Annotated in this window: 95 protein-coding genes, 3 tRNA genes and 2 other RNA genes (2 of these 100 cut by a window edge); 45 read left to right on the forward strand and 55 right to left on the reverse strand. The window is 60.4% G+C overall.

The window, feature by feature from the left end; genetic code table 11:
* A protein-coding gene (locus tag G505_RS0108555) for an OmcA/MtrC family decaheme c-type cytochrome (protein ID WP_084643927.1) crosses the window boundary here: on the reverse strand, positions 1 to 2137 show its 5' portion. The gene continues 158 nt to the left of window position 1, outside the view; 2137 of the gene's 2295 nt are visible here — the first part of the coding sequence; the start codon lies at positions 2135 to 2137; its stop codon lies beyond the left edge, outside the window.
* A 525-nt stretch (positions 2138 to 2662) separates the two neighbouring features.
* Here G505_RS0108555 and G505_RS0108560 point away from each other — a divergent pair.
* Together G505_RS0108560 and G505_RS0108565 are read left to right on the forward strand one after the other, a co-directional pair.
* Positions 2663 to 3493 (forward strand): pirin family protein, encoded by an 831-nt coding sequence (locus tag G505_RS0108560; protein WP_028109183.1) that lies wholly within the window; start codon positions 2663 to 2665, stop codon positions 3491 to 3493.
* Between the two features lies 1 nt (position 3494).
* On the forward strand, positions 3495 to 4466 hold the full coding sequence (locus tag G505_RS0108565) for a glutathione S-transferase family protein (RefSeq protein WP_028109184.1): 972 nt from the start codon (positions 3495 to 3497) through the stop codon (positions 4464 to 4466).
* Positions 4467 to 4481: 15 nt separating this feature from the next.
* Here the strand turns inward: G505_RS0108565 and G505_RS0108570 are convergent, their stop codons facing one another.
* The 11 genes from G505_RS0108570 to G505_RS0108620 all read right to left on the reverse strand — a co-directional run bounded on the left by G505_RS0108570 (position 4482) and on the right by G505_RS0108620 (position 17690).
* Positions 4482 to 4712: a hypothetical protein gene (locus G505_RS0108570; RefSeq protein WP_028109185.1), complete on the reverse strand. Its 231-nt coding sequence runs from the start codon at positions 4710 to 4712 to the stop codon at positions 4482 to 4484.
* A gap of 55 nt (positions 4713 to 4767) precedes the next feature.
* Positions 4768 to 5547 carry a nucleoside phosphorylase gene (locus G505_RS0108575; RefSeq protein WP_028109186.1) on the reverse strand — a complete coding sequence of 260 codons (780 nt, stop codon included), beginning with the start codon at positions 5545 to 5547 and terminating at the stop codon, positions 4768 to 4770.
* Positions 5548 to 5730: 183 nt separating this feature from the next.
* Positions 5731 to 6645, reverse strand: a complete 915-nt coding sequence (locus tag G505_RS0108580) for a LysR family transcriptional regulator (RefSeq protein WP_028109187.1) — start codon at positions 6643 to 6645, stop codon at positions 5731 to 5733.
* A 366-nt stretch (positions 6646 to 7011) separates the two neighbouring features.
* Positions 7012 to 8631 carry a Na/Pi cotransporter family protein gene (locus G505_RS22420; RefSeq protein ID WP_051216010.1) on the reverse strand — a complete coding sequence of 540 codons (1620 nt, stop codon included), beginning with the start codon at positions 8629 to 8631 and terminating at the stop codon, positions 7012 to 7014.
* A 194-nt stretch (positions 8632 to 8825) separates the two neighbouring features.
* Complete coding sequence (gene gcvP, locus G505_RS0108590) at positions 8826 to 11705, reverse strand: aminomethyl-transferring glycine dehydrogenase (RefSeq protein WP_028109188.1); 2880 nt, start codon at positions 11703 to 11705, stop codon at positions 8826 to 8828.
* 95 nt (positions 11706 to 11800) lie between these two features.
* Positions 11801 to 12190 carry a glycine cleavage system protein GcvH gene (gene gcvH, locus G505_RS0108595; RefSeq protein WP_028109189.1) on the reverse strand — a complete coding sequence of 130 codons (390 nt, stop codon included), beginning with the start codon at positions 12188 to 12190 and terminating at the stop codon, positions 11801 to 11803.
* A gap of 21 nt (positions 12191 to 12211) precedes the next feature.
* Positions 12212 to 13306, reverse strand: coding sequence for a glycine cleavage system aminomethyltransferase GcvT (gcvT, locus tag G505_RS0108600; protein WP_028109190.1), 1095 nt, complete (start codon positions 13304 to 13306; stop codon positions 12212 to 12214).
* A 95-nt stretch (positions 13307 to 13401) separates the two neighbouring features.
* A complete protein-coding gene (locus G505_RS0108605) occupies positions 13402 to 14598 on the reverse strand; it encodes an FAD-dependent oxidoreductase (RefSeq protein ID WP_028109191.1) in 1197 nt (398 codons plus the stop codon).
* On the reverse strand, positions 14592 to 15797 hold the full coding sequence (gene ubiH / locus G505_RS0108610; protein ID WP_028109192.1) for a 2-octaprenyl-6-methoxyphenyl hydroxylase: 1206 nt from the start codon (positions 15795 to 15797) through the stop codon (positions 14592 to 14594). The genes G505_RS0108605 and ubiH overlap by 7 nt, the downstream gene beginning before the upstream one ends.
* A gap of 4 nt (positions 15798 to 15801) precedes the next feature.
* Positions 15802 to 17103, reverse strand: a complete 1302-nt coding sequence (gene pepP, locus G505_RS0108615; RefSeq protein WP_028109193.1) for a Xaa-Pro aminopeptidase — start codon at positions 17101 to 17103, stop codon at positions 15802 to 15804.
* A 26-nt stretch (positions 17104 to 17129) separates the two neighbouring features.
* Positions 17130 to 17690: a UPF0149 family protein gene (locus tag G505_RS0108620; RefSeq protein WP_028109194.1), complete on the reverse strand. Its 561-nt coding sequence runs from the start codon at positions 17688 to 17690 to the stop codon at positions 17130 to 17132.
* A gap of 232 nt (positions 17691 to 17922) precedes the next feature.
* On the opposite strand from G505_RS0108620, the gene G505_RS23185 reads away from it, so the two are divergent.
* From G505_RS23185 to G505_RS0108630, 4 genes are all read left to right on the forward strand, one after another.
* Positions 17923 to 18261: a cell division protein ZapA gene (locus G505_RS23185; protein ID WP_028109195.1), complete on the forward strand. Its 339-nt coding sequence runs from the start codon at positions 17923 to 17925 to the stop codon at positions 18259 to 18261.
* Positions 18262 to 18312: 51 nt separating this feature from the next.
* Positions 18313 to 18492, forward strand: a non-coding RNA gene (gene ssrS / locus G505_RS22720) — 6S RNA.
* Positions 18493 to 18629: 137 nt separating this feature from the next.
* A non-coding RNA gene (ssrS, locus tag G505_RS22725) (6S RNA) lies at positions 18630 to 18810 on the forward strand.
* 62 nt (positions 18811 to 18872) lie between these two features.
* Positions 18873 to 19460 (forward strand): 5-formyltetrahydrofolate cyclo-ligase, encoded by a 588-nt coding sequence (locus tag G505_RS0108630; RefSeq protein WP_028109196.1) that lies wholly within the window; start codon positions 18873 to 18875, stop codon positions 19458 to 19460.
* Here the strand turns inward: G505_RS0108630 and G505_RS0108635 are convergent.
* Positions 19444 to 20466, reverse strand: coding sequence for a hypothetical protein (locus G505_RS0108635; protein ID WP_028109197.1), 1023 nt, complete (start codon positions 20464 to 20466; stop codon positions 19444 to 19446). The genes G505_RS0108630 and G505_RS0108635 overlap by 17 nt on opposite strands.
* Entirely contained in the window at positions 20463 to 20918 is a 456-nt protein-coding gene (locus G505_RS21055) for a hypothetical protein (RefSeq protein WP_157509133.1), read from the reverse strand. The genes G505_RS0108635 and G505_RS21055 overlap by 4 nt, the downstream gene beginning before the upstream one ends.
* Positions 20919 to 21198: 280 nt before the next feature.
* Between G505_RS21055 and G505_RS0108645 the strand changes: the two genes are divergently transcribed.
* The 6 genes from G505_RS0108645 to G505_RS0108670 all read left to right on the forward strand — a co-directional run bounded on the left by G505_RS0108645 (position 21199) and on the right by G505_RS0108670 (position 28034).
* The gene (locus G505_RS0108645) at positions 21199 to 23877 is read left to right on the forward strand and encodes a hybrid sensor histidine kinase/response regulator (RefSeq protein WP_035385226.1); all 2679 of its coding nucleotides are present in this window, start codon (positions 21199 to 21201) and stop codon (positions 23875 to 23877) included.
* A 130-nt stretch (positions 23878 to 24007) separates the two neighbouring features.
* The gene (locus G505_RS0108650; RefSeq protein WP_028109199.1) at positions 24008 to 24448 is read left to right on the forward strand and encodes an Hsp20 family protein; all 441 of its coding nucleotides are present in this window, start codon (positions 24008 to 24010) and stop codon (positions 24446 to 24448) included.
* 167 nt (positions 24449 to 24615) lie between these two features.
* Positions 24616 to 25272, forward strand: a complete 657-nt coding sequence (rpiA, locus tag G505_RS0108655; RefSeq protein ID WP_028109200.1) for a ribose-5-phosphate isomerase RpiA — start codon at positions 24616 to 24618, stop codon at positions 25270 to 25272.
* 93 nt (positions 25273 to 25365) lie between these two features.
* On the forward strand, positions 25366 to 25902 hold the full coding sequence (locus tag G505_RS21060) for a glutathione peroxidase (RefSeq protein WP_035385227.1): 537 nt from the start codon (positions 25366 to 25368) through the stop codon (positions 25900 to 25902).
* Between the two features lie 104 nt (positions 25903 to 26006).
* The gene (locus G505_RS0108665) at positions 26007 to 27443 is read left to right on the forward strand and encodes a coniferyl aldehyde dehydrogenase (RefSeq protein WP_028109201.1); all 1437 of its coding nucleotides are present in this window, start codon (positions 26007 to 26009) and stop codon (positions 27441 to 27443) included.
* Positions 27444 to 27452: 9 nt separating this feature from the next.
* Positions 27453 to 28034, forward strand: coding sequence for a TetR/AcrR family transcriptional regulator (locus G505_RS0108670; RefSeq protein ID WP_028109202.1), 582 nt, complete (start codon positions 27453 to 27455; stop codon positions 28032 to 28034).
* Here G505_RS0108670 and G505_RS0108675 read toward each other — a convergent pair.
* Positions 28025 to 28642: a DUF2238 domain-containing protein gene (locus tag G505_RS0108675; protein WP_028109203.1), complete on the reverse strand. Its 618-nt coding sequence runs from the start codon at positions 28640 to 28642 to the stop codon at positions 28025 to 28027. The two genes, G505_RS0108670 and G505_RS0108675, sit on opposite strands and share 10 nt — an antisense overlap.
* Before the next feature lie 123 nt (positions 28643 to 28765).
* On the opposite strand from G505_RS0108675, the gene serA reads away from it, so the two are divergent.
* Together serA and ygfZ are read left to right on the forward strand one after the other, a co-directional pair.
* Positions 28766 to 29995 (forward strand): phosphoglycerate dehydrogenase, encoded by a 1230-nt coding sequence (serA, locus tag G505_RS0108680; RefSeq protein WP_028109204.1) that lies wholly within the window; start codon positions 28766 to 28768, stop codon positions 29993 to 29995.
* A 159-nt stretch (positions 29996 to 30154) separates the two neighbouring features.
* Entirely contained in the window at positions 30155 to 31036 is an 882-nt protein-coding gene (ygfZ, locus tag G505_RS0108685) for a CAF17-like 4Fe-4S cluster assembly/insertion protein YgfZ (protein ID WP_035385228.1), read from the forward strand.
* A gap of 50 nt (positions 31037 to 31086) precedes the next feature.
* Here ygfZ and G505_RS0108690 read toward each other — a convergent pair whose 3' ends face one another.
* On the reverse strand, positions 31087 to 32040 hold the full coding sequence (locus G505_RS0108690) for a DUF3187 family protein (RefSeq protein ID WP_035385229.1): 954 nt from the start codon (positions 32038 to 32040) through the stop codon (positions 31087 to 31089).
* A 172-nt stretch (positions 32041 to 32212) separates the two neighbouring features.
* On the opposite strand from G505_RS0108690, the gene G505_RS0108695 reads away from it, so the two are divergent.
* A complete protein-coding gene (locus tag G505_RS0108695; RefSeq protein WP_028109207.1) occupies positions 32213 to 32407 on the forward strand; it encodes a DUF4250 domain-containing protein in 195 nt (64 codons plus the stop codon).
* Positions 32408 to 32428: 21 nt separating this feature from the next.
* Here the strand turns inward: G505_RS0108695 and G505_RS0108700 are convergent, their stop codons facing one another.
* The 4 genes from G505_RS0108700 to prfB all read right to left on the reverse strand — a co-directional run bounded on the left by G505_RS0108700 (position 32429) and on the right by prfB (position 37599).
* Positions 32429 to 33172: a ferredoxin--NADP reductase gene (locus G505_RS0108700; protein ID WP_211219953.1), complete on the reverse strand. Its 744-nt coding sequence runs from the start codon at positions 33170 to 33172 to the stop codon at positions 32429 to 32431.
* Between the two features lie 101 nt (positions 33173 to 33273).
* On the reverse strand, positions 33274 to 34536 hold the full coding sequence (locus tag G505_RS0108705; RefSeq protein WP_028109209.1) for a dicarboxylate/amino acid:cation symporter: 1263 nt from the start codon (positions 34534 to 34536) through the stop codon (positions 33274 to 33276).
* A 464-nt stretch (positions 34537 to 35000) separates the two neighbouring features.
* Positions 35001 to 36485 carry a lysine--tRNA ligase gene (lysS, locus tag G505_RS0108710; RefSeq protein ID WP_028109210.1) on the reverse strand — a complete coding sequence of 495 codons (1485 nt, stop codon included), beginning with the start codon at positions 36483 to 36485 and terminating at the stop codon, positions 35001 to 35003.
* Between the two features lie 15 nt (positions 36486 to 36500).
* Positions 36501 to 37599 (reverse strand): peptide chain release factor 2 gene (gene prfB, locus G505_RS0108715; protein ID WP_157509135.1). Its coding sequence is split into 2 segments (ribosomal slippage): positions 36501 to 37523 and positions 37525 to 37599, totalling 1098 coding nucleotides; the frame shifts between segments, so codons are not numbered across the junction.
* Positions 37600 to 37792: 193 nt separating this feature from the next.
* Between prfB and G505_RS0108720 the strand changes: the two genes are divergently transcribed.
* Complete coding sequence (locus G505_RS0108720; RefSeq protein WP_028109212.1) at positions 37793 to 39259, forward strand: Na+/H+ antiporter NhaC family protein; 1467 nt, start codon at positions 37793 to 37795, stop codon at positions 39257 to 39259.
* A 54-nt stretch (positions 39260 to 39313) separates the two neighbouring features.
* Here the strand turns inward: G505_RS0108720 and recJ are convergent, their stop codons facing one another.
* The 3 genes from recJ to xerD all read right to left on the reverse strand — a co-directional run bounded on the left by recJ (position 39314) and on the right by xerD (position 42950).
* Complete coding sequence (gene recJ / locus G505_RS0108725; RefSeq protein ID WP_028109213.1) at positions 39314 to 41038, reverse strand: single-stranded-DNA-specific exonuclease RecJ; 1725 nt, start codon at positions 41036 to 41038, stop codon at positions 39314 to 39316.
* A gap of 63 nt (positions 41039 to 41101) precedes the next feature.
* The gene (gene dsbC / locus G505_RS0108730; protein ID WP_051216013.1) at positions 41102 to 41812 is read right to left on the reverse strand and encodes a bifunctional protein-disulfide isomerase/oxidoreductase DsbC; all 711 of its coding nucleotides are present in this window, start codon (positions 41810 to 41812) and stop codon (positions 41102 to 41104) included.
* Positions 41813 to 42032: 220 nt separating this feature from the next.
* A complete protein-coding gene (gene xerD / locus G505_RS0108735) occupies positions 42033 to 42950 on the reverse strand; it encodes a site-specific tyrosine recombinase XerD (protein WP_051216014.1) in 918 nt (305 codons plus the stop codon).
* 111 nt (positions 42951 to 43061) lie between these two features.
* On the opposite strand from xerD, the gene G505_RS21065 reads away from it, so the two are divergent.
* The 3 genes from G505_RS21065 (at position 43062) to G505_RS21075 (ending at position 49347) form a co-directional block, all read left to right on the forward strand.
* Positions 43062 to 44252, forward strand: coding sequence for an efflux RND transporter periplasmic adaptor subunit (locus G505_RS21065; RefSeq protein ID WP_035385231.1), 1191 nt, complete (start codon positions 43062 to 43064; stop codon positions 44250 to 44252).
* 1 nt (position 44253) lies between these two features.
* Positions 44254 to 47370 (forward strand): efflux RND transporter permease subunit, encoded by a 3117-nt coding sequence (locus G505_RS21070; RefSeq protein WP_035385232.1) that lies wholly within the window; start codon positions 44254 to 44256, stop codon positions 47368 to 47370.
* Between the two features lie 375 nt (positions 47371 to 47745).
* Complete coding sequence (locus G505_RS21075; protein ID WP_051216015.1) at positions 47746 to 49347, forward strand: glycoside hydrolase family 9 protein; 1602 nt, start codon at positions 47746 to 47748, stop codon at positions 49345 to 49347.
* A gap of 137 nt (positions 49348 to 49484) precedes the next feature.
* On the opposite strand, the gene G505_RS0108755 is transcribed toward G505_RS21075, so the two are convergent.
* From G505_RS0108755 to G505_RS0108770, 4 genes are read right to left on the reverse strand one after another with little or no spacing between them, the layout of a single operon-like run.
* Positions 49485 to 49925, reverse strand: coding sequence for an ATP-binding protein (locus G505_RS0108755; RefSeq protein WP_084643923.1), 441 nt, complete (start codon positions 49923 to 49925; stop codon positions 49485 to 49487).
* Between the two features lie 9 nt (positions 49926 to 49934).
* Complete coding sequence (locus tag G505_RS0108760; RefSeq protein WP_245568352.1) at positions 49935 to 51086, reverse strand: nucleotidyltransferase family protein; 1152 nt, start codon at positions 51084 to 51086, stop codon at positions 49935 to 49937.
* A 19-nt stretch (positions 51087 to 51105) separates the two neighbouring features.
* Complete coding sequence (locus G505_RS0108765; RefSeq protein WP_028109218.1) at positions 51106 to 51432, reverse strand: STAS domain-containing protein; 327 nt, start codon at positions 51430 to 51432, stop codon at positions 51106 to 51108.
* A gap of 3 nt (positions 51433 to 51435) precedes the next feature.
* Entirely contained in the window at positions 51436 to 52632 is a 1197-nt protein-coding gene (locus tag G505_RS0108770) for a PP2C family protein-serine/threonine phosphatase (RefSeq protein ID WP_035385233.1), read from the reverse strand.
* A gap of 378 nt (positions 52633 to 53010) precedes the next feature.
* Between G505_RS0108770 and G505_RS22425 the strand changes: the two genes are divergently transcribed.
* Positions 53011 to 54261, forward strand: coding sequence for a glycosyltransferase family protein (locus G505_RS22425; protein ID WP_051216016.1), 1251 nt, complete (start codon positions 53011 to 53013; stop codon positions 54259 to 54261).
* A 40-nt stretch (positions 54262 to 54301) separates the two neighbouring features.
* On the opposite strand, the gene brnQ is transcribed toward G505_RS22425, so the two are convergent.
* The gene (brnQ, locus tag G505_RS0108780) at positions 54302 to 55606 is read right to left on the reverse strand and encodes a branched-chain amino acid transport system II carrier protein (protein WP_028109220.1); all 1305 of its coding nucleotides are present in this window, start codon (positions 55604 to 55606) and stop codon (positions 54302 to 54304) included.
* Positions 55607 to 55951: 345 nt separating this feature from the next.
* Between brnQ and G505_RS0108785 the strand changes: the two genes are divergently transcribed.
* The 4 genes from G505_RS0108785 (at position 55952) to G505_RS0108800 (ending at position 60755) form a co-directional block, all read left to right on the forward strand.
* Complete coding sequence (locus G505_RS0108785; protein WP_028109221.1) at positions 55952 to 56647, forward strand: tRNA1(Val) (adenine(37)-N6)-methyltransferase; 696 nt, start codon at positions 55952 to 55954, stop codon at positions 56645 to 56647.
* A gap of 7 nt (positions 56648 to 56654) precedes the next feature.
* Positions 56655 to 57872 (forward strand): ATP-dependent RNA helicase SrmB, encoded by a 1218-nt coding sequence (gene srmB / locus G505_RS0108790; protein WP_028109222.1) that lies wholly within the window; start codon positions 56655 to 56657, stop codon positions 57870 to 57872.
* 8 nt (positions 57873 to 57880) lie between these two features.
* The gene (locus tag G505_RS0108795; RefSeq protein ID WP_028109223.1) at positions 57881 to 58477 is read left to right on the forward strand and encodes a TatD family nuclease-associated radical SAM protein; all 597 of its coding nucleotides are present in this window, start codon (positions 57881 to 57883) and stop codon (positions 58475 to 58477) included.
* Positions 58478 to 58721: 244 nt separating this feature from the next.
* Positions 58722 to 60755, forward strand: a complete 2034-nt coding sequence (locus G505_RS0108800) for a nitrogen regulation protein NR(II) (RefSeq protein WP_157509140.1) — start codon at positions 58722 to 58724, stop codon at positions 60753 to 60755.
* Here the strand turns inward: G505_RS0108800 and G505_RS0108805 are convergent.
* The 5 genes from G505_RS0108805 to G505_RS0108825 form a co-directional block, all read right to left on the reverse strand.
* A complete protein-coding gene (locus G505_RS0108805) occupies positions 60730 to 61455 on the reverse strand; it encodes a DUF481 domain-containing protein (RefSeq protein ID WP_028109225.1) in 726 nt (241 codons plus the stop codon). The genes G505_RS0108800 and G505_RS0108805 overlap by 26 nt on opposite strands.
* Before the next feature lie 135 nt (positions 61456 to 61590).
* Complete coding sequence (gene fba, locus G505_RS0108810) at positions 61591 to 62658, reverse strand: class II fructose-bisphosphate aldolase (protein ID WP_028109226.1); 1068 nt, start codon at positions 62656 to 62658, stop codon at positions 61591 to 61593.
* 85 nt (positions 62659 to 62743) lie between these two features.
* On the reverse strand, positions 62744 to 63922 hold the full coding sequence (locus tag G505_RS0108815; protein ID WP_028109227.1) for a phosphoglycerate kinase: 1179 nt from the start codon (positions 63920 to 63922) through the stop codon (positions 62744 to 62746).
* Positions 63923 to 63947: 25 nt separating this feature from the next.
* Positions 63948 to 64967, reverse strand: coding sequence for an erythrose-4-phosphate dehydrogenase (epd, locus tag G505_RS0108820; RefSeq protein WP_028109228.1), 1020 nt, complete (start codon positions 64965 to 64967; stop codon positions 63948 to 63950).
* A gap of 287 nt (positions 64968 to 65254) precedes the next feature.
* Positions 65255 to 67621, reverse strand: coding sequence for a phosphoketolase family protein (locus G505_RS0108825; protein ID WP_028109229.1), 2367 nt, complete (start codon positions 67619 to 67621; stop codon positions 65255 to 65257).
* 193 nt (positions 67622 to 67814) lie between these two features.
* Between G505_RS0108825 and G505_RS0108830 the strand changes: the two genes are divergently transcribed.
* A complete protein-coding gene (locus tag G505_RS0108830) occupies positions 67815 to 68291 on the forward strand; it encodes a DUF2947 family protein (RefSeq protein ID WP_028109230.1) in 477 nt (158 codons plus the stop codon).
* A gap of 75 nt (positions 68292 to 68366) precedes the next feature.
* On the opposite strand, the gene G505_RS23250 is transcribed toward G505_RS0108830, so the two are convergent.
* From G505_RS23250 to speE, 4 genes are all read right to left on the reverse strand, one after another.
* Entirely contained in the window at positions 68367 to 71507 is a 3141-nt protein-coding gene (locus G505_RS23250; protein WP_211219957.1) for a hypothetical protein, read from the reverse strand.
* Between the two features lie 385 nt (positions 71508 to 71892).
* On the reverse strand, positions 71893 to 73884 hold the full coding sequence (tkt, locus tag G505_RS0108840; RefSeq protein ID WP_028109232.1) for a transketolase: 1992 nt from the start codon (positions 73882 to 73884) through the stop codon (positions 71893 to 71895).
* Between the two features lie 399 nt (positions 73885 to 74283).
* Positions 74284 to 76182, reverse strand: a complete 1899-nt coding sequence (gene speA / locus G505_RS0108845; RefSeq protein WP_028109233.1) for a biosynthetic arginine decarboxylase — start codon at positions 76180 to 76182, stop codon at positions 74284 to 74286.
* Positions 76183 to 76196: 14 nt separating this feature from the next.
* Positions 76197 to 77057 (reverse strand): polyamine aminopropyltransferase, encoded by an 861-nt coding sequence (speE, locus tag G505_RS0108850; protein WP_028109234.1) that lies wholly within the window; start codon positions 77055 to 77057, stop codon positions 76197 to 76199.
* 554 nt (positions 77058 to 77611) lie between these two features.
* Here speE and metK point away from each other — a divergent pair.
* The 7 genes from metK (at position 77612) to gshB (ending at position 83766) form a co-directional block, all read left to right on the forward strand.
* Positions 77612 to 78763, forward strand: coding sequence for a methionine adenosyltransferase (gene metK / locus G505_RS0108855; RefSeq protein ID WP_028109235.1), 1152 nt, complete (start codon positions 77612 to 77614; stop codon positions 78761 to 78763).
* 113 nt (positions 78764 to 78876) lie between these two features.
* Positions 78877 to 80016 (forward strand): pyroglutamyl-peptidase I family protein, encoded by a 1140-nt coding sequence (locus G505_RS0108860; RefSeq protein WP_028109236.1) that lies wholly within the window; start codon positions 78877 to 78879, stop codon positions 80014 to 80016.
* Positions 80017 to 80031: 15 nt separating this feature from the next.
* Complete coding sequence (locus G505_RS0108865) at positions 80032 to 80850, forward strand: ion transporter (RefSeq protein WP_028109237.1); 819 nt, start codon at positions 80032 to 80034, stop codon at positions 80848 to 80850.
* Positions 80847 to 81326: a SprT family zinc-dependent metalloprotease gene (locus G505_RS0108870; protein WP_035385234.1), complete on the forward strand. Its 480-nt coding sequence runs from the start codon at positions 80847 to 80849 to the stop codon at positions 81324 to 81326. Before G505_RS0108865 ends, G505_RS0108870 begins: the two co-directional genes overlap by 4 nt.
* Positions 81327 to 81391: 65 nt before the next feature.
* A complete protein-coding gene (locus G505_RS0108875; protein WP_425402174.1) occupies positions 81392 to 82084 on the forward strand; it encodes an endonuclease in 693 nt (230 codons plus the stop codon).
* The gene (gene rsmE / locus G505_RS0108880) at positions 82071 to 82802 is read left to right on the forward strand and encodes a 16S rRNA (uracil(1498)-N(3))-methyltransferase (RefSeq protein ID WP_028109240.1); all 732 of its coding nucleotides are present in this window, start codon (positions 82071 to 82073) and stop codon (positions 82800 to 82802) included. The genes G505_RS0108875 and rsmE overlap by 14 nt, the downstream gene beginning before the upstream one ends.
* 13 nt (positions 82803 to 82815) lie before the next feature.
* A complete protein-coding gene (gene gshB, locus G505_RS0108885) occupies positions 82816 to 83766 on the forward strand; it encodes a glutathione synthase (protein WP_028109241.1) in 951 nt (316 codons plus the stop codon).
* A gap of 68 nt (positions 83767 to 83834) precedes the next feature.
* On the opposite strand, the gene G505_RS21085 is transcribed toward gshB, so the two are convergent.
* Complete coding sequence (locus G505_RS21085) at positions 83835 to 86291, reverse strand: putative bifunctional diguanylate cyclase/phosphodiesterase (protein ID WP_051216017.1); 2457 nt, start codon at positions 86289 to 86291, stop codon at positions 83835 to 83837.
* A 220-nt stretch (positions 86292 to 86511) separates the two neighbouring features.
* On the opposite strand from G505_RS21085, the gene G505_RS0108895 reads away from it, so the two are divergent.
* The 5 genes from G505_RS0108895 to G505_RS0108915 all read left to right on the forward strand — a co-directional run bounded on the left by G505_RS0108895 (position 86512) and on the right by G505_RS0108915 (position 90331).
* A complete protein-coding gene (locus G505_RS0108895; protein WP_051216018.1) occupies positions 86512 to 87531 on the forward strand; it encodes a methyltransferase in 1020 nt (339 codons plus the stop codon).
* Between the two features lie 93 nt (positions 87532 to 87624).
* Positions 87625 to 87711, forward strand: a tRNA-Leu gene (locus tag G505_RS0108900).
* Between the two features lie 60 nt (positions 87712 to 87771).
* A tRNA-Leu gene (locus tag G505_RS0108905) sits at positions 87772 to 87858 on the forward strand.
* Between the two features lie 103 nt (positions 87859 to 87961).
* A complete protein-coding gene (locus G505_RS21090; protein ID WP_051216019.1) occupies positions 87962 to 89632 on the forward strand; it encodes a flagellar assembly protein A in 1671 nt (556 codons plus the stop codon).
* Between the two features lie 93 nt (positions 89633 to 89725).
* Positions 89726 to 90331, forward strand: a complete 606-nt coding sequence (locus G505_RS0108915; protein WP_028109243.1) for a superinfection exclusion B family protein — start codon at positions 89726 to 89728, stop codon at positions 90329 to 90331.
* Here the strand turns inward: G505_RS0108915 and G505_RS22430 are convergent.
* Positions 90328 to 91092 carry a TetR/AcrR family transcriptional regulator gene (locus tag G505_RS22430; protein ID WP_028109244.1) on the reverse strand — a complete coding sequence of 255 codons (765 nt, stop codon included), beginning with the start codon at positions 91090 to 91092 and terminating at the stop codon, positions 90328 to 90330. The genes G505_RS0108915 and G505_RS22430 overlap by 4 nt on opposite strands.
* A 622-nt stretch (positions 91093 to 91714) precedes the next feature.
* Between G505_RS22430 and G505_RS0108925 the strand changes: the two genes are divergently transcribed.
* From G505_RS0108925 to G505_RS0108940, 4 genes are read left to right on the forward strand one after another with little or no spacing between them, the layout of a single operon-like run.
* Positions 91715 to 92416 carry a spondin domain-containing protein gene (locus G505_RS0108925; protein WP_028109245.1) on the forward strand — a complete coding sequence of 234 codons (702 nt, stop codon included), beginning with the start codon at positions 91715 to 91717 and terminating at the stop codon, positions 92414 to 92416.
* A 10-nt stretch (positions 92417 to 92426) separates the two neighbouring features.
* Entirely contained in the window at positions 92427 to 93128 is a 702-nt protein-coding gene (locus tag G505_RS0108930; RefSeq protein ID WP_028109246.1) for a spondin domain-containing protein, read from the forward strand.
* A gap of 51 nt (positions 93129 to 93179) precedes the next feature.
* Positions 93180 to 93887, forward strand: a complete 708-nt coding sequence (locus G505_RS0108935; protein ID WP_028109247.1) for a response regulator transcription factor — start codon at positions 93180 to 93182, stop codon at positions 93885 to 93887.
* Positions 93868 to 95343, forward strand: a complete 1476-nt coding sequence (locus tag G505_RS0108940; protein ID WP_051216020.1) for a sensor histidine kinase — start codon at positions 93868 to 93870, stop codon at positions 95341 to 95343. The genes G505_RS0108935 and G505_RS0108940 overlap by 20 nt, the downstream gene beginning before the upstream one ends.
* 35 nt (positions 95344 to 95378) lie before the next feature.
* Here G505_RS0108940 and G505_RS0108945 read toward each other — a convergent pair whose 3' ends face one another.
* Positions 95379 to 95864, reverse strand: coding sequence for a hypothetical protein (locus tag G505_RS0108945; RefSeq protein WP_028109249.1), 486 nt, complete (start codon positions 95862 to 95864; stop codon positions 95379 to 95381).
* 133 nt (positions 95865 to 95997) lie between these two features.
* On the opposite strand from G505_RS0108945, the gene G505_RS0108950 reads away from it, so the two are divergent.
* Genes G505_RS0108950 through G505_RS0108960 form a run of 3 tightly spaced genes read left to right on the forward strand, consistent with a single transcriptional unit; the run spans position 95998 to position 98489 of the window.
* A complete protein-coding gene (locus G505_RS0108950) occupies positions 95998 to 97047 on the forward strand; it encodes an HlyD family secretion protein (RefSeq protein ID WP_028109250.1) in 1050 nt (349 codons plus the stop codon).
* 7 nt (positions 97048 to 97054) lie between these two features.
* Positions 97055 to 98071: a DUF2955 domain-containing protein gene (locus tag G505_RS0108955; RefSeq protein ID WP_028109251.1), complete on the forward strand. Its 1017-nt coding sequence runs from the start codon at positions 97055 to 97057 to the stop codon at positions 98069 to 98071.
* On the forward strand, positions 98034 to 98489 hold the full coding sequence (locus G505_RS0108960) for a MarR family winged helix-turn-helix transcriptional regulator (protein WP_028109252.1): 456 nt from the start codon (positions 98034 to 98036) through the stop codon (positions 98487 to 98489). Before G505_RS0108955 ends, G505_RS0108960 begins: the two co-directional genes overlap by 38 nt.
* A 31-nt stretch (positions 98490 to 98520) precedes the next feature.
* On the opposite strand, the gene G505_RS0108965 is transcribed toward G505_RS0108960, so the two are convergent.
* From G505_RS0108965 to G505_RS0109030, 14 genes are all read right to left on the reverse strand, one after another.
* The gene (locus tag G505_RS0108965) at positions 98521 to 98970 is read right to left on the reverse strand and encodes a NifB/NifX family molybdenum-iron cluster-binding protein (RefSeq protein ID WP_028109253.1); all 450 of its coding nucleotides are present in this window, start codon (positions 98968 to 98970) and stop codon (positions 98521 to 98523) included.
* Positions 98971 to 98972: 2 nt separating this feature from the next.
* Positions 98973 to 99281 (reverse strand): DUF134 domain-containing protein, encoded by a 309-nt coding sequence (locus G505_RS0108970; protein ID WP_028109254.1) that lies wholly within the window; start codon positions 99279 to 99281, stop codon positions 98973 to 98975.
* Between the two features lie 159 nt (positions 99282 to 99440).
* Positions 99441 to 100217, reverse strand: a complete 777-nt coding sequence (locus G505_RS0108975; protein WP_028109255.1) for an energy-coupling factor ABC transporter ATP-binding protein — start codon at positions 100215 to 100217, stop codon at positions 99441 to 99443.
* Positions 100214 to 100972: a cobalt ECF transporter T component CbiQ gene (cbiQ, locus tag G505_RS21100; protein ID WP_051216021.1), complete on the reverse strand. Its 759-nt coding sequence runs from the start codon at positions 100970 to 100972 to the stop codon at positions 100214 to 100216. Before cbiQ ends, G505_RS0108975 begins: the two co-directional genes overlap by 4 nt.
* Positions 100969 to 101499: a hypothetical protein gene (locus G505_RS0108985; RefSeq protein ID WP_028109256.1), complete on the reverse strand. Its 531-nt coding sequence runs from the start codon at positions 101497 to 101499 to the stop codon at positions 100969 to 100971. The genes cbiQ and G505_RS0108985 overlap by 4 nt, the downstream gene beginning before the upstream one ends.
* Entirely contained in the window at positions 101496 to 102110 is a 615-nt protein-coding gene (gene cbiM / locus G505_RS0108990; RefSeq protein ID WP_028109257.1) for a cobalt transporter CbiM, read from the reverse strand. Before cbiM ends, G505_RS0108985 begins: the two co-directional genes overlap by 4 nt.
* A 9-nt stretch (positions 102111 to 102119) precedes the next feature.
* Positions 102120 to 102887: a DUF4198 domain-containing protein gene (locus G505_RS0108995; RefSeq protein WP_028109258.1), complete on the reverse strand. Its 768-nt coding sequence runs from the start codon at positions 102885 to 102887 to the stop codon at positions 102120 to 102122.
* 114 nt (positions 102888 to 103001) lie between these two features.
* Positions 103002 to 103997: a diguanylate cyclase gene (locus tag G505_RS21105; protein WP_245568350.1), complete on the reverse strand. Its 996-nt coding sequence runs from the start codon at positions 103995 to 103997 to the stop codon at positions 103002 to 103004.
* A gap of 26 nt (positions 103998 to 104023) precedes the next feature.
* Positions 104024 to 104602, reverse strand: a complete 579-nt coding sequence (locus tag G505_RS0109005; RefSeq protein ID WP_028109259.1) for a chemotaxis protein CheB — start codon at positions 104600 to 104602, stop codon at positions 104024 to 104026.
* A gap of 8 nt (positions 104603 to 104610) precedes the next feature.
* Positions 104611 to 105450: a CheR family methyltransferase gene (locus tag G505_RS0109010; protein ID WP_028109260.1), complete on the reverse strand. Its 840-nt coding sequence runs from the start codon at positions 105448 to 105450 to the stop codon at positions 104611 to 104613.
* Positions 105450 to 109514: a response regulator gene (locus G505_RS23460; RefSeq protein WP_028109261.1), complete on the reverse strand. Its 4065-nt coding sequence runs from the start codon at positions 109512 to 109514 to the stop codon at positions 105450 to 105452. Before G505_RS23460 ends, G505_RS0109010 begins: the two co-directional genes overlap by 1 nt.
* Before the next feature lie 421 nt (positions 109515 to 109935).
* A complete protein-coding gene (locus G505_RS0109020) occupies positions 109936 to 111084 on the reverse strand; it encodes a hypothetical protein (protein ID WP_028109262.1) in 1149 nt (382 codons plus the stop codon).
* 69 nt (positions 111085 to 111153) lie between these two features.
* Entirely contained in the window at positions 111154 to 113124 is a 1971-nt protein-coding gene (locus tag G505_RS22435; RefSeq protein WP_157509142.1) for a WG repeat-containing protein, read from the reverse strand.
* Between the two features lie 315 nt (positions 113125 to 113439).
* A tRNA-Leu gene (locus tag G505_RS0109030) sits at positions 113440 to 113526 on the reverse strand.
* A 238-nt stretch (positions 113527 to 113764) separates the two neighbouring features.
* Here G505_RS0109030 and gltS point away from each other — a divergent pair.
* The gene (gltS, locus tag G505_RS0109035) at positions 113765 to 114991 is read left to right on the forward strand and encodes a sodium/glutamate symporter (protein WP_028109263.1); all 1227 of its coding nucleotides are present in this window, start codon (positions 113765 to 113767) and stop codon (positions 114989 to 114991) included.
* A 62-nt stretch (positions 114992 to 115053) separates the two neighbouring features.
* Here the strand turns inward: gltS and G505_RS0109040 are convergent, their stop codons facing one another.
* Positions 115054 to 115343, reverse strand: partial view of a methyl-accepting chemotaxis protein gene (locus G505_RS0109040; RefSeq protein ID WP_028109264.1) — the final stretch only. It continues 1387 nt past the right edge of the window; only the last 290 of its 1677 coding nucleotides appear in the window; its start codon lies off the right edge, out of view; it ends in the stop codon at positions 115054 to 115056.

Here is a 115343-nt window from a genome sequence, read left to right on the forward strand (position 1 = left end):
TATTGTGAACGTGGCAGCTACGGCAACTCTCGGAGACCGGCGAGATGTAACCAAAGGTGGCGCCGAAGTTCTTGGTGATGGCGATGGAATCCTTGCCCGAGGCCAGGGTGCCATTGGCGGTGAACAGGCTCACATCTGCCTTGTGACAGGCGTGACAGTCACTCTGCACATCGGGGTAACCGTTGAGATCGCCGACGATGCCCTTGTCGTCCACCCGGCGGAACACCCCGTGAGGACCGGTTACGTGCCATTCGCCGCTGTGGTAGCGGTGGGCCACGGTCATCAGGTCACGGTTGTAGAACTGGGCGGGTTTCACGTCCACTGCCACATCGTTGCCGTCGTCGTCTTTGCCGATGGCGCTGACCTGGCTGTGGAAGGAGCCGGTGAAGCCGGCCTTGGGACTGTGACAGCTGACGCAGGTGGTGAACTGGTTGGCGCCATGGTCATGGGGCAGTTTCACCCAGGTCAGATTGTCGTGACAGTTGTTGCAGGTGCCCTCGTCGATGGAGACGTTGTCCCTCTCGATGCGAGGCGCAACATAATCACTGCCGTCGGCATTGGCGAAGTTCCAGTAGGTGGGTGCCATGGTGGCGGACACCTTGAGCTCCACGTCGGCGCAGGCCATCAGATCGGCACCGTCGGTGCAGATGGCAAAATCAGGCACGAAGTAGGCGCTGTTGCCCACCAGTTCGGTGCGGCCAGGTACAGTCACGGTGTAACTGCCGTTGGACTCCACACCGTCCAGCAGGTTGATGGTGCCGGACTGGTTGAAGATGCCGTCCGCTTCGATCTCACCAAACATGATGTCATCCCGCAGGATGGCATCGGTCAGGGTCACCCCGTCACCCAGACGGGCGGTGGTGTCGAACACCAGGGTCAGATCGCCGCTGGCATCATCGATGGCGATGCTGGAGAGGACAATCTCGAAGGCAGACTCGGACGCGATGCGGCCGCCCACGTTGTGGGCTTCCATGGGGCTCAGGGCGCCGGCACCGTGACAACCGGCGCAGACACTGTCGTCCTGAGGAACGATGCCGGCGTGGTTTTCACCGGTCTCGAAGTTCACATCGATGTGACAGGCCTGACAGGCATCGGCGTAGATGTTCACCGCCCAGCCGGCGCCATTGTCGTGGCAGACTGAACATTCACTCATGTCCGCCGGGAAGCCGATCTCACCAAACATCTCCTTGGCTTCACCCAGCAGGGCGTCCTCGATGTGGTGGCCAGCGTGCAGACGGTGGACCATGGGGGCGAAGTTGGGGTTGAAACCCTTGATGTCGCCATTGTCGTCGGCCAGGCTGTTTTCACTGTCGGGCAGGTTGATCTGCACGTTGTGGCAGGAGACGCAGTTCTCCACCTGCTGGTAGTTGTGGTGGGCGTGGATGTTCTCTATCCATCCCTCCTTTTCACCGTGGCAACGGATACAGGCGTTGCTGCTGACGATGTCTTTTTCCGACTCAGCCAACTCACCGGTCGCCGGCACATAGTCCATAGGCGGGGTCAGTACCTTGTCCGACAGGCCCACGCCCTGGTCATCGACAATGTTGTAGGAGCGGATCATCAGCCGGTGCAGGTTGTTGATGTCGGCATCAGCCCAGATCAGCGGGGCCTCGCCGTCGTGCTCCCAGGTCAGGGCGTAGCTGCCCGGATTGGCCTCATCTTCGGTCAGAGTACAGGCCTGAACCTCATTGCCTCGGCGATCCGTGGTCGCCCCGGTGGGCGAGCAATAGAGGGAGGAGCCAAATTCGGTGGCCACACCATGGTTGATCCACTGGTAGGGAGCACCGGTATCGGACTCATTGGCCACCTGCTCGGTCAGGTAGAGCGCAATCTTATCCAGGCCGACGAAGGGCACGTCGTCACCCTTGGTGTTCTTGCCGGTCACGGTGAACTTCACCGCAAAGGGTTTTCCAGGTTCAATCACCACATCGGTCGGGACTATGGTGTAAACCAGATCCGCAGGGCTATTGGCGGTATCGACAAAGGAACCCGCGGGCAAACCGGGCTCACCGGGAGTTCCCGGGGCACCGGGTTCGCCCGGCGCACCATCCTTGCCGTCGTCACCGTCACTGCAGCCGCTCATCATCAGCGCAGAGGCCAGCATCACTGCCAGCGGAGTTTTAGTTGTTAGTTTCATCATCATTTCTCCAACAAAGGGATAACCATCCAAATGGTCAACGACATGTTAAGAGAAACAATGACTTAAATTTGGTGACCCATATCAACTTACCCAGAGCACAGCGGGTTTCACGATTACTCTGACCAAGGGCAACAACACCTCCAGAATCCTCTGACTGACCACTCGGCGATAGAACATATGAAACAGTGAATCTGACACAACGGAGAGTTATGGCAGATTGCGCCGGCAGCAAATGTTAAATTCATTTTCAGCATTTATGGTTTATTTCTGCCACTTACGACTGCACCCCGGCTTTCCTGTCAGCATGGAGGGGGCCTCTCCCTGTTCAGCTTTCGGTTAGGAGTTCGTAAAATTCGAATGAATAGCCCGACAGAGCCGGACTAACTGGCCCAAACTGATACAAATTCGCCAACACAATGGACATCCATTCTGTTTTTTAGAATCTTGTGACCAGATCTTTGCGATAGTTGCGCCATCGGGCTCCTGCTAGGGTTGGATTATCCAAATTCCTAAGGAGCGATCATGAAGATTCTCAATCTCGCCAGAAGCGTTGCCACCCAGGATGGGGACGGCGTCAACATCTCCCGGGTCGCTGACTTCAGCGGTCAGATGCTGGACCCTTTCCTGATGATCGATGAGCTCAAGTCCGATGACGAAGCGGACTATATCGGGGGGTTCCCTCCCCACCCGCACCGGGGCATAGAGACCTTTACCTACATCATCGACGGCGGCTTTGAGCACAGGGACCAGATGGGCAACCGCAAAGTGATTGGCCCAGGCCAGGTACAGTGGATGAGTACCGGGTTTGGTGTGGTGCACTCGGAAATGCCCGTGGCCGGAGCCGGTGGCATGCACGGCTTCCAGATCTGGGTGAACATGCCCGCCAAAGATAAACTGCGCCCCGCCCGTTACCAGGATTCGGTCGCCCAGGGAATTCCAGAGATTGAGGGCAACAGCGGCGCCCTGCTGCGCGCCCTGGCAGGCGAGTGGCAGATGGACGGACAGAGGGCCAGCTCTCCCATTGAGGAGCTGGCAGGACAGGCTGCGGTGGCGGATCTGCGACTCTCCCCAGGAGGCAACACCACGCTGGACCGGAGCCACCATGAGCAGCTGTTTATCTATATTCATAGTGGTCGCATCAATGGCTACGGAGCGGGTCACCTGCTGCTGGCCGATCCCGGCGCCCCACTGGAACTCGGAAGCGAACAGGGAGGCGCAGCCCTGATCTTCTCTGGCAACCGCATCAACGAGGAGGTAGTCCACATGGGCCCCTTCGTGATGAATACCGAAGCCGAGATCCGCCAGGCAGTACAGGACTATCAATCAGGCAAATTTGGCACCTTGGGAGGCTAACATGGGACGACTAGTGGATGGCGTATGGCAGGATGTGTGGTACGAAACCGAGGACACCAAGGGCAAGTTCCAACGGGAGGAAGCCCAGCTGAGAAACTGGATCACCGCCGACGGCTCACCGGGCCCCAGTGGTGAGGGAGGGTTTAAGGCCGAGTCCGGCCGCTACCACCTCTATGTCTCCCTGGCCTGTCCCTGGGCTCACCGCACCCTTGTCTACCGCAAGCTCAAAGGACTGGAGGAGCACATCAGTGTCTCCGTGGTCAGCCCAGACATGCTGGAGCAGGGCTGGACCTTCGACACCAACACAGGCAGCAGTGGCGATCACCTGTTTGGCTTCGACCATATGCATCAGGTTTACACCAGGCACAACCCCAGCTATTCGGGCCGGGTAACTGTGCCGGTGCTGTGGGACAAGCAGCAAAACCGTATCGTCAGCAACGAATCGTCAGAGATCATCCGCATGTTGAATTCGGAGTTTGACGCCATTAGCGGCAACACCCTGGATCTCTACCCGCAAGCGCTGCGGCCGGTCATCGATGAGCTGAACGACTTCATCTATCCCAACATCAACAACGGGGTCTACCGGGCAGGCTTTGCCACCAGCCAGGAAGCCTACCGCGAGGCCTACGCCTCACTGTTTGACGCCCTGGACCAGTTGGACAGCCGATTGGCTGACCACCGTTACCTGGCCGGCGATGCCCTCACAGAAGCGGACTGGCGATTGTTTACCACCCTGGTGCGCTTTGATGCGGTCTATGTAGGGCACTTCAAGTGCAACAAGCAACGGATCGCCGACTACCCCAATCTGTCCTGCTACCTCAGGGAGCTCTATCAACAACCGGGGATTGCCGACACCGTGGACCTGTACCACATCAAACGTCATTACTACTTCAGCCACACCATGATCAACCCCACCCAGGTGGTGCCAGAGGGGCCGCAACTGGATCTCGGCCGCCCCCACGGCCGGGGCTGACCCCACAACTCTGGCTCAAGCCGCCTGGCGGCGAGACGTCCGTCGGGCCTTGGCCATCTGAGCCAGGTTGATGAGTACACAGATGACGTTCATCAAGGTGACCGGATAGGCTTCGATGGCCACCCCATACCCGGCCATGATCAGGCAGCCCAGGGAGTTGAAGGTTCTCAAAAAATAGACATTTGCCGACAGCAGAGAGACGGTGATCAGTGCCGACCCCAAATAGCCAAACAGCTCTGCATTCATGGTCACATCCTCCATCAGAGAGCGGAAAAGCGGGAGCTTGACCTCCCGCCCGTCGTTACAGGGTTAGGCCAGACTGGTGCAGGCGATAGATGGTTTCCAGGGCCACCTGGGTTTCCAGCTCAATCCCCTCTTCCAGTGGGATGTTCCTTTTGCCCCAGAAATTCTCCGCCCGCTTGTGGTTGGCGGCCACAGCGCAGATGGTCGCACCGCGCAAGCCACGGCGATGGCACACGGTAAACAGGGCCGAGGCTTCCATCTCGATGTTCTTCAGACCCAGGTCGATGAGCTTCTGAATCCACTCGGGGCTCTCGCCATAGAAGGAATCATCGGTCGAAGTGATCCCCCAGTGAACCTCGGGCTTGATGTCGGCACAGTACTCCTTGGCCACCTCAATCAGTCCGGCAGTCACCTCCAGATCGGCAATGGCGGGGAAGTTATCGGGCACGTAGAACTTGGAGGTGCCCTCATTTTTCATCGCCCCGGTGGTCACCACCAGATCGCCGATGTTGATCTCGTCCTGCAGGGCGGCGCAACTGCCCAGGCGGATAAACACCTTGGCACCAATGTTGGCCAGCTCCTCGGCGGCGATGGCGGTAGAGGGACAACCCATACCGGTGGAGGTCACCGACACCCGCACCCCTTTGTAGAAGCCGGTGTAGGTCTTGTGCTCACGCTTGTGAGCCACCAGCTTGGCGTCCTCGAGATAGTTGGCGATGATGTCCGTGCGGAAGGGGTCTCCCGGCAGCAGCACATACTCCGCCACCTCCCCCTCCACCATACCGATGTGGTATTGGCGGATCCCCTGAGTACTCTGGTCCTTATTTACAACAGTCATGCCTCACCTCACGCTCACTTAACGCATTATAAATATTGAATAAACCCTTTGAATTTCGGCCGATGCCGACTCTGGGTCCGAAGTCAGACTCATGGTATCCGTGGGAGGGAAGCTCAAACAGATCCAGCGGGAAAAGCTGCTTTTCTGAACCGCTCCGCATTGACTGTTGCAGGCGACGGGGGATCAGTCCGGGGAGGCGTTAAGGTGGGCCCTGACCACCTCTATCACCGCTTTCAGGCGATTGGGCAGGGCGGCACGAGATGGGTAGACGGCGTACACGGGCATCCTCAGGTCGGTTTGCCAGGGCTCAAGCAGATTGACCAACTTGTCTGCCCCCGGCTGGTTCGGCACCAGGTAGTCGGCGATATAGCCAATGCCCATCCCCGCCACCACGGCATCCAATATCGCCTCGGCACTGTCGATGACGAAGTTGCCGCTGACCTCCACCTCCTGGTGTTCACCCTGCCGGCTGAAAGACCAGCGATGATAATCCCGGGTCTTACTCTGGTAGATGATGCAGTTATGCTGCTGAAGATCCCTCGGATGCTGCGGTGCGTCGCGGCTGGCCAGGTAGGTTTCAGACGCCAGCAACAGGAAGCGGATATCACACAGTCTCTGGGCGATGTACCCCGGCGTGATCTCATTGCTGGTGGTAAACCACAGGTCGACGTCATCTTCCAGCATGTCTACCCGGCAATCCCCCAGGGTGACCTCCAGGGCCAGCCCCGGATAGTCCCGCTGCAGACGCTCGGCGATGGACTGGATGTAGCGGGATCCCAACGAGTGAGACATGGCCACGCGCACCTGGCCGCTGACCTGGTCGCGACAATCCATCACCTGATCCGAGGCCTGCTTCATCATGTTCACCACCTGCCGGCAGGACTCGGCGTACATCATCCCCTCCCGGGTCAGGGTCAGATTGCGGGAGTTCACCTTAATCAGCTTAACCCCCAGCCTCTGCTCCAGATCCTTGACCTGTTTGCTGACATGGGAGATGGAGACCTCCAGCCGCTCGGCGGCGCGGGTGAAGCTCCCGACCGATGCCACCGCATCGAAGATGATCATCTGATAGGCGTCGTATTTGATCTGTTTATTCATAGTGAAGCCATCCCCGGAGAAAGCAGGCGAAGTCCATTCTTCTGACGGCATCATACTGGAGATTGGGGCAAAGATGCGGCTTTGTCGCGGATAGAGTTGGGGGGCTCAGACGGCGTTCACAGGCAAAAAAATGACCGGACCCACCGGACGCTGTCGGGATTGGCGGGAACGGCCTTTAAAAACTGATTGGAAAATTCAGCAACCGGCTCCCATCAGGCGCCAAAATTGATGAATTTGCAGAGACGTGGGTTGTCGTGAGTTCACGCCCCTCCCATCCGCCTCTGTGGCAAAGCCCAATTGCGGATAAGGCCAGACATTATGCAGCATTCGGAAATCCCGCAATGTAATCAAATGTAATGACATCAGTTACCTCTGCTCGGGCGGGGGACGCAGTAGCTGCAGGCAACCCACCCACTGCTTCTGCATATCCTGCAGATGCTTGCTCAGATTGGTGAGAACGATGAAGGTCTCCCCCTGGATCGCCTCCTCACGGATCCAGCCATAGATGCGGTCGATAAACTCCAGGTGGTCCTTGCGGGCCTGGCGCTGAAGTTGATGCAAAGCCTCGGTATCAACAACCCGATGGGGCTCTGCCAGCCAGCCAGTTATCTGCTCCAGCCTGGGCTGTTCCAGCTGGGTGCGCTCTCGCTTGAGGCGCATCAGCTCGCGGTCTGCCACCGATGCATGGCGAAGATCTTCTCGTATGTCCTTGACCGCCTTGGTGGCATAGCCCAGGTGACGCAGCAGTTTCAACGCCCTTAGCAAGGCTGGTTTTTCTCGCTCCTGAGCATGAGCCAGAACCTCCAGAATAAAGGCACTCAATTGCCCCTCTCTATCCCTCAGTGCCCGGTACTCCTCCGGGTAACTGGCCCTCGCCGGGGTGTCCTCTGCTCCACCAATCACCGACGGCATGGGCAGTTTCAATACCCGATTGTTCACCAGGAGTGCCAGCTGACAGCATTCGCGCAGGGCCCGGTCGATGGCCAGAGTGGCGATGGGCACCTGATCCGGTGGAATGTCCATCATCAACCTGTCCATGGCGGGTGACGGCGTATGGAACATGCGTTTAAGTAGTCTGGCCAGGCCGCCCATCATGGGGAACACCAGCACCACCCCAATCAGGTTGAACAGACTGTGGAACACCACCAGCCCATACAGGGGATCGGTAAAATTCAACCAGGGATAGAGATGGCCAAATACAGGGGTGATCAGGGGGTAGGCCAGGATAGAGGTCCCCAGATTAAACAATACGTGGGCACCCGCCACCCTTCGCTTGTTGTCACTGCCCTTCAGACCGCCAACCACTATGGTGATGGTGGTGCCCAGATCGGCGCCGATGATGATCGCCGCCGCCGCCGGCAGATCCACCAGGCCGGCGCTGAGCGCGTTGAGGGTAATCAGCATGGAAGCAGAGCTGGACTGGATGATGGCCGTAAACACCAGACCCACCAAAAGATAGGAGAAGTTGCCCAGGTGAGCATAGGCCTCCGGCCTGAACCCCTCCTTCAGGCCAGCAACGCTCTCTTTCATGGTATCCAGGCCAAAGATCAGCAGCCCTATGGCAAAGAGGGTCAGGCCAACGGCCCGGCGACGGCTGTGCTCCTCACCCCAGATGTAGACTAGGCCACCCACCCCCATAAATGGCAACACTATGGGGGACAGCGACAGCTTGAACCCCAGTAGGGTCACCAGCCAACCGGTGACTGTGGTCCCCAGGTTGGCACCAATGATCATGCCGATGGCGTTGGACAGGGGCAGCATGCCGCTGCCCACCAGGGCCAGCACCATCAACCCCACCATGGAGCTGCTCTGCAGGACAGCGGTGGCCATAGTGCCGCTGGCCACAGAGCCGGCATTGGAACCTGTGGCACGAAGAAGTACCCGGCGAAAGGTATCCTCCCCCAGGGTGCCCAGTGCGCCTTCCAGCCGCTGCATGGCATAAAGGAAGATCCCCAGCCCGGCGACAAACTCCAGCCAGTTTCCCATGGCGTCCGGCTCACCCCATTAAGCCCAATTCCCTTTAAGAATAGGCGAGTTAGCTGATTAAGGTCGTCCCTACGCCAGGATTTTCATTGCCAAGTTTCGGCCCGGCAGGATTGGGGAACCGGGCTGACTGTTCAGCCTGGCAAACAAAAAAGCGAGCCCGGAGGCTCGCTGTTCATTTCAGCTATTCGCAGCCCTTACTCCTGATAGGCGTCGATGGGCACACAGGCGCAGAACAGGTTGCGGTCGCCGAACACGTCGTCGATGCGGTTCACCGTGGGCCAGAACTTGCCCTCACGGGTGGCCTGGGTGGGGAAAGCCGCCAGTTCACGGCTGTAGGGGCGCTCGCCGAAGGCCTCGTCCATGATGTCCGCCTGGGTGTGCGGGGCGTTGCGCAGCGGGTTGTTGTCCGCTGGCCACTCACCGGACTGCACCTTGTCGATCTCCTTGCGGATCTTGACCATGGCTTCGACGAAGCGATCCAGCTCCACCTGGGATTCGGACTCGGTGGGCTCCACCATCAGGGTGCCCGCTACCGGGAAGCTCATGGTGGGGGCGTGGAAGCCGTAGTCCATCAGGCGCTTGGCCACATCCATCTCGGTGACGCCACTGGCCTCCTTCAGGGGACGCAGATCGATGATGCACTCGTGGGCCACCCGGTCGTTACGGCCGGTGTAGAGCACCGGATAATGCTCGCCCAGCTTCTTGGCCAGGTAGTTGGCGGAGAGCATGGCCACCTGGGTGGACTCGGCCAGGCCGCGGTCGCCGAGCATGGCGATGTACATCCAGCTGATGGGCAGGATGCTGGCAGAGCCGTACTGGGCGCTGGAGACCGCCCCATTGTGCTGGGACTCGGCACCGGTCTTCACCACGGAGTGACCGGCGACGAAGGGCGCCAGGTGCGCCTTGACGCCGATGGGGCCCATGCCGGGACCACCGCCGCCGTGAGGGATGGCGAAGGTCTTGTGCAGGTTCAGGTGGGACACGTCGGAGCCGATGGAGCCCGGGGTGGTCACCCCAACCTGGGCGTTCATGTTGGCGCCGTCCATGTACACCTGACCGCCGGCCTGGTGGATGATGTCGCAGATCTCACGCACCGTCTCCTCGTACACCCCATGGGTGGAGGGGTAGGTGATCATGCCGCAGCACAGACGATCGGCGTGCTCCTTAGCTTTGGCGCGCAGATCATCCAGATCCACGTTGCCGTTGGCGTCACAGGCGGTCACCACCACCTTGAGGCTGGCCAGCATGGCGGACGCCGGGTTGGTGCCGTGGGCGGAGCTTGGGATCAGGCAGATGTCACGATGGCCTTCACCGATGGACTCCTGGTACTCCTTGATCGCCAGCAGGCCGGCGTACTCGCCGGAGGCGCCGGAGTTGGGCTGCATGCTCATGGCGTCATAGCCGGTCACCTTCACCAGCCAGTCGGCCAGGGTGTCCACCATCTGCCGATAGCCCTGAGCCTGCTCCTGGGGGCAGAAGGGGTGCATATTGGCGAACTCGGGCCAGCTCACCGGCATCATCTCGGCGGTGGCGTTGAGCTTCATGGTGCAGGAACCCAGAGAGATCATCGAGTGGTTCAGGGCCAGATCCTTGCCTTCCAGGCGGCGGATGTAGCGCAGCATCTCGGTTTCGCTGTGGTAGGCGTTGAACACCTCATGCTTGAGGATGGCATCGCTGCGCACCAGGGCGTCGGTCAGAGGACTGGCGCTGGCCGCATCCAGGGCGTCCAGATCCAGCTCGCCCTTGTCGACGATCACCGCAAACAGGGTCTTGAGCGCCTCGGCGGTGGTGGTCTCATCCAGGCTGACCCCCAGACGGTTGCCGCCATCCCGCCGCAGGTTCAGGCGGGCGACCTTGGCCCGGGCCAGTACCGCATCGACATCGCTCACTTCGAAGGTGAGGGTGTCAAACCAGCTGTCGTTGACCAGGGAGATGTCAGCGTCCTTGAGCGCCGCCGCCAGGATGGTGGTCAGGCGGTGGGTGCGCTCGGCGATGCGCTTGAGCCCTTCTGGGCCATGGTAGACGGCGTAGAAGGAGGCCATGTTGGCCAGCAGCACCTGGGCGGTACAGATGTTGGAGTTGGCCTTCTCACGGCGGATGTGCTGCTCACGGGTCTGCATCGCCATCCGCAGGGCGGGTTTGCCACGGGTGTCCTTGGACACACCGATGATGCGACCCGGCATCGAGCGCTTGTAGGCGTCGCGGGTGGCGAAGAAGGCGGCGTGGGGACCACCGTAACCCATGGGCACACCGAAGCGCTGGGCACTGCCCAATACTACATCGGCACCCAGCTCGGCGGGGGCGGTCAGTTTCACCAGGGCCAGCAGGTCGGAGGCGACACAGACAATGCCCTTCTTAGCCTTCACCGCCTCGGCGATGGGAGAGAAATCGGTCACCTGACCGCTGCGATCAGGGTATTGCAGCAACACACCGAAGATGTCGTGATCCGCCGCTTCCTCGGCAGGGCCCACCTGCACCTCGATGTTCAGGTGCTTGGCCCGGGTCACCACCACATCGATGGTCTGAGGGAACAGGTTGTCGGCGATGTAGAACAGGTTGGATTTCTTGTTCTTGGACACCCGCTTGGCCAGGGCCATCGCCTCGGCGGCGGCGGTGCCCTCATCCAGCAGCGAGGCGGACGCCAGATCCAGACCGGTCAGGTCCATGGTCAGTTGCTGGAAGTTGAGGATCGCTTCCAGGCGGCCCTGGGCGATCTCCGGTTGATAGGGGGTGTAGGCGGTGTACCAGCCCGGATTTTCCAGCACGTTGCGCTGAATCACGTGGGGCACATGGGTGTTGTAGTAACCCATGCCGATATAGGAGGTAAACACCTGGTTTTGCTCGGCAAAGCCGCGCAGTGTTCCCAAGGCATCCACTTCGCGCTGTGGATCGCCGATGCCCAGAGGGCCCTGAAGGCGAATCCCCTCCGGCACAATCTGGCCGGTGAGATCCTCCAGAGAGGTCGCGCCGACAAACTCCAGCATCTGCTGACGCTGAGCCAGGGTGGGGCCAATATGACGGGGAAGGAACTCGTCCCGGTTAAACAGTTGGGACAGAGACTGCTGCTCGCTCATTATCCAATAATCCTTGTGATGCCGCGTCCAGGGTACAGGGCGGCTCAGATAAGAAGACAAAAGCCCCTCTGCGGGGGCTTTAATCAGTCGGTATGTTACTCGTCGTCGATGACGGCCTGGTAGCCTTCGCCATCCAGCAGGTTGGCCAGCTCGGCCTCGTCACTGATGCGAATGCGGAACAGCCAACCGTCGCCGAAGGGGTCGCTGTTGACCAGTTCGGGGCTGTCTTCCAGCTCCTCATTGATGGCCACCACCTCACCGGTCAGAGGGGAGTAAACGTCGGACGCCGCCTTGACGGACTCGGCCACGGCGGTGTCGTCGCCGGCGTTCACCTCATCGCCCACATCAGGCAGATCCACGAACACCATGTCACCCAGCAGCTCCTGGGCGTGCTCGGTGATGCCGATGGTGTACTCGTTGTCACCCTCGGGACGGATCCACTCGTGGGAGCTGGTGTACTTCAGTTCGGATGGAATGTTGCTCATTGTTGTTTCCCCATCAATCTCTTAAAAGGCTTGTTTGCCATTACGCACGAAACTGGGCTTGATTACCTTGACGGTGACCCGCTTCTTGCGCATCTCCACTTCTACCTCCCCACCCACACTGCGAGGCACTCTCGCCATGGCGATGGAGTAGCCCAGAGTCGGTGAGAAGCTGCCGGAGGTGATCACCCCCTGCTGTTCCTTGCCGTCGGCATCGGTGAAAAAGACGTTCAATCCGCCACGGAGCACGCCCTTGTCGGTCATCACCAGGCCCACCAGCTTGTCGGTGCCGTCGGCCTTGATCCGGGCCAGAGCCTCACGACCGATGAAGTCGCGTTCCGCCGGTTCCCAGGCCACGGTCCAACCCATGTTGGCCGCCAGAGGGTTGACGCTCTCGTCCATATCCTGGCCATAGAGGTTCATCCCCGCTTCCAGGCGCAGGGTATCACGGGCGCCAAGACCGGCAGGTTTTACCCCGGCTGCCAGCAGCTTATCCCAAAGGTCCGCCGCCTGGCTCTGGGGCACCATAATCTCATAGCCGGCTTCGCCGGTGTAGCCCGTGGTCGCGATAAACAGCTCGCCCGCCTGCACACCGAAGAAGGGCTTCATCCCGGCAACCGCCGCCTGTTGGGCGTCATCCAGTACGGTGGCGGTGCGCGCCACCGCCTGGGGGCCCTGGACGGCGATCATCGCCAGTTCCGGCAGCTCGGTCACAGTTACCTCGAAGCCCTGGGCCTGGGCGCCGATCCACTCCAGATCCTTCTCCCGGGTGGCGGAGTTCACCACCATGCGGTAGTGGTTGTCGCTCAGGTAGTAGGTAATGAGGTCGTCGATGACGCCGCCCTGCTCATTGAGCATGCCGCCATAGAGGGCTTTGCCGGGCTGGGTGAGTTTGGCCACGTCGTTGGCCAGAAGCTTGCGCAGGAAGGGTTGTGCCTGGGCACCGGTGATGTCCACCACGGTCATGTGAGACACATCGAACATGCCCGCATCGGTGCGGACCTGATGATGTTCCTCAACCTGGGAGCCATAGTGGATCGGCATATCCCAGCCATGAAAATCCACCATCTTCGCGTTGGACTCCAGGTGCTTCGCGTAGAGTACGGTTTGATTCGCCATTTGTGTTCCTTGTCTGGCTTTATGCCCTTTTGTGATCAGGGTCTATTTTAGGAGCTGGGCGCATTATACCCAACCCAGCCTGTTTGTATACAAAATCACCTTAGGTTTGAGGCAGCAATGCCTAGTGCCTGAGCGATAAACTTCTGCTTTAAACCGGGCATGCGGTTGACCAGGGCCAGACCTATGTCGCGCACCCCCTTCTTCACAGGATCTTGTCCTGAGAACAACCACTTGAATCCACTCATCGCCGCAATCATCTCCTGGGCCGCCGCCTTGCGCGGACGGGCATAACGCTGCAGCACCTTGAGATCCCCCAGGTCCCAGCCACGGTCGGCGGCCTGCTTGAGGACACTCACCAGCTGCTCGCTGTCCGCCAGCCCCAGGTTCACCCCCTGGCCCGCCAGCGGGTGGATGGTGTGGGCGGCGTCCCCCACCAGGGCCAGCCTAGGCAGGACGAAATCACGGGCGTAGCGCATGGTCAGGGGGATCGCCATCCGGTCGCTGACCACCTCGATCTTGCCCAGGGCCCCTTCGCTGGCCAGGCTGATCTTGCGGCAGAAGGTCTCGGCATCGCACTCGGTCAGCGCCTGGGCCTGCTCCGGCGGCACAGACCAGACGATGGAGCACTGGTTGGCGTCCGGCAGAGGCAGCAGCGCCAGAGGCCCCTGGGGCAGGAACACCTGCCGGGCGACCCCTTCATGGGGACGACTGCTCTGCACCGTGGCCACCAGGCCATGATGACCGTAGTCGCGGAAGGTCAGGGGCACATTCAACTGCTGACGCAGCCAGGAGTTGGCGCCGTCAGCGGCCACCAGCAGCCGGGCGCTGAGCATGGCGCCGTCCGCCAAGGTCAGCCAGGCCTCCTGCTCACCGAACGCCACCGACTGGGGGGCGCCGACGAAGCAACGTATTTTGGGCTCACTCTGGGCCTGTTGCCACAGGGCGTAGGCGATGGAGCGGTTCTCGATGATGTGGCCGAGATCCGGCTGATGGTAATCCCTGGCATCAAACTCAATGACACCGATGCTGTCCTTATCCCAGACCCGCATGCCGGTGTAGGGGGAGACCCGCTCCTTGGGCAGACGGGGCCAGGCACCCAGCTGCCTGAGGTAGAGTTCGCTGGCGCGGTTGATGGCGCTGACCCGCAGGTCCGCCGGGCCGCTGGCCGGGGTGGGCTCTTCACGATCGATGACCGCAACGCTGATGCCGGCCTTGGCCAGCCCGATGGCGGTCGCCATCCCCACCATGCCACCGCCGACGATGGCTACCTGAACCGATTGTGCCGTTACCACCTTTCGCTCCTTCTCTTGGATCCCTGTCCCATGGTGTGGGACACCATCTCCTGCCCCAAAGAGGGGAACAGGTCCATGGCGATAAGCCCCAGGTTGCGACCAACCTGAAGCAGGAAATTGTTATTGGAAAACAGTTTGACCAGGCTGTTGGTCAGTCCGACGGTGCGGTCCACGTCCGGTTTGCGCCCCTGGGCATAATCGTCCAGCAGGGCAAAGCTGCCGGGATCCTCTTCCCGCTCCAAGGCCAGCGCCAACCGGTCCGCCAGGGTCAGGGCATCGCGCATCCCCAGGTTGAACCCCTGCCCGGCAATGGGGTGCAGGGTCTGGGCAGCGTTGCCAATGAGGGCCACCCGGTGATGGATGGGGCGCTCGATGCGCTGCAGCGCCAGGGGGTAGCTGAAGCGCTTGCCCACCCGGGTGACTTCCCCAAGACGATAGCCAAAGGCCCGCTGCAGCGCCTGACGGAAGGGCTCATCCTCCAGGTTCATCAGCGCTTCGGCCTGCTCCTGGTGACGCACCCACACCAGGGAGTAGCGTCCTTCGGTCATCGGCAACAGGGCCAGGGGCCCCTCGTCGGTGAAACGCTCGTAAGCGATGTCGCCGCCCCGGGTCAGCTCCACGTTGGTGATCACCGCCACCTGGCCATAGTCGCTGCGGGTCACCGGCAGCTTCAGCTGTTGCCTGACCAGGGAGGGCCCGCCGTCGGCGGCCACCACCAGCCTGGCGCTGAGCCGGGCACCGGATTCCAGGGTCAGCCGACCCACCTCGGGCCGTTGTTCCAGGGTTGCCAGGGCATCGGGACAGAAGCGCACCACGTCAGTCTGCTCCAAGGCCTGGTGCAACACCGGCCCGACCCTTTCCAGCTCCACTACCTGTCCCAGGGCATCCACACCCTGCTCGGCGGCGGTCATCTTCACCTGACCCCAATGGCCGCGATCACTGACGTGGATGGTGTGGATGGGGGCGGCGTGGGGCGCCAGGGCGCGCCACAAACCCAGGTCACGGTAGCGAGCCACCGAGCCATGGGCCAGGGCGATGGCCCGGCTGTCGAAACCGGGGTGGGCCTCGCTGTGGGGCGCATGGGCCTCAATCAGGGCGATGCGCCAGCGTCGCCCCTGCTGTTGCTGTCCTGCCAGGGCCAGTGCCAGGGTGGCACCAGCCATGCCGCCGCCGACAATGGCGATATCAAACTGCTCCATGGGATTACCCGGCCATCAAGGCCTCAATCTCGTCGATCTCCTTGGGCACATCGCCGGTCAGAACCCGGTGGCCCTCCTCGGTAACCAGCACATCATCCTCCACCCGGATGCCGATACCCCGCCACTTCGGGTCCACCTCGGCGTCGGGGCCGATGTAGAGTCCGGGCTCGATGGTCAGCACCATGCCGGGCGCCAGCGGGCGCGTTCGCTCGACGCTGTGGTAGTCACCCACATCGTGGACATCGATGCCGATCCAGTGACCCAGTCCGTGCATATAGAACGCCTTGTGGGCCTCCTGCTCAATCAGTTCCTCCACCTCGCCCTGAAGCAGTCCCAGCTCCACCAGGCCGGACACCATGATCTTCAGCACCTGATCGTTGGCCTCCTTGATGGAGACTCCGGGCTTGATCATGGCAATGGCGGTCTTCTCCGCTTCCAGCACCAGGGCGTAGATCGCCTTCTGCTCTTCGTTAAAGCGACCATTGACCGGGAAGGTGCGGGTAATGTCGGCGGCATACCCCTCCAGTTCGCAGCCGGCGTCGATCAACACCAGATCACCGTCCTTGAGCAGGGATTCATTCTCTGTGTAATGAAGGATGCAGGCGTTGTCACCGCCACCGACGATGGAGTTGTACGCCATGAAGCGGGCACCGTGCATGGCGCACTCGTGGTTGATCTCCGCCTCCAGCTGGTACTCGTACAGGCCGGGACGACAGGCCTGCATCGCCCGCACATGGGCCTTGGCGCTGATCTCGCCGGCACGGGACATCACCGCCACCTCGGCGTCGCTTTTGTGCAGACGCATCTCATGCAGTTGGACACGCAAATCCAGCTGCTGAGCCGGGGCGCGACGTCCCTGACGGAAGCCGCCTCGCAGGGTGGCCATCAGGGCGGAGACCGCCTCGTCACTGTAGTCCTCCTGACCGGGCAGCCAGGCCAGGGTATCGGCGCCATTGACCAGGTCGGGCAGCAACTCCGCCATCTGCTCCACGCTGAATGCGGCATCCAGTTGCAGTGCCTCGGGAGCGGCATCCACCCCCAGGCGGCGACCATGCCAGATCTCCGCCAGCTTATCGGTGGGCCGGACGAAGATCACCGATTCCGGCACCTGGCCGGGGCGCAACACCAACAGGGCATCGGGCTCGTTGAACCCGGTCAGGTAGAAGAAATCGCTGTTCTGGCGGAAATGGTACTCGGTATCGTTGGAACGGGTGCATTCCCGGGCGGCAAACAGCAGGGCCACACTGCCTTCGGGCAGGCTGGCCATCAGTTGTTGACGCTGTGCCTTGAAATCCTTGATCTCCATTGGGCGCTAATCCTTAGTTATTGTTCTCAGTGCAGGGTTTTGTCGCCGGGCAGGGTGCCGAACTCCAGCAGACACTTCCAGCAGGTGTCCACCACGTGCTCCACCAGGACCCGGAAGCCCTCTTCATTCTCCTGGTTGTCTTCGACGTCGAACTCGACGTTGGTGATCTCGCGCAGGTCGCCGATCATCTCACCCAACTCTCCGCCGACCGTATTAAAGGTGGGCTGCAGACGGGCCAGGCCCAGGAAGAAACTCTGAATCCACTCAATCAGGGCTTCGAGCCGCACCGCCAGGGCTTCATCTTCGTCGGGAAGCAGAGGTTGAAAAGGCACTTCAGGGTCTTCAGACAGGCTCTTATCGATGCAGCGATAGACCTCCTTCATCACCTTCTCCAGCTCATCACCAAACGGCTGGCCCTCATTGGCCAAGGCCAGGAAGCTCTCCTGCCAGCCACGCTTGTCCAGGCGAATGCCGCCGCAGACCAGACCGGTCATCAAGCCGTGGAATTCACTGGGCAACATAGTCAAACCGGCTTTATTCAGGGCCGCATCCAGCTTATTGAGCAGTAAAGGTGAGTTGCATTTCATCTGTTCTATTCCCGCAGTAGAAGTGAGCTCATGCTATCACGGCCACAGGTCGCGCTCCATATCTTCCCTGCGCTGCCGGCCAGGCCGAAGTTTCTCCTGTTCATTCATTGATACAAGGTGTTACAGCCGTATTGAGATCCGGCTAACCATAAGGCATAACAGGGGGCATCACCTTGCAGAATCGGCCCTCGCGGCATATAGTCCGTACCCGGCCAAAACAGCGGAACCCAGAATGAGCTCAAACACCATAGAAATTACGCTTCTCGAACGGGTCTACACCATCGCCTGCCCCCCCGGGGAGGAGGCCACCCTGCAGCAGGTTGCCCACCAGCTGAACCAGCGTTTTCTTGAGCTCAAACAGCGTAACGCCCTGCTCTCCATCGATCAGCTGGCGGTGATGGCCGCCCTCAATCTCACCCATGAACTGATGAGTCTGGAAACCCGCACTCAACGGGAAATGCAGGAAAGATCGAAGAAAATTCAGGCACTTGAAAATTCCATTGAACAGGCTTTGCGCAAACGTGACGTGACGCAGCCAAAATCGGTTGAGTCCGCCTCAGACTCGCAGTAGTCTGGAATTACAGAGCAAGGCACCGAACGGTAAATCGCTCTACAATTACTGAGCTCCCTGTGATGCTTGCCAGCGGGTTATGTCCCTGGCCGATGCTATCAACCAAGGGTTCACTCCCGGCGCTACTGCGCATGCTCGGCAGGTACCGAGAAGCCTACGGCGAAGGCAGTGTTCCCGCCCTGAACCTACGGTTCACGGGCTTACACCCGCAGCGGCATCTGCGGGGAGCACTCTTCTCAACCGAGACTCCCTGGAGTTCGGTGTGGCGGTCACCCCAGGTGACAACCACAAGTGGCGGCAAACCGTTGTCTGCGACCCTGAGTCACAGAGAACCGAACCGTCCCGGGATCCCATCCCGACAAGTTATAAGCTCCCTGTGGTGCTCGTCAGCGGGTTATGTCCCTGGCCGATGCTACTAACCAAGGGTTCACTCTCCGGCGCTACTGCGCATGCTCGGCAAGTACCGAGAAGCCTACGGCGAAGGCAGTGTTCCCGCCCTGAACCTACGGTTCACGGGCTTACACCTGCAGCGACATCTGCGGGGAGTACTCTTCCTCTCTTGCCCCATCTTCTGTACCTTTGGACTTGGATTTTCCCAAGGACCCCGACTTATGCCCCAGGATCGCCAGGCACTTCGCCAACACCTGCGCCAGCAGCGCCGGGCTCTCTCGCCGCAGCAGCAACGTCAGGCCTCTCAGGCGCTGGCCCAGCGTCTCATCGACCAGCCTGAGATGGATCAGGCGGGTACCATAGCGCTCTATCTGGCCAACGACGGCGAGCCCAACCTGATGCCCCTGATTCGGCTGCTTTGGCAGCAGCACAAGCCCCTGGCCTTACCCGTCATGCACCCGAATGACCCCGAGCGGATCCAGTTTCAGCGGTTCGCCCCGGACTCCGCCATGGTGAACAACCGATACGGCATTGCCGAACCCGCCTGGGCGGAGAGTGACACCCTCCCAAGAGAGCAGATTGATCTGATGCTGATGCCCCTGGTGGGTTTCGATGAACAGGGCAACCGCCTGGGCATGGGCGCCGGATACTACGACCGCTACCTGGCGGGAAAGGGCTCCAGGCCTCTGCTGGTGGGCTGTGCCCATGAGTGTCAGCGCCTGGAGGGGCTGGAAAGCGCCCCCTGGGACATCCCGCTGGATGCGGTGGTGACCCCGGAGCGCTGGCTGACGGTCAGAAATTGTAGCTGAGCATCAGGGTCACCAGGCTGGCCTGGCTGGGTTCACCCAACAGCTGTGGCGGCACCAGAAACTGGCCCTCAGAACCGTCCAGCGCATCGGACAGCTGATACTCCAGATTCAATGACAGGTTCGGCAGCAGATCGTAGCGGATTCCCCCCAGATAGCTGACCGACTCTATTCGCTTCCAGTTGCGGGCCACCATCAGGTAGGGACGCCAACGCTCAAGATTCCAAACCAGCCCAAGGTAACCGGCATTCTGCAGTTTGTCGGTCTCATACTCGGCCCACAGCTCCCACTCCTGCCACTCGTAATGGAGCCCCAGGGTAAAGATATCCAGGACGTCGGGAATCTCATTGATGGTGTAGTCCGCATGGAGGTAGGAGGCATTCAAGGTGTAAGAGGGGCCATTCAGCCTGAGACTCAGGCCGGTTTGAATGTCCGTCTCCACTTCCAGCACCAGTGGCCCTACATCCACATCCTCATGGTTATGGCCACCGTAGAAGGGGTGCACGGTCAGCTCCAGCTCCTCGCCAACACTCCTATGGTAAATAAGATCGATGCCATTGAAGGCGGTAATGCCCAGCAGGGTGTCATACAGGTCTACCGGCGGGCGTGCCCATGGATAAGCGTTACCGACGAAGTAGTAGTCCGATGCTAAAAACAGCGGCATCCTCAACCGACCCGCGCGAACCTCCAGGCTCTCTCCCTGCCAGCTAAGGTAGCCCCACTCAAACTGGGGGTTGGAGAAGCTATCCTGGGGACGCTTAACCACCTGAGCCGAGGCGCGCCAGCGCTCGCTGAACCTGGAGTCCAATTGCAGCCCCACCGTGGTATCGCAGTCGTAGCACCACTCGTCATCAATGCGCCGATTAAAGTAGAGGGGCACACTGTTGTCGCTCTTAGTGGCCGATACCGAAGCAAAACCTGACAGGGTTAAGTACTGATCCCACAGCTCAACAGCTGCCTGGGCCCCCCAAGAGGCCAGCGCAGCAACAATCAGAATAACGGCTCTCATCGATCCACTCCCTGTTCGATGTCGAGAATGACCCGGGCCCCCAAGGGCACCTGGTGTCTTGGTACATAGGCAATGCCTCTGGGGTGTTCGGCCAGCCAGCTGAGTACCGCCTCTTCACTGGCCTCAGACAGGCTTTCAGGCGGTTTCCCTTTGCCTGAAAACGCAAGTCGGGCCCAGCGACTGTTGATCTGGGGCACCGATTTGTTGAGGAAGGATCGATAGAACGCCTGCTTCTGGGAACTCCCCTCAGGGAAGTCCAGCAGCTCAACCCGACCGAAGCTGTCGAGCGAACGCAACTTGCCCAGGTAGAGCATCTTGGCTTTGCTCTCGCTGATGGCAGGCATTTCGTCGTTGAGGGTGATCAGCACGAACTCCCCCCTCGCCGGCCAGATGACCAGCAACAGCGGCAGCAACAGTAGCCGATAAGCCCATTTCATCCCTGAATGCATCATTCAAGTCATCCCTGATAAGCAAAATCCATAATCATTGCTAGGCTTTATCAGGTAACAGTATAGGGTGTGTTTATCTGCAATGGTCAAAATTTGGCCTGGAATGGCGACGACTGGTTGTTCTCGGCCCGGCCCGAATCCGCCTGAGTGCCACCTCGTTCTGGCGTAAATACAGGGCATGTTGACGCCTCAATGGCCGGCGTTGGTGTAACAGCACTCACCATAATGTCAGCGCGCCATTTATACGACTCCAATTTTTTTGCTGGTTGAGAAGGGAAGCTCAATGGCTCAACATCTTTCGCTGCGTAGCCGAATCCAACTTCTAGTGGTCATACCACTACTGTTCTGCTCCATCATCTTTGGCCGCTACATGATGGGTCAGTACAACGAGCTCAAGGACCTGCAACAGATCGAACAGCGCTATCAGTTGATCTCTGAGCTGCAGCTGGCCATGGGCGCGGTAGACACGCTGCGTCGCTCCATGGTGATAGAACCTTCCCTCGGTGCCCTGGCCACCCAAATCTCCAATGCGCGTCTGGCTGCCACCCACCTTGATGCCCCAGAGTTTCGCCAACTGTTTGCCACAGACGCCGACGGCTTCGACCTGCATCTGGAAGAGCTCTCCTACCTGATTGGGGAGCTGCCAGACAGCAAAGGGGATACCGATGTTCGTTGGGAATGGCTGTCCCTGGCCGACGACTGGCAGCAAAACAGCCTCAGAATGGTGGAGTCCCTGCCGGTGGAGGTGGAAAGTCGCACCGTCCGGGAAGGGATTCTGGCCTACAACCAGCTGCTGTTCATGCTGGAGTACGCCCGCGAGGAGCTGCTGGTGATCAAAGAAGCGCTCAAATCCGGCTCTCTGAGTGCCTTGGCGCGGCAAAGATTGCAGGAGTTGGCTCTGCTGCAGCAATCGGTGCTGGATAAGTACGTCAGCGTGTATGCCAGCGAATCTCAGATCAACCTGCTGCTGTCCGCCTTCACCAATGACGCCTTCAACCGGGGCAATGAGTTGCGCCAATCCCTGCTGGAGGGGGAGAGTCACTCCCTGACCCCGGCAAGAATCGAGGCGGCCGATACTCGCATGAAGCTGCTGGATCAGGTTCTGGAGGCGGTGCGCAGCGACATTGCCCTCTCCGCCAGCCAGGCCTATCAAACCAGACAAACTCACTTTGCCATCAACCTGGCCATACTGCTGCTGATGTTGGTCATGATGACCGCTCTGGCGCTCAGGCTGGCCCGTCATTTGCGACGGGGGATCAGCGCCATCGGCGACACCATGAAACAGGTTGAGGAGACCCGGAACTATGACCTGCGTATAGAGCTGCCCGGCCAGGACGAACTCAGCCGTCTCGGCCATACCCTGAACCGTCTGGTGCAGGAGCGTGCAGGGTTCGAGGCCAGCCTGATCAACGCCAAGGAGGAAGCGGAGAAGGCCAACCACGCCAAGAGCATCTTTCTGGCCAACATGAGCCATGAGATCCGCACGCCCCTCAATGGCATTCTTGGCATGACCGACATCCTCAGCAGCACTCAGTTGAGCGGCGAACAGCTGGAGTACCTGCACACCATCCAGAGCTCCTCCCGGGCCCTGCAGTCGATCATCAACGATGTCCTGGATCTGTCTAAGATTGAGGCAGGCAGCCTGATGATCTCCCCCATCAAAACCAAGCTCAAGGAGCTGTTCTATGAAGTGGCCAGCGTAGTGGCTCCCAAGGCGATGGAGAAGGGAATCCGCTTCGATGTGGAGTACCCGCCGGAGTTGCCACTGCAGGTGATGATTGACAGCCATCGCCTCCGCCAGATTCTGCTGAACCTGCTCTCCAATGCGGTGAAGTTTACCGCCGACGGTGAAGTGTTACTGGGCTGCCGGGTGCTGCAGCGGGAGGCACAGCCGCCCATACTCTGCATTCGGGTCAAAGATACCGGAATCGGCATCGATGCCGACAAGCAGGAGGAGATCTTCCACCCCTTCAAGCAGGAGGATGGCTCCACCACCCGCCAATTTGGCGGCACCGGCCTGGGACTGAGCATCTGCCGGCAGCTGGCTCACCTGATGGGCGGCCAGATTCGGGTCAGCAGCCTCAAGGGCGAAGGCAGCACCTTCCTGCTGGAACTGCCGATGGAGGAGGTGTCCACCCCCAGAATCGGCACCAATAAGCTGGAGGGCTTGAGGGTGCTGTTGCTGGACAGCCATCACGACTCCGCCCAGCGCTATTGTCAGGAGCTGGTGACCCTGGGCATGGAGGTCAGTTACGTTTCCCAGATCGGTGAGCTGCTTCCCATGCTCCAGAGAGAAAACCGGTTCGACCTGATGATGGCACGCTACTCCAGCCTGCCTGAGGGAGAACGCACCCTGGTGACTCTGCAGCTTGACCATCCCCTGCCGCTGATGCTGCTCAACGACCTCTCCAACAGTGTAACCCTGGATGAGATCACCACGCCGGTTCAGGTGATGCTGGCCCCCATTCGGGGTGAGCGGTTGCAGAGAAATCTGGAGAAGCTGATGGCCTCCGAGCCTGCGGTCACAAGCTCTGCGCAACCGGTCCGCTCAACCCCTTCAGAGAGCTACCGAGCCCGCCTGCTGCTGGTGGAGGACAACAAAACCAATCAGCGAGTGGCCCAGATCATCCTCTCCAAGGCCGGCTTTCATGTCGAGATAGCCAACAACGGCCAGGAGGCCACCGAAATGGTGCTGGCGGGAGAGTACGACCTGATTCTGATGGACTGCATGATGCCGGTGATGGACGGCTTTGAAGCCAGCCGGCAGATTCGCCAGTTGGAGGAGCGTCAGCAACGGCGCCGCACCCCCATCATCGCACTGACTGCCAGTGTGCTGGATGACGATGTCCAGGCCTGTTACGACGCGGGCATGGATTACTACGTGCCAAAACCATATGACAAACAACAACTTATAGGAGCCATCGTACGCCTGGCTCCTACCCTGGATACCGCCAGTGCGTAAAAAAATCCTGCTGGAGGGTTGAAAAGCTCTCCGACGCCTCCATCTCTAACAGTGTCGAAGCATGGGTGCTCAATGGAGGCCCTGACGACAATCTAAAACACTGAATTGTTGCTCAAAAGAGGACACTGTTATGCGTAATTTTGATTTTGCCCCCCTGTACAAATCCGCCATCGGCTTCGAACGTTTCGCCAAGCTGATGGATGAAGCCCAGCGTGCCGAGAATCACAACGGCTACCCTCCGTACAACATCGAGCTGGTGGAAGAGAACCACTACCGCATCACCATGGCCGTGGCCGGCTTTGGTGACAACGAGCTGGATATCGAAGTTGAGGGTGACACCCTGCGCATCGAGGGCACCAAGGCCAAAGGCGATGTAGAACGCCACTACCTGCACCAGGGCATTGCCGAGCGCAACTTCAAGCGCCGCTTCAAGCTGGCCGACCATGTACGGGTCAGTGACGCCCAGTTGGAGAACGGCCTGCTGCATGTGGATCTGGTCCGCGAGATCCCGGAAACGATGAAGCCTCGCAAGATCGCCATCAAGCAGGAAGGGCGTCTGGTCGAAGCCTGATGACCGCTGGCGCCCACTCACGGGCGCCCTGCCGGAGCCGTTTGGCTCCGGCAATGAAAGCCTCTGAATTTCCCTCCCCTTTTTCTCTCCCCCAAATGTGACCTAACGGTTTATCTCCTGGACCCAAGGGAACTATAATTCCCGACAGACTTTTAGGAGATCCTTCGATGACACAAGATGAACTGAAAAAAGCCGCCGGCTGGGCCGCCCTGGAATACGTGGAAGACGGCAGCATTGTGGGTGTGGGCACCGGCTCCACCGTAAACCACTTTATCGATGCTCTGGCCACCAAGAAGAACAATATTGAGGGTGCAGTATCCAGCTCCGAAGCCTCCACCGCCAAGATGAAGGCCCTGGGCATCCCGGTATTCGACCTGAACAGCGTCGACAACCTCTCCGTCTATGTAGATGGTGCCGATGAGATCAATCCCGCCATGGAGATGATCAAAGGCGGTGGCGCTGCCCTGACTCGCGAAAAGATCGTGGCGGCGGTGGCCGACAAGTTTATCTGCATCGCCGATGGCTCCAAGCAGGTGGACATCCTGGGCGACTTCCCCCTGCCCGTAGAGGTGATCCCCATGGCCCGCAGCTACGTGGCCCGCGAAATCGTCAAGCTGGGTGGCAGTCCGGTCTACCGTGAAGGTGTGGTGACCGATAACGGTAACGTCATCCTGGACGTATACGACATGAAGATCACCGAGCCCAAGAAGCTGGAGACTCAGCTGAACGCCATCGTCGGCGTGGTCACCAATGGCCTGTTCGCCGACCGCGGTGCCGACGTGCTGCTGCTCGGCACCAAGGATGGCGTCAAAACCATCAAGTAACAGTGTTTACGGTGGCGGGCCAATAGTGTGATCGGCCCGTCAGCTTCTCACGTAAGGGGTATTGGATACCCCTTTTCAGTCCAAGGAGTGACAATGCGAGCTGTTATCGCACTGCTGGCCCTGTTGGCCACCCCCTCTCTCTACGCCGCCTCCTGCCCAGACTGGCTGGATGTGGACAAACGCCGTTTGCACGACAAGGAGCAGGTCAACCTGTGCCAGCTGACCGCCGGCCGGCCCGCGCTGATCGTCAACACCGCAAGCAACTGTGGCTATACCCCCCAATTCAAGCAGCTGGAGCAGCTGCACAAGACCTACGGTGACCAGCTGGTGATCATCGGCTTCCCCTCCGACGACTTCTTCCAGGAGGAGGATGAGGAAGCCAAGACCGCCGAGGTGTGCTATCGCAACTACGGCGTCAGCTTCACCATGCTGGCCCCCATATCGGTTCGCGGCAGCGACGCCGACCCCATCTTCAAGGCCCTGGCGGATCAGGGAGGGTCACCCAAGTGGAACTTCTACAAGTACCTGGTGGACGGCAACGGCAAGCTGGTGGATTACTGGGCCCCCACCACCAGGCCAGATGATGAAGAGATAGTCTCGGAGATCAATAAGTTGGTTTCTGGAAGCTGAACGGACTATAAACAATTCTCATTAGGCGCCTTGACGGCGCCTATTTTTTTGACCAAGATTAGACCGACCAATCAGTCGGTTTTAGTTTTTGTCCCGGAGGCCCCATGACCGAGCAACCCATTCAGCCCCTGAACAGTGAAAAGCAGGCCATGCTGCTCCACTTTGAGCAGCAGAAGGCGGCATTTCACCAGGAGCCCTACCCCGAGGTCTCCCGCCGCATCGAGGACCTCAACCGCCTCAAGCAGGCGCTGCTGAAGCACAGTGACAACCTCTGCCAGGCCCTGGATCAGGATTATCAGGGGCGCAGCCGGCAGGACACCCTGATCTCCGACATCCTCCCCTGCGTGATGAACATAGGTTACACCAGCAAACGCCTGAGAAAGTGGACCAGGCCTCAGCGGCGTCACGCCGGACTGCTGCTCGCGCCCGCTCAAGTCGAGGTACACTATCAGCCACTGGGCGTGGTGGGCATCGTGGTGCCCTGGAACTTCCCGGTGATGCTCTCCATCGGCCCGCTGATCACCGCCCTGGCGGCCGGCAACCGGGCGATGATCAAACTCTCCGAGTTTACCCCCCTCACCAATGCAGCGCTGATCAGGATGTTGAATGAAGCCTTCACAGAGGATCAGGTGGTCTGCATCGAGGGGGAAGCCGATGTGGCCGCCCAGTTCAGTGCCCTGCCCTTCGACCACCTGCTGTTCACCGGCTCCACCACGGTGGGGCGACACGTGATGCGCGCCGCCGCAGACAACCTGACCCCGGTTACCCTGGAGCTGGGCGGTAAGAGTCCCACCATAGTGGGACCGGACATGGATCCCGACACCGCCGCCGAGCGGATGATCTTCGGCAAGTGCCTCAACGCAGGACAGATCTGCGTGGCACCGGACTATGTGCTGGTGCCCAGAGATAAGCTGACAGCCTTTGCCGAGGCCTACCAGCGCCGGTTTCAACGCCTCTACCCCAAGGGAGTAGACAGCCCGGATTACACCTCAGTCATCAATGAACGCCAGTATCAGAGGCTGACCGCCTGGCTGGAGGATGCCGAAGCCAAAGGCGCCAAGGTGCTGCCCTGTGTTCCTGGCCATCACAGGAGCGATGAAAGCCGCCGGCTGACCACCCACCTGTTGCTGGATACCAGCGACGAGATGACCCTGCGACAGGAAGAGATCTTCGGACCACTGCTGCCGCTGATCCCCTACGACCACATCGATGAAGCACTGGAGTACGTGCGAAGCCGTCCCCGCCCCCTGGCCCTTTACCTGCTCAGTTATGATAAGGTGCTGCAACAACAGGTGATCAGCCAGAGCCACGCCGGTGGCATGTGCATCAACAATGCGCTGTTCCACGTTGCCGCAGACGATGCCCCCTTCGGTGGCGTCGGGCCATCGGGCATGGGCCACTACCACGGCATCGAGGGGTTCAAGACCTTCTCCCATGCCAAGACGGTTTTGCGCCAGGGACGCGTGTTTGCGGGCAAGGTGATGTACCCGCCCTATGGCAAATGGCTGCAGAAGCTGATCTTCAAATTCTTCCTCAAATAAGGAGCGCAGGTGAGCGCCTCGAAACGTCAGCAGATTCTGGATACCGCCCTGGTGCTCTTCGTCGAGCAGGGGCTTGAGGGGGCGGCCACCGCCAAAATTGCCAAGGAGGCCGGTGTCGCTACCGGCACCCTGTTTCACCACTTTGCCAACAAGCAGGAGCTGGTGTCAGCCCTCTATCTGACCATCAAAGGCGAACTGGCGGAGCGGCTGCCGCCGGTCACCGCGGAGACGCCTACCCGGGAGATGGCAAGCAAGATGTGGCAGGCCTCCATGGAGTGGGCCCTGAATCACCCCGACAAGCTGCGTTTCCTGCTGGCCTACTACCAGTCTCCGGTGCTGACTCCCCAGACCCGACGCACCGCCAAGTTTGAAACCCTGGGCTTCGTACTGGAGCTGATCAAGATGGGGCAGGCCCGGGGAGAGCTGGCCAGCTACCCCCATGAGCTGATGATGGAGGTGTGTCACGGCCTGTTTATGGCCAGTGCCGGCCACTTCATCGACCACCCAGACCAGGCGGCGGACCCTCAGCAGCAGCATGCCGCCATGACCATCTTCTGGAATGCCCTGGCCGCCCCAGGCCATCACGCCTGAGTTTTCAGCTCCTTGAGCTGACCATCGTGCACCCGTCCCAGCAGCAGCTGGGACAAGATGGCCCCGATCATGGCCCACATCATGTCGGACTGAGTATCCCAGACATAGCCCTGGGTCCCCAGAAACGCTTCTGCGTCCTGGCCGCTGAGTAACGCCACCCACCACTCGATCAGTTCGTAGAAGGCGGAGAACGCCAGGCAGAAGCAGACCGACAGGAAGAACACCCAGCCACCTGGGCGCACCACCTGGTTACGCAGGAAGATCTCCCGGGCCAAAATGGCAGGAATGAAGCCCTGGGCCAGATGCCCCACCTTGTCATAGTTGTTGCGCTCCCAGTCGAACCATTCGGCCAGGGTATCGAACAGGGGCACCTCGGCGTAGGTGTAGTGTCCCCCCACCATCAGGATGACACAGTGCACCAGCACCAGTTGGTAAGAGAGGGGGGTCAGCGGGTAGCGCTTGAGGGTGGCCAGCAGGATCACCGCGCCGATTAGGGCAGGCAGCACCTCCAGAAACCAGGTAAAGCCATCCTTGGGTTCGATGGCAGACCAGATCAGCACCGGGATAAAAACAGCGGCCCAGGCCAGGCGGGACAGGGTGTTGGACATGGCGTTATCTATCATTCCTATGGTTGTATTGCGGCTAAGTATAACGATCAATTCCACTATTCATACAAAAAGGAATTAGGGTAAGCTGGGCTATTCCCACTCGCGCTGTATGGAATCTGTACCATGACCCAACACTCTCTCGAAAAAGACAAAATCAAGGTTCTGCTGCTGGAGGGACTGCACCCCCGCTCCATCGAAAGCTTCAAGCTGGCCGGTTATGACAACATTGAAGCCCTGAAAACCTCCCTCTCTGAGGAGGAACTGATCGAGCGTATCAAGGATGTGCACTTCATTGGCATCCGCTCCCGCACCCAGCTGACCGAGAGAGTCATTGAAGCCGCCAACAAGCTGGTGGGCATCGGTTGTTTCTGCATCGGCACCAATCAGGTCGATCTCAACGCCGCCGCCAAGAAGGGTGTGCCGGTATTCAATGCCCCCTTCTCCAACACCCGCTCCGTCGCCGAACTGGTGCTGGGGGAGATCCTGCTGCTGCTGCGCGGCATCCCGGAGAAAAACGCCCAGGCCCACCGCGGCGTCTGGCAGAAGAGCGCCAGTGGCAGTTTCGAAGCCCGGGGCAAGGTGCTGGGTATCGTTGGCTATGGCCACATCGGCACCCAGCTGGGTGTACTGGCGGAAGGCCTGGGTATGCAAGTGATGTTCTATGACATCGAGAACAAGCTGCCCCTGGGCAATGCCCGGCAAATGCCCTCCCTGCAGCAACTGCTTGCCCAATCGGATGTGGTCAGCCTGCACGTTCCGGAAACCCCGGCCACCAAGGAGATGATCAACGCCGATACCGTCGCTCATATGCGCCAGGGCAGCATCTTGATCAACGCCTCCCGGGGCACCGTGGTGGAGATCAACGCCCTGTCTGCCGCCCTCTCCAGCGGCCGTATCCGCGGGGCTGCCGTGGACGTGTTCCCGGTCGAGCCCAAGTCCAACGACGAGGAGTTTGTCACCCCTCTGCGGGAGTTCGACAATGTGATTCTGACTCCCCATGTCGGCGGTTCCACCCAGGAGGCCCAGGAAAACATCGGCATCGAGGTGGCCTCCAAGCTGGTGAAATACTCCGACAACGGCTCGACCCTCTCTGCGGTGAACTTCCCAGAGGTGTCTCTGCCTGAGCACACAGGAACCAGTCGCCTGTTGCACATCCACCACAACGTGCCCGGCATTCTGAACCAGATCAACCAGGCATTCGCGGCGAAAGAGATCAACATCGCCGCCCAGTTCCTGCAGACCAAGGGCGATCTGGGCTACGTGGTCATGGATGTGGCGACGCAGCACGCCGACGACGCGCTGGCTCAGCTGAGTTCCATCAACGGCACCATCCGCGCCCGTATCCTCCACTGAGCCTTTCAGGTGGCTCACCGGCAGGTCTGACTCTTTTGGGGCTATTCACCTTATGGTGAATAGCCCCTTTCAAAATGGGGACTTAGGCCAGTTTTTTTCCCACTCACCTTGGCTTACACTGGTGGGTCTTCCCATCGACCAATTTTTTTAGGATTTGCCATGGCGCAGTGCATCCCCCTGACCCACCTGGGTCTTATCCGCATCAGCGGCGACGACACCCTGACCTTCCTACAGGGCCAGCTCACCATCAACCTGATGAGCCTGGAGGAAAGCCAGTGGAGTTGGGGCGGCCATTGTGACCCCAAGGGCAAACTGCTGGCCAGTTTCCGCCTGCTGAAACTGAACGGCGACATTCTGATGCTGATGCCCAGGGCACTTATTCCCGTGGATATGCCCCAGCTGCAGAAGTACGCGGTTTTCAACAAGGTGACCATCACCGACGCCAGCGACGATCTGCCGGTTCATGGCCTGCTGGGAGAGGATGCCTGTCAGCTGGCCAGTGAGCTGTTTGCCGGCGAGGGCAACCTGCGCCATCAGCAAGGCGCCAGCCTGCTGCTGGATGAGTCCAGTGCCCTCGTTCTGGGCGAGCTGCCCGGTGCCCTGGCCACCCTGGAAAGGGGCAGTGACCAGCAGTGGCTGCGCCATGAGATCGCCCAGGCCTGGCCCATGTTGCCCGCCAGTCAGAGCGGCGAACTGGTGCCACAGATGCTGAACCTGGACGCCGTCGGCGGCATCCAATATGACAAGGGCTGTTACATCGGTCAGGAGACCGTCGCCCGGATGCACTTCCGTGGGGGCAACAAGCGCGCCACCTTCGTGCTCAAAGGCGCCGCCTCGGCGATGCCCGAAGGCGATCTGGAACTGGCCCTGGGGGACAACTGGCGCCGTGGCGGCACCCTGCTGAACCGCCAGCTGGTCGACGGGGAACTCTGGGTCACCGCGGTGATGGCCAAGGATGTGGACGCCGACGCCAGGCTGCGCATCGGTGAGGTTGAATTGGCCATCGAGCCACGACCCTACCCACTGTTTGGCGAAGAGTAAGCCTCCAGAAAAGAAAGGGCGCCTTAGGCGCCCTTTTTAGTTGGTTCAGGCTACATCCTGTGACGATAGCCCAGGGCGAAGGCGATGTCGGTACTGTTGTCCATGTTGAACACGTTCTCAATCATGGTCAGCTCGATCGCCCCCCGCTTCAGGTGATAGCGATACCCCAGCAGAAACTCATGGGAGATCTCGTCCAGTTCATCCACCTCCTTGGTCTCGCCACTGTAGACGTGGTACTCCAGCAGCAACCTGTGGCGTTCGCCGATGCGGTACTGGTAGCTGCCACCGGCCATCCACGACCAGTCGCTCATCTTCAAGCCCCCGGACACCTCCTGATCGTCGCTGTGGGCGGTCCCCAGGGTGAAATGAAGATGGTGAGGCGAATTGGGCTGATAGCTGTAATTCAGCTGGGCGATCTGCTCGAAGGAGCTGATCTCGAAGGGACCACTGCCCACATAGTTGTAGGAGAGACCCAGCCCGGCAGACACCGCATGGGGCCCCTTAAGGTAGAGCTGGTAACCGGCGTAACCGGACAGGGCGTTACTGAGGGTTTCCCCCTGAAAGTCCTCGAAGTGCACCCCATACTGGGGGGCCGAAATGTAGAAACGGTGCTTGGGCACCTGGTCCCGACCATTCTGTCCCAGCCCAAAGAAGTCATGAAACTTCTCGGTGATGGTGTCCAGGCCGTTATCCGCCGCAAAACGGTACTGATAGTTCAGCTCAAACTCCCAGCGCTGCCACGGAGCGAAACGCGCCCCGAGGTTGATCTCATTATGGTAGTAATCCATCACATAGTCCGGGGTCTCCGCCCAGACACTGGCGATCGCCCCGGTAAGATGCCACTCCACAGTGCCGGTCTCCATCACCTGGCCACTTCGCAGCATGGGGGTATAGGCCTGGGCCTGCAGCGGCGACTGGGCCTTGACCATCAAGGGGCCATATTCGCTTCCCTGGGCCACGACCGGGGCCAGCAGCAGAGACCATAAGATTGTTCTGGTTCGCATCCGTATCCCTCCCTCAATCCCACCTCCATGTTGCCCTCGGCAGAGGGCATGGCAAGTGCTACAACGGTTTTTCAACCAATATAGGGGGAGAGTACCTAACCCCGGCTGTACACACTCAGGGTTCTCGCCCTAATCTATAGTTAACGACAGGCGCCATCTTTTTGGAGGCACTATGGAGATCCATCGGCCGGAACTGCTGGATGCCCACATTCTGCTGGGCATAGTCAATGAACGCCTGAGGCTGTCTTGCGACAACCTGGGGGAGCTCGAGGAGGACCTGGGGATCAGCGGTGCCCAGCTGGAGCACAAACTCGGGGCGATTGGCTTTCACTATCTGCCGGAGCAGAACCAGTTTCGCCGTGAATAAGCTCAGGCCAGTGGGGAGTGCCTACCAGTACTTCTCCATTGTGATCTGACCCGGGGTACGTCTCAGGTTCTTCCTCAGTTTCATCCCCTCCAGCACCGCCAGGGTATCGCGAATCATGTCCGGGTTACCGCACACCATCACCTGGCTGCGGGATGGCGTGATGGGCCGATCGGCGTACTCCTGAATCTGACCGCCGGAGATCAATGCCGGAATCCGGCCCTTGAGCATACCTTCCACCTCCTCACGACTGACCACGGGAATGAACTTGAACTGGTCGGGATGAGTCTGCTCCAGGGCCCGTATCTCCTCCAGGTAAGCCATATCCTCCAGATTGCGAACCGCATACACCAGGTTGAAAGACTCAAACTGATCCCAGCTTGCCGGGTCGCGAAGTATGGAGAGGAAAGGGCCGATGGCGGTGCCGGTCGCCAGCATCCACAAATCCCGGCCGGCCGGCACTTCGTCGAGCACCATGAAGCCTGTAGGACGCTTGGCCACCATCAGTTGATCGCCGGGGTGAAGGTCCTGCAGCCGGGGAGAGAGCTTGCCCTCATCCACCGACACCGCCAGAAACTCCAGCAGGGGCTCGTCGGGTGCGTTGACGAAGGAGTAAGCCCGCTGGACTCGCTCCCCCTCCTGCTCCAACCCCAGCTTGGTGAACTGGCCGGCCACGAAAGGCTCTACCTCGGCCTCCACCTTGAGAGTGAAGAGTTTGTCGTTCCAGTCGATCCGCTCGACTACGGTGCCGTTAACCCAAAGGCTCATTCCCATCCCTCGTGTGGCGTTGAACTATTAACCAGAATAACAGAACCCCCACAAAGAAAAACCCCGCCGGAGCGGGGTCTTTATCTGAACCAATGAAGGGGTTAACCCGTGAGTTCGGTCCGCTCCTGCAGCAGGGCCTGACGGGCCTCGCTGCGGTCCACTATGGTCACGACAGCGGTATCCCCCACCACATTGGTCGAGGTCAGCACCATGTCGATCACCCGGTCCAGGGCCGCCACCAGCGCGAAGGCCTCCACCGGCAGGCCCATCTGATGAATGAGCACACCGATCATCACCATGCCACCACCGGGCACACCACCGGCCCCCACAGAGAGCAGGAAGCAGGAGGTGACCAGCGCCGGCAATTGCGCCATGGTGATGGGGGCACCATAGGCGTTAGCCAGGAAGAAAGCGGCGATGGTGATGTAGATGGAGACACCGCTCATGTTCATGGTGGCCCCCAGAGGCACGCCGAAGCCGGCGGTGGCCTTGTTGACCTTCATCTTCTCCACCAGGGTGCGCATGGTCACCGGGATGGTGGCGTTGGAACTGGCGGTGGAGAAGGAGAACAGCACCTGCTCCCGGGTCTTACGACGGAACTCGGCGGCGCTCATCTCTGTGGTCAGAGAGACCACCACAGGGTAAACCACAAACAGCCACAACAGCAGCAGGCCGAGGATCAATCCCATGTAGCTGAGCACCGACAGGAAGGTGGCGGCCTCCAGGGTGGCCCCCAGTTTCAGCATCAGACAGAACACACCATAGGGTGCCAGACTCATCACCATGGTGATCAGGGTCATCATGATGCGGTTGGCCACGGCAAACCCCCGGGCCACGCCCTCCACTTCACTGCCCAGTTTCTTGATGGCGATCCCCAGCAACAGGGCCATGAAGATCACCTGAAGCATGTTGCCGGAGGCGAAGGCGGTAATGGGGTTTCGGGGCACTATGTTCAGGATCAGCTCGCCGATGTTGGGCAGGTCCGTGGACTGGATCTGCGCCCCCTCGCCCATGCTCACCAGGTTGGCGCCCAGGCCAGGCTGGAACATCAGGGAGATCGCCACCGCCGCCGCGATGGCCATGACGGTGTTGATGATGTACAGGCCGAACGTCTTGCTCCCCAGGCGGCCAAAGGCGCGCACATCCGGCAGTTCGCAGACCCCACTGACGATGGAGACAAACACCAGGGGCACCACCATCAGCATGATCAGGTTAATGAACAGCTGGCCCCCAAGGGTGGCCAGCTCCACCAGGGAGTCGGAAAATAGGGCCACATCGGCCAGGAGGAACTGAATGGTTGTCCCAAGGATCAAGCCGGAGAACAGGCCGATGAAGATCCTTTTGGACAAGGAGTTGGAATGCATATGAACTACCTGTGTTGGGCGCCCTGTGGCGCTTCGGCGACTCTCTTATGGCGGAGCCTTCATAAAAAGACCGGCACATACTATCGCTGATGCCAGCGAAAAGACACAGGTTACACGGCCGTTAACAGGCAATTTATCCAGTCATGAAGCGGAATTCAGATATAACATCTAGCCATAGCAACGAGGATCACTGGATTCATCCACTGAATGCCCGGTTGAAGCCAGCACAATCCACTGGGCGATCCGGATCACACTTTGTCAAATCCTCGAGCTCATCGGAGCAGCCTCTGCACCAGAGCACTGTTTTACACTGGTTTTTTATCGATGAGGCAGTGTAATCCTCCCCCCCTTGCAGTTCAGTCAGACCAAGCAGCAACAACAAACTGACAACATGAGGCATCGCAGGCAAAAAAACCCGCCAGAAGGCGGGTTTCCAATGCACTTTTCTTGCTGCCCGTCGGCGTTTAGCTGCCCTGGGGACGCAGTGCCGGGAACAGAATCACGTCACGGATGGTGTGGCTGTCGGTGAACAGCATCACCAGGCGGTCGATGCCGATGCCCTGGCCCGCAGTCGGGGGCAGGCCGTGTTCCAGGGCGGTCACATAGTCACCGTCGTAGAACATCGCCTCATCGTCACCGGCGTCCTTGGCCTTCACCTGATCCAGGAAGCGCTGCTTCTGATCTTCGGCGTCGTTCAGCTCGGAGAAGCCGTTGGCGATCTCGCGGCCACCCACGAAGAACTCGAAACGATCGGTGATCTCCGGGTTCTCGTCGTTACGACGGGCCAGAGGCGACACCTCGGCAGGGTACTCGGTGATGAAGGTCGGCTGAATCAGACGATGCTCGGCGGTCTCTTCGAAGATCTCGGTGATCACCCGGCCCAGGCCCCAGCCCTTGTCCACTTCGATCTTCAGATCCTTGGCCACTTCGCAGGCGCTGGTGAAGTCGGCCAGCTGCTCACGGGTCACTTCGGGGTTGTACTTCAGAATGGCGTCCACCATGCTCATGCGAGCGAAGGGCGCACCGAAGTCGAAGGTCTCTTCGCCGTAGCTGACCACACTGGTGCCCAGCACCTTCTGAGTCACCTCTTTCAGCATCGCCTCGGTCAGGTCCATCAGGTCATTGAAGTCCGCGTACGCCATATAGAACTCCATCATGGTGAATTCTGGGTTATGACGCGGGGACAGGCCTTCGTTGCGGAAGTTACGGTTGATCTCGAACACCCGCTCGAAACCGCCGACCACCAGACGCTTCAGGTACAACTCGGGGGCGATACGCAGGAACATCTCCTGGTCCAGGGCGTTGTGGTGGGTGATGAAGGGACGGGCAGACGCACCACCGGGGATCACCTGCATCATCGGGGTCTCCACCTCCATGAACTCACGCTCGGTCATGAACTGACGGATGGCGGAGATCACCTTGGAGCGCACCTTGAAGGTGTTGCGGGACTCTTCGTTGACGATGAGATCCACATAGCGCTGACGGTAGCGCTGCTCCTGATCGGTCAGGCCGTGGAACTTCTCGGGCAGGGGACGCAGCGCCTTGGTCAGCAGCTTGTACTCGCCCATGTCCACGTACAGGTCACCCTTGCCGGACAGGTGCAGCTGGCCTTTGATGCCGACGATGTCACCGATGTCCAGGCCACCGATCGCCTTCAGCTCTTTCTGGACGCCCTTGGAGGCGTAGCCCTGAATCCGGCCGGACACATCCTGAATCACCAGGAAGGGACCACGCTTGGCCATCACACGACCGGCGATGGACACCACCTCGGCCAGCTCTTCCAGCTCCTCTTTGGATTTGTCCGCGTATTTAGCCTGAAGATCTGCAGCCTGGTGCTCGCGTTTCCAGTCGTTGGGGTGACCGTTGGCATTGCACTCTTTGCGGATGCCGTCCAGCTTGGCGCGGCGTTCGGCAATCAACTTGTTTTCGTCTTGTACCTGTTCAGTCATTTTCTCTACTCAGTCTTACAGGCCAGATTTCAGGCTGGCTTCGATGAAGCGATCCAGGTCGCCATCCAGTACCTGCTGGGTGTTGCGGTTCTCCACCCCGGTACGCAAATCTTTGATTCGGGAGTCATCCAGCACGTATGAGCGGATCTGACTGCCCCAGCCGATGTCAGACTTGGCGTCTTCCGCCGCCTGCTTCTCGGCATTCTGTTTCTGCACTTCCAGTTCAAACAGCTTAGCCTTCAGCTGCTTCATTGCCTGGTCTTTGTTCTTGTGCTGGGAGCGTTCATTCTGACACTGCACCACGGTATTGGTGGGCAGGTGAGTAATACGCACCGCAGACTCGGTGGTGTTCACGTGCTGACCACCGGCACCGGAGGCACGGTATACGTCGATACGCAGGTCCGCCGGATTGATGTCGATGTCGATGTTGTCGTCCACTTCGGGGTAGGCAAACGCCGAGGAGAAGGAGGTGTGACGACGGCCACCGGAATCGAAGGGGGACTTGCGCACCAGACGGTGCACGCCGGTCTCGGTGCGCAGCCAGCCATAGGCGTACTCACCGGTAAACTTGACGGTGGCGCTCTTAAGGCCAGCCACGTCCCCTTCGGACAGTTCGATAATCTCGGTCTTGAAACCCTTGGCTTCACCCCAGCGCAGGTACATGCGCAGCAGCATGTTGCACCAGTCCTGGGCTTCGGTTCCGCCGGAACCGGCCTGCAGGTCCAGGTAGGCGTCGTTGCCATCCTGGGGACCGGAGAACATGCGACGGAACTCCAGCTTGGCCAGGCGGGCTTCCAGTTCATCGAGCTCAACCTGAGTCTCGTTGAAACTGTCCTCGTCCTCCTCCTCGACCGCCAGTTCCAGCAGTTCGGTCACGTCTTCCAGACCCTGGTCCAGAGTGTCGATGGTTTTCACCACCTCCTCCAGGGCACCCCGCTCGCGGCCCAGTGCTTGGGCGCGCTCAGGCTCGTTCCAGACGTCGGGCTGCTCTAGCTCCGCGTTAACCTCTTCCAGACGCTCTTTCTTGGCGTCATAGTCAAAGGTACCCCCTAAGGAGATCTGTCCGCTCAGACAGCTCCTTAATCTTGTTTTGAACCGGATTGATTTCGAACATTTCCGTCCTACAGATTGATGACATTATGCAAACCGGCAATTTTAACCTAAAGCAGGGCGGATCGCACCGGGTTCTGCGGGGTTTTTGTGCAAAAATTTATCGATGAATCGGCCCGGTTTCCGGGCGCTTCACTGGCACCAGACTTCCCTATGTTGCATCATGAAGGCCTGACCTCTGCAAGAACAACAATATGATAACCAACGAGCTTCTCAGTTTGGCTCCGGTGGTCCTCACCATTGGCATGGCCCTGATGGTCCGCCGAACCCTGCTGGCCCTGGGCAGCGGCCTGCTGCTGGCGGCCCTGATACTGCACTGGGGCACAATGACCGGGCCGGTGCTCTATCTGGTGAACAACTTCACCGGTCAGCTCTATGCACAGGGCCAGTGGCAAGGGTGGCACCTGGATGTGATCCTCACCATCGCCCTGCTGGGGATCCTCACCCAGCAACTGGCCCGCAGCGGCGCGGTCAACGCCTTTGCCCACTGGCTGTTCCCCCGAATTCGCAGCCGTCGTCAGGCCCGGCTGGCGGTGGTGGCGGTGGGCTGGATGGTGTTTATCGACGGCATCTTCAGTTGCCTGGCCAACGGCAACGTCAGCCGCCCCCTGTGCGAACGCTACCGCATCTCCAACGCCCAGCTGGCCTACCTGGTGGACAGCACCGCCTCTCCCCTGTGCGCCATCCTGCCCTTCTCCAGTTGGGGCCCCTATGTGATGACTCTGCTGGCCGGGTTGACCTTCCTTAACGAGGCGCCGCTGACCGCCTTTCTGCAGGTGGCCTGCACCAACTTCTACGCGGTGATCACCCTGGCCCTGGCCGCCCTGGTGGCCTGGAGCAACCTGGGCTTCAAAAGCGCTCCGGCCAAACCTGAGCACTTCCAGGAACAGGAGCAGCAAGCCGGCAGCCCTTGGTTGCTGGGCCTGCCGGTGCTGGTGCTGATTGGCGGCAGCCTGCTGCTGGCGGTGCTCTCCGGCCTCAAGGGGGGCGACACCCTGATGCAGTGGCTGGCCGCCGCCGACATCGGCGCCGCCATGCGCAACGCCTCCCTGGGGGCGGTGCTGCTCTCCCTGATGTTGCAGTGGCACCAGGGGATCAGGCTCAAGGCGATGCTGATCGCCAGCTGGATGGGGCTGCGTTCGGTGGCCACCGCCCTGGGGATCCTGATGATGACCTGGATGGTGGGCCGGGCCATCGGCGATCTGGAGACCGGCCGGGTGATGGCCACCTGGGCCTCGGCCCATTTGGCTCAAGGCTTGCTGTTGCCGGGGATCTTCCTGCTGTGTGCGGTCACCGCCTTCGCCACCGGCTCCAGTTGGGGCACCTTCGCCCTGATGATCCCCATCGGCGCCGAAATCGCCTGGCAGCTGCAACCCCAGCTGCTGCTGCCCGCCCTCAGTGCGGTGATGGCCGGATCGGTGTTTGGTGATCACTGCTCCCCCATCTCCGACACCACGGTACTGAGTGCCACCGCCAGTGGCTGTGCCCCGGTGGATCACGTCAGCACCCAGTTGCCCCTGGCCCTGACCAGCGCCGGCCTGGCCCTGGTGGGCTTCACCCTGCTGGGGCAACACCTCTCTCTGGTGCTGGTGTGGCCGCTGATGCTGGGGCTGATGCTGATTCTGGGTGCCATGGCCCTAAAGGGGCAGGCCAGAACTGGGTAAACGGACACAAAAAAAGGCGCACACTGCGCCTTGTCTGATCCGGGACCGACCGCACTACTGAGGTGAAAGCCACTCCACCATCAGCTGCACGCTGTCGTTGCCCCGCCAGTGGTTCACATCCAGCCGGTAAGCCAGCTCCACCCGCTGCACGGCGCCGTTGGGCCACTGCTTGAGGTCCACGTTGAAGGCGATGGCGTCCAGCTGCAGGGCACCGCATTCGGTCTCCACCACCATCTTCAGATGCTTCTGCCCCACCAGACGCTGATCCAGCAGGCGAAAACGGCCATCGAACATCGGTTCTGGGAACGCCTGTCCCCAGGGGCCGGCGTCCCGCAATTGGGACGCGATCTGCAGACTCAGCTGCCGGGCCGGCAGCTCGCCGTCGCTGAGCAGTTCCCCGGTCAGCTGATGTTCCTCCAACTCGGCGCGCACCGCGAGATCATAGGCGGCAGAGAACTCCTCGAAGCGCGAGCCGTCCAGACTGAGGCCGGCGGCCATGGCGTGGCCGCCAAACTTGAGGATCATCCCGGGGTTGAGGGTGTCGATGCGCTCCAGCAGATCACGCATGTGCAACCCGGGGATGGAGCGGGCCGAGCCCTTGAGCTCACCGTCGCCCGCATCGGCGAAGGCGATCACCGGCCTGTGGTACTTCTCCTTGATACGCGAGGCCAGGATACCGATCACCCCCTGGTGCCAGTCGCCCTGATAGAGCGCCAGCCCCCAGGGCAGATCCTGCTGACTCAACTGCAGGGAATCCAGGGCCTGGACCGCCTCCTGCTGCATACCCGCCTCGATCTCCCGCCGCTCCGCATTCAGGCTGTCCAGCTGACTGGCCAGCTGCCGGGCGGCAATCAGGTCCTCGGTCAACAGACACTCGATACCCAGGGACATGTCATCCAGGCGGCCGGCAGCATTGAGCCTGGGGCCCACGGTGAACCCCAGGTCCGACGCCACCAGGCGGGCGGCGCTGCGCCCGGCCACCTCCAGCAGGGAGGTGATGCCGGGACGGCAACGACCGGCACGGATGCGGTTGATCCCCTGCTGCACCAACAGCCGGTTATTGGCGTCCAGAGGCACCACGTCCGCCACCGTGCCCAGGGCCACGATGTCCAGGTAGTTGGCCATGTTGGGCTCGGCGATCCCCTGTTGGGCAAACCAGTTGCGGCGACGCAGTTCTCCTCTCAGGGTCAGCATCAGGTAGAAGGCCACCCCGACTCCGGCCATCGCCTTGGAGGGAAACTCACATCCGGGCTGAACCGGGTTGACGATGGCGTCTGCCTCGGGAAGGGCATCACCGGGCAGGTGGTGGTCGGTGACGATCACCGTCATCCCGGCGTCTTTGGCGGCACGGACACCGGCGTGGGCGGAGATGCCGTTATCCACGGTGATCAGCACCTCGGCCCCCATCTCCTGGGCCAGGGTCACCAGCTCCGGGCTGAGGCCATAGCCGTAGTCGAAACGGTTGGGCACCAGATAGTCGATGCGCTGGGCGCCCAGGGCACGCATCGCCAGCAGGGTCAGGGCACTGGAGGTGGCCCCGTCCGCATCGAAGTCCCCCACCACCAGCATCGGTTGCTGCCTGGCCAGGGCATCCGCCAGCAAGCTGGCCGCCTCGGCGCAGCCCTTGAGTTTGGCCGGATTGATCAAGCCCTTGAGCTCCCGCTCCAGCTCCGAGGCGCAGCGAACGCCACGGCGGGCGTAGAGCTGACGGAGCAGGGGCGGCAGGGTGTCGGGCAGATGGGCATCATCCACGGTGTCGCGGCGAACGATTCTGGTCATTGGGGACTCGGTCTGGGGCAATAAAAAAGCGGGCCTGAGCCCGCTTCTGGGATTGAGGCTAGCTTAACGGCTACTGAGCTGCATCTGCAAGCGGCTGGCAGGCAGGTAACCGGGAACCATGGTGCCATCATCCAGCACCATGGCGGGGGTGCCGTTGACGCCGAAGGTGTTACCCAGCTCGTAATGCTTGGCAATGGAGGCAGCCGCCGGACAGGTGGCTCCTGCCAGCTTCTGGCCCGCTTTGGCTTCGCCCATGGCCGCCTTGGGATCCTTGGCACACCACAGTTTCTCCATCTCGCGCCAGGCACCGCTGTTGGCACCGCCACGCGGGTAGGCCAGGTAGCGGATGGTGATGCCCGCATCCAGGTAATCCTGCATCTCATTGTGCAGCTTACGGCAGTAGCCACAAGTGGTGTCGGTAAACACGGTCACCACATGCTTCTCGTTGGGGGCCTTGAACTCGATGGCGGTGTCCGCCACCTTGGCCAGCAACTCCTTGCGAATGCCGGACATGCGCTGCTCAGTCAGGTTGGCCATCTGATTCTTCAGGTCATACACCTGTCCGTGAATCAGCTTGCTGCCGTCTTCTGTCACGTAGAACAGCCCCTGACCGGTGACCACCTCATACAGCCCCTTGATGGGTGCAGGAGAGATCGCCTCAGCCTTGATGCCCAGGGTGGTCTCCATGGCGGCTTTCACCTCCGCCTCCCCGGCAACTGCGGTACCCGCGACCAGGGCCAGTGCCCCCATCAGGGAAAAAATCTGTTTTCTCATTTTAATGACTCCATTTCGCCTCAGTGGTATAGACCGGGCTGTGACAGCAGAAATTACAGTATGGAACCTGTTTAGCCAAGCTACATTTCTCCGCAACCCGCGGCGAATCAGGTTTTTTTGTAACCAGCTCTGAGTGTATAGCTCATCCTCAGGGCAAAGGAGCAGAACTTCTCTGTTTCGGGGAGGGGCGAGCCACTGATTCAGCACACCAATCCGGCCATCATCCCCTCGGGTGATGGGCCGCATGGAGCTGTTGCAACCTGGCCTGAGCCACATGGGTGTAGATCTGAGTGGTGGAGAGATCCGAATGCCCCAACAGCAGCTGCACCACCCTCAGATCCGCGCCATGATTAAGCAGGTGAGTGGCAAAGGCGTGGCGCAGGGTGTGGGCGGAAATGCTGCCGTTGATCCCCGCCCTCACGGCATAGAGCTTGATACGGTACCAGAAGGTCTGGCGCTGCATCATGATGCCGCGATTGCTGGGAAACAGCACGTCGGAGTCCCGCCCGGCCAACAGCTGGGGGCGGCTCTGCTTCAGATAGAGCGTCAGCAGATCCAGGGCGGTCTCGCCCACGGGCACCAGCCGCTCCTTGCTTCCCTTGCCGGTCACCCGAACCACTCCCTGCCTCAGCCCCAGTTGCTCCAGTTGCAGACTCACCAGCTCGGAGACGCGCAGGCCGGTGGCATAAAGCAGCTCCAGCATTGCCGCATCCCTCAGTTCCAGAGGATCGGTACGATCCGGCTCATCCAGTAGGGCGCTGACCTGGGCCTCACTCAGGGTATCCGGGATGTTTCTCGTGAGTTTCGGAGGCTTAATCCGGGCCAGGGGATCGCTCTCCAGCTCACCACGGCGCACCAAGTCGCCATAGAAGCGGCGCAGGGCACTCAGGGTACGGGCGGTACTGGTTTTGGCCATCCCCGCCTGCTGGCGCCTCTCCAGATACTGACGAAGGGTTTCGCCACTCACCTGCAGCAGGGTCTCCTCCCTGGGCACAAGGAATTCGCAAAAGCGCAACAGGTCACTGCGATAGGCCGCCAGGGTATGCTCGGAGAGACCTTTCTCCGCCCACAGCCGGTCGAGAAACCCTTCGATAAGCAATTGATCATTATGACGAAGCTTATTGTTACTCTCAGTCATAGCCTCTTACACTCTACAAAAACTCACTTACAAATAACCCTCACGAGCCACTCAACATTTTGTTAACCTGTGGGGCTATAAAGACAAAACCATTCTCGAAGGAACGCAATTATGCTTTGGTTAAGGCGCCTGATGCCCATCGCCATCATACTCTCTGTGCTGGCGGTCGGCGTAACCCTAATTATTAAGACCAAGCCTCAGCCCGAGAAGAAGGAGGAGACCCAGGCTCTGCCTCTGGTGGAGGTTCAGGAGATCCGCAGCGACGACATCACCCTGTCCCTCAACTCCTACGGCGTGGTTCAGCCAAAGCATCAGACCCAACTGGTGGCCGAGGTCAGCGGCCGTATCGTCGAGCTGGCACCGGGTTTTATCGCCGGTGGCGAGGTGAAGAAGGGGGACATTCTGGCGCGCATCGAACCCGCCGACTACCAGGCAGACCTGATGCAGGCTCAGGCCAACCTGGCCCAGGCCAAAGCCCAGCTGCAGGAGGAGATCGCCCGAGGCAAGGTGGCCGAGCAGGAGTGGAAAGGGGTCACCAGTGGCCTGCCGCCGGAGCTGGGTCTGCGTAAACCTCAGTTGGCCCAGGAGCAGGCCAAACTGCGCTCCGCCGAGGCCTCCCTGGCCCGCGCCCAGCGTAACCTGGAGCGCACGGTGATTCGCGCCCCCCTGGATGGACTGGTGAAGAACCGCGACGTCGATCTGGGGCAATACGTCGGCCTGGGCACCAAACTCGGCGAAGTACTGGGTACCGACATCGCCGAAGTACGGCTGCCCCTGAGCGTCGAACAACTGCGTTTTATCGACAACCCGGACAATCCGGACAGCGAAGTGGCCCTCACCCAGGAGAGCCCCACCGGGACCCTGAACTGGACCGCCCATCTGGTGCGCTCCGAACAGGTTATTGATGCCCAGAGCCGGATGATCTACCTGGTGGCTCAGATCGACGATCCCTACAACCACAACGGTCAGCTTGGTTCTGGTGTGCTGAAATTTGGCAGCTTCGTCAACGCCGAGATCCAGGGGCGTACCCTGAAAAACATCATCCGCCTGCCCCGCCACAGCGTCCGCAACGACACTGTGATGGTCATCGGCGAAGGCAACCTGCTGGAACGCCGTCCGGTAGAGGTCGTGCACACCGACCTCAACTCCGTCTACATCCGTGGCGACATCAGCAAAGGGGATCGCATCTCCCTGACCGCGCTGAACTCCTTCCAGAATGGCAGCGAAGTGCGCATCCTGGGCGAGGAGCCCCAGGCCACCAATGGCAACACCCTGAGTGCCGAGGTCAGCGCCAATGAGTGATATGCAAACCAGAAAAGGGCTGATCGCCTGGTTTGCCCGCAACAGTGTGGCGGCAAACCTGCTGATGTTCGGCCTGCTGATAGGCGGCTTTTTCGCCACCTTCACCATCAACAAAGAGGTGTTTCCCCGATTTGAGCTGAACCTGCTGCGGGTCTCCGTCGGCTACCCCGGCGGTGCCCCTCAGGAGATTGAGGAGGGGATCACCATCAAGATCGAGGAGGCGATCAAGGATGTCCAGGGGATCAAGAAGGTCACCTCGGTCGCCTCGGACTCCAGCGGCACGGTCACCATCGAGGTGGAAGATGAAGCCGACCCCGCCGAGGTGCTCGACGAGGTAAAGCTGCGCATCGATACCATCTCCACCTTCCCGGACAGCATCGAAAAGCCCGAGGTATACCGCATCCGCCCGGAACAAGACGTGATCTGGCTGTCCATCTACGGCGACGCCCCCCTGACTGAGCTGAAGGAGCTGGGCAAGGAGATCCGTGACGAGCTCACCAACCTGCCCGCGGTCAGTCGTGCCGATCTGACCGGCGCGCCCTCCTATGAGATCAGCATCGAACTGTCCGAAGACAAACTGCGGGAGTATGGCCTCACCTTCGAGGAGGTGGCCTCGGCGGTGCAGCGCAACTCCATCGACCTGCCCGGAGGCTCCATCCGCGCCCAGGACGGCGACATCCTGCTGCGCACCAAGGGGCAGTCCTACACAGAGCAGGACTTTGCCAACACCCTGGTGCTGACCCGCGCCGACGGCACCCGGGTGATGCTCTCCGACGTGGCCCGCATCCGCGACGAGTTTACCGAGGGGCTCAGGTACACCAGATTCAACGGCAAGACCGCGGTCTTCGTCGGGGTGAAAAGCGTCGGCGAACAGAGTGCCCTGGACATCTCCGAGCAGGTGCGTGACAAGGTGGAAGAACTGAAAGAGACCCTGCCCGCCGCCATCGAAGTGGAGCACTGGGGTGACGTCACCTTCTACCTGCAGGGACGGCTGAACATGATGCTCACCAACATGGCCCAGGGAGCCCTGCTGGTGTTCCTGATCCTGGCCCTGTTCCTGGAGTTCAAGGTGGCGTTCTGGGTGATGATGGGGCTGCCGGTCTGCTTCCTCGGCGCCCTGTTCCTGATGCCGCCCCTGGGGATGAGCATCAACCTGCTCAGCCTGTTCGCCTTCATCCTGGTATTGGGGATCGTGGTGGACGACGCCATCGTCATCGGCGAGTCCGCCTACAGCGAGATTGAGCAGCACGGCCACACCACGGACAACGTCATCGCCGGCGCCCAGCGGGTGGCGATGCCCGCCACCTTCGGGGTACTGACCACCATCGCCGCCTTCGTGCCCATGCTGTTGGTGCCGGGGCCCTTCGGCATCATCTGGAAAACCATCGGCTTCGTGGTGATCCTCTGTCTCGCCTTCTCCCTGGTGGAGTCCAAGTGGATCCTGCCCGCGCACCTGGTCCACGCCAGGCTGCAGAAGCGGGGCAAGACCGGCTGGCTGGGCACCAAGCAGCACGCCTTCAACCTCAAGGTGCGCCAGTTTATCCAGGAACGCTACAAACCGGTGCTGGAAACCTGCATCGCCCGCCGCTACACCGTGGTGGTCGGCTTTGTCAGTGCCCTGGCCCTGGTGGGGGCCATGATGGGCACCGGCCACATCCGCTTCGTGTTCTTCCCCGACATCCCCTCGGACTTTATGCAGGTGCAGCTGACCATGGAGCAGGGCACCTCCGAGCAAAACACCCTCAAGGTGCTGCAGCACATGGAGGAGCAGTTGGATAACCTGGATGGCCAGTGGCAACAGGAGTTTGGCCAGCCGATGGTCAAGCATGTGCTGGCGGACCTCAACTCTCGCACCTCCGGCTCCTTCGTCATCGAACTGACCAAGGGGGAGGACCGCCTGCTGGACACCAACCAGATCAGCGAACTCTGGCTGGACGCCATCGGCCAGATGCCCGGGGTCAAGGGCATCGAGATCCAGGGCACCACAGGCGGCGCCGGTGCCGACATCGCCTTCCGCCTTGAGGGCAAGGATATGGCGATGCTGTCCCAGGCCGCCAGCGAACTGAAGGCGAAGCTGGCCACCTATGACGGCCTGCAGGACATCAACGACAACTACTCCTCAGGTTCCCAGGAGCTGAGGCTGGCGATCAAGCCGGAAGCGGAAGCCCTGGGGCTGACCCTCTCCGATCTGGCCCGCCAGGTGCGTTACGGCTTCTACGGCTATGAAGCCCAGCGGATGCTGAGGGACAAGGAGGAGGTGAAGGTGATGGTGCGCTACCCGGAGAGCGAACGTCGCAACCTGGGCCACCTGGAGAACATGCGCATCCGCACCCCGTCGGGCGTCGAGGTGCCCTTCTCCGCCGTGGCCAGGGTGGAGCTGGCGGAAAGCTACAGCGCCATCATCCGCACCGACGGCAAGCGGGCGATTACCGTGACCGCCCGGGCCAATAAGGACAAGGTGGAGCCCGGCAAGGTCGCCAAAGAGGTCAACGAAGAGTATCTGCCTGAGCTGCTCGCCCACTATCCTGGGGTGCAGAGTGAGCTGGACGGTGCCAGCGCCGAAGAGAGCGATGCCCTGATGAGCCTGCTGCAGGGGGCCGGCCTGGCCCTGTTCGTCATCTACGCCCTGATGGCGATCCCGCTGAAATCCTACAGCCAGCCGCTGATCATCATGTCGGTGATCCCCTTCGGCATGATCGGTGCCGCCATCGGTCACTATATGCTGGGCCTGAGCCTGAACGTCCTCAGCCTGTGCGGCATCATCGCCCTGGCCGGGGTGGTGGTGAACGACTCGCTGATCCTGGTGGACTTCGTCAACCAGGCCCGGCGCCAGGGGATCCGCCTCAAGGATGCCGTGGTCGAAGCGGGCACTCGCCGCTTCCGCGCCATCGTACTCACCTCCCTGACCACCTTCCTGGGCCTGGTGCCCATCGTGTTCTTCGAGAAGAGTCTGCAGGCCAAGATCGTGATCCCCATGGCCACCTCCCTGGCCTTCGGCATCCTGTTCTCCACCCTGGTGACCCTGCTGCTGGTCCCCAGCCTCTACCTGATTCTGGATGACTTCAAACGCTTCCTCATCTGGTGGTGGCGCCCTGGCGCCAAGGAGCAGAAAGCCTGAGCAAAGGGAGCCAATCTGGCTCCCTTTTCTTTTGCATTACCGTACGTTGCCACTCTAGTCCCCCTGAACTAGCCTTGAATGAGCACAGTCAGAATCGGCACAGTTTCAGCCTGAAGAGACGATGCCCCCCGTGACTCTGATGAATGACCTGCCGACACGCCTCTGACGGATCGGCTTGACCTTTTCCCTTTACCACACTGAAAAATTGGTGGAACATCAACGGGAACAACTGGATATTCCCGGAGACCGCGTTATGCACCTGGCCCCCTTTCCCAAGAGGTCGCTCCCCCCGGGGTGCCGCCGCGCAAAGCCGCTGCCCCATGGCCGACTGGGTCTGAGACTGGCCTGGAGCAACGTTGAGTTCGAGGTATCCCTATGACTCGCTGGATGCTGCTGTTGGTAAGCCTGCCACTGAACGCCCAGATACTCTTCAATCAAAGTGGCTATCTCAGCGGTGACCACCTGGTGGCCAAAGGCGCCCCGGACAGCCAGGTGGTCCTGCTGGATCAGCAGGAGCGCCCGGCCGCCACCCTGGTAGCCGGAGCCGATGGCTGGCTCAAAACCGAACGGCCCCTCTCCCCGGGCTGGTACAAACTCGAAGGCAGCGAAGGAGAGCTGTTTCCCATAGGTCCCGCCGGACAGGAGCAGACCCTGGAGCTGCTGGTTCGCGCCTATCGGTATCAACACGCAGGCCGCGCCCTGCTCGATGGCGCCACAGGCTTCCGCCGCCCCGCCGGCCACGGCAATGACGCCATTCTTGCCCGGGGGGACACCTTCCATCGAGAGGGTCAGTATGTGGAGGTCAGGGGGGGCTGGTACGATGCCGGCGACTACGGAAAATATCTGGCCACCACCACCATAACCGCCGCCCGCCTGCTGGACGCGGCAAAACAACTGGCCCCATCACGGCCGGAGCTGGCCGAAGCCATGCTGAAGGAGGCTCAGGTCGGCCTGGACTGGTTGCCGAAGATGCAGCGTCCCGACGGCGCCTTCTATCGCAAGGTGAGCGGCGCCCGCTGGCCTGAAATGGTTCCCCCTCATCTGGATCGACAGCCGAGGTACCTGTACGGTATCTCCACCCCGGACACTGCCAAGGCGGTCGCCGTACTGGCTATGGCGGCCCGCCAGCTCGCCGACCGTGATCCTCAGCGAGCTCAGCGTTATCTGGAGAGTGCCCTGGAAGGCTGGCATTGGCTGCGCTCCATCCCCCGCCAGCATATCGACTGGCGCACCTCAGACGATGGTGGGTCTGGTCCCTACATCTTTAACCGCTGGGATCAGCAGCCCTCCCTCAATCACGATCGGGATGACCGGTTCTGGGCCGCAGTGGAGCTCTACCTGACCACAGGTGAAAAAATGCTGCTCCCCCATATCCGAGCCAAACTGCCCGAAAGCCTGATGCTGTTCGAGTGGAAGGACCCCTCCCTGATGGGTGCCCTGCACCTAATGGAGGCAGACATTGATCCCCTGCTCTCCCAACAGATCTCCATTCGGCTGCTGGCCCGCTGCAGACAGCTGGCGGAGCAGGCCAGGGACAACCCCTACCGGGTGGCCAATCGCAGGTTTATCTTGGGGTCAAACAAGATGGTGGCAGAACAGGGGGTCATGCTGGCCCACTGTCACACTCTCGAACCCAACAGTGGTTTCCTCGAGCTGGCCTGGAATCAGTGGCACTACCTGGCCGGGCTCAACCCCCTGGGGCAGAGTTACATTACCGGGGTGGGCCATAGGCCGGTGGCGCACCTGCATCACATCTGGGCCCGCAGCGCCGGCATTGTCCCTCCGGGGATGATGGTGGGCGGTCCCAACGGTGACAGCCAGGCGGGCATCGCTCCCAAGGGCCAGGGGATGAGGAGCTATGTGGACGATGAGCGGGACTACTCGGTGAACGAGTTTGCCATCGACTACAACGCCGCCGCCATAGGCCTGGTCAGCCTGTTGCTGACTATGGACGGCGAGATCCCGTCTCAGAGGTGACATCACCCTAACGATAAGATGATCAGGACAAGACCGGCGGTGGCGAACCGCTGAAAAGCGCTTTTCATGCCGGGCTTGCAGACACAGATTCGAGGAGGTTTAACCATTCAAACACCTCAGAACAGACCCCCACGGGCCTACCCCGGAACCCTCTTGACCATTCTGAAATAGTTTCTGTTACCTTCACGGCGATAGCTCTGGCCATCCATCACTTCATTGACTATGCCCAGGCCTCGGCCACTGATTGTCCAGGTTGCGGGATCGCCAGGGTCCATCGGTTGCAATTCGGCACAGGCCACCCTGGCCTGCGTCTCCTGGGACATCGGAGCGCCCTCATCCACCAGGACTATCTCAATGGCGCTGTCCGACTGCAGGTATCTCAGCTCCAGTAAGCCTCCCGGCTTATCCCCATAGGCGTGCTCGACGATGTTGTTGCCGACCTCCACCACCGCTAACTCCACCAGGCAGGCGTCCTTCGCCAGCAGGGACGACAGCTGATAGATCGCCGCCACCGCCTTGGCCATCATGCTCACTTCCGAATAGCCAGCCTCTCCCCTAAGGGTGATGCATTTCGCCATGTCGCTCACTCACTGGTTACCCGTCTTGAACCCCGGCAGCTGATGCCGGTCTCGCGCGACAGGCTCTGAGGGAGCCCGGCTGTCCCGCACCAGACCCTCGGCGCCTATCTCCCCCAGGGTACAGTGCTGACCCTGATGGTCGATGCAATGATGCTTGTAGATCATTCTGTCGGTCACCGCCGCAATGCCGCTGACATGGGTGTAATCGTCCAGACAGGAGTTGCTGACCACCGCCCCGCGCTCAATCACGCAGTTGTGCCCAATCACCAGAGGCCCCCGCAGCTTGGCACCGGTCTCGATTCGGCAGCCATTGCCAATCACCACCGGTCCCTCGATATCCAGCATCTCAAGGTCTATCACGCAGTTGATCCCCACAAAGATCCCCGGCGCCACCTCGCGGCCGGGGATGGGGTAACCGTTCACTTCGCCATTGAGGATGCTGCAGGTCACCTCCCAGATGTCGCTCAGCCGGCCCACGTCCACCCACTGGAACTCCATGGCGGCGGCATAGAAGGGGATGCCTTGACGAACCAGCTCGGGAAACAGCTGCGAGCCGATGTCGTACTCGCCGGTTGGGGGGATGTAGTTGAAGATCTCCGGCTCGAATATGTAGATGCCGGTGTTCACCATGTCGCTGACGGCCGTGCCCAGGGGAGGCTTCTCCTGGAACGCCAGCACCCGGCCCTGATCATCGGTTTCCACCACCCCATAGCGGTTGAGGGTGTCCTCCGGCATCCGCTTGGTGATGATGGTCGCCAGTCCTCCCTTGCGCTTGTGCCAGGCCACCGCCTCGGTGAGATCCAGGTCGATCCAGGCATCTCCGCAGACCACCACGAAGGTGTCGTGGAAAAACCCTGAGGTCTGCTGCACCTGACGCATGCCGCCGGCACTGCCCAGGGCCTTGCCCACCAAGGTGTCTCCCTCCTTGACCCCTTCATAGGAGTAGCACAGGTCCACCCCATACTGATTGCCATCGCGGAAGTAATCCTCGATCACCGGCGCCAGGTGACAGGTGTTCACCACAATCTCATCGATGCCGTGACGCTTGAAGTGATAGACGATCGATTCCATCACCGGCCGCCGAAGGATCGGAATCATCGGCTTGGGTATCTTCTCAGTAATGGGGCGCACCCGGGTTCCCTTACCCGCGCCCAGAATCATTCCTCGCACTGGTTCTCTCCTATGCAGACAGGGCAGAGCCGACGTCGTCATGGCAACGGAAGATGCTGTCCATCCTGGTCAGGCGGAACAGCTCCCGAACCGCTCGCTGCAATCCGACGATGCACAGCTCGCCCCCTTTCAAGGCTTTCAGAATGGCCACCACAGCCCCCAGGCCACTGGAGTCCATGAAAGTCACTGCCGACAGATCCAGGACGATACGATCATGCCCCTGGGCAATGGCCGCCTCCAGCTCCCGGCGGAACCCCGGCGCCACGCTGGCGTCCAGTCGACTCTGTTTTAAGGTAATGATCAGGTGTCCATCTCTTGTTTCAGTACGCATATCCATAGCTTACTTTTCCTTGTTGCCCAGCCACTCGATGGCCAGCACCGATACATCATCGTCGAAGTCCGGGCCCTGATTCCAAAGCGCCAGGCGCTGCTTTAACCGCTGAAGCTGGCTCTCCAGATCCAGCCGCTGCCCCTCCTTCAGGGTGCCCATCAATCGCTCCACCCCAAACTCCTGCCGGGCGGCGTTGAAGCACTCACTGGCGCCATCGGAGTATAGGAACAGCCTGTCTCCCGGCGCCAGTTGGACCTGGTATGATTCATAGTCGAGCTCAGGCAACATGCCAACCGGAAACCCGTTCCTGTGATGCTCAATGATCTCTTCACCGTTCTGATGCAAAGGACCTGGGTGTCCTGCCTGACACAGAGACAAGCTGCCGGTTTCCGTATTCAGCACACCGCTGACCATGGTGAAGTACTGCTCATCGTCAGACTGGAACCTGTCATTGAGCTTGGCCACCACCTCGGCGGGATCCGCCACATAATAGAAAGGCGCCGAGGCGAGAGGCGGCTTCATCAGGCTGCGTCCCTGCTGAGAGGGGGACAGCACATGCTTGAGAGTGAATGACAACAGGGCGGCGGGCAGGCCATGCCCAGACACATCCAGCAGATAAAAGGCGACATGACGCTCATCCAGCTCGAGGTAATCAAACATGTCGCCGCCCAAAAACGCAGAACTGACCGCATGCCAGGCAAACTTGACCCCCGGCAGGGCCTTGATGGTTGGCAGCAATCGGGCGTGCATCTCGGCCGCCTGCATTACGTCGTTTTCAATGCTGGCGTAGGCCTTTTCCAGCTTCTCCTGTTTACGCTGCAGCTGGTTATGCAGCTCAATGATGCGTCCCCCGGCTCGAATTCGTGCATTGAGCTCGGCCCTGGGTGCCTGCTTGGCAATGAAATCATCCGCTCCCACCTCCAGGCCGGAGATGATCCGCTCTTCGTCGTCGTTTGAGGAGAACATGATGAAGTAGATAAACCGGTCGATGACCTGGCCCTGCTTGAGCTGCTGACACAGCTCGAAGCCATCCATCACCGGCATTGCCCAGTCGGACACCACCAGTTGAATATCCTTCTCCTGCTTCAGTATCGCTAACCCCTCGGCACCATCGGCGGCCTGGCTGACCTGATAGCCAAAGCGCTTCAGCGTCGCGACTAAGACCAGGCGCACATCCGCGGCATCTTCCACAACCAATAGCTTCATTCGGACCCAATTCCCTGTTGGCACTCTCCACTGTGCTCTAGTAACGCTAGTAGACAACATTGACTCCAGCAATCTGAACTGAACTTATCTTTGCCTGAAAGAACAGGGGGTCACACACTGTCGAAGGATGGGTCTGACAGCAACCCTGAATGCTCTGTCTGCAAGTCGCACTCCTCTCGGTTTACTTCAGCCCTGGCAATGACCACCTCGCTGTGACCAGCCCAGAATTAGGTTTAACAGAACGCCCCATCAGTCAGAAGTGCCAACCCTCACAGCAAAGCAGGCGCTGAGTTGACGTTTTTATCCAATCCATTGGTTAAATCCAGCTTTCTGTCCTAGCGTTATTGAACTGACAGGTTTCAAACCCAGGGAGGGGTTATGAATCAAACCTTAACGGAGCTGATTGGCGAGCAAGGGGAGCTCACTCATCTTTTGAACCTGACCAACCATCGACATCTGTCCAAGCTGACCTCCATGGCAAACCACCTGCTGGCGCGGGGGCTGGACCTGTATCGGCTCAAACAGCTGGAGCAGGAGTTGATCCTGCATCAGGCACTGGCCGCCAAGATGGCTGTCAAATTGGCCATATCCAAGCTCTACCTTAAAGAGTGTAGACCTAACACACTGATAAGTGTGGTTTTCGCCATGTACAAAGAGCACAACAGGATGCTCAGCCCTCAGCAGCACCCCCATGGAGAGGCCTTTATCCAGCGGAAGTTCGAGCAACTGGAGTGGTTATGCCAGGACAACCCCAAGGTTCGTTGGCGACTGATACTGGTGGACGATGGGTGCCCCCACAACAGTGGCGGCCAAGCCCTGGAGCAACTCGACGCCCTGCCGGGCACCCCGCCCATCGAAGTGGTGTTTCTGCACGATGCGATCAAACAGAAGCGCGGGCCAGCCGCCAACCTCAGCAGCACCCATGACAGCCAGAAAGGGGGCTCCATAGCCCATGGCCTTTGGCATGCGGCTCAGTACCCACATCAGGGCGATCACTTCATCGCCTACACCGATGCCGATCTCTCCACCCACCTCGGGCAACTGGGACTGCTGGTGGAGAACCTCCACCGCCACGATAACCTGATCGCCTGTGGTTCAAGGCGGGAGCCCACCTCGGTCGTGGTGAAGCAGGGTGTGCGGAACCACCGAGGCAAGCTTTTTATCTACCTTTGGAAAAGGATGCTTCCTCAGCTCGACAGCATCATAGACACCCAGTGCGGGTTTAAGATGCTCCGATCCGGCTGCATCGATGAGCTGACCCGGCAGATGGTGGAGAAGCGCTTTGCCTTCGACATCGAGCTGCTGCTCAGGCTGGCACTGAATCAGCCTGATCGCATCGGTAAAGTGGCGGTAGGCTGGATCGACAGCGATGCGCTCTCCACCACCGCCGAGCTCTCTCCCTACCTGAGCATGCTCAAATCCGTGGTCGCCCTGTATCGTCACTACCTGCCCGCACACCCCGTCTCCGACCAGTTTGCCGCCCTGATCGACAAGATGGACGAAGACCAGTGGGAGAGGCTGGTCGCGGCTCTGGGGCCGATATTCGATGGGGTGGAGATCAGCCGCCTGTGCAGCACCGAACTGATGAGCGCGGTGCAACTGGCCCAGAAAGCCGGTACGGCCGCATAAAAAAGGGCGCCGGATGGGCGCCCTGATTGGGTTGTTGCGATCAGTGTGCCAACTGCGGCTGCGGACGGCGCAGCAAGCAACCAATGACGGTCGCCAGCACAGTGGGCAGCAGCCAGGCCATACCCTGATCATACAGGGGCAAGGCGGAGATAAAATCGGTACTGATACCAGCAGCCTTCATGCCGTCAAACAGACCAAACAGACCGGATACGGACACCATCAACAGCAGGCCAGCCCGATCGTTCTGCATCAGCCCACGAACGAAACAGAAGGCGATCAGCGCCATGGCCACGGGGTATACCGCCATCAGCACTGGAATGCTGACCTGGATCAGCTGACTCAGGCCCACGTTGGCCACCACGGCGCAAAACACGGCGTTGGCCACCACGAAACCACGGTAACCCACCTTGGGCATCAGCTCGGCAAAGTAGTCGGAGCAAGCGGAGATCAGGCCAATCACTGTAGTCAGGCAGGCCAGGGTCACCACGGCGCCCAGCATCACCACTCCGGCATTACCAAACACCTGGTACACGAAGGTGGTCAGGATGGCACCGCCGGTGTCGGCGCCGGCACCCAGCACAGAGCTGGTGGCACCCAGGTAGAACAGGGGCACATAGACAAAAGCCAGGCCGGCAGCGGCAATCATGGCGGCGATACCCAGATAGCGGGCCTGACGACCACTGTCGGTGATCCCCTTCTTACGCAGCAGGTCCACAATCAACATGCCAAACACCAGAGAGGCCAGAGCGTCCATGGTGCCGTACCCCTCGAGGAAACCCTTGGTGAAGGCACCGCTGGTGTAAGCCCCCTGGGCCTGACCGATGGGATCCTGGGGGAAGGCGAAGGCGGCAACCGCCAGCACGGCAAACAGCAGAATCAGGGCTGGGGTCAGCACCTTACCCACGCTGTCCACCAGGTTACCGGGAAACAGCGCCAGCAGCATGGCGATGCCGAAGAAGATCACCGAGTACAGGGCCTGGGTGGTGGCACCGGGTTCGGTGAGGAAAGGCACCGCCCCCATCTCGTAGGCCACCAGGCCGGCTCGGGGCGCCGCGAAGGCGGGTCCGATGATGATGAAGATGGCGGACGCGATCACCACACCCACCCAGGCGGGCAGTTTCTTGGTGATCACCGGAATGCTGCCACCGGCCTTGGCCACGGCCACCAGGCCCAGCAGCGGCAGTCCCACGGCGGTGCACAGGAAGCCAATCATGGCCGGGAAGTAGTTATCTCCGGCCAGAAAGCCCGCCATGGGGGGAAAGATCATGTTACCCGCGCCCAAAAAGAACGCGAAGGTCATAAAGCCGACACTCAAGGTGTCCATCAGGGTTAAACGCTTTTCCAAACTTGCCTCTTCTTCATCTAAAACCCCGTTGCCAGGGCCACCCATGTAAACTTTGGGTTACACTCAATTTGCTGTTTTTCCCTCTTATTCTGAGGGTTTTCTAACCAATCGTTTGGTAAAAGCGAATGTCCGTGGTTAGTTTCTCGTCCTTTTTCGTTAAGGGCGATCCAATGGACCATCAAATCGCAGCGACAGTTAATACCGCAATCGCGTACAATACACAATCCCCTTACCACAAAATGAAACCAAGTCAGACCATTTCATTAACATCTCGGTTTTATTAGAGACACAGGCTTTTGATATCGAATCTGGTAAAATCTCCGGCTCGGCAAATAGGGTGCTCCGATGGGTTTTACCTTTAAACAGTTTCATATCGACGACGACCGCTGCGGCATGAAGGTCAGCACCGATTCGGTGCTGCTGGGCAGCTGGGCGCGGGTTGTGACAGAGGGACGCACCCTGGACCTGGGTTGCGGCTCCGGGCTGCTGGCACTGTGCTGCGCTCAGCGGGGCTCTACCCAGATAGACGCCCTGGAGCTGGACCCGGATGCGGCCACACAGGCGCGGGAGAATGTGGCCGCCAGCCCATGGCATCATCGGGTCCAGGTATTCCGGGGCGATTTGCGGCAGTGGGCCCAGGCTCATTCGGGCAGCTATCAACACCTGATCAGCAACCCACCCTATTTCGAAGACAGCCTGGCGGCCCCCTGCCCCAAGCGAGCCCGGGCCCGCAGTGGCCTCAGCCTGAGCAGGCTGCTGGAGGCGATGGCTTTGCTGCTGGCCTCGAAAGGGCATATCAGCCTGGTGCTGCCCGCCGCCAGTCTGCAGAGACTTAACCAGGCCGCCACGGAGAGCGGCCTGACCCTGACCCGGTTAACCCGGGTCAGACCCACCCCGGTCAAGGGGGACAAACTGATTCTGGCAGAGCTGGCCCGGGACACGGCCGACTGCCAACTACAACAACTGGTGATTCACGGCCCTGACGGCGGCTACTCCAAAGAGTTCCGCACCCTGACCGCCGACTTTTATCTGAAGGGATAGACCCCACATGAGTTTTGACAAACTGGAGCTGGATTCCCGGCTGATGCGCGCCGTCACCAAGGCGGGCTACACCACCCCTACCTCAGTGCAGGAAGAGGTGATCCCCCTGGCCATGGAGCAGAAAGATATCCTGGCCAATGCCCCTACCGGCACCGGCAAAACCGCCGCCTACCTGTTGCCCGCCCTGCAGCATCTGCTGGACTTTCCCCGCAAAGATCCCGGTCACGCCCGGGTACTGGTGCTGACCCCAACCCGGGAGCTGGCCACCCAGGTACGTGAATACGCGGACAAACTGCTGGCCGGCCTGGGACTGATCACAGGCACGCTGACCGGCGGCGTGGACTACAACCAGGATAACGAGATGCTGGGTAAAAACCTGGATCTGCTGGTGGCGACCCCCGGACGTCTGATGGATTACATCGAGAAGGAGAAGGTGGCCTGCCGCGACGTGGAGATCCTGGTGATCGATGAAGCGGACCGGATGCTGGATATGGGCTTTGGCCCCACGGTAGATCGCATCGCCGCCGAAGCACGCTGGCGAAAGCAAACCCTGCTGTTCTCTGCCACTCTGGAAGGCAATGCCGTCGAGGGGTTTGCCCGGGAGCTGCTGGATGAACCGGCCCGAATCAGCACCTCCCCCTCCCGCAGAGAGCGCAAGAAGATCGCCCAGTACTACTATCGTGCCGACGATGCCAATCACAAGCTGGCCCTGCTCAAGCGCCTGCTGGCCGATGAGGAGTGTACCAAGGCGGTGGTCTTCGTCCGCACCCGCGAACGGGTGGAGAAGCTGATCGCCCAGATGGACCGGGCCGGCATCCGCACCAACTGCCTCAAGGGTGAGATGCCCCAGGCCAAGCGCGACGCAGCCATCGCCCGCTTCCGCGATGGCGAGATCAAGGTGCTGATCGCCACCGACGTTGCCGCCCGAGGCCTGGATATCCAGGGGATCACCCATGTGATCAACTACGACCTGCCCCGCCATGCAGACACCTATGTTCACCGCATTGGCCGCACCGCCCGTGCCGGGGCCAAAGGCTGCGCCATCTCCATCGTCGAAGCCCATGATCATCCCTACCTGGGTAAGATTGAACGCTACGTGGGCGAGCCCATTCGTCGCCGGGTATTCCAGGACATGAAGCCTCAGACCAAAGAGCCCAGCACACCGAAAAAGGCGAAAAAGCCCGCCTCCAAGGTGAAAAAGCCAAAGAAGCCTAAGAAGAAGTAGGATCCAAGATGAGCCAGCTGGTCTACGACATCCGCAACAGCCGCTACATCAACCTGACCGGTCGGTGTACTCTCCAGTGTGCCTTCTGTCCCAAGCACAATGGCAGCACAGAGGTGCACCAGTATCAGCTGAAACTGGATAAGCAGCCCAGGGCGGAGGAGATCATCCCCCTGCTCGGGGAGGTCACCGACTTCGATGAGATCGTCTTCTGCGGTTATGGCGAGCCCACCCTGAATCTGGACGCCCTGCTGGCCATTGCCCGCCATGTGAAAGCTCATGGCGGTAAGACCCGCATCAATACCGACGGTCTGGGCAACCTGTTCCACCGCCGGAACATCCTGCCGGAGCTGGGAGAGTGCATCGACGCCCTCTCCATCTCCCTCAATGCCCAGGATGAGGTCACCTATCAGATGCACTGCCGCCCAAGGCTCAAGGGCAGTTACGACGCCATGCGGGCCTTCCTGAAAGAAGCCCCACAACATATTGCCCGGGTCAGTGCCTCCGCCATCGACGGCCTGGAGGGGGTGGATATCCCCGCATGCCAGGTCATCTGTGACGAGGCGGGTGTCCACTTCCGACACCGGGCCCTGGATGTGGTGGGCTAGCTGCTCTTCAACATCGAATTGACGGCCACTGGCCGTCATTCTATTTCAACGCAGCATTCCGCCATTTCTAATCGGATTTCCTGGTCATCTGTTGCCATTGCCGAGCGGAATCTCACCATCAACGGCCGGGGTCGTGGCTCACCGATTACATGAATGATACAGTGAGGCAAATTCGACCCAACCCTTATTTGACATGACACCGAAACTCTCCTCTTTACTGGATTCCCTGCCGGAACTGAGCAGCATGGGACGACGAGTGGATACCCTCTGGGGCCAGATCGCCGTCATCGTCTGCCTGACCGCAGTGATCCTGGGGTGGGCCTTCGGCGTCAACCTGGAGTCCCAACGCGAACAGCTGGGAAATCACAGGTTCTCCGAGGTGCAACTGTTCAGCGACCGGGTCTCAGACCGACTGCTCTCTCTCCAGGCCCGTGGCCAGGCCATCGCCCAGCTGGGGGTGCTGCGCTTCCTGCTGGACGATCCCCAGCTGGACAAGCCCCTGCTGGAAAACTACCTGCAGGGGCTCTCCAACAAGTTTGAGGCCATCGAAGCCATCGAGCTCTACGATGAACAGAATCGCCTTGTTGTGGGCACGGATCTCAAAGGGCTCAACAGCTATGGCGGCCAAGCAGACAACCAGCCTGCCATGGGTGAGGAGCTGGGGCGTTACTCCCCGCTGATGGTGGATCCCAAGCTTCACCGCATTGAACACTGGCAGCGGATCCCCATCCCCCGTAACCCTCATGGGGTGGAGTACGCCGCCATCTATTCCGATCTCACCCCGGTCCTGAGCGCCTTCTACCGCACCGACCGCATGGGCGAGATCCCCCTGGTGATGTTCGACATCCAGGGCGACCCCATCAAGGTGTCTCACACCGGCGGCAAGATCCGTCTCACCAGCGAGGAGCGGGCGAACTACAACGCCCTATGGCCTGAAATCCGTGGCCAGCAGTTCGGCCAGCTGACCCTGGATGACCGCCACTACCTCTATCTCAAGGTGAGCGCCGGCCATTTCGAGCCCTTCTACCTGGTCTCCTCCTTCGATGACCATGACCTGGAGCTGCTGGCCAGGGATCACCGCCGCCTGCTGGGCGCCACCGGCCTGGTTCTGGTGCTGTTCCTCTGCTGGCTCACCATCCAGAAGCATGGCCTGCTGCGCCAGCAAGGCCACTTTAAACTGGCCATGGACATCACCGAACAGATCTACCAGCATGCCGGCAGCACCCTGCTGTTCACCACCTCGGGCAAGCTGCTCTCCGGCAACCCCACCGCCCTCAACATGTTGGGCCTCAAGGGAGGCCGTCAGGGAGCGCTGTGGTTCTCCAAGCTGTTCGACTCCTCCCTGGCCCGTCATGGCTGGGAGATTGCCCTGGAGAAGGGACATTGGCGCGGCCAGCTGCCCGCCCGAGAGATGCAGCAGCTGCTCAGCGTAGAGCTGTGCCACACCCAGGGGGAAGGGCATTACCCTCTGGTGGTGGCCAACCTTCATGCCATCACCGATGAAGAGGAGGCCTATCGCTCCCTGTCTCGCACCCCCGTCGGCCTGGCGCTGATGGACAGCGACTACCACCTGGTGCTGAGCAATCCCTCCCTGCAGTCGATGCTGGGGCTGGATGCGGAGTCCTGCCGCAAGCTCAGTCTCACCGATTTGGTGAGCCTGCCGGAAGGGATCACCCCCAAGGGGATCACCGCCACCCTGGGGCGGGACGAAGCCTGGGAAGAGCGGGTGTGGCTGGCCACCGCCAACCAGGGTATTCTGCCGCTGCTGGCCAAGATCAATGCCAGTGACGACCGCGGTCAGCTGGTGCTGACCCTGATGAGTCCCGCCGAACCCTCTGTGGCGGTCGCCGGCATGCGCGAGTTGCAGCTGTTCTATCGCAGGGCGGTGGCTCCGGCGGCGCTGATCCGCATCGGCTTGCAGCAGGAGATCACCCCGCCCTATGAAACCCGCCTGATCAACCAGGATCTTATCCGCCAGCAACTGGCCACACTGGTGCCCCTGCACAGCTGCATTGCCCAGGTGGGGGATCACACCCTGCTGCTGGTGTCTGACAGCCGGCCACAACAGGCGGAGGCGATCGCCGCAGAGATGATGGCCCGCTTCCGGGGCACGCCCATCCACTTGCAATTCAATGCCTGCTGGCTCGATGGAGAGATGGAGCTGGGGGATGCCCTGGCGCTGATGCGCCAGGGGGAGGGAGCCGGTTCCGGCGGCCTGGAGTGGGCCGCCGAAGGGCCGGCCTATGACACCATCAGAACTTATACAGAAGGGTCATAGAGGTCTCTGTGTCCAGAGAGTCCTTGTCATCCACCGGCTTGGTGGTGTGTTTGACCGCGAAGGCAAACTTCATCGCCAGGGACCCCACCAGACTGGCGGTCACCGAGGATTCTGCCTTGGTGATGGTGGCATAGCCGGACAGGCTGATGTCGGACGCCAGCTTCTGACGAAACTCGGCGTTCTCCGAGAAAGCCCACCAGAAATCCAGGTTGGCACGGACAATAACGGAAGACTCGTTGCTGTTGTCCGGCGCCTGAGCCGGGTCGACCCGCTTGTAGCTGTAACCTGGGCCTATCTCACCGTCGAGATGGATCTTATTGCCCTGGTAGAGACGGCGACCGTAACCGGCGGCGGCGGTGGCCACGTAGCGGTAACCGGAAAACTTGTCGATGTCGTTGGAGGCAAAGCCAAACAGGTAGGAGTGTTCGCTGAAGCGGTAGTTGCTCTGAGCTTCACCGTAGTAACGCTCCTTGGACACCTGCTGATCATCTTCCACATACAGGGCTTCCAGCAGGTAACGGTTCTCGAAGTCACTCAGCCAGTGCTTGTACTCCACCTTGCCTTTCACCGTGGTCACTTCAGAGTTACCCGTGGTGTTGGAAAAGCCCAGCTCAGCGTTCCCGGCAGGGGCGGTGGCATCTTCAGCCACAGCCCAGGGAGAAGCCGCCATCAGGGCAACGGCCAATAGTGTTTTGTTCATCATCCAGTCCTTTCTACTGCATCCCTAAAACAACTCGCCCCAAAGCAGGGGGCGAAGTTGTGACAAAGTTATCACAAATGAACATAAAAAACGCCCGCAAATGCGGGCGTTTCGGCAGTTTGGAGTGAATTCGCCTTAGATGTGGACCTTGGGATCCAGCTCACCAGTCTGGTAGCGCTTATACATCGCCTGCAGAGACAGAGGCTTCATCTTGGACCCCATGCCAGCACAGCCGAAGGCTTCGTAGCGATCGGTACAGATCTGAGCCATGGCGTCCATGGAGGCTTTCAGGAACTTACGCGGGTCAAACTCGGACGGGTTCTCCGCCAGGAAGCGACGAACCGCACCGGTAGAGGCCAGACGCAGGTCGGTGTCGATGTTCACCTTGCGAACACCGTGCTTGATCCCCTCTACGATCTCCTCAACAGGCACACCATAGGTTTCAGGGATGTTGCCACCGAACTCGTTGATCACCGCCAGCCACTCCTGAGGTACGGAGGAGGAGCCGTGCATCACCAGGTGGGTATCAGGGATACGGGCGTGAATCTCCTTGATGCGGTCGATGCGCAGCACGTCACCGGTCGGCTTCTTGGAGAACTTGTAGGCACCGTGGCTGGTACCGATGGCGATGGCCAGGGCATCCACCTTGGTGGCGGCAACAAAGCGGGCCGCCTCTTCAGGGTCGGTCAGCAGTTGGTCATGGCTCAGAACGCCTTCGGCGCCCACACCATCCTCTTCACCGGCCATGCCGGTCTCCAGGCTGCCCAGGCAACCGATCTCACCCTCGACAGACACACCACAAGCGTGGGCGAAGGCAACGGTACGCTGAGTCACCTGAACGTTGTACCCGTAATCCGCAGGGGTCTTACCGTCCTCGCGCAGGGAGCCGTCCATCATCACCGAGCTGAAGCCCATCTGGATGGAACGCTGACAGACGTCGGGAGAGGTACCGTGGTCCTGGTGAATACACACAGGCACATCCGGGTACTGCTCCAGGGCGGCGTTCATCAGGTAGCGCAGGAACTGGGGACGGGCGTACTTACGGGCACCGGCGGAGGCCTGCACGATCACCGGGGAATCGGTGGCTTCGGCGGCCTGCATGATGGCACGCATCTGCTCCAGGTTGTTAACGTTGAAGGCGGGCACACCATAATTGTGCTCCGCGGCGTGGTCCAGCATTTGGCGCAAAGAGATCAGTGCCATGGGAAAAGCTCCTGTTGTAGATGTAAGGCTTATTAGGCGCGCTTTCCCGCGCGCCTGAATTCATTGTTATTGAGGTCTGGGCCTGTTAACCCTGGGCGCGCTGCTCCAGCATGGCCACCGCGGGCAGCTTCTTACCTTCCAGGAACTCCAGGAAGGCGCCGCCACCGGTGGAGATGTAGGAGACCTTATCGGCGATCTCATACTTGTCCACCGCCGCCAGGGTGTCACCGCCACCGGCGATGGAGAAGGCGTCGGACTCGGCGATGGCACGGGCAATGGTCTCGGTACCCTTGCCGAACTGGTCAAACTCAAACACGCCCACTGGGCCGTTCCAGACGATGGTGCCGGCAGACTTGAGGACCTCGGCCAGGGCCGCAGCGCTGTCGGGGCCGATGTCGAAGATCATGTCGTCGTCGGCCACCTCGGCCACAGGCTTGAGGGTGGCTTCGGCGCTCTCGGAAAACTCCTTGCCCACCACGACGTCGGTCGGCACAGGGATGTCACCACCGCGGCCCTGGGCCTGAGCGGTCAGGGTGTTGGCCTGATCGATGAGGTCGGCTTCAAACAGGGACTTGCCCACCTTGTGGCCAGCCGCCGCGATGAAGGTGTTGGCGATGCCGCCACCCACAACCAGCTGATCCACCACCTGAGACAGTGACTCCAGTACGGTCAGCTTGGTGGACACCTTGGAGCCACCGACGATGGCCACCAGAGGGCGGGCCGGGTTGTCCAGGGCCTTGCCCAGGGCGTCCAGCTCACCGGCCAGCAGAGGGCCTGCACAGGCCACAGGGGCAAACTTGGCCACACCATGGGTGGAGGCCTGGGCGCGGTGGGCGGTACCGAAGGCATCCATCACGAACACGTCGCACAGGGCGGCGTAGGCCTTGGACAGAGTCTCGTCATCCTTCTTTTCGCCCTTGTTGAAGCGAACGTTCTCCAGGATCACCAGCTCACCCTCGGCAACCTCGACACCGTCCAGGTAGTCGGTGGCCAGACGCACGGGGCACGCCAGCTCATTGGCCAGGTGGTCCACCACAGGCTGCAGAGAAAACTCGGCAGCAGGCTCACCCTCGGTGGGGCGGCCCAGGTGGGACATCACCATCACCTTGGCGCCCTGCTCCAGGGCCAGCTTGATGGTGGGAAGAGACGCGCGGATACGGGCATCGGAGGTGACCTTACCCTCTTTGACCGGCACGTTCAGGTCCTGGCGAATCAGCACTCGCTTACCGGCCAGAGCCAGATCCTTCATCTTGATAACGCTCATGGTTATTCCTCTTAAAGTGATTAAATCAAATCTGTTCTTGTGCCGACATTGCCAGGCAGGTATCCAGCATCCGGTTGGCGAAGCCCCACTCGTTATCACACCAGATCAGCAACTTCACCAGGTGGCCGTCCGCCACCCGTGTCTGGGTTCCGTCCACGATGCAGGAGTGGGGATCGTGGTTGAAATCACTGGAGACCAGTGGCGCTTCAGTATAGTCCAGGATGCCGCGCAGCCTGCCCTGAGCCGCCTTGGCCAGGGTCTGGTTTACGCTGTCAATGTCGACTCGCTGCCTCAGGGTCAGCGACAGGTCCATGGCGGTGACGTTGATGGTCGGCACCCGCACCGCAATGGCCTCAAATTTGTCTGCCAGATGGGGCAGTATTCTCTCAATTCCCCGGGCCAGTCTGGTGTCCACCGGAATGATGGACTGGCTGGCGGCCCGGGTGCGACGCAGATCGTCGTGATAGGCGTCGATCACCTGCTGGTCATGCATGGCGGAGTGGATGGTGGTCAGGGCTCCGCGCTCTATGCCAAAGGCTTCATCCAGTAGGGTAATCACCGGCACCGAACAGTTGGTGGTGCAGGAGGCGTTGGACACTATGCGGTGTTCCGGCTTCAGTTGCGCCTCATTGATACCAAACACCACGGTGGCGTCCACATCCGGGGCCGCCGGGTGGGAAAACAGCACCTTGGCCGCCCCCGCCTGCAGATGCAGGCCGGCGTCGTCGCGGCTGCTCAGCTTGCCGGTACACTCCAGCACGATGTCCACCCCCAGCCGCTTCCAGGGCAGTTGGGCCGGATCGGCGCAGTGGAGCAGTTCAATGCTGTCTGTCCCCACTTTCAATGCCCCCTGCTCCAGGCTGACGCACTGGGCAAAGCGGCCGTGGGTGGTATCGAACTGGGTCAGGTGGGCGATCGCCTCCGGTGAGGCCAGCTCATTGATGGCCACGACCTGTATCTGTTCCCGCAATCCGCTCTCATAGAGCGCTCGCAGAGTAGAACGGCCGATGCGGCCAAATCCATTGATGGCGACCCGTATTGTCATCTATTCACTTCATCGGTTTTACAGCGGCGGCCATTTTATCCCAGAACAGGCCACGTCCCAAAGGCTTATCCCCATGGTCGGCGGAGCCGGCGGGTGGCTTTGCTCCCAAATCAGTAAATAAAAGACAGCCTAAAGCCATCAAATGAAAGCCAGCTACATCAGCCCGGCGCAGATTCGGACAATTCTCAGGCGAAATCCCCACGTTCAGTAATTCGGCACCGAATTTGAGACAAAGTCACCTGAAAAAAAGAGGGCCATCAGGCCCTCTTATTGTCAGTCACTGCGTCTTAGCGAGACCAAACCCAATCGGTGATCTCCTTGGGATCCACACCGAACTCTTTGATGTAGTTCCTGTGGTCTACCAGGCGCTGCAGCATGTCGGTGGTGATCTCAACGTGCTGAGCATCGGTGATCACGCCCTGCTGGAAGGCCTTGTACGCCATGTCGATAACCAGGTGGTAACGGGAGGTACCGTTACGTACACCCATGTCGAATGGGGTAGTGGTGGAACCCTCTTCAACGTAACCCTTCACGCGGCAACGCTTGATGCCAGGATAGTTGAACAGCAGCTTGTGGATGGTGTTGGGGTAGCCGTGGTAGTTGATCACCACGCCCTTGTCCTTGGTCAGGAACTCATCCAGCAGAGTGGGGTTCTGGCCGTACTTCAGGCTGCCGATGCCGTCGGAGGTCAGCTCGGAGATGTTCACGAAGCGGATCTTCAGGGTAGGCAGCAGCTCACGGATCAGCACCAGGGCAGCCATACACTCCTGGGTCACGTAGTCACCACAGGAAGCCAGTACCACGTCTGGGTTCTCGTCGGAGGCGAAGTCCCAGGTCATGATGCCTTCAGCACACTGCTTCTTGGCCTCTTCCAGGGTCAGCCACTGAGGCAGCTCCTTCTTACCGGCCACGATGACGTTCAGCTTATCGCGGTCGTCAAACGCCTTCTCGGTGTAGCACAGGGTGCTGTTGCCGTCGGCGGGCAGGTAGGCAGAGATGATGGTGGGGTGCTTCTCCAGCATGGCGCCCAGCAGAGACGGGTTCTGGTGGGAGTAGCCGTTGTGGTCCTGGCGCTCCAGCAGGGAGGACAGCACGACGTTGCAGGAAGGCACAGGCTTACGGAAAGGCACACCCTGAGACGCGTAAACGTACTTACAGTACTGGTCGCACATGGAGGAAACCACCTGGGCGAACGCTTCGTAGGTTGGGAACATGCCGTGACGGCCGGTCACGGTGTAACCGTGCAGCATACCGAACAGCAGGTTCTCAGACAGCAGTTCCATTACGCGGCCGTCGCGGGACATGTCGTTGTCCCACTCTTTGATGGGCCACTGCCAGGCACGGCTGGTCTCTTCGAATACCGCCTGCAGCTGGTTGGAATAGGTCTCATCAGGAGAGAAGATACGCAGGTTCTTCTGCTCGGCGTTGAGGCGGAATGCGTCACGCATCCACTCACCCATCTTGTTCATGGACACGCCACGCTGACCGCGAGGGGTCTCGGAACCGTAGGACAGGCCCTTCAGGTCAGGCTTGTTCAGCGGACGAACCACCTCACCGCCGTAGGACAGGATCTGACGACCGATGCGCAGATCTTCACGGGGGATCAGCGACTCGATGTCGGCATCGAACTTGATGGAACCGTCATCTCCGATCTTGTACAGCTCATCGAAGCCGTAGCTGGCCATCCACTCGTTCAACATGCGCAGGTGCTCAGGGTCCTTGGCGCAGTTGTTGATGATAACCTGGTGGGAATCGCAGTTGCCTTCCAGCTTCTTACCATCGGCTTCTTTGGTGCCGGTCCAGCCCTTGGCGGTGCGCATGGCGATGACAGGCCACTTGGGCTTGCACACATCTTCGCCGTTGCGAGCGCGGGTCTGAATGTCGTTGATGATCTCGTAGGCGCGGTCCATGGCATCAGCCATCTGAACGTACACGTCCTCCTCTTTCTCATCGTCAACGAACAGCACTTCGTAGCCCAGACCGGTGAACTCCATGCGAATCTCTTCGTCGTCCATACGACCCAGACGGGTAGGACCGGAGATCTTGTAGCCGTTGATGTGCAGAATCGGCAGTACCGCGCCGGAGTTCTTGGGATCCAGCAGGCGGTTGGCGTACCAGGAGGCGGCCAGAGGACCGGTTTCGGACTCACCGTCACCCACCAGAACCACGTTGATCAGGTCGGGGTTATCCAGGGCAGCGCCGTAGCCTACCGCCAGAGAGTAACCCAGTTCGCCGCCTTCCAGGATCTGGCCGGGGGCTTCAGGGTTGGCGTGAGAGGGGTAACCGTAGGCTGCGGAGAACTTCTCGCAGATCTGCTTCATGCCCGCTTCTTTGTACGGGATGGTCTCAGGGTAGAAGTGAGACAGCGAACCTTCGATAAACAGGTTGGCCTGTACCGCGGGGAAGCCGTGGCCTGGACCTACCAGGTAGAGGAAGGGACGGTTGTGCTTGCAGATAAGACGGTTGATGTGGGCATAAACGAACGCGATGCCGGGGCAGGTACCCCAGTGGCCCAACAGGCGGGGCTTGATGTCATCGTGCTGCAGGTCACGCTGCAGCAGTACGTTTTGCTTGAGGTAAATTTGAGCTACAGAGAGAAAATTGCTTGCGCGAACCAGTTTTTTCAGCGCACCAATTTCTTTGCTAGTTGCCATGATTACGTTGCTCCCTTACAAGTGATGCCTAAAGTTACATCGATAACCGAACGGGTTTTGTGACACGGGCCCAACTTTTATGAAATTAAATTACAAAAAAGCAGAATTTAAAGATTCATCTACATTTCGGGGCGGCTGAATAAGGGTAGACCATCTGGTAGAGTGTGCGGACCTAAGGCACCGGACCCTTTCAATGAAGTACAGCGACTTTGAACATTACCCCTACCTCTGGGTGTTTAAACGACAGGATATGGACGTGAGCGAAAAGGACCTGTCCCATATCCGCCCCCTGACCCCCAGGGCCTCCGATGAACTGTGGCAGGCGCAAATCAGCAAGAACGCCAACCACTGCACCGACCTGAGAAAGGGGGACTGGGCCCGCAACCAGCAAACCTGGCAGGAAACTCTGGCCTGGGAAGCCGCCTTCGACAGCGACGACCCCTCTCTGCCCGACGAGGTGGAGCCCTTCCTGGCCTGGGACGACAACACCATCGTCTGGGTCTGCTACGGCAGCGACCACGTGGTCGAAACCCACTGGGCGGTGTTCCGCCGCAACTGGAAGTGCTTCATGTTTGCCGACGAAGCCGCCCTGGTGATCGGCAAACGCCGCCGCCAGGCGCTGTTTTTTGCCGACGAACACAACCTGAAGCTGGGCACCCGACCTCAGTAACCTGGGGGCTGTTGACCCTAGGCGGTCATGCTTTGGCGCAAAAACAATCGGCCAAGGTCATCCTGCCCTAGTAAGCTACTGTGCCGCCTGCTCTTTCCTGAGCACCCTGGCCCAGATGGCAAAGGCACGATGCCAGTCCGGCCTGGCGTACAGGTAGAGCTGATGAGCCAGTACACTGTTTATCCTGGGATCCCAGGGGTGCAGCTCCAGCCAGTCGTACCCCAGGGCCGCCTGCTCAAAACGATCACTGATGCCACTGCCGTCCACCCCATAGCTCATCAGCCCGGGTGGACGATAGATCACCTCAGTCAGGGTGTTGGCCAGACATTGAAATTCACTGCTGAGATCCGCCAGGCCCATCTCATGGGCCAGCAACAGGAAGCCCACATCCAGGTGGCCATGGTTCAGGTCCTCCACCACCTCCCTCACCTCCCCCTTGGGGTCGAAGGCGTAGCTCCAGCGGCAGTGACGATCTGACTCCAGCCTGAAGCTGTCCAGCAGAAACATCAACAGCTCCCCCGCCTTGATGGCCAGATCACCGGTCCCGCTGCCGTGCCTGTGAGCCAGCAACATCGCCGTGCCCATGGACAGGCTGTGGTTGTAGGGCAAGGGCTTGGTGAACAGGCCATTGTCCCCGTAGCTGTCATTCTTGTAGTTCACATAGTGGTAACTGCCGGGGATGGCGCTGTTCTTGGTGTTGCTGTAAGAGCTGTCATGGCTGCGGATGATGGTCAGGGTCCGGGCCAGGTAGCGATCCGCCGCCGCCATATAACTCTGCTTGTTGCGGGTCTTGATGTGATCCACCAGCCGCATGATGCCGCTTAGGATCATCCCATCACTGAGTACCTCGGCTCGCCAGCCTCGATACGCCCGCCGCCAGCCAGGCACAGGCTCTCCCGGTGTGTTGAGGTAATACTTGGGGGCCACTTCATAGGGCTCGGCGCCCAGGTTCACCTCGCCGCGGGCAACCCGCTGCTCATCGGTGTAGGCCAGCATGTGATCCGCCAGCTCCACCGCATACTCCAGGTAGCGGTCATCGTCGAAGGCCGCCGCCATATCCACGTAGGCACGCAACCAATAGTGTCCCTCCCAGGCCAGGCGGTTGTTGTCGTTGCCCTCGGTAACCGTCATCAGCGGGCGGGCCACTGGGTACTGGGTCTCGAACCAGCTGTCCCAGGCCACCTTGGAGCCGACGTGGGGGCTGGGCAGAGGCTGAGGAACAACCGCCTCCAGCCAACCAGACTGAGTCGGCCCCACCAGAGTCAGACTCTGAGACTGGGCACCCCGCTCCACAATCCCCAGCACCCCATCGAAGCCATAGCTGCGGGAGTTGTCCTTGTTGTGGCCGTCGAACAGCATCAGTGCCCGCAGTGCCCCGGGATAATGCCCGTCGCCCAGTTGATAGAGACGCTGCCAGTGAAGCAGTTTGGGATCCAGTGAACTCATCGCCACTTCGCGCTCCATCTGAGAGTCTGACAGCCGAATCAGCCCCTCCTGGAACTCCACCAGGAGATAGCGGTACTGATACGGAGCCAGGCCAGTCACCGAGAAGGGCTGCCCCGCCACCTGACCAAACACCCGGCCGGGACCATAGCCGATGTGATCGCCACTGTCGGCATCGCTGATCAGCACGGTATCCACCTGCCCCTCGCTGGCCACAGGCTCCAGCCAGGCCAGGATTCGGTGCCAGCCCTCGGGAGACCACTCCTGCAACAGGCCATAGTCATCGATGCCATCGAACCGCACCGCCCGGCCATTGGCGCCGGTCAGCAGATCCGTATCCGGCACCACCACTATGGGGGGCTCGGGCTCTGGCTCAGGCTCCGGATCGGGTTCAGGCGCTGGGGTTGTGCTGCCCTCGCCAAAATCAGCCACCCATAAACTGTCATCAAACTGCCCAGGATCCGGGTTGGTGGGCACCCGGGTGGACGCCAGCCAATCATCCTGCCCCACGCCGAACAGCTGTCCCTGGACACCGGACTGCCACAGCCAGATACCACTCTCGGGCTCGAAGCTGTACACCCTGGAGTTGGCCGGCGTCTGCTCATCCATCAGCACCAGCATCTGCAGGGTACCCTGGGAGTAGTCGCTGTAGCCGCGGCGAAACAGTCGGTCATAGGAGACTGAGGTCGGGTCTATGGTGCTGCCACTCACCTCAAAGGTGCGCTCGCCATCGGAGGCGCTGAAGGTGCCGGGCGCCACCCTCATCCACAGGTAGCCTGAATCCTGGAAGCGGAACTTACCGTAGATCCCCGGATACTTGCTGCCCCAGCGCCCCTGGACGGTATCGTGGTTAAAGGCAAGAAACTCACTGCTCCCGGAATCACTGAGCAGTATGGTGCGCTCACCAGGGTCATCGGCCAGGGATTCCAGCCAGGCAAACACCTGGAAGGGGCCGGTGGCCTGCCACGGGGTCAGGGTGCCGTAGGCGGAGACGCCATCGAAGTACACCGCCTGGGTCGCCAGGGTCATGGGGGAGGGTTCTGGCTCTGGCTCTGGCTCTGGCTCTGGCTCTGGCTCTGGCTCTGGCTCTGGCTCTGGCGGGGGCACAGTGCCATCACCGAACAGGGCCTGCCAGGCTTGTGGATCGAACAGGTTGGGATCCGGGTTCTGGGGGGTGACTGAGGCGGTAATCCAGTCTCCCTCGCCGACGCCAAAGAGAGTGATCGCCTGCCCCTGCAGGCTGACCATCCCCTCACCGAACAGCACCCCATAGGCCCTGGAGTTGCTCGGCGTCTGCAGATCCATCAGCGCCAGCCCCTGCAGGGCGCCGGTGGAGTAATCCTTGTAGCCGCGACGATAGATCCAGCCATAGCCCACGGCGACAGGATCGATGGCACCATCGGACACGCTGTGGGTCACCACACCGTCCGATGCGGTGAGCACCCCAGGCTCCACCACGAACTCCGCATAGCCGGTATCGTTGAAGGCAAACTTGCCGTAGATCCCCGGGTATCGCCCCCCCCAGCGCCCCTGAACACCGGTGTGGGTAAAGGAGAGAAATTCGCTGGAATCTTCAGAGGTGAGCACCATGGTGCGGGCGTTGGGATCTGGGTTGATGCTGGCAAACCACACCACCACCTTAAAACTGCCGTCAGGCTGCCACTGGGTCATCTCCCCATAGCTGCTGTCACCGGAGAACACCACCGCCGGGGAGGCCACGACACCGACACTCAGGCAGCAGCCCAACAACCAACCCAATCCTCTCCAGCACATGGAACTCACCTGGCAGGCAGTCAATCCGACTGACAAGTGTAGACAAATTGGTGCAATTTCAGAGAATTCTGCCGGGCTTTTATTGAGGCCCTTGGGCAACCCACTGGCAAACGGGCAAAAAAATCCCCCGACGAGGCGGGGGATTATTTAGGTACTGTTGACCTTTAGTGAATATTTTTGCGCCAACCCTAGATTGACTCGGTATCAACTCGCTTTGGCAATTACTTGGAGTTGGTCAGTATCGAGTTAAATTGGCGCCCTTCGGGGCCGGACTGACGACAACCACTCTGCGTCGTTCGATATTTGACGTAGAACCTCTTGATTGGTTGTCGTCATCCTCGGCCAAATTCTCACCACCAAAGATCAACAGCCCCTAGGAGCTGGCTTACAGGGCGTTGGCGGCCTCGACAACGTTGTCGACGGTGAAGCCGAACATCTTGAACAGCTCACCGGCTGGGGCAGACTCGCCGAAGGTGGTCATGCCGATCACCTTGCCGTTTAGACCCACGTACTTGTACCAGTAGTCGGCGATGCCGGCTTCGATGGCCACGCGCTTGCTGATGGCAGCAGGCAGTACGGATTCCTTGTACTCGGCGCTCTGGGCGTCGAACGCATCGGTACAGGGCATGGACACCACACGAACCGCCTTGCCCTGAGCTTCCAGCACTGCGGCCGCGTCCATCGCCAGCTCCACTTCGGAACCGGTAGCGATCAGAATCAGCTCTGGGGTACCGGCACTGTCCTTCAGCACATAACCACCCTTGGCCACGTCGGCCAGTTGCTGAGCGTCACGGGCCATGGGCGCCAGTCCCTGACGGGAGAAGATCAGCGAGGTAGGACCGTCGTTACGCTCAACGGCGTGCTTCCAGGCGACGGCGGACTCCACCGAGTCACAGGGGCGCCAGGTGCTCACGTTGGGGGTCATACGCAGGGACGCAATCTGCTCAACAGGCTGGTGAGTCGGGCCATCTTCACCCAGGCCGATGGAATCGTGGGTGTAGACGAAGATGGAGGGTTGCTTCATCAGCGCCGCCATACGCACCGCGTTACGAGCGTACTCCATGAACATCAGGAAGGTGGCGCCGTAAGGCTTGAAACCACCATGCAGGGTGGCACCGTTCATGATGGCGCTCATGCCGAACTCACGCACACCGTAGTGGATGTAGTTGCCGGACGCGTCATCCGGAGTCACGGACTTGGAGCCGTCCCAGATGGTCAGGTTGGAGGGGGCCAGGTCGGCGGAGCCGCCCAGGAACTCAGGCAGCATCGGGCCGAAGGCATTCAGGCAGTTCTGAGACGCTTTGCGGGTCGCTACCTTGGTGGAGTTGGCCTGCAGGTCGGCGATGTAGGCCGCGGCCTTCTCTTCCCAGTCGGCGGGCAGATCGCCGGCCATGCGACGTTTCAGCTCGGCAGCCAGCTCAGGGTATGCGGCGGCGTAGGCGTCAAAGCGCTGATTCCAGTCCGCTTCCTTGGCGGCGCCTACTTCGTTGCCGTCCCAGGCCTGCTTGACGTCGGCAGGGATCTCGAAAGGCGCGTGGGGCCAGTTCAGGAACTCACGGGCTGCGGCGATTTCGGCATCACCCAGTGGGGCGCCGTGGCAGTCGTGGGAGCCGGACTTGTTGGGGGAACCGAAGCCGATGATGGTGCGGGTGCAGATCAGGGTAGGCTTGTCAGACTCCGCCTTGGCGGCTTCGATGGCAGCCTTGATCTGCTCTGGGTTGTGACCGTCGATGTCTCGGATTACGTGCCAGCCGTAGGATTCGAAACGGGCAGGAGTGTCGTCGGTGAACCAGCCTTCAACGTGACCGTCGATGGAGATGCCGTTGTCATCCCAGAACGCCACCAGTTTGCCCAGCTTCAGGGTACCGGCCAGGGAGCAGGCTTCGTGGGAGATCCCCTCCATCAGACAGCCGTCACCCATGAACACATAGGTGTGGTGATCGACAATCTCGTGACCCTCACGGTTGAACTGAGCGGCCAGCACCTTCTCGGCCAGGGCCATGCCCACGCCGTTGGTGATGCCCTGACCCAGAGGGCCTGTGGTGGTCTCGACACCAGGGGCGTAACCGTACTCAGGGTGACCAGGAGTGCGAGAGTGCAGCTGACGGAAATTCTTCAGGTCGTCGATGCTGAGATCATAGCCGCTGAGGTGCAGCAGTGAATACAGCAGCATGGAGCCATGGCCGTTGGACAGGATGAAACGGTCGCGATCTGCCCACTCAGGGTTGCCTGGGTTGTGCTTCAGAAAATCGCGCCACAGGACTTCGGCAATGTCCGCCATGCCCATGGGGGCACCGGGGTGGCCGGAGTTGGCTTTCTGAACTGCATCCATGGACAGGGCACGGATAGCATTAGCTAGCTCTTTACGAGATGACATCTTGGCTCCAACTTGTATATGTAGGGGTATGCTCCTAAGGGCGCACATATCTCTGCTGAGTCTTTTTGCGCCAACACCCAGCCGCTGTGGCATCTGGGTGTTTTGAATTCGCTCGATATTGGGCACATCCTGGCTGATCGCTGCGCCCTTCGGGGCCGGCCTGACAACAACCACTCTGCGTCGTTCGACTTTGACGTAGAACCACTATGCCTTCAATCGAACTTCTTGATTGGTTGCCGTCATCCTCGGCCAAACTCTCAACACCAAAGATAAACGCGCCCTAAATCAGGTGGCATATTTTCGCCATTTGTGACCCCCTTAGCAAACTATTCCCATAAAAAAACGGCCTTTCGGCCGTTTCATAGAGAGCTACCCACTGAAAAAGCGAATTTTTCCCTATCAGGGCTCCAGGTAGGTGTAGCCAACCAGCCCCTGTTCCAGATCGATGAGAGCCTCATCCCGCTGACCGTCCGCCAGATTGCAGGACTCCAGCCGGGAGCGATAACGCTCCAGCATCCACTCGGGATCCAGGTTGACGTACTCCAGCACCTCGTTGACCCGGGTACCGGGCAGGTACTCCACCACCTCGATCTCACCATCGTCCTGCAGCTTGATGTCCACCACATCGGTGTCCGCAAACAGGTTGTGCATGTCCCCCAGGATCTCCTGGTAGGCACCCACCATGAAAAACGCCACATGGTAGGGGTGCTCGGCACTCCAGGCGGGCATCGGCAGGGTGGTCTCGATTCCCTGGCCATCCACGTACTGATCGATGGTGCCGTCGGAGTCACAGGTGATGTCCAGGATCACCGCCCGCCGGTCCGGCTTACTCTCCAGTCCGGACAGGGGCAGCACCGGGAACACCTGATCGATGCCCCAGGCATCGGGCAGGGACTGGAACAAGGAGAAGTTCACAAAGAACTTGTCCGCCAGCTTCTCGTTGAGCTCATCGATGATGGGCCGGTGAGAGCGGTTTTTCGGCGACAGCTCCTTGGACACCTCGTAACACACCTGCAGATGCACCTGCTCCGCCCAGGCGCGCTGGGACAAGTCCAGCAGGCCATAGTTGTACTTGGCGTGCACGTCGGCCAGGTCGTTCACCGTGTCGTGGTAGGTTTCCCCCAGGGCGCGGGCGTCGGTGTGCTCGCGCACCTCCTGCAGGGTCTGCCACATGTTCTTCAGCACCAGCGGCGCGCCGTTGCCCGGAGGGGGCAGGATCTCCGGCTCATAGGCCTCCACCCCGATCACGTCACCAATGAGCACCGCGTGGTGGGCGGTCATCGCCCGGCCCGACTCGGAGATCAATCTGGGGTGAGGCAGATGGTACTGGCGGCAGACATCACCGATGGCGTACACCACGTTGTTGGCGTACTCCTGCAGCGAGTAGTTCACCGAACAGTTGCTCTGACTGCGGGTCCCCTCATAGTCCACACCCAGGCCGCCACCCACATCCACCGTAGTGATGGGAGCTCCCAGCTTACGCAGCTCCATATAGAAGCGGCCACACTCGGTCAGCCCCTTCTGAATGTCGCGGATGTTGGCGATCTGACTGCCCAGGTGGAAATGCAGCAGCTGCAAACACTCCAACCGACCGGACTCCCTCAGGGTCTCCACCAGCTTGAGGATCTGAGCGGCAGACAGGCCAAACTTGGACTTCTCGCCACCGGATGCCTGCCACTTACCCTTGCCCTGGGACGCCAGCCGGGCACGCACCCCCAATAACGGGGACACACCCAGGGCCTCGGCCTCCTCCAGCACCAGCTGCAGTTCAGACATCTTCTCAATCACCAGGAACACCTGGTAACCCAGTTGCTGGCCACGCAGGGCCAGGCGCACATACTCCCGGTCCTTGTAACCGTTACAGACGATCACCTGGGCACTGTCCTGGGCCATGGCCAGTACCGCCAGCAGCTCAGGCTTGGAGCCCGCTTCCAGCCCCAGGGACTGGCCCCCTCCAGCCAGCAGCTCCTGCACCACGGTGCGCTGCTGATTCACCTTGATGGGGTAGACCGCCAGGTACTGGCCCTGGTAGCCATACTCGTTGATGGCGGTGGTAAAGGCGCTGCACAGCCCCTGCACCTGAGAGTGCAGGATCTGGGGAAAGCGCACCAGCATAGGCAGCTGGGCGCCCCGGTCCTGAATCAGCTGCTCCGTCAACTTCGACAGCGACAGGCTGATCTGAGGGTTGGCCGGGTTGGGGCGCACCTCAACCTGACCCTCACCGTTTACACCGTAGTAACCCCGTCCCCAATAGGGAACATTATAGAGTTGATGGGCGTCGCGACTACTCCAGCTCAATGGCGTTTCCTCCGTCAGCTCACCTTGGCCAGACGATCCACCAGGTATTGCGGCAGGGCGAAGCTGCCCAGGTGGATGCCGGGGTTATAGTACTTGGTGCTGATGCCAGCAGCGGCAAAGCGGGCACTGATGGTCTCCAGGCTCACCTGGCGCGCCTGGGCATTGTCACTGGCCCAGGCGAAGCTCATCACACCACCGATGTAGGTGGGGACCGCCGCCACGTAGAAGTGGCGATCGCCAAAATAGGGCGCCAGTCGCTGATAAGTGGTTTCGGCTTCACCGGCCTGCATGAAGGGCACGCCGTTCTGGGCCACGAAGATGCCGCCTTCGGTCAGGCACTGCTTGCAGCCCTTGTAGAAGTCGGACTCGAACAAGGCCTCACCGGGTCCGATAGGATCGGTGCAGTCGGAGATGATCACATCGAACTTCTCCTTGCAGTTCAGCACGAACGCTTTGCCGTCATCGATGACAATCTCCACCCGGGCGTCGTCGAAGGCCCCCTGGCTGTGGTTGGGCAGGTGCTCCTTGCACATCTCGATAACGGTGTTATCGATCTCCACCTGAACCACCCGCTCCACGCCCTGGTGCTTGATCACCTCACGCAGCATGCCGCCATCGCCACCGCCGATGATCAGCACCTTGTTGGCGCTGCCGTGGGCCAGCAGGGGCACATGGGTCAGCATCTCGTGGTAGATGAACTCATCGGCTTCGGTGGTCTGGATAATGCCGTCCAGCGCCATCACCCGGCCAAAGCGCTCATTCTCAAAGATGATCAGCTCCTGATGTTCGGTGGGGGCGCGGAACAGCACCTTGTCCATGCCGAACTCCTGGCCATAACCTGGGTAGAGGGTTTCTTTGTAATGCTTGTCGCTCATTGCGCGGTCTCCGAACCATTTCGCGTCTGTCCCAACTGGCGGGCAGACTCATGTAGAAAGAGTGTAGATAAAACGGAGATCGAGGGTCGCGACCCGGACCAGAAGAGTCCGAAAGAGGGGGATATCATCATCATTGTGCTAAATCCTACCGGTTGCCGCTCCAACGTGAACTGTCACATCGGGCGGCTTATGCCACGAGAACCATAAAACCTCAGTTTATTGAAATCTGTTTGGGGAGAAGGCCCCACCCGAGCGCTTTATACCCCCTTTGTCAGGATTGCGCCAGAGAAACCAACGATTATATTTTGCGCCACAGAGAGACTCACCATGAATCCTCCCCCTGACACTGGATCGATGCTGGCTGAGCCTTGCTGTAACGCCCATTTCACGCTCAAGGTAAAAAAATACCCTCAACATCACTGGATTTTGGGTGGCAAATACATAAAATAGCCGTCTAGATGTAGATGCGTCCAACCAGTCGATTCCGAGCGATGTGTGCTTATCGGTTGAAATTCCGCATCTTTCCCCAGTTTCTAATGTGAGAGTTGATTGCCATGGCACGTCATCTGTTTACCTCTGAGTCCGTATCTGAAGGCCATCCCGATAAGATCGCCGACCAGATCTCCGACGCCGTCCTGGACGCCATCCTGGCCCAGGACCCCAAGGCTCGTGTAGCCTGCGAAACCTATGTGAAGACCGGTATGGTGATGGTCGGCGGTGAGATCACCACCTCCGCCTGGGTTGATATCGAAGAGATCACCCGCCAGACCGTCCGTGACATCGGCTACATCCACTCCGACATGGGCTTCGACGCCAACTCCTGTGCGGTCCTGTCTGCCATCGGCAAACAGTCTCCCGACATCAACCAGGGTGTGGACAAAACCGATCCTCGTGAGCAGGGCGCCGGCGACCAGGGTCTGATGTTCGGCTACGCCAGCAACGAAACCGACGTGCTGATGCCTGCCCCCATCACCTATTCTCACCGTCTGGTGAAGCGTCAGGCTGAAGTGCGCAAGAACGGCACCCTGCCCTGGCTGCGTCCCGATGCCAAGTCCCAGGTGACCTTCGCCTACGAGAACGGCAAAGTCTCCGGTATCGACGCGGTGGTTCTGTCCACCCAGCACTGTGACAGTGTCTCCACCGACGATCTGCGCGAAGCGGTGATGGAAACCATCATCAAGCCCGTGCTGCCGACCGAGTGGATCAACAAGGACACCAAGTTCTTCATCAACCCAACTGGCCGTTTCGTTATCGGTGGCCCAATGGGTGACTGTGGCCTGACCGGCCGCAAGATCATCGTAGACACCTACGGCGGCATGGCCCGTCACGGTGGTGGTGCCTTCTCCGGTAAGGATCCCTCCAAGGTTGACCGTTCCGCCGCCTACGCAGCCCGCTACGTAGCCAAGAACATCGTGGCAGCCGGCCTGGCCGAGCGCTGCGAGATCCAGGTATCCTACGCCATCGGTGTGGCCGAGCCGACCTCCATCAGCATCGAAACCTTCGGCACCGGCAAGCTGCCCGAAGAGAAGCTGATCGAACTGGTCCGCCGTCACTTCGACCTGCGCCCCTATGGCCTGATCGAGATGCTGAAGCTGGAGCGTGCCATCTACGCCCCCACCGCCGCCTACGGCCACTTCGGCCGCGTCGAGTTCCCCTGGGAGCAGACCGACAAGGCAGAAGCCCTGCGCGCCGACGCCGGCCTGTAATCCGGGCGATTCAGCCAAGACCGAAGAGGTGCCCCAGGGCACCTCTTTTTGTTTCCGGGTAGCGATGATCATCTGTGGTACTCTGACAGCAAAAATAAGATAGGGAGATCCCGATGCGATACCTTGCCCTGCTGGCCCTGTTCAGCCTGTCCCTGAATGCCACCCCGCTGGACCCGGAGGAACTGAGGGTTGCCCAGGTGGAAACCGACCTGCCTGAGCTGCTGTCCCCCCTGGCCCCCATCAGCGACGGCACCATCGACCACCACCGCAGTGCCGCCGATGAGCAACAGCACACCCAGGCGATGACCCTGGCTGGCAGCCGGCTGTGGCGCCACGCCGTGGCACGGGTGCAATCTGGCGCCCTGGATGACCGCCCCCTCTACTGGAGCCGTCTGTGGGTGCGCCGGGAGATAAAGCAACAGGCACCGGGCTATCAACCGGCCGACTGGCAGCAACAGGTCAGCATCGACGCCTTCGAACGCGCCTCCCGCGGCATGAGCGACATCCGCTTCAACAAAGGGGCAGACCTGAAGATTCTGGTCACCGGCTTCGACCCCTTCTTCCTGGACAGACACCTGAATCAGTCCAACCCCTCCGGCCTGGCGGCGCTGGCCCTGGATGGCCAGATACTGCACCTCAATGGCCGCACCGCCCAGGTGGAAGCGGCGATGATTCCGGTGCGTTTCGAGGACTTTGACCAGGGGCTGATTGAATCCTTGCTCACCCCCTACCTCGAGAACAGCCAGGTGGACATGGTGGTCACCATCTCCATGGGCCGCAGCGACTTCGATCTGGAGCGTTTTCCCGGTCTGAATCGCAGTGCCAAGGCGCCGGGCAACCGCAACCTCTTTACCGGGGCCACCAAGGAGGCGCCCCTCCCCCCCAGGCTGATGGAACAGGCCCTGGCCGGCCCAGAGTTTGTCGAGTTCTCCCTGCCGGTGGCCGCCCTGCAAAAGGCAAAAGGCCCCTGGAAAATCAACGACAATCATCAGGTGGCCACCCTGGAGAAAGGCGAATTTGAGGCCACCAGCCTGGAAGAACTGTCAGGGCAGACCTCGGTTTCCGGCTCCGGCGGCGGCTACCTCTCCAACGAGATCAGCTACCGCAGCATCCGCCTGGGCAACCTGCTGGAGGCCAGGGTGCCCACCGGCCACATCCATACCCCGAGAATCGCCCAGTACGAAGCGGACACCGAAGCGGCCATCGTCGCCCAGATCCGTGCCATGCTGACCCAGGCGATCGGCGCCCTCTGATAGAGCAGCAACACCATGAGTAACCCAAGTCTCAAACAGCGGGTGTTCGACATCATCTTCGGCACCGACACCCCGGCCGGCAAGGCGTTCGACCTGTTCCTGCTGGGGATGATCCTCCTCAGCGTGCTGGTGGTGATGCTCGACTCCATCGATGCCCTCCACGGACAGCATGGCCAGCTGTTCTGGTACGCCGAATGGGGCTTCACCCTGTTGTTCTCCTTCGAGTACCTGGTGCGGCTGTGGGCCTCCCCCAAACCCAGCCACTACGCCCGCAGCTTCTACGGCGTCATCGATCTGTTGGCGATCCTGCCCACCTACCTGCAACTGCTGCTGCCCGGCACCCAGTACCTGCTGGTGCTCAGGCTGCTGCGGGTGATGCGGGTGTTCCGCATCGTCAAGGCGATTCGCTACCTGGCGGAGGCCAACCTGCTGTGGCGTTCCATCAAGGGGTCCCTGCGCAAGATCACCGTGTTCTTCACCTTCGTACTGCTGCTGGCCTGCGTCATGGGGTCGGTGATGTACATCCTGGAGGGGCCGGTCCACGGCTTTACCAGCATCCCCAAGGGGATCTACTGGGCGATCGTCACCATCACCACGGTGGGTTATGGCGACATCAGCCCCCAGACCACCCTGGGCCAGCTGGTGGCCTCGGTCACCATGATCCTGGGCTACTCGGTGCTGGCGGTGCCCACCGGCATCTTTACCGCCACCATCCATCAGGAGATGAGTCTGCACCGGGACCTGCGCCGCTGTGAAAACTGTGACCGCTCCGGCCACGACCAGGACGCCCGCTTCTGCAATCACTGCGGCACCGAGCTGGAGGAGCAGGTGTGACCGCACTGCAGCAGGCCCTGGCGGAGCGGGTGGAGGCCTGCTACCTCACCGCCGAACAGCACCTGGAGCGGGCCTTTCCCAGACCCCAGGTCAGCCTGAAGCTGAGGGGGCAGAGTGCCGGTGCCGCCCACCTTCATGAAAATCGCCTGCGCTTCAATCCGGTGTTGCTGGCCGAGAACCCGGACATCTTCCTGGCGGAGGTGGTGCCCCATGAGGTGGCCCACCTTATCGCCTGGCAGCTGCACGGCAGAGTCCGCCCCCATGGCCACGAATGGCAGACCCTGATGAGCCAGGTATTTGGCTGTGCTCCCCGGGCTCGCCACAGCTTCGACATCAGCTCCGTCGCCCCACAGACGTTTCCCTATCGCTGCGGCTGTCAGGATCATGCCCTGACGGTGCGCCGCCACAACAAGGTACGCCGTGGCCAAGCCCGCTACCTGTGCCGCCACTGCAATCAACCCCTGACCCCCTTGTGAGTCCCCGCCGCCGGCAGTACCCTATGCCGGCACAGGTTCTATGACTCAACCAAATGAAATCACTATTGTTTTTACTTTTGGCCTCCGCGTCTGTCGCGGCGGCCCCCACCAGCTTCAACGCCGCCAAGCGACAGCTGGTGTCGGTTTATGACCATCTTCCCGGCGCCACCACCTTCTACTGCGGCTGCGATTACCGCCGCCAGGGCAAAAAACTGTTGCCGGATCTGCAAAGCTGCGGTTACCGGGTGCGCAAACAGACAACCCGCGCCAGTCGCATCGAGTGGGAGCACGTAATGCCCGCCTGGGCCTTCGGTCACCAGCTGCAGTGCTGGCAGGAGGGGGGGCGCAAGAACTGCAGAAAAGATAAAAGATTCAAAGCAATGGAGGCGGACATGCACAACCTGGTGCCCGCCCTGGGGGAGGTCAACGGCGATCGGGCCCACTACCGTTTCACCGACATGGGACAGACCCCTTTCCAGTACGGTCACTGCGAGATGGTGGTGGACTTCAAGGGGCGTAAGGCCCAGCCCCCGGAGCGTGCCCGCGGTGCCATTGCCCGCACCTACCTCTATATGCAGGAGCAATATCGGGTTAAGCTATCGGGATCTCAACAGAAGCTGATGCAAAGCTGGGACAGGCTCTATCCGGTCACCGCCCTGGAGTGCGAACGCCACCGCCTGGTCAGTCAGCAGCAGGGGTGGCCTAACCCCCACCTGGTTCAGCAATGCCAACAATTGGAAGCCAATGCGAATCCCTAGAATCTATCAACCCGGCCCCCTGGTCCCAGGCAATCTGGTGGCTCTGGCAGAGGACGGGGCCAACCACGTCGGTCGGGTGCTGCGGATGCAGTCCGGCCAGGCCCTGGAGCTGTTTAACGGCGATGGCCACACCTACCCCGCCGAAATCACCGCCGCCAGCAAGAAGCAGGTGGAGGTCAGGGTGCTGGAGCAACTGGCCGATGACCGTGAGTCCCCGCTGAATCTGCACCTGGGACAGGTGATCTCCCGCGGCGAGAAGATGGAGTTCACCATCCAGAAATCGGTGGAGCTTGGGGTGAACACCATCACCCCGTTGTGGTCAGAACGCTGCGGCGTAAAACTCCAGGGGGACCGCCTGGACAAGAAGCTGGCCCAGTGGCAGAAAATTGTCATCAGCGCCTGTGAACAGTGTGGCCGCAACACCATCCCGGTGGTACGGCCGGTGATGAAGCTGCAGGAGTGGCTGGCAGAGGAAACCTCGGCCACCAAACTCAACCTGCACCCCAGGGCGGATTACAGCATCCAGACCCTGCCCGCCCCCATGGCGCGTGCCAGGCTGCTGATCGGCCCCGAAGGGGGACTGAGCGCGGAAGAGATTGAATCTGCCCGCCAGCACCAGTTTACCGACATTCTACTCGGCCCCAGGGTACTGCGGACGGAAACCGCCGCCCTGACCGCCATTACCGCCCTGCAGACCCGCTTCGGCGATCTGGGCTAGAAAGGAGTACAGCGTGATCAAAATCGGCATAGTGATGGACCCCATCGCAGAGATTAACCTGAAGAAGGACAGCAGCTTTGCCATGCTGATGGCGGCCCAGGAGCGCGGCTACGAGCTGCACTACATGGAGATGGCAGACCTGTTCCTGGATCAGGGTGAAGCCCTGGCCAGCATGAGCCCACTGACCGTACGCAACGAACAGGACAACCACTTCTCCCTAGGGGAAGCGCTAGAACGCCCCCTGGCCGATCTGGACGTGATCCTGATGCGCAAGGATCCGCCGTTCGACACCGAGTACATCTACGCCACCTACATGCTGGAGCGAGCCGAAGAGCAGGGCACCCTGATCGTCAACAAGCCCTCCAGCCTGAGGGACTGCAACGAAAAGCTGTTTACCGCCTGGTTCAGCGAGTTCACCGCCGACACCCTGGTGACCCGCAGCGCCGAGCGCATCCGCCGCTTCCACGCCAAGCACGAGGACATCATCATCAAGCCGCTGGATGGCATGGGCGGCGCCTCCATCTTCCGCATCAAACCGGAGGGGGACAACATGGGGGTGATCATCGAGACCCTCACCGGCCACGGCAGCAGCTACACCATGGTGCAGAACTACCTGCCCCAGATTAAGGAGGGCGATAAGCGCATCCTGATCATCGATGGCGAACCTATGCCCTACTGCCTGGCCCGCATCCCCCAGGGAGGCGAGACCCGGGGTAACCTGGCCGCCGGTGGCCGGGGCGAAGCCCGCCCCCTGTCCGACAGTGACTGGGCCATCGCCCGGGCCATCGGGCCTGAGCTCAAGCGTCGAGGCCTGATCTTCGTCGGCCTGGACGTGATTGGCGACAAGGTCACTGAGATCAATGTCACCAGCCCCACCTGCATCCGCGAAATCGAAGCGGCGTTCGAGGTGGACATCACCGGTAAGCTGTTCGACGCCATCGAGGCCCGCCTGGCTCAGCGCTAAGCGACAACAACATGCAAAAGCCCCGGTAAACCGGGGCTTTTTTCTAGGTCGACGTGATTCAAACCGGCTCAATTACGACTGCCGCTCAAGGGGTGGAACACCGCCTGCAGCGACTCAATGCGCTGCCACTCCAGGGTGCTGCCCAGCTGACGTATCAGCTCCACCACCTGCTGTTCATCCAGGGCCGGCGAAAACAGGTAGCCCTGGGCATGATCGCAACCCGCCTTCAGCAGGTACTGCAACTGATCGTGGCTCTCCACCCCTTCGGCTATCACCGAACGGCGAAGGTTGTGGGCCAGGTCGATCACCGAACTGACGATATTGCGGTCCACATCCGAACTGTCCAGATCCCGCACGAAACTGCCATCGATCTTCAGCACGTCAAAGGGCAACTGTTTCAGGTAGCTCAGGGAGGAGTAGCCGGTACCGAAGTCGTCGATGCCGATGCGCACCCCCATCCCCTTGAGCCGTTCCATGGTGGTCATCGCCTGCTCCAGGTTCTTGATCAGGCTCTCCTCGGTGAGTTCCAGCAACAGACGGTTTGGCGCCACCTGCAGCTCCTGCAGCAGGGTTTCAATTCGGTGCCCCAGGCTGGCGTGCAGATACTGGTGGGGCGAGAGGTTCACCGCGATATAGAAATCCCGGTTCCCGGAGAGCTTGGTCAACTTCAGCAACAGATTGAGGCTGCGCTTGAGCACCCAGTCGCTCAGGGCCAGTATTTCGCTGCTCCCCTCCAGGTCCTTGACAAACTCAGACGGCATCAGCAGACCCCGGCTGGGGTGATACCAGCGCACCAGGGATTCAAACCCCACCACCCTCTGCTCACGGATGGAGAGAATGGGCTGCAAACTGATGGCGATCTGCCCCTCCTCCAGGGCCAGCCTCAGGTCCGCCTCCAGCATCAGCTTGCGGCTGGCCAACTCCAGCATCTGGTCATCAAACACCCGGTAGTTGGAGCGTCCCGCCTGCTTGGCCTGATACATCGCCAGGTCCGCCCGCTTGAGCAGCTCCTCAGGACGCTCCATGGGGTTATCGCAGAACACCACGCCGATACTGGTGGTGACAATCAGGGTGTGGCGCCCCAGCTGCACCGGCTGCTGCAGCGAGACAAAGATCTGGTGGATGATGCGATGGATATTCGCCCCCTCTCCCAGACCACGGATGATCACCGTAAACTCATCACCGCCCAGGCGGCAGACCGTATCCATGGAGCGCACACTCTTCTTCAGGCGGTTGGCCACGGTTTTCAGCAGCTCGTCCCCCACATCATGGCCCAGGGTATCGTTGATCCGCTTGAACTCATCCAGGTCCAGGAACAGCAGGGCGATCTTCTCATCGGTTCGGCCCAGGCTGCTGAGCGACTTGCTCAGTTCGTGGTGCATCATGGTTCGGTTTGGCAAGCCGGTGAGAGTGTCCATCATCGCCAGCCGCTCCAACTCATGGGTGTACCTGTCCACCTCCTCATGAAGCTTCTCCAGCTGGGTGGCGGTCTCGCCCACCGCCTGCTCCAGGGAGTCCACCTCATCGGTAAACCTCGCGCCTCCGGTGGCCAGCCTCTTGCGGAATCGCTTGTAGTCACGGTTGGGCAGCAGCGGCAGCAGTTTCTGCAGCGCCTGGATCCGTTTCAGCGGCCGCCAGAACAGCCAGCCGCCGAGCAGGGCGGCCACCAGCACACACAGCAGCATCAGGCCCGCCATGTCCCTCAGGTAGGATTGCAGTCCCAGCTCCAGATCACTGACATCACTGAACAGCAGCAGCTGGTGGTCGCCATCGATGGGCCAGCGGGACAGGCTCCAGTGGCGCCCGCCCAGCTCCACCATCCACGGCTTCTCAGACAACTGCTCGAGGCTCACCCGAGAGGCGGCTGCGCTGAGTACCGGGTAGTTGCTCTCCCTGTGGGTCAGGCTGAGTATGGGGCGACTCCAGGGATTGAGGCTGCTCTCCTGGGTGGGTCCGAGGATCGCCAGTTCGATGTCATGATGGTCGGCCAGGATCTCGGGGATCCGCGCCAGGGTCGTGGAGAGCACCAGAATGTGCAGTTTCCCCTGAATGGGAACCGGCATGGCCACTTCGAGGATGCAGCCGGGTCGGCAGCGGGCACGGCTCAGCTGCTGGTCTCTGGATTCCAGGGCATCAAGCCATCTGTCCTTCGGCAGAGGGTACCCCCCCAGTGACAGCAGATTCTCCCCCTGGATATCATGAAGGTGCATGCCGGAGAGGTGCCACAGACCACGCAGCTCGCGCCACTGCTCCCTCAATGCGGCGAGAGGATCCCCTTGGCGAGCCAGTCTCTGTTCCAGCACCCGACCCACCGACGCCAGCTGCCCGATCAGCATCTCGCGGGTTTGGCCGTAATCCCTTTGGAGAAACTCGGTCTGCTGCGTCAGGAACAGCGCCCGCTGCTGATCGAAGTGACGCAGAGCCAGCTGCCCCAACAACAGAGTCAGCAGGGTCATGATCACCGTCAGCACCAGCAAAAATTTCCAGCGAAGACTGATAAAAGGAAGGGCCTTAGAACGGCTCATCGTCTCTCCTGAAGGACAGCGAGCCGTGCCCTGCTGAGCAGGGCAACTCGCCGCAAATCCATTACCGAACCTGCTCCGAAGAACAACCTATGAAACTTAGTGTAGAACAGGGATTCGCCTCACCCGGAACAGACTGAAAATTAGTCGAACTTCCGCAACTACAGGCAAGAACCCAGCACAATGCTATACTGGCGCCCCTTTTTACTCGGCCCCTAGCACCATGATCCTGACCAACCCAAGCCGCCTGATAGAGAAGTACGCCGACGAACTCGGCCCACGCCTGCTGATTTTGAATCCCATGGCAGATGGCCTGATTCCTCAGTTGCAACGGCAGGGAATGACGGTGACCGCCCTGACCCACGACTACCTGGTCCACCGCCACCTGACGGCTCTCAAGGTCAGCGATCTTCATTTCGGCTGCGACCTGGACTCAGGTCTGCCTCAGGTGGACGCCGCCATCATGGTGCTGCCCGGCACCAAGGCACTGGCCAGTCACCTGTTGCAGTGGCTGGCCGCCCGATTGCCGGAGGGCACCCCCTGCTTCCTGGTGGGCGACAACAAGGGGGGGATCAAGAGCGCCCCGAAACTGATGAAGGCCCATTTCGATCCTGTGAGCAAATACGCCACCGGCGCCCACTGCCAGATGTTGATGGGCATCAGCCAGACTGCGGCTCTGCCGGAGCTCAACGCCACGGCGGCCTACCACGCCGGGGATCCCGCCGTCGAGGTGTGCGCCCTGCCCGGGGTGTTCAGTCAGGGTGAGCTGGATGCGGGTACCGCCCTGCTTCTCGAGCATCTGCCGGAGCTGGATGGCCGGGTACTGGACTTTGGCTGCGGTGCCGGCATCATCGGCAGTGCCATCAAGGCCAGGGCGCCTCAGACCCACGTGGAGATGGTGGACATCAACGCCTTTGCCCTGGCCTGCAGCCAGGCCACCCTGGCCGCCAACGGCCTGAATGGGAAAGTCTATCCGTCCGATGGGTTCAGTGATGTGCAGGGCGAATTCGATCTCATCATCTCCAACCCCCCCTTCCATCACGCCGGTAAACAGACCTTCGCCACCGCCGAGGCCTTTATTGCGGGGGCCCGTAAACACCTGAAACCCGGAGGGCGGCTGCTGTTTGTGGCCAATCACCATTTGCCCTACGGCGATGCCCTGGAAAAGGCCTTCGGCAGGGTCAACATCGCCGCACAAGACAATAAGTTCAAAATCTACTCTGATCTCAGAGTTTCGGATTAAAATTTGCTCGAACGAAAAACTAATTGGATAATGGTGTTGACGGGGCTCGGAAACTCTCTATAATGCCCCTCCGCACCGATGACGAAACGCAGAGCAGAAGTGGCGGAATTGGTAGACGCGCTAGCTTCAGGTGCTAGTGTCCGCAAGGACGTGAGAGTTCAAGTCTCTCTTTCTGCACCATTCTCTTTGAGATGGTGAGCCGACAAAAAAAATAAGACCTGAATCGATTATTCGATATTTGCAGAAGTGGCGGAATTGGTAGACGCGCTAGCTTCAGGTGCTAGTGTCCGTTAGGACGTGAGAGTTCAAGTCTCTCCTTCTGCACCAAATTTTTGAGCCCTGACCCATGGTCGGGGCTTTTTGCTATTCCCCATTGTCAACAATCCGGTATACTCGCTGAACTCGCCTAATTAGCAAAAGTAATGGCGCAATGATAGGACCGGACCTCCTCTTTTTCGACGAAGAACACCAGACCCTCTGTGTGGATCTCACCCCAGAAAAGCATGCTCAAGTGGATCTGAGCCAGCTTAAGTCTCTGGTGGACAACTCTCCCTATCGCCAATGCGCCTTCCTCGACAACGATGTTCGCAAGGCTCTGCAGCTGCTGAAGCACCAGGCCAAGGGCGCCAACAAGGCTCAGGTGCAGCGTGTCCCTCTGGCGATGAAGGTGGATGGCGAGTGCAAGCTCAACCTCTCCACCGACAAGATGGAGGTCACCGCCACCCTGACCTCTCCCCAGGGCGGTCGCCGTATCGGCTTCAAGGAGCTGGTTCAGGAGCTTCAGACTCTCGCCATTCAGAACGGTCTGCTGAAAAATGCCATCAACACCCTGCTGAAACAGGCGGAATCTGCCTCCCCCGGAGAGAGCATCAGCGCCACCATCGCCAAAGGCAGACCCGCCCAAAACGGCCGGGACGCCTTATTGGAGCGCCTGGTCAAACTCAACCGTGAACGGCTGATGTCGCCCAGAGTTCTGGACAATGGCAAGGTGGATATGCGCGACCTGGGGGAGATTGTCACCGTTCAGGCGGGTGACGAGGTGATGCGCAAACACGACGCCGAGCCTGGAATCGACGGCTATAACGTCATCGGTGAAGTGCTCAAGGCCAAACCCGGCAAGGATCGTAAGCTGAAAGCCGGCAAGGGCACCACCACCGCCGACACCGACCCCAACCTGCTGTTGGCCAGCGCCGATGGCCAGCCCAAGGAGACCAAGGATGGACTGGAAATTGTCGAAGTCCTGACTCTGAAGGACGTCAACGTCGGCACCGGTCACATCAACTACCACGGCAACGTGGTGATCAATGGCAATGTGGATGAAGAGATGCGGGTTCAGGCCGGTGGCGACATCACGGTCAACGGTTTTGTGGATGGAGAGCTGCTCAGGGCCGGCGGCGACATTGTCGTCGGCAAGGGCGTGATCGGCCGGCTGGTGGACAACCACAAGCTGAGCACCTCCCTGGAGGCGGAGGGAGAGATCCACGTGGCCTTCGCCCAGTACGCCCATCTCAAGGCAGGCGGCGACATCCTGGTGCAGACCCAGCTGGTGCACTGCCAGTCCCACAGTGGCAACAACCTCACCGTGGGCGTGCCCAATGGCAAGAAAGGCGACATCGTCGGTGGCCTGACCCAGGTCACCCACTCGGTAAACTGCATCAACCTGGGATCCCGCGCTGCCACCCAGAGCCGCATTCGTGCCGGCCTCGGGGTTCAACAGCTGCGCGCCATGGCCAAGGAGTACCATCAGCAAGAGCAAGCCCTGCTGGCCCAGAGCTACAAGCTGCGTCAGGCGGTCAACAAAGCCTCGATGGCCAAAGACAAAACCGATGAGGAGCGCAAACGGCTGGTGGCCCAGTTCACCCAGGCACAACAGCAGAACAGCGCCAGACTCGCCGAAGCCCAGTTGCTGCTGTCGGAAACCGATGACAAGCTGGCCAGCTTCTTCAACCGGGTGGCCGTCAGCATCACCCACAACCTCTACCCCCAGGTGGAAGTGGAGATCGGCACTCAGAATCTCACCAGTGCCAGGGAGTATGGTCCCAGTAAGGTGTTTAACGACGGCAACGCCATTCAGGTCGAGCCCCTGGTCAACCCGAGCTAGGGCAGCAGCCACAACCTGTAAGCTGGCACCCCTTTTGCTTTATAATGAGGAATGCCCGTTTCCGCCAATTTTTCGACGCGAGGACTCACCACCATGGTAAGTCAGGATTCTCAGATCCATGCCCTGACCAACGCCCCTCTGTATAAGCTGGCCCTGTGGCTGCTGGTCACCAGCCTGGCGCTGTTGTGGTTGCCGGTGCGGTGGGCGCAATCGCTCTACCTGCAACAGTGGGTAACCGACTACGCCTCCTGGCTGGGTCTGGCGGTGGTCGCCAGCTGTGCCTATCTGGCCACCCTGGCCGGACGCCTCATCTTCGGCCGCATCATGCAGCAGCGGATTGCCGCCCAGCAGAAGCTGTTGATGGAGGAGAAGGTACAGACCCTGGACAACACCGAGCGGGCCATCCTTCGTGAATTTATCCTGCAGGCTCGTGGCAGCGTGCCCATGCCGTTGAATCACCACGGCGTCAGTGCCCTGATGGAGTCCGGCATTCTCGCTCGTGCGGGTTCAGTTGAAGAGTATGCAATTGAAGGGCCGGTGGCGCCGCTGAAGATCACCGCCATGGCCAGGGGGAAACTGACTCGGAAGGTACTGAGGCTGCCCGAGGGGCAGCTCAGCGAAGAGCAGAGAGAGCGGCTGCTGGCCAGTCGACCGGAATTTGCGGCCAATCTGACCCGGGGCAGCCGCCACGCTGCCTAGAATACCGCAGAGAGGTCGTGCTCCTGCTCAAGTGCGATTAACTGCTCTTCCACCGCCTTGATCACCCGATCGCGGGATTCAGGGAGCAGACCCACCCGCCAGTTCAGGGTCCCGGTGATCAACGCCAGGCTGTCATACAACTTGTGGATCTGGTTGAAATTCAGGTTCTGGGCGATCATCGGGTTGTTGATCATGGTCGTCGCACCACGCTGGCACGCCACCATGGTGGCGTGGGCCACCTCAATCTCCTGATCATCGGACACCAGTTGTCCTTCAATACGAGCCGCTTCCACCACCCGCTTGGCGGTAGAACAGGCCTGATCCACAAACATCTGCATCTCCTGCAGACGATAATCACTCACCTTGTCCACGATCCCCTCAGCACCGGCCAGGGCGTTGAAACCCAGAGACCAGCTGGTGTGGGCCACGGCCATGGCGCCGTAGAGGTGCATCGCCAGCCAACGTTCGGCATGGTTCAGGTCCGCATTCATCAGCTCAGGCTGACGTTCGGTCAACAGCTCCACATGCTTGGCGAAGATGGCGACCAGCAGGTCCTCTTTACAGTTAAAGTGCTTATACAGCGTCCCTGCACTGCACCCAGCACGGGGTGCCAACTCGGAGAAGCGGAAAGAGACAATACCCTGCTCCTTCACCAGACTCTCCCCCAATCGCAACAGTGCCTGATCCCGTTGGCGGAAACGGGCGTGCACCGGCGAAGCCCAATGGCTAGAATTGAGCCCGGACTTAGCTTCCTGCTCCATATCAATGAACTCCTTAAAACGCAAATCTGGACCCACTGTACGCTTGAAAAACACGCTCGAATGTTAGCTACGCCACGTTTAATGAAAGCCAAAAACAAAAAGTTTGAGCGTTAGCACGTTAACTTTAAAAATTCAGACATAATCGACCTCCTGCCCTGGAGCGTCGATCTCATGGTGATCGCCCAATTTGGTATACTGAATGCCAGTAACTGGAAATCTGCTTAGTGCCGAAAACAGAGAATCCCGCCCCAATGGGGTTCAACGCCCCACGCTGGCGCAAAGTCAGTAGTGACTCGAATCATTCCGGGCCGATCAGCCAAGGATCCCACGAAGGATTAAAATAGCACGCCATTTATTTAATTAACATATTTCTCAGGACGTTAACCCAGAGGGGTTATTAATTTATTTCTCAGCTGATATTCACTGGCGCAATTTATTCCACCTTTCCGTTTAGTCAATTAGACGTTTTGATTACTGAGTCATAAATAGTGGTAATTGGAATGACCAATCTCCATCACAGCGGCCCAACGCAATTGTGATGAAATCGTGATGAATCCGTGAAAGCCTCTTGATACCTGCTCTCTAGACTGAATTGACTCAATCAAGCAGGAGATGGAAGACCATGACAATCAAGCCTCTGGCCCTGGCCGCTCTGCTGGCCGCCCCCGCCCTCCAGGCACAAACCCTGACCCTGGAGGTCACCAACCTGACCCAGGGGATCTACTTTACCCCGCTGCTGATCACCGCCCATGACAGTCAGTACCGCCTGTTTCAGTCCGGCACCGATGCCTCTCCTGAACTGGCCGCCATGGCTGAAGGGGGGGACATCAGCGGCCTGGTGGCCATAGCCAACAGCATCAGCGCCGTCTCCGCAGAGAATCCCGCCGCCGGCCTGCTGGCCCCGGCCGCCAGCACCAGCGCCACCCTGGAGAACGTAACCGAGGGGATGGTGTTGTCACTGACCGCCATGATCCTGCCCAGCAACGACGGCTTTGTGGGCCTGGACAGCTGGCCCATCCCCTCTGAGCCGGGCAGCTACACCATCAACCTGAACGCCTACGATGCCGGGACCGAAGCCAACGACGAGGTTCTGGTGGCCGGAGCGGGTGGCGCACCCGGCACCCCAGGAATGCCCGCCATTCCGGGAACCGGCGGCGGCAGCGGTGCCACCGGCGTCACCATGGATGAGCCCAACGCCAAGGTCCACATTCACCGCGGCAATCTGGGTGACACCAATGCCACCGGCGACATCAGTGATGTCGACAGCCGCATCCACCGCTGGCTCAACCCTGTGGCCCGCATCACCGTCACCGTAGCAGAGTAAGGAGGCCGCCATGAAGCGCACACTTACCCTGGGCCTGATGGCCACCGTCCTGCTGGTGGGTTGCCACGACGACGATGACAACAACACCACGCCTCCGCCAGCCGAGATGGTCAGCTTTGACGTCACGGTGACCAACCTCACCGCCGCCCAGCCCATGTCGCCCCTGGCCGCCTACCTCCACGACGGCAGCATCGCCGGCTGGCAGATTGGCGAAGCCGCCTCCGGGCCGCTCGAGGTTCTGGCGGAAGGGGGGGACGGCAGTGACTGGCTGACCACCGCCACCACCGACGGGGCGAGCGCCACCGCCGCCGCAGAGGGCATCCTGGCGCCGGGGGCGGCCCAGAGCCTGACCCTGACTCTGGACGCGGGGCAGGAGATGCAGTTGACCTCGGCCACCATGCTGGTAAACACCAATGACGCCTTCGCCGGCATCAATGGCTGGGACCTCTCCGGCCTGGCGGTAGGGCAGTCGATGACCGTCAACCTGCCGGTGTACGACGCCGGCACCGAGGCCAACTCCGAACTGGCGGCCACCATTCCGGGCCCGGCAGGGGGCGGAGCAGGCTATGACGCCACCCGGGACGACGTGGACTTTGTGGCCCGCCACCCGGGCGTAGTGGGCAACCAGGACGGCTTTGCCGAATCCGCTCTGGACGGCCGCCACAAGTTCGACGCTCCGGTGGCTCGCCTCACTGTAATGCGGACCCGCTAACCCCGGTCTACTTGCCTGTCGCCCCTTTTGGCGGCAGGCAAGGGAGATCCGATGATGGCACGACTGCTGGTGATCGAAGACGACGAGGACATCAATGCCCTGGTGTCGCTGAACCTGGAGGCCCTGAACCATGAGGTGGTGAGGGTCAGGGATGGCCGGGAGGGGTATGAACTGGCCCACAGCGGCGAGTTCGACCTCATGGTGCTGGACCTGATGCTGCCCGGCATGGATGGCCTCACCCTGTGTCAGACCCTGCGCCAACAGGGGTGCATCACCCCCATCATGATGCTCACCGCCCGCAACACCGAAGTGGACCGGGTGGTGGGGCTGGAGAGCGGCGCCGACGACTACCTGAGCAAGCCCTTCAGCGTCCGCGAACTGCAGGCCAGGGTAAAATCCCACCTGCGGCGGGCCGAGCTCAGTCGCCAGAACCACCAGCCCGCTGCGGCAACCCTGACATTTGGGCCGCTGCAGCTGGATCCGGAGCGCCGTGAACTTCGGCTGTCGGGCAGAAATGTGGAGCTCACCAGCACCGAATTCGATCTGCTCTGTTACCTGGCCCGCCATCCAGGCCGGGTGTTCAGCCGGGAACAACTGCTGGAATCGGTATGGGGTTATCAGCACAGTGGTTATCAGCATACGGTCAACTCCCACATCAACCGTCTGCGGGCCAAGCTGGAGCAGGATCCGGCCAACCCCGAGTATGTGCTTACCGTGTGGGGCGTAGGATACAAGTTCAATGACAAGCTTTCCGATTAACTCCCTGTTCTCCAGGCTTGCCCTGGTCCTGATGGTCAGCTTCCTGTTGCTGGGACTGATGCTGGTGCAGTTGAGCCGTCAACTGGACGCCAGCTTTCAGGAGCAGGTGACCCAGAAGCTGCACCTCTCCCTGGCGGAGCACATCGTCCATGAAGGCCCACTGTTCATCGAGGGTAAACCGGACCCGGCCGCCGTGGAGCGAGCCTTCCACAACATGATGATCCTGGGCAAAGGGTTCGAGTTCTACCTGCTCGCCCCCGACGGCACACTGCTCAACTACTCCGCCCCGCCGGAGAAGATTCGTCGCAAGCGCATCCCCACCGCCGCCATAGAGCAGGTCCTGGCGGGTCAGTCGACCCTGCCCCTGCGGGGACCGGATCCCAGGGATCCCATCCGCGAGAAGGTCTTCTCCGTGGCCCCGGTGATGATCGACGGGCAGATGCTGGGTTACCTCTACATCATTATCAACGGTGAGATCTACGACTCGGTGGCTGCCCAGGTGGCGGACAGTGCCTGGCTGCCCTTCGCCCTGCTGATGCTGGGCAGCGGCGCCCTGTTCCTGCTGGCGTCCACCCTGGGTCTGTTTGCCTGGCTGACCCGCCCCCTGAGCCGGCTCAGTGACGCCATCGGCGCCATGGAAACCCAGGGATTCAAGACCCCCTCCCTGGCCCTGAATACCCCAGGCGCCGCCAGGGAGGTCCGCCAGCTGGAGCAGGCATTCAACACCCTGTCCCACCGTCTGCAGCTGCAGTACCGCAAGGTGAAGAGCGTCGATGAGATGCGCCGCGAACTGCTGGCCCACGTCAGCCATGACCTGCGCACGCCCCTGGCCTCGCTCCAGGGCTACCTGGAGACCTGGATGCTGCAGCAGCGCAAGGGACAACAACCGGATCCCGCCTATGTGGAGATCGCCCAGCAGAACGCCGCCAAGATTCACAAGATGGTGGATCAGCTGATGGAGCTGGCCCGGCTGGAGAGCGACCAGGTGCCCATGAGAATCGAATCGGTGAGCATTGCCGAGCTGGTGCAGGACGTGTTGCAGAAGTACCGCCCCGCCGCCGAGGCAAAAAAGGTGCTGCTGGATGTCTCCCCCAAGGATCCCGGCCTGCAGGTGGCGGCGGACATCGAGAAACTGGAGCGGGTGTTCACCAACCTGGTGGACAACGCCTTGCGCCATTGCCACTCAGGGGACAGCATCCGCATCCAGCTGCTGCAGGATGACCAGTTGGTGAAGGTGTCGGTGAGTGACTCGGGCATCGGCATCCCCGCCTCGGACCTGCCGCACATCTTCGATGCCCACTACAAGGCAGCCAACTCCATTCGCGGCGATGCGGCTCACTCAGGGCTGGGGTTGGCGATCACCAAGCGCCTGCTGGCCCTGCACAAGAGCAGCATCGAGGTCTCCAGCAAGGTCCAGCAGGGCACCGAGTTCCGCTTCACTCTGCCCCTGGCTTAGGACGGCGGCCAATACACTCCCGGCAAAGCCCCTGTTCAGGGGCACCAGCCCGGACTGCCTGCGGGACGGGCCAGCCCCTCCGCGTCCAGCCGCTGCAGCAGCGACCGGCCATCCAGGGTGACATCGGCCACCATCCCGGTATCGGTGAGGGCCATCCCCTCCAGAACCATCACCTGCCCCGCCAGACGCTCATTGAGAAACACCACCAGGGCCCGGGCCAGGTTGCGCTCTAGGGGGCACTGGCCCGCCACCGAGGGCAACCTCATCCCCCGGGGCGTAAGCAGCACCTGGGGCTCGATGCCTGCGGGACGCGCCGACAGAGAGAGCCACAATCGGTCCCCCTCCATCCCCAGCACCCGCTCCACCCTGGCCTGATCCGACGTCAGGGCAGGCAACGGCAGCGGCGACGGCGGCGGACTCGATGCTGCCCCGACGGGAGCCTGAGGTTGACTATCATGACCCTGCAGCCCACCACACCCCGCCAGAGCCAGTATCAACAGCAACGCCGTTTTGCGCGCCATGGCACTCTCCTTGAAATTGCACCTCTTCAGCCAAGATACCCAATTCCCCACAGCGATTCCTCAGAAAACGTTTTTTTCACGCCCCAGCGCGTATGCTATGCTGCAACCAAAATTGTTGTAGGTGAAACAAAAAATGAGTCAAACCCCATACCAGTGGAGTCTCTACCTGGTGCTCAGCCTTACCCTGGGATTCGCCCTGTTCCTAATGGGCAGCGACACCCAGGCGCCCTTTACCACCCAGGCCGAGCTGCATCGCAGCGTCGCCAACATCGCCCCGGAGGTCTCCGGCAACCTGATCGCCGTTGAGGTGCACAATGGCCAAAAGGTGTCCGCCGGCAGCCACCTGATGACCCTGGATGACCGCAGCTATCAGCTGGCGGTGACCCAGGCCGAGGCAGACCTCAAACAGGCTCAGCAGGATCATCTGGCCCGTCAGCAGGAGCTGGAGGTGGCGCACCTCACCCTGGCGCAGAAGCGTCAGCAGGCCAACAATGATCACCTTCGCCTTGAGCGCCACCAGACCCTGGTGAAGCGGGGACTGGTGACCCAGGAGCAACTGGATGACTCGGTGAACGCCGCCACTATTTCCGACGCGGCGGTGGCCGCCGCCCAGGCGGAGGTTCACCGGCTTGAGGCCCAGCTGTCGGAGCAGGAGGGCGACGCCGCCATCCTTCTGGCCCAGGCCAAACTGTCCAAGGCGGAGCTGGATCTGCAGCGCACCCGCATCCTTTCCCCCACCGAGGGCCGGGTCACCAACCTGCAACTCAGTGAGGGCAGCTACCTCAGCGCCGGCACCCCGGTGATCTTCCTGGTGGACGGCCAACGCCCCTGGGTCTACGCCGACTTCAACGAAAAGGGTGGCCGCTACCTTCAGCCGGGCCAGCCGGTGTGGGTGGTGTTCGACGCCCTGCCGGGACACCGCTTCCAAGGCGAGATCATCAACCGGGATCAGGCGGTGTACGACGCCTCCAGCGATACCGCCGGCCTGGCGGACGTCACCAACGACAACCGCTGGATCCGAGAACAGCAGAAGGTTCGCACCCGCATCCGGGTGGCGGATCTGGATCCCGCCCTGATCTCCGGTGCCAAGGCCAGCGTCATGGTGCGCCGGGACGACAGCCTCTGGGGCCAGGTGGCGGGCGCCTGGATGGATGTGATCGCCCTGTTCCGCTACATCTACTGAGGCCGACATGAACCAAGCCACCGACTGGAACCAGATACTGCGCATCACCGGCACGGTCACCCTGTGCATGCTGCTGGGGCGCTACCTGGACTTCACCTCACCGGTCTACCTGGCCCTGTTTCCGGTACTGGCGGTCACCAAGGCCAGGGACTACTCTTGGGCAGGCCTGGTCAGCCAGTTTCGTCCCGCCCTGCTGGCCAGCTTTGCCGCCCTGATCACCGTGGAACTGTTCAGTGACCACCCTTATGTGGTGTGGGCCCTGAGCCTGCTGCTGTTCGATCAGCTGCGCAAACGCGCCACCCAACCCGCCCGCATCGGCGCACTGATCATGCCGGTGTTCAACTGGGTGATCGTGGTGGTGTTTGCCCAGGGCGGCAGTTTCGACATGGTCAACCGCTTCAAAGAGATCCTGCTCTCGATGATCATCACCCTGGTGGTAATGAAGCTGTTTGCCATGCTGTTCCCCCCCCCACACACCCCTAAAGGTGCCCCGCCCCCCGAGAAGCCGGTCAGTTATCGGCAGAGGATGAACTTTGTGGTATTGCTGGGGCTGGGTCAGAGATTTCTGATGATGGTGGATATGCTGTCGGCCACCTTCTGCATGGTGCCGCTGATCCTGGCCGCCGCCCAGGTCAGCCAGGACAGCTACCTCAAGGTCCTCAGAGTACGCTTTATCGCCCAGGTGGGCGGCTGCGCCCTGGCGATGATCTTCATGGTGCTGCTGCTGGGCCATCAAACCATGTTACCCTTCTACGGACTGGCCCTGGGCCTGCTGATCCTGGCCATCGCCTATCAGATTGGCTCAACTCAGGGGCCGGATAAAGATCTCCATGGAGACGCCCTGCTTGGGGTCACCCTGCCCATTCAGCTCTATGTCGGCCCCAACCAGTTTGGCCTGGTGGACACCCTGCAGCGGGGCTGGCAACTGACCCTGGTATTGCTGCTACTGCTGACCCTGGGAAACCTGCTCTACCATCAGAGGCACCATGAACAGAACCATCACCGCCATTCCGGAGCTGGATAACAGCCTGACCTTCATCATGTCCCTGGCCCAGAAACAGTACCGGGCCATCTGCACCCAGAGATTGCAGCAGGAGTTTGACATCACCCTGGAGATGGTCGGCGCCATGAAGGTGCTCAACCATCTGGGCTGCATCCCCCAACAGCAACTGGCGGACGTGCTCAAGCGAGACAGGTCGGTAACCAAACGACTGGTGGACAACTGCATCAAGCGGGGCCTTATCTGCGCCGGTAAGAGCGACGCCAACCGCAAGGCTCGCATGCTCAGCCTCACCGAGGAGGGGGAACGGGTCAACCTCGCCTGTACGCCCCTGCTCAAGCAGGTCCAGACTCAGTTTTTCGAGGGGGTCAGCGAGCAGGAGCAACGCCTGCTCAGGGGGATCCTGGAAAAGCTGGTGCGCGAGGATGTGCGCACCCAGTAGCGCCATCCATGGCGACTTACCGAAAGGGTAATCAGTTCAATTTGATCTTGGGCAGGGCCCCATCCGCCCTGCTGAGCGCACCGGGGGCGGTCTCCAGCAGCTTCGGCGGGCTCTTATGGCCACAGCACTTGCTGGACTTGGGCTTGCAGGGGCGCCCCTGGGCCGCATCGGTCAGCGGGTTGGTGGCGATGCTGCCGTCCAACACCTGGGCGATGGTGGCGCCCCGGGTCAGTCGCTCCACTTCGATGCCGGCATTGAGCAGACGAGCCAGGGAGCGCTCGCCGATGTTGCGCAGCACCACCTTGGTGACCTGCATCTCCTTGAACACCTTAACCAGGCGCTTCTTCTGGCCGCAACCTCCGTCCTGGCTGTTGTCGATGCGGACCAGTTGTCCCTCATCGCTGTAGACCGCAAAGGCGTTGGCCTTGGCAAAGTGTCCGGCCACCCGGGCCCGGTCGGTTACTGGCATGGCAATGGCCATAACTACTGCTCCTTTTGTTCTTCAGGGAAGGGCAAGCTCGACTCCATCTCCAGCGCCTGGCCCCGAATCAGGGCAGACACCACCTTGCGGCGTGCCGAAGTCACTATGTTGCCCAGGGTCTGCCGGGATACCCCCATCGCCTCCGCCGCCTGCTGCTGGCTCATCCCCTCCATGTCGGTGAGGCGCATCGCCTCAAGTTCATCGGCGCCCAGGGGCACCTTGGTCAGCTCCTTGCCGGGCACACCATTGGGTTTGTACAAGCTGTAAGGGGCGCAGCAGCGCACCTTGCGGGTGAGTTTGGGTCTGGGCATATCCACCTCATATCTGGCATATGCCAATAACCTTAGCGCGAGTAACTGGCATATGCCAGTTACTCAGTGAGAAAGGTGATCCGGCTAACGACCCGGGTTCAGCGGAAACGGCTGCTGGGAAAGGGAAGGGCCACCACCAAGACTGTGGCGGCCAGAGGCTCAATTGCCGGCGTTGTGGTGGTCGCTGTGGGCCGGGGTGGGATGGCTGTGGTCGCTCTCCAGCTCCCGTTTGGGGTGGATATGCAGATGGCTGTGGGTGTGCTGATGGGGATGGCTGTGCATCACCGCCTCCAGCAACTCCCCCTGCTGCAGAATCACCGCCCGATTGGCCAGTTTCTCAATCACCGATTTATCATGGGAGACCAGGATCATCGCCAGATCCAGCCCCTGAAGCCTGTCCAGCAGCCGCTGCTGGGCCTGTTCATCCAGGCCATTGGTGGGTTCATCCAGCAGCAACACTCTGGGACGCATCGCCAGTACCGACGCCAGGGCCACCAGCCGCTTCTCGCCGCCGGAGAGGCGGTGGGTGATGCGATCGGCGAAGGCTTCCAGCCCCAGGCTGGCCAGGGTCTCCCTGGCCAGGGCGGTGGCCTCCTTCTGGTCCATCCCCTGATTGAGGGGACCAAAGGCCACGTCTTCGATCACCGTCGGGCAGAACAGCTGGTCGTCGGAGTCCTGAAACAGCAGCCCCACCTGGCTGCGCATCTGGTGAAAGTCCGCCTCGTCACCACAGGGCTGACCAAAGGCCAGCACCTGTCCCTCTCGGGGGCGGCGCAGCCCCACCATCAGCTGCAGCAGGGTGGACTTACCGGCGCCGTTGCCCCCGACCAGGGCCAGGCGCTCGCCAGGATTCAGGGTCAGGTTCACTCCCTGAAATACGGGACGCTCTCCGTAGCCGAAGGCCAGATCGCGCAGTTCAATCAGTGGGTGACTCATAACTGGGTCTCCAGCAGTTTCAGGCTCAGGGCCAGGGAGGTAAACAGGGCCAGGTGCAGACTGTCCATCGCCTGCCACTCGCCTTTGTGGATCAGATAGAAGCGCCCCTGGAAACCACGACAACGCATGGCGGCCAGCACCCGGGTGGATCGCTCCATGGAGCGGATCAGCATCATACCAATCAGCCAGCCCAGAGTACGCCAGGTGTGCAGGTTACTGCCAGGCTTGAAGGCTCGGGCTCGCATCGCCTGACGCAAGCGCCGGTACTCCTCCAGCAGCACGAACAGGTAGCGCACCGTCATCAGGAACAGGTGCACCAGTTTGTCCGGCACCCCCAGACGGGCCAGGGCGTGACCCAGCCGCTCAGGCTCCATGCTGCCCAGCAGGGTCAGCATCCCCACCACCATGGTGTTGGCACGAAGCAGCACCACCAGGGCTCGTTCCAGACCCTCGGCAGTTAGGGTCTGGCCCAGCCCTTGCCACAGGGGTTCTCCGGGCAGGGTAAAGGGCAGGGAGATCAGCAGCAGGACCATCAGCCCCTCTACCGCCAGCAGGCGTTTGAACAGGGCCTTGAAGGAGAGGCCCACCAGAGGCACCAGGCTAAGGGCAAACCCCAGGGAAAGCGCCAGAGGCAGGGGGTGACTCAGGCCCAGGGTCACCGTCAGCAACACCAGGGCACACAGCACCCTCAGCCTGGGGTCACTGCGCTCCAGCCAGCGGGGCTGCTGGCTTTTGAGCCAGAGGCCGTCGTTCACCGACGTCCCCGCCACCACATCGCCACTCCGGCGATGCCAAAGATCATCCCCAGTCCGCCGACGACGTCAGACAACCTGGCTCTGTCCTCGGCCTGTTGCAGTTGTTGACGCAGTGGCCCCACCTGGCGGGCCACCGCCTGCTCAATCATCGACAGCAGCTGTTGCTGATCCAATGCCTGAGGCTCGTCTGCCTGGCCTGGCTGAGGAGACGGCTGTGCGCCCTGAATCTCATCGGCGCTCACCGGCCAGCGGACCTGATGGCCATCGCCGGTATCCACCAGCAGCTCAAGATCCCTGGGCTCTTCGGGCTGATAGACAAACTCGCCGTTTTCATCCGGGGTCAGGGTGGCCAGCAGGGAGCCGTCGAAGGCCAGCACCTGGACACTGGCCCCGGTGGCAGGACCGCCGCCGGCGAAGTAGACGCTGCCGTGTACCCGGCCTCCTTCACCATAGGCAAACACCTTGAGCAGGTGGGCCTGAACGGCACAGCTCATCACCAGGGCCAGGCCCAGAATCCAAGATCTCATTCATTCTCTCCCGGGGTCAGCAGCTCAGGTGCCACCCGTTTCATAAAGCTCAGTGCCCAGGCGGTCACCGCTGCCTCCACCAGCAGCAGCGGCAGATAGGTCACCAGGATAACCCGGCCCGCCGGCAGATATTCGGGGCCACTGGCCACCAGGGACAGCATCACCATGATACCGGTCAGCCCCACTCCCAGGGCACCGGCGGCGGCCCCCCAATAGAGCACGGCACGCCCCTGGGCGGCGCGCAGCCTGGGGGCAATCAGCCAGGCACACAACAGCGCCGGCAAGGCCAGATTCAGGGCATTGACCCCGAGCACCGACAGGCCTCCATAGCCGAAAAACACCGCCTGCATACACAGGGCCACCAGCAGGGCGGGCACCGCGGCCCAACCCAGCAAGGCGCCCATCAGGCCATTGAGGATCAGATGCACACTGGAGGGGCCCACGGGTACGGTGACCAGGGAAGCAACGAAAAACGCCGCCGCCAGCACCGCCGCCTGGGGGATGCGGTCGTAATCCATCCGCTTCACCGCCACCAGGGTCAGGCCTGCGGCCACCACCCCAGAGGCGGCCAGTACCGGCAGAGAGAGTACCCCGTCAGGGATGTGGGCCATGGTTGTCTCCTACTTCATATCCCGGGCATGAACCCAGATAAGGCCGCCGAGTTCCACCGGCACCGGCTTGCCCTCGGGATTGGTCATCGGCTCGTCCGCTTCCAGCAGAGCCGCGAAGCCCCACCAGCCGGTTCTGGGCATCACATAGCTGAACACCCCGTTGGCGTCCGCCTTGATCACCTGGGTGACGTAGCCGTCGGATGGGGCGGTGACACTGCCGTCATTGCGCCACTCCACCTCGACTTCGGCGAAGGGCACCGGCGCCCCATGCTGCCGTACCACGCCCTGAAACAGGTTGCCGGTCCACAGGCTGTAGGGGCGACTCAGAGGCTCAATCTCCACCGGCAGGCCCACGGGCTGATCCCAGCCCTCCAGGGCGCCGAAGCCATCCACCACCACCTTGGTGTAGTGAATGATCATCTTGCCCTCACCGGGCTCCCAGTAGGGCGCAGGCTCCAGATAGAAAAGGTAGTCGCCGGGGCGGGTCACCCGGTAATCCGCCCGATAGGCCTGTTTGCCATCCACCTGAGCAGAGGTAAGGCGATTCATCAGGTCCTGCTTGCCCTGGGGACCCACGACACCAAACTGCACCGGCTCTCCCATGGCCATGGCCGGACCACGCTCCATTGGGTGGGTAAAGGTCAGTGCCAGCTGCACCTGGCCACCACTGGCGGCATTCAGGGAATCGGACTGGGGGATCAGTTCCTGGAAGTGGGCACCGGCGGCACCGCTGAGCAGGGAGGCGGTCAGCAGACCGGCGCGAAGAAACTGGGACATGGGACGCTCCGTCGATGAGTAAACGAGCAAAATATTACTCATTTAAAAATCGTCATACAATCGATCAGCGCCCACTCTGACAAGGAACCACACTAAGTTTGATCTGCCGCAAGCTTAAGAGACCTGGGCCGGGGTCATCAGGCTGCACTCATGACAGCAGCAACGGTTGCGCCCCTCACTCTTGGCTTCATACAGGGCCACGTCCGCCATCTCCAGCAACTTTCTGGCCGGATCATCCAGGGTGGGCACCATACTGGCCACTCCCACACTGATGGTGACGTTCTCCGCCGTGGGCGAACTGCGGTGCGGCTTGTCCAGGGCGTCGACACACTCGCGGATGCGATTGGCCACCTCCATGGCGCCATGACAGTCGGTTTCCGGCAGCAACACCGCAAACTCCTCGCCTCCGATGCGGGAGGTCTTGTCCATGGCGCGCATGGGGATCTTCACCAGGGTGGAAGCCACCTCCCGCAGGCAATCGTCCCCCAGCTGGTGGCCGTAGGTGTCGTTGTAGGCCTTGAAGTGGTCGATGTCCATCAGCACCAGGGAGAGGGCGCGCCTGGTGCGACTGCCCCGCTTCCACTCCTCATTGAGCAGCTCATCGAAACGACGCCAGTTCAGCAGGCCGGTCAGGCCGTCGGTGGTGGAGAGCATCAGCAACTGCTCATTGGTCTCCTCCAACTGCTGTTGCAGCTCCTCCAGTTCCACCAGTTTTCGGTCGAACTCCTGGGTCTTTTCGGACAGGGCCTCCCTCTGGGCAAACAGCTCGAGAAACACCCCAACCTTGCTGCGGAACATCATCGGGTTCAGCGGTTTGAGCAGATAGTCCACCGCACCGGACTCGTACCCTTTGAAGACATGCTCCGACGCCTTGTAGGAGGCGGTTACGAAGATAATCGGGATGTGCTTGGTCTTGCTGTTGCCCCGCATCAGCTCCGCCACCTCGAACCCGTCCATCCCCGGCATCTGCACATCCAGCAGGATCAGCGCAAAATCATGATCCAGGGTATGAGCCAGGGCCTGCTCGCCGGAGGTGGCTCGGATCAATTCGGCATCGAATCCCTCCAGCAGCCCCTCCAGAGTCAGCAGGTTCTCGGGTCTGTCGTCCACTATCAGTATCTTGGGAGTGCCCATAACTAGTCGCTACTCAGTGAATTTAAAAAGTGGCCGATCTCATCCAGGGGCAGCTGGTGGTCAACCTCGACCCGCTCCAGCACCGCCATCGGCATCTGTGGCGCTTCCGCGCTCTCGGGGGTTTGCACTACCAGCAGCCCCCCTCTTTGTTTTATCCTTTCCATCCCCGCGGCCCCATCGCTGTTGGAGCCGGTGAGGATCACCCCCACCAGGCCAGGCCCATAGGCATCGGCGGCGGTTTCAAACAGCACATCCACCGCCGGCCTCGAGAAGTTGACCCTGTCCTCGGTGCTCAAAGCCAGGGTGTGTTTCAGCTCCACCATCAGGTGGTAGTTGGGCGGAGCAAAATAGATGGTACCCGCTTCGATGGGCTGCTTATCCTCCGCCTCGTACACCGGCAGGGCGCAGCGCATGCTGAAGTGAATGGGCAGATAGCTGTCGGCCACCGGGCCCACGTGCTGAACAATCAGCACAGGCAACGAATACGCCTCCCTCAGCTTGGGCAGGATCCTCTCCAGGGCTGCCATGCCTCCGGCCGACACCCCGATAACCACAGCCTTGTAGTCAGAGCCCGATTCCATCGTTACCCCTATGGCGCACGCTTCTTGCGATAGATGCGCTCTCGCTCAGACACCACTTCAAACTTGTCTGCCACCTCGGAGAAGCGGATGCTCTCCTTGGATCCCAGACACAGGAAGCCACCGGGACAGAGGCTGTCATAGAACAGCTTCAGCACCTTGCTCTGCAGCTCCCGATTGAAATAGATCAGTACATTTCGGCAGAAGATCAGATTCATCTCGCCAAACACACTGTCGGTCACCAGGTTGTGGGAGGAGAACAGTACTTTGTCCCTCAGCCGACTCTTGATCACCGCACTGTCGTAATCCGCGGTGTAGTAGTCGCAGAAGGAGCCTGTGCCCCCCGCCTTCTGGTAGTTGGCGGTGTACTCCCGCACCAGATTCATCGGGTAGATCCCCTGTTGGGCCTTATCCAGAATCCGCTCATTGAAGTCGGTGGCGTAGATCTGCACCCGCTCCTTGAGCCCCTCCTCCTCCAGCAGGATCCCCATGGAGTACACCTCCTGACCCGAGGAGCAGCCCGCGTGCCACACCTTGATAAAGGGGTAGGTCTGCAGGTGAGGCACCACCACTTCGCGCACCTTCTGGTAAAACCAGGGGTCACGGAACATCTCGGTGACATTGATGGAGAGATCCAGCAACAGCTTGTTGAAGAACTCCGGTTCGCGGATCACCTTGTGCTGCATCTCCGAGAAGCTGACCATCCCCTCCCGCGCCCGGCGCAGATCCAGCCGTCGCTTGGTGTGCGCCCCGGCATACTCACGGAAGTCATAGCCATATTTGCGGAAGATCGCCTCCAGCAGCAGGTCAATCTCCAGTTGCTCGTCGGCAACGGTTACCATCTCACTCATCAGTACAACCACACTCTCAGCATCGACAGCAGCTTATCCGTGTCCACCGGCTTGGCCAGGTAATCGCTGGCACCGGCCTCGATGCACTTGCTGCGATCCCCCTTCATCGCCTTGGCGGTCAGGGCAATAATGGGCAACTTGGCCCAGTCGCTGCGCTGACGGATCTGACGCATCGCTTCATAGCCATCCATCTTGGGCATCATGATGTCCATCAGCACCCCATCCACCTGCTCCATCTCCTCCAGCTTCTCCAGGGCCTCGAAGCCGTTGCGGGCGATGGTCACCGCCAGCCCCTTCTCCTCCAGCACGCTGGAGAGGGCAAAGACGTTGCGCATGTCATCATCCACCAGCAGGATCTGCTTGCCGCTCAGGGCCGACTCCTTGTGGTGGATGGACTTGAGCATCCCCCGCTTCTCCTCGGGCAGGTTCGCCTCCACCCGATGCAGGAACAGGGCGGATTCATCCAGCAGACGCTCGGGAGATTTCACCCCCTTGATGATGATGCTCTCGGCGTAGCGGTTGAGCTCCTTCTCCTCCTCACGGGTGAGATCGCGGCCGGTGTAGATAATGATCGGCACCCGGGCGGCGGTCTCACTGCGGCGAATCTTGTCCAGAAGCTCGAAGCCGGTCATGTCCTCCAGCCCCAGGTCCAGCACCATGCAGTCATAGCCCTGATGCTCCAGCTCCTCCAGCGCCTCGCGGCCGGAGCCCACGGCGGTGATGCTGACGTCGCCGTCACCAATCAGCTCCTGAATGCTGTGACGCTGCAGTTCATCGTCCTCCACCAGCAGCAGTTTGCGCACCGGCTTGGAGATGATCTCCTCGATCTTGCCGAAGGCGCTCTCCATCTCGTTCAGATTCACCGGTTTGGTCAGGTAGCCGATGGCGCCCATGCGCATGGCGTCCAGGGTGCTGTCGTTGGCGGACATGAAGTGCACCGGGATGTGCCTCAGGGCCGGGTTCTCTTTCAGTCGCTCCATCACGGTCCAGCCGTCGATCCCCGGCAGGCCGATGTCCAGGATGATGGCGCTGGGCTTGTAATAGTCGGCGAAGTGCAGGCCGGTCTCACCGTCGGAGGCGACGATGCACTTGAAACCACGCTCGCGACCAAAGTCACGCATCACCTTGGCGAAGGCCTTGTCATCTTCGATGATCAGCAGGCTGCGCTCCTCTTCGCCCAGCCCCTTGCGATCGTCGCTGATGTATTCGCTGTCGTCCCCCGGGGGCGCCTGCAGCACCGGTGCAGCCGGCGCGGCGGGAGCAACAGGAACAGCCTCTGTCACTGGCTTCGGCCTGGGCTCGATGACCGGTACACTCGGCTCCGGCTCGGCACCGCCCGGGAGCTTAGGCCCCCCCTGAGGCAGCACCAGGGTAAAGCAACTGCCCTGCCCCTCTTCGCTCTCCAGGTGGATGGAGCCGCCAAGCAGTCGGGTCAGCTCCTTGGTGATCGACAGGCCCAGGCCGGTGCCGCCATAGGTGCGGCTGGTGCTGCCATCCGCCTGCTGGAACGCCTGGAAGATCGCCTGCTGCTTGTCCTTGGAGATGCCGATGCCGTCGTCCTTCACCGCAAAGGCGATGCAGCCCTCGCCATTGATGCCGTGCTCCAGACACCACTGGGGATCCGGGCTGGAGAGGGTCAGGCTCACCTCGCCCTCATGGGTAAACTTGAAGGCGTTGGTCAACAGGTTGCGCAGCACCTGCTGCAGCCTCATGGAATCGGTGTGCAGGGTATCCGGCACCGCCCCCTCCACCTTCAGTTGGAAATCCAGCCCCTTGTCGGTGGCCAGCTCCCGGTAGAGCCGCTCCAGGTCGGCAAACAGCGAGTCGATCCCCACCTCTTCGACCATCAGTTCCACCTTGCCCGCCTCGATCTTGGACAGGTCGAGAATCTCGTTGATCAGCGACAGCAGATCCGACCCCGAGGAGTTGATCGCCCTGGCCGCCTCAATCTGCTTGTCGTTGAGGTTGCCCTCCTTGTTGCCAGCAAACAGCTGGGAGAGGATCAGGATGGAGTTCAGCGGGGTCCGCAGTTCGTGGGACATGTTGGCCAGGAACTCGGACTTGTACTTGCTGGCCTCCTCAAGCTCGCTGGCCTTTTCACGGGCCTCTTTCTGAGCCTGCTGCAACTGGTTGTTGCTGGCCTCCATCGCCTCCTTCTGTTCCTCCAGCGCCTTGGAGCGCTCCTCCAACTCCTCGTTGGTGACCCTCAGCTCCTCCTGCTGAGCCTGGAGTTCCGCCTCGGACTGCTTCAGTACCTTGGCCTGCTCCTCCAGCTCCTCGTTGGCCACCCGCAGCTCCTCCTGCTGGGCCTGCAGCTCCCCTTCGGAGCGGCGCAGGGCATCGGTCTGCTCCTCCAGCTCCTCGTTGGTCACCTTGAGTGCCTGCTGCTGCTCCTGGGCCTGAGCCAGCAGCTGATCGATCACCTGACGGGCGTTGGCGGCGTTAAACAGGATGCCCACATTGGCCATTACCTGATCGATAAACTTGCGCTGCAGGGAGGAAAACGGCGTGGTGGCCCCCAGCAATACCGCCCCCAGTTTGTGGCCGTCCACACTGATGGGAATCGCCATGAAGTGTTCGGGGATCAGCTCGCCGGCGCCAAAGTTCAGCACCGGCGCCCGCTCCACCCTGGAGAAGCAGATCACCTCCTCCTCCAGCAGGGACTGACCCACCATCCCCTCACCCAGGGCGATGCGGTTGAAGTTGCCCTGGCGGTCGGTAAAGGAGTAACTGGCCTGAAGCCCCAGCATCCGGTCATCATCCAGCAGATAGAGCGCCCCCAGCTGACAATCCATATGCTTGCAGAACTGGGTGATGAAACGCCCTGCCAGCTCCTCCATCTGCAAGTCGCCCCGCAGTTGGTCATCCAGGGTCTCCTTTCCCGAAGCCAGCCAGTGTTGGTCCCGCAGATCCCTGGCCATGCCGTTGAGGGCGCGGGCCAGATCCCCCAGCTCATCGCTGCGGGCTTCGGGCAGGTTGGCGCCCAGCTTGCCCCGGGCGATCTTCTGCGCGAACTCCATGCCGTCAATCAGCGGCTGGGTCAGGGTGCGGGAAAACAGGAAGGCGGCGCCGCCGATAAACAGCAGTACCAAGGCGGCGGTCATCACCACCTGGGTGTAGATGTCCAGGATCGGCTGGGTCACCTCATCCTCATTGACCTTGGAGATCAGGTACCACTGCAAGCCGGGGATCGCCAGCCGGTTGTAGCTCACCAGTACCGGAACGCCGGCACTGTCGATGAAGGTGTCGTAGCCACCACGGGTGCCCATCTCCGCCGCTTTGCGCCAGTAATCCAGGGGCTGAGCCAGGGCATAACCCACCACGTAGCTGCCATCGCCCATGGTGCGCATGTTGCTGCGGAACTCGTAGCGCTCGCCGTCACCATGGACCCCCATCAGGTAAGACTCACCGGTCTCCCCCATGCCATCGCGGGCATCGACGATGCCGGTGACAAACTCCGGCGTCAGCTGCAGCACCAGCACCGACACGATGCGCTGTTGATGATCGAAAATGGGCTGGGCCAGGAAAGCGGTCTCACTGCCCTGATTGGGCTCGAACGGCGCGAAGTCCACCACCACGGAGTCGCCACTGGTGGTCACCTTGGTCCAGGCCTGATTGAGGCCGCTGCCTCTCAGCACGCCGCTCTGCAGGCCTCGCCCCTCCAGCTCCCTCAGGGTCAGGGCGAAATCCACCCTGCCGTCACTGCCGTCGATCAGATAAAGGTTGTTGTATCCGTAGGCCTGAATGTAGGCCTCCAGGGCCACATCGAACTCCTGACGACGCTCCCGGGTCAGGCTGCCCTTGGCCAACTCCCGCAACAGATTCTGGATACGTTCCGACTCGGACAACACCCGAATGTCCGCCAGCCGCTCATCGAAATAGTTCTCGATGTTGGCTTTACGGATAGACTGCACCGCATTGAGCTGGTCAAAGGATTGGTTGATCAACGCTTCATTGGCCAGGCGGCTGGCAATAAAGGTGACAATCACCATGGGTATCACCCCGGTGATAAAGAGCAAACCTATGAGTTTTGGGCGGATTTTAAGTTCTGCCAGGCGGATCATGGACTCTCCCCCGCGACTGAACAGCTAAGGGCACAAGAGGCAGTCGCGGAGACCTCTCTGCCAAAATTCTTCAGGCAGCGAGCCGACTGCACCCCCGGAATCCAGGTCGAACAGGCGTAACTCGGCCATAGTAGGCAAAGCTAACCCACTGGAAACTGAATAACTGTGAGCTGAAACTTAATGTTAGAGAAAAGGTATCCAAAATGTCGCTTTTTCCGAAGCGGAATGGTCAGAAATCACCCAGGCAGTAACATTATCGCCGCACAACCCCATGGATAGCACTGATATTTAAGATTCTTTTTTCAAATGGTTGAAAAAGCACAGCAGGAAGAGTCGGCCAAAGCGAAGAGAGATGCCATCAGAGCCATGCAGGAACGAAAAAGGCCCTGACATTCGTCAGGGCCTTTGGGATACGGATTATCTACAGGGCGCTGATCTCGTTCAACCGCTCCAACGCAGTTCGGTAATAGGCGCCTTTTTTCCCCGCTGAATTCAGATATTGCTGATAGATGCTCTTCGCCTTATCGGCCTCATCCGTATGGAAGTACGCCTCAGCCTTGAAGAAACTCATGGAAACGGGCAACTGGTAACCCATACGTTCCAGCAGGTCAAAATAGACCAGTGCTTCAGAGTACTTCTTGGACTTAAGGTAATTGGTCACGGCCACCTTGTATTTATCCAGGCGAATGGCTCGGTTTAAACCAGCATCCTGCTTAAACGCTACCTCAGCCTGAATTTTAAAGACCTTGGAGTCACGGCGCCCCTTCATCTCGGTGCAACGTTTGGCGTGTTTACCATCCTCTTCGTAGCACTCATTCAACCAGGTTTCATAGGCAGACTTCATCAGCTTCAGCGACTTTTCAGGCTTGAGCTCCTCCCCCTTTGGTGGCTGCCAGTACAACCTGGCCAGGTTGTAACGGGAGCGGGCCCCCCAGGTACCATGCTGCTCATACAGTCTCAGGGCTTCAACTTTTTCCCCCGCTTCATAGATAAAATTTGCATGTTGACTGCAATACTCAGCTGGTCGTAATTGGTACGAACCAACATGGCCTTTTCTGCACAACCACCCGCTCAATTCAGTACGCCGTGACTTATCCTTATCGTGCCTGGGATAGTTACTGTAGAAATACCACAGTCCGAGCTTGGCATCGTCAGTGCCTATGGCTTCTACCTGCTCAATAAGCTGAACTTTCTGCTGACTGTAATGACTTGAACTGTCGCCGCGGACCAGGTCTCCCAAGGCCCATGAATACCGCTCAGCCGGATAGGCGCCAACGTAATTGCTGGCTTCTGGTGCCCCTATAAGGGAGACCAGGTAGCGAGTCCACTCAATACACTTCTGCGGACTCTTATAAGTTTTAAACAACTTATACCAGTCGCCCGTGCAATACACATGACTGACCGTTCGCGCAGCCCCCTCATCTCCCCCAACCGCTTTATTGATCTCCTTTTGGAAGCTGCGCTTCTCAGGTGGCAGAGAGGAGCAGGCAAACATCAGGCCACCCACTCCCAGCAAAACCACAATATTCAAACTCTTTTTAAGCAAACCCTTACCCAGAAAAAATCTCATTGGATACCCTTACCATCTGCATTGTTCATTCCTGTACTGAAAGTTCGTTATCTCTTCTGAATACCATCGCTAATCGATGTTATCCCGGTACAGATGAAAACCATTCTTAAAACACGTGCCGTCGCCCAGGTACCGACTCTTGCTCTCCGGCCCGACGATAAACTGCCCCGTTTCATCGATGATCGCCGCTTTCCAATACTCGTGAGTATTACTGCACTCTCCCTTATCGTATCGGGTATCAAAGGTCACAACGGCTCTGCCTCCAGAGAATGGCGCCGCAGTATCAAATTGTGGGCGGATCACCCATTCGCCATCGGGGTCGATATAGCCAAGGGGGTGGTCCTCACCTATGCGAACCGCGGCTTTACCCTCCGAAAATGGAGCAGAAGAGATAAATCTGGGCTGAATGACCCAGTGCCCATCGGAGCCGATATAGCCAAACAGACCATTCCGGCTTTGCTGAACCGATGCCAATCCTTCAGAAAAATCTTCCGCTTGCGCATACCCTGGCCTGACTATCCAGCGACCACGGTCATCGATAAAGCCAAAACCTTTGCGCCTTGTCCAAACCCGCGCCCTTCCCTCGGAAAAGGGATAGGCTTCATCAAATCTGCCGTCGAAAGCGATGTCGCCGCGGCCATCGATGTACTCATCGCTGCTGTAGTCACCGGGCAGTTTCTGAACAACGGCCAGACCTTCAGAAAACGCGTCCATCTCTGCAAACTTTGGCAGAATGACCCAGCTTCCATCGGGGTTGATCATCCCCCATTTGTAATTGGACTCGACTCGCGCCCGGCCTTCTGCAAAGTCTCTGGCATTGTCAAAGGCTGGCTCGATCACCCACTCACCCCGGGTATCAATGTAGCCATAGCGTTTGCTGCCATACTCTCCCTCTCCAATAGCAGCAGCCAAGCCCTCTGAAAAACGTCTGGCACCCTCGAATTTCGGTGCAATCACCCAGTCACCGGCGAAGTTAATGTAGCCGTAGCGACGATCCTTGCCGCTACCCACAGAGGCCAGCGCCAACCCCTGATGAAAATTACCGGCAAAGCCAAACCGAGGGGGGATTACCCACTCCTGATGGACAACACTTCTTTTGTACCCGTAGAGGCTGTGTGTCTTGTTGGCGTCTTCATCAAGCACAGGCACCAGAGTCTCTCCGGGCAAGGTGCGACTCTGAATCTCCCGGATCCGTTTTAGCAACAACGCATTCTCCTGGCGCGCCATCTCCCCCAAGCTGTGTTGCAGGTGCTCTAACGCCTTCTGCAGGTCTGACGCCTCTGATTGCATTTGGGTCTCTATGTCACTGGAGATATATTCCCGCTCAAACTCCGCAAAGATGTCGTCCTCTTCCACTTGCACTGCGGTACTTAATGCGGCATCGATTCGGTCAGCCTTCGCTCGGCTCAGTTTCTTTTCAGACTCCAGGCGCTGCTGTTCAAGCAGATACTCCGCGAAATGATAAAAGCTGGCAGAAAAGGCTATCGGATAGGCGCGTACATGCTGCCTCTCACTCAACTCAAACCCATGCTGAAACAGCAGCTGCGCCTCCCGCTCTGGCAGATAAGCAAGCTGCTCAGCAATCAGCTTTTTCTGACTGGCTGAATGCATATTGGAAACCACACTCCGATTCCAGTTAGGGCTGCCTGGAGCATTGAACGAGAGCTCTGTCTCAGACAGGTCCCCAAGTGACGATTCCGCCAGTACTCCAGGGTCGAGAATCAACCCGTTGGCGGCCATCAACTCCGGCCTCAGTAGCAGTGTGTGGGTAGGACGCAAGATAGGCACCAACATCTTCAGCTGCACCGGTTTAATGGTCTTAACCACTGAGTCTGGCAGGCAATCGTAACTCTGTTTATCCGAGCATAAATCGAACCATCGATGCTCACCTGAACCTGTCGCCATGAGGTCGATACCACGCAAACGCCAACGGGCCTCACTGTAGATCACCGGCTCCCCCATCAACCCCCAGGCTTTCCAGCGCAATTCAAGATCCATCACCAAGCTGGCGTGGGCATCAATGGGCTCTATGTACTGCATCGGAGAGTGCAAGCGCTCGAAGAGAATGATCCCTTTTGACTCCTGGGCCAGTCCAGGGAAGCAATGCAACAGGAGCAATAGAGCGATAAACCGGAGAGAGTTGGGCACTGGAATCCACTTTCAGGCTGACATTAAGAGATGCTGTCCAGTGTATCCTTGGCTCCGCGCTGGACCGTTGACTCAGATCATCAGTGTTATCGGGATGTTTCAAGAAAAGGTGAGGCGATGGCAGGAACCCTATCGCGCCGCATAAGAAGGCGCTTCAGCCCAGAGACGAAAAAGGCCCCGACTTTCGTCAGGGCCTTTCTCTGTGTTTGGTACCGAGAGAGGGACTTGAACCCTCAAGGTGTCACCACCGGCGGATTTTGAATCCGCTGCGTCTACCAATTCCGCCACCTCGGCTTAGAGGGTTTGCATTATAGACCCCCTGCGATTCGGCGCAACCCCCATTGCATCAACTGGATAGAATTCGTCCATGACACTCAGCCCCGCAATCTCGGCAGTTGTAGCCCCCGTTACACCTTCAGGATTCGTCTGTCTGATTCAAGGGGGATGCAGGTTAACTCGCCCATAATCTGTGCTAGCTTGGAGGGTGGTGCCAGTGAGGCGCCTCCATATTCCAAGGAGTCGGAGAACCAGTATGGACCTAGTCCTGGACGGCAACGTCCTCACCATCAGCCCCTTTTTCACCATCACCATCGGCATCTTCGTCCTGTTCGTAGGACGGCGCCTCAATGCCGGTGTCGGCTTTTTGCGGGAGTTCAGCATTCCGGAACCGGTCACCGGCGGTCTGCTGTTCTCTGTGCTGCTCACCCTGGTGTATGCGCTGACCTCCATCGAGGTGGCGTTCACCCTCAATGCCCGGGACGTCCTGCTGGTCTACTTCTTCACCACCATCGGCATCAATGCCAGCCTGGGGGACCTGCTCAAAGGGGGCAAGCCGCTGATCATCCTGCTGGCGGTCACCATAGGCTACATGGTGCTGCAAAATCTGACCGGCATCAGCGTCGCCGCCCTGTTTGGCCTGGGTGCGCCGGTGGGGCTGCTGGGCGGCAGCGTCTCCCTGATTGGCGGCCATGGCACCGCCATCGCCTGGGCCCCCTCCATCGGTGAACGCTTCGGCGTCACCAGCGCCATGGAGATCGGCATCGCCAGCGCCACCTTCGGCCTGATCCTGGCCAGCCTGATGGGTGGTCCCATCGCCAAATTCCTGATCTCCAGACACAACCTGAAACCCGCCGAGCATGAACAGCCTAACGTCGGCCTGGCGGATGAGGACGACAGCCGCATCGACGCCTTCGACTTCCTCGATGCCATCTACGCCATCCACCTGTGCATCATCGCCGGTTTCTTGCTGAACGAAGGGATACAACAACTGGGGCTGCAACTGCCCCTGTTCGTCACCTGCCTGTTTGCCGGCATCGCCATCACCAACCTGATGCCCAAAAACTTTCCCCGCATCAGCGGCAGCCAGTGGCCCGCCCGCAAACCGGCCCTGGCGCTGATCGCCGACATCTCCCTGGGCACCTTCCTGGCGATGTCGCTGATGAGCATGCAGCTGTGGACCCTGGTGGACCTGGCCGGTCCCATCTTCGCCATCCTCGGCGCTCAGTTCCTGGTGGCCATCGCCATCAACCTGCTGGTGGTGTTCCCGGCCATGGGCAAAAACTACGACGCCGCCGTGGTGTGCGCCGGTTTCGGCGGCATCTCCCTGGGATCCACCCCCACCGCCATGGCCAACATGTCGGCGGTCTCCCACAAGTACGGCAACTCCCAGCTGGCCTTCATCGTGGTGCCGCTGGTGTGTGCCTTCTTCATCGACCTGGCCAACGCCCTGATGATCCCCTACTTCCTGAACAACTTCTAAGGGGATACAGATATACAAAAAGCCCCGCTAGGTAGCGGGGCCTTTTTTAACGGTGCAGCGGGTTAGACCTTGAACTGGCCCACCAGCTGTCGCAGCTTCTGACCGGACATCCCCAGTTGGTCGGAGATCTGGGCAGACTCCTCGCTGGCGTGCACCAGCTCGCCAACGATGTCGCGAATGGCCACCATGTTGCGGTTGATCTCCTCGGTCACCGAGCTCTGCTCGGTGGCGGCGGTGGCGATCTGACTGGTCATGTCGTTGATCTCATTTACCGCGCCGGAGACCGCATTCAGGCTGGTGGTGATCTCCGAGGAGGAGCTCACCGTGATCTCACAGTTCTGCTGGCTGTTGC

This window comes from Ferrimonas futtsuensis DSM 18154 (genome assembly GCF_000422645.1).
Lineage (GTDB): Bacteria > Pseudomonadota > Gammaproteobacteria > Enterobacterales > Shewanellaceae > Ferrimonas > Ferrimonas futtsuensis.

Coding starts and splice junctions, on each gene's coding strand:
- G505_RS0108560 (WP_028109183.1), top strand. CDS start 2,663: ATGAAGATTCTCAATCTCGCCAGAAGCGTTGCCACCCAGGATGGGGAC.
- G505_RS0108565 (WP_028109184.1), top strand. CDS start 3,495: ATGGGACGACTAGTGGATGGCGTATGGCAGGATGTGTGGTACGAAACC.
- G505_RS0108570 (WP_028109185.1), bottom strand. CDS start 4,712: ATGAATGCAGAGCTGTTTGGCTATTTGGGGTCGGCACTGATCACCGTC.
- G505_RS0108575 (WP_028109186.1), bottom strand. CDS start 5,547: ATGACTGTTGTAAATAAGGACCAGAGTACTCAGGGGATCCGCCAATAC.
- G505_RS0108580 (WP_028109187.1), bottom strand. CDS start 6,645: ATGAATAAACAGATCAAATACGACGCCTATCAGATGATCATCTTCGAT.
- G505_RS22420 (WP_051216010.1), bottom strand. CDS start 8,631: ATGGGAAACTGGCTGGAGTTTGTCGCCGGGCTGGGGATCTTCCTTTAT.
- gcvP (WP_028109188.1), bottom strand. CDS start 11,705: ATGAGCGAGCAGCAGTCTCTGTCCCAACTGTTTAACCGGGACGAGTTC.
- gcvH (WP_028109189.1), bottom strand. CDS start 12,190: ATGAGCAACATTCCATCCGAACTGAAGTACACCAGCTCCCACGAGTGG.
- gcvT (WP_028109190.1), bottom strand. CDS start 13,306: ATGGCGAATCAAACCGTACTCTACGCGAAGCACCTGGAGTCCAACGCG.
- ubiH (WP_028109192.1), bottom strand. CDS start 15,797: ATGGAGCAGTTTGATATCGCCATTGTCGGCGGCGGCATGGCTGGTGCC.
- pepP (WP_028109193.1), bottom strand. CDS start 17,103: ATGGAGATCAAGGATTTCAAGGCACAGCGTCAACAACTGATGGCCAGC.
- G505_RS0108620 (WP_028109194.1), bottom strand. CDS start 17,690: ATGAAATGCAACTCACCTTTACTGCTCAATAAGCTGGATGCGGCCCTG.
- G505_RS23185 (WP_028109195.1), top strand. CDS start 17,923: ATGAGCTCAAACACCATAGAAATTACGCTTCTCGAACGGGTCTACACC.
- G505_RS0108630 (WP_028109196.1), top strand. CDS start 18,873: ATGCCCCAGGATCGCCAGGCACTTCGCCAACACCTGCGCCAGCAGCGC.
- G505_RS0108635 (WP_028109197.1), bottom strand. CDS start 20,466: ATGAGAGCCGTTATTCTGATTGTTGCTGCGCTGGCCTCTTGGGGGGCC.
- G505_RS21055 (WP_157509133.1), bottom strand. CDS start 20,918: ATGATGCATTCAGGGATGAAATGGGCTTATCGGCTACTGTTGCTGCCG.
- G505_RS0108645 (WP_035385226.1), top strand. CDS start 21,199: ATGGCTCAACATCTTTCGCTGCGTAGCCGAATCCAACTTCTAGTGGTC.
- G505_RS0108650 (WP_028109199.1), top strand. CDS start 24,008: ATGCGTAATTTTGATTTTGCCCCCCTGTACAAATCCGCCATCGGCTTC.
- rpiA (WP_028109200.1), top strand. CDS start 24,616: ATGACACAAGATGAACTGAAAAAAGCCGCCGGCTGGGCCGCCCTGGAA.
- G505_RS21060 (WP_035385227.1), top strand. CDS start 25,366: ATGCGAGCTGTTATCGCACTGCTGGCCCTGTTGGCCACCCCCTCTCTC.
- G505_RS0108665 (WP_028109201.1), top strand. CDS start 26,007: ATGACCGAGCAACCCATTCAGCCCCTGAACAGTGAAAAGCAGGCCATG.
- G505_RS0108675 (WP_028109203.1), bottom strand. CDS start 28,642: ATGTCCAACACCCTGTCCCGCCTGGCCTGGGCCGCTGTTTTTATCCCG.
- serA (WP_028109204.1), top strand. CDS start 28,766: ATGACCCAACACTCTCTCGAAAAAGACAAAATCAAGGTTCTGCTGCTG.
- ygfZ (WP_035385228.1), top strand. CDS start 30,155: ATGGCGCAGTGCATCCCCCTGACCCACCTGGGTCTTATCCGCATCAGC.
- G505_RS0108690 (WP_035385229.1), bottom strand. CDS start 32,040: ATGCGAACCAGAACAATCTTATGGTCTCTGCTGCTGGCCCCGGTCGTG.
- G505_RS0108695 (WP_028109207.1), top strand. CDS start 32,213: ATGGAGATCCATCGGCCGGAACTGCTGGATGCCCACATTCTGCTGGGC.
- G505_RS0108700 (WP_211219953.1), bottom strand. CDS start 33,172: ATGAGCCTTTGGGTTAACGGCACCGTAGTCGAGCGGATCGACTGGAAC.
- G505_RS0108705 (WP_028109209.1), bottom strand. CDS start 34,536: ATGCATTCCAACTCCTTGTCCAAAAGGATCTTCATCGGCCTGTTCTCC.
- lysS (WP_028109210.1), bottom strand. CDS start 36,485: ATGACTGAACAGGTACAAGACGAAAACAAGTTGATTGCCGAACGCCGC.
- recJ (WP_028109213.1), bottom strand. CDS start 41,038: ATGACCAGAATCGTTCGCCGCGACACCGTGGATGATGCCCATCTGCCC.
- dsbC (WP_051216013.1), bottom strand. CDS start 41,812: ATGAGAAAACAGATTTTTTCCCTGATGGGGGCACTGGCCCTGGTCGCG.
- xerD (WP_051216014.1), bottom strand. CDS start 42,950: ATGACTGAGAGTAACAATAAGCTTCGTCATAATGATCAATTGCTTATC.
- G505_RS21065 (WP_035385231.1), top strand. CDS start 43,062: ATGCTTTGGTTAAGGCGCCTGATGCCCATCGCCATCATACTCTCTGTG.
- G505_RS21070 (WP_035385232.1), top strand. CDS start 44,254: ATGCAAACCAGAAAAGGGCTGATCGCCTGGTTTGCCCGCAACAGTGTG.
- G505_RS21075 (WP_051216015.1), top strand. CDS start 47,746: ATGACTCGCTGGATGCTGCTGTTGGTAAGCCTGCCACTGAACGCCCAG.
- G505_RS0108755 (WP_084643923.1), bottom strand. CDS start 49,925: ATGGCGAAATGCATCACCCTTAGGGGAGAGGCTGGCTATTCGGAAGTG.
- G505_RS0108760 (WP_245568352.1), bottom strand. CDS start 51,086: ATGATTCTGGGCGCGGGTAAGGGAACCCGGGTGCGCCCCATTACTGAG.
- G505_RS0108765 (WP_028109218.1), bottom strand. CDS start 51,432: ATGGATATGCGTACTGAAACAAGAGATGGACACCTGATCATTACCTTA.
- G505_RS0108770 (WP_035385233.1), bottom strand. CDS start 52,632: ATGAAGCTATTGGTTGTGGAAGATGCCGCGGATGTGCGCCTGGTCTTA.
- G505_RS22425 (WP_051216016.1), top strand. CDS start 53,011: ATGAATCAAACCTTAACGGAGCTGATTGGCGAGCAAGGGGAGCTCACT.
- G505_RS0108785 (WP_028109221.1), top strand. CDS start 55,952: ATGGGTTTTACCTTTAAACAGTTTCATATCGACGACGACCGCTGCGGC.
- srmB (WP_028109222.1), top strand. CDS start 56,655: ATGAGTTTTGACAAACTGGAGCTGGATTCCCGGCTGATGCGCGCCGTC.
- G505_RS0108795 (WP_028109223.1), top strand. CDS start 57,881: ATGAGCCAGCTGGTCTACGACATCCGCAACAGCCGCTACATCAACCTG.
- G505_RS0108800 (WP_157509140.1), top strand. CDS start 58,722: ATGGGACGACGAGTGGATACCCTCTGGGGCCAGATCGCCGTCATCGTC.
- G505_RS0108805 (WP_028109225.1), bottom strand. CDS start 61,455: ATGAACAAAACACTATTGGCCGTTGCCCTGATGGCGGCTTCTCCCTGG.
- fba (WP_028109226.1), bottom strand. CDS start 62,658: ATGGCACTGATCTCTTTGCGCCAAATGCTGGACCACGCCGCGGAGCAC.
- G505_RS0108815 (WP_028109227.1), bottom strand. CDS start 63,922: ATGAGCGTTATCAAGATGAAGGATCTGGCTCTGGCCGGTAAGCGAGTG.
- epd (WP_028109228.1), bottom strand. CDS start 64,967: ATGACAATACGGGTCGCCATCAATGGATTTGGCCGCATCGGCCGTTCT.
- G505_RS0108825 (WP_028109229.1), bottom strand. CDS start 67,621: ATGGCAACTAGCAAAGAAATTGGTGCGCTGAAAAAACTGGTTCGCGCA.
- G505_RS0108830 (WP_028109230.1), top strand. CDS start 67,815: ATGAAGTACAGCGACTTTGAACATTACCCCTACCTCTGGGTGTTTAAA.
- G505_RS23250 (WP_211219957.1), bottom strand. CDS start 71,507: ATGTGCTGGAGAGGATTGGGTTGGTTGTTGGGCTGCTGCCTGAGTGTC.
- tkt (WP_028109232.1), bottom strand. CDS start 73,884: ATGTCATCTCGTAAAGAGCTAGCTAATGCTATCCGTGCCCTGTCCATG.
- speE (WP_028109234.1), bottom strand. CDS start 77,057: ATGAGCGACAAGCATTACAAAGAAACCCTCTACCCAGGTTATGGCCAG.
- metK (WP_028109235.1), top strand. CDS start 77,612: ATGGCACGTCATCTGTTTACCTCTGAGTCCGTATCTGAAGGCCATCCC.
- G505_RS0108860 (WP_028109236.1), top strand. CDS start 78,877: ATGCGATACCTTGCCCTGCTGGCCCTGTTCAGCCTGTCCCTGAATGCC.
- G505_RS0108865 (WP_028109237.1), top strand. CDS start 80,032: ATGAGTAACCCAAGTCTCAAACAGCGGGTGTTCGACATCATCTTCGGC.
- rsmE (WP_028109240.1), top strand. CDS start 82,071: ATGCGAATCCCTAGAATCTATCAACCCGGCCCCCTGGTCCCAGGCAAT.
- G505_RS21085 (WP_051216017.1), bottom strand. CDS start 86,291: ATGAGCCGTTCTAAGGCCCTTCCTTTTATCAGTCTTCGCTGGAAATTT.
- G505_RS0108895 (WP_051216018.1), top strand. CDS start 86,512: ATGATCCTGACCAACCCAAGCCGCCTGATAGAGAAGTACGCCGACGAA.
- G505_RS21090 (WP_051216019.1), top strand. CDS start 87,962: ATGATAGGACCGGACCTCCTCTTTTTCGACGAAGAACACCAGACCCTC.
- G505_RS0108915 (WP_028109243.1), top strand. CDS start 89,726: ATGGTAAGTCAGGATTCTCAGATCCATGCCCTGACCAACGCCCCTCTG.
- G505_RS22430 (WP_028109244.1), bottom strand. CDS start 91,092: ATGGAGCAGGAAGCTAAGTCCGGGCTCAATTCTAGCCATTGGGCTTCG.
- G505_RS0108925 (WP_028109245.1), top strand. CDS start 91,715: ATGACAATCAAGCCTCTGGCCCTGGCCGCTCTGCTGGCCGCCCCCGCC.
- G505_RS0108930 (WP_028109246.1), top strand. CDS start 92,427: ATGAAGCGCACACTTACCCTGGGCCTGATGGCCACCGTCCTGCTGGTG.
- G505_RS0108935 (WP_028109247.1), top strand. CDS start 93,180: ATGATGGCACGACTGCTGGTGATCGAAGACGACGAGGACATCAATGCC.
- G505_RS0108940 (WP_051216020.1), top strand. CDS start 93,868: ATGACAAGCTTTCCGATTAACTCCCTGTTCTCCAGGCTTGCCCTGGTC.
- G505_RS0108945 (WP_028109249.1), bottom strand. CDS start 95,864: ATGGCGCGCAAAACGGCGTTGCTGTTGATACTGGCTCTGGCGGGGTGT.
- G505_RS0108950 (WP_028109250.1), top strand. CDS start 95,998: ATGAGTCAAACCCCATACCAGTGGAGTCTCTACCTGGTGCTCAGCCTT.
- G505_RS0108955 (WP_028109251.1), top strand. CDS start 97,055: ATGAACCAAGCCACCGACTGGAACCAGATACTGCGCATCACCGGCACG.
- G505_RS0108960 (WP_028109252.1), top strand. CDS start 98,034: ATGAACAGAACCATCACCGCCATTCCGGAGCTGGATAACAGCCTGACC.
- G505_RS0108965 (WP_028109253.1), bottom strand. CDS start 98,970: ATGGCCATTGCCATGCCAGTAACCGACCGGGCCCGGGTGGCCGGACAC.
- G505_RS0108970 (WP_028109254.1), bottom strand. CDS start 99,281: ATGCCCAGACCCAAACTCACCCGCAAGGTGCGCTGCTGCGCCCCTTAC.
- G505_RS0108975 (WP_028109255.1), bottom strand. CDS start 100,217: ATGAGTCACCCACTGATTGAACTGCGCGATCTGGCCTTCGGCTACGGA.
- G505_RS0108985 (WP_028109256.1), bottom strand. CDS start 101,499: ATGAGATCTTGGATTCTGGGCCTGGCCCTGGTGATGAGCTGTGCCGTT.
- cbiM (WP_028109257.1), bottom strand. CDS start 102,110: ATGGCCCACATCCCTGACGGGGTACTCTCTCTGCCGGTACTGGCCGCC.
- G505_RS0108995 (WP_028109258.1), bottom strand. CDS start 102,887: ATGTCCCAGTTTCTTCGCGCCGGTCTGCTGACCGCCTCCCTGCTCAGC.
- G505_RS0109005 (WP_028109259.1), bottom strand. CDS start 104,602: ATGGAATCGGGCTCTGACTACAAGGCTGTGGTTATCGGGGTGTCGGCC.
- G505_RS0109010 (WP_028109260.1), bottom strand. CDS start 105,450: ATGAGTGAGATGGTAACCGTTGCCGACGAGCAACTGGAGATTGACCTG.
- G505_RS23460 (WP_028109261.1), bottom strand. CDS start 109,514: ATGATCCGCCTGGCAGAACTTAAAATCCGCCCAAAACTCATAGGTTTG.
- G505_RS0109020 (WP_028109262.1), bottom strand. CDS start 111,084: ATGAGATTTTTTCTGGGTAAGGGTTTGCTTAAAAAGAGTTTGAATATT.
- G505_RS22435 (WP_157509142.1), bottom strand. CDS start 113,124: ATGCAGTACATAGAGCCCATTGATGCCCACGCCAGCTTGGTGATGGAT.
- gltS (WP_028109263.1), top strand. CDS start 113,765: ATGGACCTAGTCCTGGACGGCAACGTCCTCACCATCAGCCCCTTTTTC.